This is a genomic window from Bradyrhizobium sp. (genome assembly GCF_022844465.1).
Classification (GTDB): domain Bacteria; phylum Pseudomonadota; class Alphaproteobacteria; order Rhizobiales; family Xanthobacteraceae; genus Bradyrhizobium.
Genome location: NZ_JALHLP010000003.1, coordinates 1 through 115,343 on the forward strand (window position 1 = coordinate 1; position 115,343 = coordinate 115,343).

The following is a 115,343-nucleotide window of genomic DNA, read 5'->3' on the forward strand; positions in this document are numbered from 1 at the left end:
GTCTGCAGCGCCTGGTTGGCGATCGATTTGGCGGTATCGACCAGCTTCTGCAGCGAGGTGATGCCGGTGTTGGCGGCCTGCAGCACCTGCACGCCGTTGCCGATGCCGTCGAGGAGGTTGTTGATGTCACCGGCGCGCGCGTCGAGCAGCTGCGCGGTGAAGAAGTTGGTGGGGTTGTCGAGGGCCGTGTTGACCTTCTTGCCGGTGGAAAGGCGGTTCTGCGTGGTGGCGAGCAGATCGGCGGTCGACTGCAGCGAGAGGAGGTTCTGGCGAACCGAGGCAGAGAGAACAATGCTACCCATTTTCATACCTTTCTGGTGTGAAGCAAAGAACGAGCCAACTTCCCGGATTTTGATCGGGCGACGGCTCACTCTGGAAGCAAGTGGCTAATAAAAGGTGAATCCGGCGGACCGGCCGCACATAAAAAATGTGAAGATGAGATTAATCCACTACCTCGGGATGTATTGCGCTTTTCAACGTCGACGCACGACAAAGCTGCATGAAATGGGCACAAGTCGCACGTTTACCATTGGTTAACTATCATGAGAAATGATGCGACTCGGCCAACGGGGATCGAGAACGCGCTAAAATGCGTCAACCGGAGAACAGCCATGGCCCTCAAAGTCGAGCTCAAGCCGCACGAGCGAATCATCATCGGCGCCTGCGTCGTCACCAATACCGATCAGCGCGCGAGGCTGTTGATCGATGGCGACCGGATTCCGATCCTGCGTGAAAAGGACATTCTCACGCCCGAGACGGCCGACACTCCGGCCAGGCTGGTCTATCTCGCCGTCCAGCTCATGTACCTGTCGCCGGACCCGATGGCTCATCACCCGACCTATTTCAGCCTGGTGCGTGAGATCCTGAGCGCGACGCCGAGCGCATGGCCCTTCATCGAGGGCATCAACAACAACATCCTGAACGGCGATCTCTATCACGCGCTCAAGGAAGCAAAAAAGCTGATCGGCCATGAAGAGCAGCTGCTCGAAAGCGCCCGTCAACTCCCGAACTCCGGCGCGCCCGATCGTCAGTCCGCCTAAACATCACGACCGCGCCAGAATGAAAAGGCCCCCGCGAAGGGGCCTTGTCCTGTTTGAAACCGCCATCGGAAGCCTGCGATCAGGGCGGCAGGCACTCAGAGCGGCAGGTACTTGGTCAGCGTGGTCTGGTAGAGCATCGACGTGGTTTGATAGGAGGCCTGCAGGCTGGTTTGCAGGGCCAGGATCTTAGTCGCCACCTCGTCCTGGTTGATGCCCTCGATCTGGTCGAGCATGGTCTGCGCCATTCCCTTCAGCTGGGTCTGGCGATCGATCGTCGACTTGATCGCGGCTTGCGCGCCGGCGAATTCCACCTGGATGTCCTGGATCGATTGCTGGCCGCTCTGCACGGCGAGGTTTGCCGCGATGCGCTGCTGCAGCGCGCTGACCTGCGCCTTTGCATTCGGATTGCCGGCGTTGGTGGCGACCGCCGAATACACCGCGACATTCTGCAGCAGATGCCGCAACGCCTCTTCGCTAGCGCGCGCGCCGTACTGCACCGTGACGGACTGGTCGATCCGCGCGATCGCAGTGCCGCGCGGCGGATCGGTGCCGACCTCGCCGGTGTACCAGGTCACGGTGTTGGCCGGCGTACCGCCGATCAGGTTGGTGGCGGTCGCAAACGGCGGGCCGTTGACGCGCAGCGGCGCCGCGTTGGCGCTCGCGGGGCCAGCGAAGCCTAGCGCGGCGAAGGCGGCCGCATTCGAACTGGAAACCGCGAGACTCGCGCCGTCGCCGCCGTGCAACGCGACCACGCCACCGGTCACCGTCGAGGGCGTACCGGTCCCGGTAATCGAATCGATCTTCGCCAGCAGCGCCTGAACGCTGTCGGTGACGTTGAGCTGGTTGCCGGTGGCGCCCACCGCCACGAAGGTGATCGGCGTCCCGTTGACCGTGATGGTATCGCCCGCCGCGAAGCTCGCGGTCAGCGAATCCGTCAACGCGACGCCGGAAAGCAGCGTGGCGCCGGTGATCGGCGCCGGCACCAAGGCCTGGTTGTTGACCGGGGTTCCCGTGATCGTTGCCGAAGGGTTGAAGAAATTGTCGGAGGCGGTGATGGCCGATGCCGCCACCAATGCGGTGTCACTCAGGGTCTGGATCGACGAAGTCAGTACCGCCTGCAGATTGGCCGTGGTCGCGATGGTATCGACGCCAATGAGAAACGAGCCGGTCGGCGGCGGGTTCTTCGTGGTGGCCGTCAGTACGACCGATTCGGTGGTGCCATCCGGCAGATTGAAGTTGAAGCTGATCCTGTCGCCATCGTTCGGATTGACCAATCCGAGATCGATGGTGGCGGCCGGCGGCGCGCCGGCCGCCTGCGTCACCGTCGCGCCGGTAAGCGAAGACGAGATCGTGCCGAGCTTCATCCCGAACGACGAGCCGTCTTCGCCGAGCCGGGTCACGGTGGTGGTCAGCGGCGGCGAGGCGACGGTAAGATGCGCCATGTTACCGACGCCCTGATCCGCCTGCCGGCGCTCGTTGATCATTTGCTTCAGCCCGGCTTGCGTCCCGGTCCCGTCGAGCATGACCTCGGCGGCTACCGTCGGCGCCGTATCGGTGGTGCGGCCGGAGAACAGATAGCGGTCAGCCGATTGGCTGTTGAGGATCGAGACCACGTTCGAGAACGCCGCTTGCGACGTGATCTGACCGGAGCTTTGGCCATTGTTATTGAGCACGATGGTCGAAGTCGTGGCAGCGCTCTTGACCGACGCGCTGATATCGGACAGGCCCTTCAGCGCCAGGTCGGCGACGTTGAGCCTCATATTGACGTTGGTCGCGGTGTCCGCAAAGGCGTTGATGCTGCTGATCTGGGCGCGCAGGTTGAGCGCGAAGCCGCGATTTGGCCCCTGCCCGGCGTAAGTCGTCGCAATTCTGCCGCTTGCCAGTTGTTGCGTCAGCTCATTGAGCTGACTGCGCAGGCCAAGAATCGAGGTTCCGATGTAGGATGTCTTGCCGCTAACGCCGTCGATAGACATGAAACCCTCATATGGACTGAATCAGCGTGTCGAACATCTGCTTGATGGACGACATCACGCGGGCGTTGGCGGAGTAGGCGTTCTGCAGCGCCAGCAGATGCGCCATCTCGTCATCGATATTGACGCCCGATGCCTCGCTAACCTTGTTCTGCAGGGTGTTCAGCACCACGCCCTGGCCGTCAGCCAGTTGCTTGGCGATGGAGGCCGCTTCGCCCTGCTGGCTGATGAACTGCTTGGCGAAATTGGTCAGCGTGCCGGTGAACGGAGCGCTGGCCGTGCCGATGCCGGTCTGGGGCGAGTAACGATAGTTCCCTGACTGCAATTGGTTGAGAACGAAGTCGGAGCGCGCGCTGTCGCCGGCGCCCGTCAGCGGGCTGGTCGAGAACACGATCATGCGCGAGGGATCGCCGATCAGCCCTACATTGACGCTGATACGGCCGGCCAGTCCGGTCTGTTGCGAGCCGTTGGCGGTGAGCGCACCGGTATAGAGCCCGCCATTGTCGGTGAACAACGGCAGCTGTACGTTGCCGCTGGTGAGCGACGACATCGTCTTGGTGACCGACGCCGCAAGAACGTCCGACTGGTTCGGCGCGCCGTCATCGAGAACGCGCAGCGTCGAACCCGACGGATTCGAAAACTGGAGATCGGCGGATGCCCCGAGCGCGGCGTTGAGCTGGGCGACCACCGACGCCATGCCGCCAGCAAAGTTGATGCCGAGAACCTCATCGTTCGGATCGAGCGTCGCAACATTGCTCAGCGGCAACACGCTCGGGTCATCGACGCGGACAATCGAAAGGTTGTGCGTCAGGCCGGTGGTGTTGTCCCTGTAGCTGACGTGGATGATGTTGCCGGACTGCAATCCCGCAAGATCCAGGTCGTAGCCGGCCTGCGGCAGCACCGAGGGGGGGGCGGCGACGGCGGCCGCCGTCCTGTCCGACAGCGCGCTCGACATCGCCGCCGCGAATTGGTCAACCTGCGCCTGCGCCTTGACCAGCGTGTTGTCGCGCAGTTCAAGAAGGGCGGCGATCTTGCCGGAACGAATCGAGTTGGTGGACACCAGATCGTAGCTGCCGCCCTGCGGAAAGCTGATGGTGATGGTGCCGATATTGTTCTTGGCCGGATCGACGTTATACAGGGTGTTGGGCGTCATCGTGCCCTGCGGATTGAAGATCAGCTTCGACGCCTCGGTGCCGACCAGTTGCACGCCGGAATTCGTGAACACCGTCACCTGATTCAGCCTGTTGGTGAAAGTCCTGATGTCCACCAGGCCGGACAACTGGGTGAGGTACTGATCGCGCTGATCCAGCAACGCGGCCGTCGCCGCGTCAGCCTGCCCGCTGCTCTGCAACTGGTTGTTGATGGCCGCGATCCGGTCCATCGCGTTGTTCGCCGTGAGGATGGAATCGTTGATGCCGAGTTCGGCATTGGCGCGCAGGCTCTGAATCCCTTGCGTCGTGGCATTGAGCGTCTGCGCCATGGTCTGCGCGGCGCTGACCGCGCCGATCCGCGCCGATTGCGAATCCGGGCTGGTAGACAAGCCCTGAAACGCGGTCAGGAGTTTGTTGAACGCGCTCTCGATGGTGCCCGCTTCGTCCGGATTGCCGTACACGTTCTGCAGATTGGCGAGATACGTCGAGCGGATATCGGCATAGGCCGCGCCGGAGGTTTCCGTGCGCAACTGGGTTAGCAGATACTCGTCGATCTGGCGGTCGACGCCGTTCAAGAGAACGCTCGATCCGTAATCGCCGGTCGATCCGGCGACCTGGATGACCGACTTCTTGATGTAGCCCGGGGTTTCCGCGTTGGCGACGTTCGATCCGACCAGCGAGATCGAGGCTTGCGTCGCGCGCAGGCCGGACATCGCGGCGGAGAGAGCCTGGCTCAAACCCATGACTAGTTGTCCATCTCAGGTCGCATCGCGAACATGGCCGATCAGCGCAGCACGTTCAGCAGATCCTGCACCATCGTGTTCGAAGTGGTGATGACCTTGGTGTTGGCCGAGTAGGCCTGCTGGGTGATGATCAGCTTGGTGAACTCGTCGGCGATGTCGGAGTTGGACCCCTCCAGCGATGAGCCGACGATGGTTCCGGCCTTGCCGTATAGCGCCTGCCCGGATTCATTGGTCACTTCGAACGCGCCGCCGTTGACGCGCTTGAGGAAGTTGGTGCCATTGAAGGTAGCGACCGAGATTTCGGCGAGGTCGAGGTTGCGGCCATTGGAGTAGTTGCCGGCGATACGGCCGTTGGCACTGACGCCGATGGACTGTAACTGACCGGCCGGAAAGCCGTCCTGCTGGATCTGGTTGACCTGCACGTTGCCGTTGGCGTCCGCGAACTGGGTGACGCCGCCGGTGCCGAAGTTGATGACCGGGCTGCCCAGCGAGACACCGTTGACGACGGCGTTGGTGAGCGTGACGTTGGAAACCGGGGGCGACATCTGTCCGGAGGCCGAGAAGGTGAAGTTGGAATTCACGTTCTGCCATGCCACCTGGGTGCCGGTTGCGTTGGCATTGACCTGGTAAAACAGGTTCCAGGTGTCGGTATTGCCAGGGCCGAGCGAGGCGCTGTTGGTCTTGGCCCAGCGTAACTGCAGGTTCACGGGCGCGCCCGACACGTCGTAGGTCGTGACCGCTCCGCCCGCCAACGACTCTTCGAGAAACGTCGTGATATCGTTGCCGATTACCTGGCCGGTGCCGACCGTGCCGCCGCCGCCGCGCGTCGCTGTCACAGCGCCGGTAAAGCCAAGCGCGGCGAAGGCCGACGGATTGGAACTGGTGACCGAGAGGTTGGAAGCCGTGCCGGAATGCAGCGTGATCGCGCCGGCGGTGATGGTGGAGGGAATCGCCGTGGTGGTGATCGAATCGATCTTGGCGAGCAAGGCCGTGATGTTGTCGGTGACGTTGAGCTGGTTGCCGACGGCGCCCGCGGCCACGAAGGTAATCGGCGTGCCATTGACCGTAATGGTATCGCCCGCGGAGAAGTTCGCGGAGATCGAATCGGTGGCCGCCGCGCCGGAGAGCAGCGTCGCCCCGGTATTGGCCACCGACGGCACGGCCTTGTTGTTCTGCGCCGTTCCCGAGACGGTGGCGTCGGTGTAAGGCGGCGGAGGCGTTCCCACCACCAGCGGATTGAATCCCGCGGTATATGAGCTCGGCACGATCAATTCCGATCCGGGAATGGAAGGGTCGCTCCTGGTCGTCAGCGGATAGCCGGCGAGGTTGGCGCGATAGCTGATCCTGGTGGTTGGCTGCGCCGCCAGGAAGTCGTTCTGGAATTTGAGTACTTGGGGCGAACTGCCCGCGGGGTTGCCTGTCGTCGGATCGATCGGAACACCTTGCAGATAGAAGCCGGCGCCGTTGACGAGATAGCCGCTTTTGTCGATCTGGAAGTCACCGCGGCGGGTGAAGCGGTCGACGCCGTCGAATACCGGCGTGCCGTCGGTGAAATTGCCGGGCTTCTGCACCGCAAAGAAGCCGTTGCCGTTGATGGCCATGAAGGTCGCGACCGATGCCGACTGCACGTCGCCCTGAACCGAGTTGGTGGCGCGGGATTGCGTGGTCACACCGCCGGCGAGCTGAGCGGTCAGGGAGGTCTGCGGAATAAGATCGAGGAAAGAGGTTTCCATGCGCTTGAACGCCGTGGTCTGCGAGTTGGCGATGTTGCCCGAAACGTTTTCCAGCGCGTAGGAGTTCGCGCGGAGGCCGCCGACCGCGGTGGTAAGGGCGCCGAAGATACCCATGACATTTTCTCCAATTTCGATCCGGGCGGCTCATCGGCCCCCAGGATATGTTCGGGGGGCGTTCTGGCCGCGTCGGGAGAAAACGTCGCAAGCGTCGTGCCAAACAAAAAAGTAAACAAATTCAATGTCTTAAATAAGACGCCCCGGTCCAGGGACCGGGGCGCATTTGCCGGGCGGGCAATAATTGCCGGGGCGAGAGCCTAGGAAGCCGATGGTCCAGCCGGGCGAAACGCCAGGCCGAATCCGTTGATGCAATAGCGCAAACCGGTTGGCTTCGGCCCGTCGTCGAAGACGTGACCGAGGTGGCCGCCGCAGCGGCGGCAATGAACCTCGGTGCGCAGCATCCCGAGGCTGCGGTCTTCGGTCTTGCCGAGCGCATTGTCGAGCGGCTGGTAGAAACTGGGCCATCCCGTGCCGCTGTCGTATTTGGTTTCCGACGAGAACAGCGGCAGGTCACAACCGGCGCAGGCGAAGATGCCCTTGCGATTTTCCTTCAGCAGCGGACTCGAGCCCGGCCGTTCGGTGCCATGCTTGCGCAGGATTTCATATTGCTGCGGCATGAGTTGCGCACGCCACTCGGCGTCGGTTTTCTCAATCTCGAATTTCCCGGCAGCCTCAGCCGGCGTCGTCCGCAACCAGCGGAAAGCGGCAAGGCCAAACAGGCCGGCGAGCGATACGAGCAGGAAACGGCGTTCGATCATGGACATCTCCGGACGAGGCTGACGGTTCGCCAATAGATACGGGCCATTGGAATGGACGTTACACCGATCCGCCCCGAATTTGCTCACTTTCCCGCGAGGCGACGGCGCGCGTTGCCGCTTCATCCTGCGCTTCTGGCGAAGGCGGGGGTCGCGGCATACCCGGCGGCCGACGCGACCGGGTTCCGGCCTGCCGGTTCGCCTCCGCCAAACGCGCCTCGCGGACGCTTTCCCGCGCGCGTGCACCTTCGCGGTACCGGGCCAGCGCCCCCGCCACGGCGGAACTGCCCCGCCCCCACATGCCGATCAGATGGCCCGCGACCCGGCCGGTTGCGCCACCCGCCCACACCAGTTCGAAGGGCGAGAACAGCTTCCAGCGTTCATCGCCCTGCAGGATGCTGCGTGCGATCAATTGCCCCGCCATCGCCGACGTGTTCAGTCCCTGGCGCCCGAAACCACTGGCGACCCACAGACCCTTCTGCACCTGCCCGATCTGCGGCATGCCATGCACGGTCACGCCAACCGCGCCGCCAAACAGCTCAGCCATGGCGACCTTGCCAAGCCGGGGGTAGATGGCTGCGATGCGGCGCGCGATAACCGGCCCGAAGCGGCTCGGCCGCGCCTCCCAGGTCGTCTCCGGGCTCGCCCACATCAGCCGGTCACCGTCCACGACCCGAAAATGGTCAACGCCATCGCTGTCGGCGACCGAGCCCCGAAACGCGATCGTCTCGCCGAGACGCTCGCCAAGCGGCTCGGTCACCGCGGCGTAGCGCCAGACCGGCAACAGCGTCTCCGACAGCCGCCGCAATGGCGCGCCGAGATGGACGTTGCCGGCCGCCACGATGTGGGATGCGCGCAACCGCGCCGACGGCGTCACGACGCGCTTGCGAATGCCCGATGGGTCAATGCTGACGACCGGCGTATCCTCGAAGATGCGCACGCCCGCCCGCCTCGCCTGCCCGGCGAGGCCCTTGATGTATTGTCCGCTGTCAACCTGGAAGGCGCGCGGAAAATGGATGCCGTGGAAATAGCGCGGGGTTCCGAGCTGTTCGCGCACGCGGTCGACCTGCCAGCCCTCCACCTCGGTGGAAAAATCCTCGCTCAGCGTCTGCAGGCGGCTGATCAGCGTCTCGCCGGCATCGACGTTGGATACTTCCAGGGCGCCCTCGGTCAGCGTCATGCCGGGCATCGCCGCCGCGGCGGCGCGGACATAGTCGGCGCCCTGCTTCGACAACTGCCAAAGCTCGCGGGCGTCGTTGAGGCCGACGCGCTCGATCAAGTCGCCGATCGGCAGACCATAGCCCGGCATGACCGTGCCGAGGTGACGGCCGGATGCGTTCCAGCCGATATGACGGCCTTCGAGGACGGCGACGCTGGCGCCGAGCCGCGCGGCCTCGATCGCCACCGTCAGGCCGGCCAGTCCCGCCCCGATCACGCAAATATCGACGTCGAGGTCGAACGAAAGGCGTGCGCGCAAGGGCGCATCCTGGTCGGGGCCGGCGGTTGCGCTTGCGAAAGTCTCAGCCATATCGTTTTCTTACGGACCGCCGCGCCGCCTGTCACCTTGTGAAGGCCATGCGCTTGTAGATTAATCCAGACTGCGACCGAATCGAGATTGCGTCCATGCGCCGTTTGATGCTGCTGCGTCACGCCAAGACCGAACACGACGCGCCGTCGGGGCGCGACCAGGACCGGCGCCTCGACGATCGCGGCCGGCAGGACGCCGCCGCCATCGGCGGCTGGATCGCCCGGCATCCGCCTTTTCCCGAGGCCGTTCAGGTGTCGACCGCGGTGCGGGCGCAGCAGACCTGGAACCTGGTGTGGGAAGCGATGAAGGGCCGTGCGCCCGCCCCCAAGGTCGAACTTCTCGACGAGTTGTACGGCGCCGAACCCACCCAGCTATTGCGCTCGATAAGGATGGCGGCCGCGAGCGATCCCAGGCAATTGATGCTGGTCGGCCACAACCCTGGCATGCATGAGCTGGCTTTGATGCTCGCCGCAAGCGGCGACGCGGCGTCGGTCAAGGCGATCGAGGACAATCTTCCGACCGCGGGGCTGGCGATCCTCGACTTTGCGACCGACGACTGGAGCGAGGTGGCGTTCCGTCGCGGCCAGCTTGTCCGGTTCACCAGCCCGAAATTGCTGAAACAGGCCCTGGACGATTGAGATGGCGAGTCACGCGCAAGCAGGAGGCGAAGATGTTCAAGTCCATTCTCGTGCCGCTCGATCTTACCGATACCGATCTGGCCAAGCCCGCGATCGCCACCGCAATGACGCTGTCGCAGACCTGGGGCGGAACGGTGCGGTTGCTCAACGTACTGCCGATGACGCCGGTCATGCTCGCCGAATACGTGCCGGCCGATTTTGACGTCCAGCAGCGCGCCACCGCCGCAGAAGCGCTCGCGATCGTGGCGCGGGAATCCGGCATCGAGGCGTCGCGCATTTCCGCGACGGTGCGGATCGGCGGCATCTACCACGAAATCCTCGAAGAGGCCGCAGCGATCCACGCCGACCTGATCGTGATGACCTCGCACCGGCCGGCGATGCGTACCTATTTCCTCGGCTCCAACGCCGGCCATGTGGTGCGCTACGCCAGGTGCTCGGTGCTGGTGGTGCGGCACTGACCATCGCCTTCGGCGCGGCAGGCTGCGCTGCCGAGGCCTTACATGATCCGCGTGAACCGCATATCGACGGCGCCGCGCACGGCCGATTCGATCCGGCTGCGCTCGATGCCGATATCGCGCAATGCCCGGTCGTCGAGTTCGCGGAGCGTCCGGATAGCGTGGCGGTGCGCGATCCAGGTCACGAGGCCGGTCATCCAGCTTCCGAGCACTCGGAGCAATCCATCCGGCGAGCCCCGGAGCGCGGATTGGGGTGCGTCGTGGGATATCATGGTCATCGCAATCTCCGCCTGGTTTCGAACGGCAAATGGCTGCCGTCGGCGCAACCGCCGCCAAAGCGCTCGCGCCATTTAATGATCTGAATGCCTGCACCCTGTTTCAGTGCAGCGAGGGCTTGATCCGGTTTCAATGAGCCGATACAAACCTCGGATCAAGCAAAACATTGCTCTCGGTGCAATAATGTCGAAGTTCGAATATCTGAAGCTCGCCGACACCGTCGCCGCCGAGATCGCCAACGGTGCGCTCAAGCCCGGCGACCGGCTGCCGCCGCAGCGCAGTTTCGCCTATCAGCGCAAGATCGCGGTCTCCACCGCGAGCCGGGTCTATACCGAGCTGTTGCGCCGCGGCCTCGTGGTCGGCGAAGTCGGGCGCGGCACGTTTGTGTCAGGTGAAACGCGGCGCGGCATTACCGTGCCGGTCGAGCCGCGCGGCGCGCGCATTGATTTCGAAGTCAATTATCCCATTCTGCCGACGCAATCGGCGATGATCGCCCGTAGCCTTCAAGGGCTGGAACGGCCAGAAGCGCTGGAACGGGCGTTGCGCCACTCGGGCACGACCGGCACGCAGGCGGCACGCGCTGTCACCGCGCAATTTCTCTGCCGCGACGGGTGGTCGCCGGCGGCCGACCAGATCGTCTTTACCGCAAACGGACGGCAGTGCATCGCCGCCACGCTGGCGGCGGTGGCGCCGGCCGGCAGCCGTTGCGGCGTCGAAGCGCTGACCTATCCGTTCATCAAGGACATCGCCGCGCGGCTCGGCGTCACCCTGGTGCCGCTTGCGATGGACGAGCACGGCCTTCGTCCCGACGCGGTGCTGAAAGCCCACCGCGAGGCGCATCTGTCGGTGTTGTACATTCAACCCACCATCCAGAACCCGCTCGGCATGACGATGCCGGCCTCGCGCCGCGCCGACCTGCTGCGCGTCGTCGAGAAGCTCGGCCTCTACGTGATCGAGGACACCGTCTACGGCTTTCTTGACGAGGAGACGCCGATGGCGGCGCTCGCGCCCGACCGCTGCATCGTGCTCGACAGCCTTTCGAAGAAGGTGGCGCCGGGACTGGCGCTCGGCTTCATCGTTGCGCCGCCACGCCTGCGCGAACGCATCATGGCCGCGGTTCGATCGGGCGGCTGGACCGCCGCGGGATTCGCCTTCGCAGCCGGCCAACGACTGATGGCGGACGGCACTGTTGCCGAGCTTTCGCGCCTGAAGCGGATTGATGCGGTACGACGCCAGCAGGTCGCGGCGAAACATTTGGCCGGCTTCGAAATCCAGGCCAATCCCAAATCCTACCACCTCTGGCTGACGCTGCCGCCGCATTGGCGCTCGCAGACATTCGTTGCCGCCGCGGCGCGGCGCGACATCGCGCTGACCGCCTCGACCACTTTCGCGGTGGCCCCCGGCCATGCTCCCAACGCCGTCCGCCTGGCGTTCGGCGCTCCCTCCGCCGAGCAGCTCGATCTCGGCCTGCGCACGCTGGCGGGGATGCTGGGCGCGAAAGAGGATTTCGATACCACGGAATAGGTCTATCGATCGCGTCCCTCGCTTGCCGGCCACTCCGCAATGAAGCCGTTGGCCTTGTATGGTTCGATCTTGTCCCATTCCAGGAGCATGCGGCGGCTGAATTCGGGGTCGGTATGCCACAGCGCCCGCGGCGCCCTGAAACTGTCGACCGTGACCAGCATCTTCTCGACCTCCGGCCAGTGGCGGTGCAGCGTCATCGGGTAGCGGCGCGCGGTCCAGCTATTGCCGAGACAGATCACGCTGCGAATGCTGGCGAGCCCCAGCGCGGCGTCGATGATCGGCAGCGAGAAGATCACGTTTTCGCCGGTGTTGGTCGCCCGCGCTTCCCGCAGGACGACCGCCGAGGGGACGCCGCCCGCAACCATGGCATCCGCGATGATCTCGCATTCCGGCACGTCCGAACCCGGCGTCACGCCGCCACTCACGATCGCCCAGCGAAAGTATCCCGCGCGCCACAACCGGCAGGCCGCATCGACGCGCACACCGACATCCTCGCGGGTGCCGAACACGAACAGCAGGTCGGCCGGCCGCAACGGCGTCTCGATCAGATGCCGCGTATTGATCTCGGCAATCTCGGCCTCGGTCGGCAATCGCATCGCTTCGATCCGCACTCGTCAGGGAAGCCGGCGGTGACGATGCCGACTGTCGCAGGCTTCGCGAAGTCACGTTTCATTTCGCTTGATTGCGGAAGCTTCTAGGGCAGCAGCGCGTCGGGCAGCCGGTCGAAGGAGTAGCTGCGCGGCCGGTTGCGCCTGATGAAGCCGCCGATCGTCCAGACGAACCAGGCGGCCATGCCGACCAGAAACAAAGCGCCGGTCCATTCGAAGGTCGCGAGCGCCCGCGCCAGAAGTCCAATCATCGCAACCGCCAGCAACGCCACCAGCGCGACCGCAGCGGCATAGCTCGCCGGTCCGATGCCCCCGATCAGCGCGGCCTTGCTACCCGCATCCTTCATCCTTTGATGGAGTTCGGCAATAAAAGCCCGATAGTCCTGATCCTGCGGCGCCATCAGCGTGACCGTCTGCCAGGTGGTCGAATGAATCGCTATCCGCCCACCGCCGACCTTTTCGATATCGGCGCGAAAGCGGCGCGCCTGCATCGTCATCGGCCGATAGGACAGGCGGACCGAAGCGATATCGGCATAGGGCCAGACGCCGGACCGGCCGCCGATTCGCCAGGACAATCCTGCGTCGGTCAGTTCGAATTGTTGCCCCGATCCGACCAGCGATGCCCTGTAGGTGTAGCGGGTTGCCGGCGAAACGCCCTCCGCCTCCCCCTCCGTCGTTGTCCGGTTCGGCAGCGATGTCGGCAAATCAATCATCCCGGTGTCGGTTGCAGCCGCCTGCTTGCGCTTCGAGCCGGCTTTACCCTACAACCGGGGCATGCTCGAGACGACCTATTTTCCGCGCCGCCTGATCCTGGCCGGCGCGATGATATCAGGGGTATTGCTGGCGCTTGCCGTCCATATGCTGGGCGCGCGTTACGGGCTCGATCTCGGCGGCCTGTGGCGATCCGCTACCCCTGAGTTCATGCCCGCAGGTGCGGCAATTGCATGGTGGCTGATCGCTTCCGTCGGCTTTTCCAGCGGCTACTTCACCGCCAACCTGATGCAGAGTGCGGTCTCCGGCCAGATTCCACAGCGGATGCGGCAATTCCTGATCGCGATCGGCGTGCTGATTCTTGCCGGCGCCGGCCAGTCCGCCGCCGCGCCGAGCCCGGTCCCGACCATTTCAGGCGTGCTGGCAGGCCTTGCGGCCTTATGTCTGGGAGCCGCGATGGCGTTCTGCGGCGCGCATTTTGCGCTGCGCAGGGCCTGAGCCGCGCCCGACCCTGCGCAGGTCAATTTCCCGGTTCCGCGTTGAGGCCACGAGTTCCAGAAGGCCGGCAAAACACCGGGTTGGGACGATGGGACGCGATTTGCAGCGGAACGCCGGACGGACCCCAAGGCGGTTCAGATCGTTAACGAAACGACACATGTAGGGCGTATGACGACGGCTGCGAGCGAAACCACAGGGCGGACTTGTCAAGTACTGCACATCGGACCGGTTTTGGCTTATGGGTCTTCGCGCACGGTACCTTTGACCGTCGACTGTCACCTGTCGTGACGGGTCTTTCTCATGTATCGCCGCCCCGCCGGGAGGATGAATGTATCGGCTGCTGACCGCGCTCGGGCGTGGCTTCAAGGAGAAGATCGGTTGGAAGCGGCTGGGGATCGCCGCGAGTCTTTTCATCATCACCATCGCCGTCATGACGCTGGTGCGCACCCTCAAGGGCGTCGATGGCGGAATAATCCTGACCGCGTTGACGGAAATCGCGCCGCATCGCATCGCGCTGGCCGCGCTCTGCGTGGTCGGCGCGTATTTCACGCTGACCTTCTATGATTTCTTCGCGCTGCGAACCATCGGCAAGAAGCACGTCCCCTATCGCATCGCCGCGTTGTCGAGCTTCACCAGCTACACCATCGGGCACAATATCGGCGCTACCGTTTTCACCGGCGGCGCGATCCGGTTCCGGATCTATTCGGACTACGGATTGAGCGCCATTGATGTCGCCAAGATCTGTTTTCTCTCAGGCCTGACCTTCTGGCTTGGCAACCTGTTCGTGCTCGGCATCGGCATGGCCTGGCATCCCTCGGCCGCGTCGGCGATGGATTTGCTGCCGCCCGCGGTCAACCGCCTGATCGCGATCGGCTGCCTTGCCGGCATTGCCGCCTATTTCGTCTGGCTGTTGATGGGCGAGGGTCGGCGTGAGCTCGGTCAGAATGGCTGGAAGGTGGTATTGCCTTCGGCCCGGCTGACCTTGCTGCAAGTCCTGATCGGGGTGGTCGATCTCGGTTTTTGCGCGCTGGCGATGTACCTGCTGATGCCGACCGAACCCTATATCGATTTCGTATCGCTGGCGGTGGTATTCATCCTGGCGACACTGCTCGGTTTTGCCAGCCACGCGCCTGGCAGCCTCGGGGTTTTCGACGCCGCCATGCTGGTGGCATTGCCGCAGTTCAGCAAGGAGGAACTGCTGGCGAGCCTGGTGGTGTTCAGGATCCTGTACTTTCTGATTCCCTTCGGCATCTCGATTTCGATCATGGGCGTGCGCGAACTCTGGCTCAGCGTACTGCAACCCTGGCTCGAGCGCCGCCGGCTCAGCGAGGCCTACACGGCCAAGGCGACGGTGCGTCAGCCGATCAACAATCGCCAACCCTGAGCCGGTAACGGCGTCGTTACCGACGCCGTTGGCGTTCTCGATCCGCCTGCGGCAGTTCTCTTATTTTTGCCTTACCGCTAACGTCAAAGGCGCCATGGCCGGAATTCACTCACGCATTCGCATGTCCATCGTGCTGTTCGCGGCGCTGTACGTGCCAGCCGCCTCCCCTGCGCAAGCCCAGACCACCGGGGGATACGGGCAACTGCAGATTTCGTGGGAGGTCCGCAACCGATTCCGTCTGTTCCGTGAGGAGCGGGATTTCCTGCTGCACGTCGAAAGCGGGCGCGGTCGCAGCATTCTCGCCTCGGAACAGGCGCTGGCGATCCAAAGCGATGGCCGCGGCTGGGCGCGCAACCCGGTCAACCGTCTCTGCATCGATCTCGCCGGCCGCGTCGGCGAGCCCTGTACACGCGACAACGTCAAGGAAAGTTATTTGACGCCGATCGACCATCCGGTCGTGGTCCGGCTGACCGGGGCGATACCGGTTGGCGCCACCTGCGCCTGGACCTTTGACGATGGCGATGGTCCGCAAGCGTCCACGCTCGACTGCGCCGAGCCGGTCAACCTCAGGGTTCGGTATGGTCGCGCCACGGTCGCGTCAGCCGATATCTCCAGCGCGGAAGGCAGCCAGCGCGTTGCCACCGAAATCGCGGTGCGTGATATTCTCATTGCCGGCCTCGGCGACAGCGTCGCCTCCGGTGAGGGAAATCCGGACCGGCCGATCGCCCTTGCCGATGAGGGCTTCTGCTTCCGCTCCTATCTGGGAACGGCAGCGGCGCAGTATTACCGCCCGAGCCGCGCCGGTTACAAAGGCGGGCGGGCCTGCGAGGCGCCCGACTCGCTGGCGGTCTGGCAGCGGCAGAGCGCGCTCTGGTTCAATCCGGCCTGCCATCGCTCGCTGTACAGCTATCAAACCCGGACCGCGCTGGCCCTGGCCGTGCAATATCCGCACATCGCGGTGACCTATCTACCGCTCGCCTGCACCGGTGCGACGATCGCCGACGGCCTGTTCGGCCCGCAGCGCGCCCGCGATTGCCTGCCGTCGAAAGCCGCCAGCCCCTGCCAGGGCACCGTCAACGGACAGTTGGCCGAACTGCGCGAAGCGGTCACCGCCTCGAAACGCCGTCAGCCCGACCGCAAGCTCGATATGGTATTGTTGTCGATCGGCGCCAACGACATCTATTTTTCCGGACTCGTTGCCGATGTGATCGTGGACACGCCGACCGAGCGGGCGTTACTTCGCCGCAGCGGGGTCATGGCCACGGTGGACGAAGCCCGCACGGCGATGACGAGAGATCTGCCGCAGGGCTTTGCCAGGCTGCGGGAGGCGTTGAAGCCGCTGGTGGGCGGCGACCTGTCGCGGGTGGTTTATACCTCCTACGCCAATCCGACGCTGGCCGCGGACGGCGCGCCCTGCCCTGGCGGACGCGCGGGCTTCGACATTCACCCCTCGTTCAACGCCCGGCCGGCGCGACTGGCCGCCGTGTCAAACTTTGTCGAGGGCGAATTCCTGCCGCAGTTGAAAGCGCTGGCGCTGTGCGAGGGCGGGATCCTGTGCCGCAGTCCGCGTACCGACCGCATGACCTTCGTCGACAGCCACCAGAACAAGTTTGCCGGCCGCGGCTTCTGCGCGCGCGCCGATAGCGATCCCGAGTTCGACCGGCAGTGCTTCTCCGCCAATGGCGACAGCTTCGACCCCGATATCGTCACATCGGCCAGCCAGCCGATGTTGTGCGGCCGCAGCGCCGGCGAATACCGCGCCTATCTGCCGCGCGCCCGCTGGATCCGCGACGCCAATGACAGCTACTTCGCGGCAATGACCTATCCGCAAGGCTTGCCGTCGTCGATGCAGCCGTCCGACATTCACGACGCGACCTGGGGCGTATTGTCGGCGGTGTACGGCGGCGCCGTGCATCCAAGCGCCGAAGGCCACGCCGCGATGGCTGACGCCGCATTGCCGGCCGCCGCCGCCTTGCTTCGGCTCGACGTGGCCGTGCCTGAAGTCACTTCGCAGCCGGTGCCGCCGATACCGGGCGCGGGCGGATTGAACTAGCGCACAGGTCCGGGTGCGGGAGCAGTTGCCGGCGCGATGGCTTTCTTGGCTGCCGTCGGGGCCTTCGCCGAACCCGCAGTCGGCTTCATCGCCGCCGCCTGCGCCGGCAGATATTTTGCGATGATCAGTGGATCAACCTGCGCCATCGCGGTGTCCGGCAGCCGGTTCCAGACCTCATCCTTGCCGAACAGCGAGATGCCGAGAAAGCCGCGCATCGTCAACGTCTGGCCGTCGGGACTGAGCGTCATCCGGGCCTTGTAGATCTTGCCGTCGCGCGGATCGAGCACGCTGCCGTCCTCGTATTTCAGGCCGTCGCGCATCATGTCGCGGATGAAGGACATGCCGAGGATCGGCGCGTTCTTGCGGTCGTCGGTGCATTTCGAGCAGACGTCGATCTTGTTCGGATCTTCGCCGGGAAGCGGAAACGCCTTTGCGATCACGCCCTCGAAAGTGGCGCCGCGATCAACCACGAGAAACCAGGCCACCGGCTTGCCGTTCTCGACCTTCTGCCACAACCCCGCCGCCGAAGGCTCCGCCGGCTGCGCCGCAACACCAGCGGTAAACATCAGCCCCATCACGATCGGCAGAATCAGTCGAAATCCGCAGCGTGCATTGCGCATCGTCATCACCTGAGTATTCACACAAAGAATGGCCGCAAACTAAGGCCATTTCGCGGACGGCACCAGCGCAGCGCCGGGAACCGCCGCGACCTGACCGGTCATATTCCTGTTGTAATCAGTTGACCCCGAGCTTCTTCTGCAGGCTCGACGAGGAGGTCGTGTACTGGAACACCAGCCGCTTGTCAGGATAGACGTAGCGGTGCGCCTTCTGCGCCATCAACGCGCCCTCGTGGAACCCGGACAAGATCAGCTTCAGCTTGCCGGGATAGGTGTTGATGTCGCCGATCGCGAAAATACCGGGTATGTTGGTTTCGAACGCCGCGGTGTCGACCGGGACCAGATTGTTCTCGAGCGCGACGCCCCAGTTCGCCACCGGACCGAGCTTCATGGTCAGCCCGAAGAACGGCAGCATCGTGTCGCATTCGACCTTCGAGACGGCGTTGTCTGCGCCTTTCATCACGGCGGCGGAGAGCTTGCCGCCCTCGCCTTCAAGCGAGGTAACCTGTCCGATCCTGAGATCCATCTTGCCGCCGGCCACAAGCGCGCGCATTTGCTCGACGCTATGGGGCGCGGCGCGAAAATCGTCGCGACGGTGCAGGAGCGTCACCCGCCTGGCGATCGGGTGAAGGTTGAGTGTCCAGTCGAGCGCGGAATCGCCGCCGCCGACAATCAGGATGTTCCGGTCGCGGAACTGTTCCATCTTGCGCACGGCATAAAACACCGAACTGCCTTCATAGGCCTCGATGCCGGGCACCGGCGGGCGCTTCGGCTGGAACGAGCCGCCGCCAGCGGAGATGACCACGACCCTGCATTCGAACACCTGGCCCGCGTCGGTAGTCACCCGAAAGCCGGGATCGCCGGTCTTCTCGATCGTCTCCACCATTTCGTTGAGATGGAAGGTCGGTTTGAACGGCTTGATCTGCTCAAGCAGCGCATCGGTCAGGCCCTGGCCGGTGACGAAGGGAATCCCGGGAATGTCGTAGATCGGTTTCTCCGGATAGAGCTCGGCGCACTGGCCGCCGATCTTATCGAGGATGTCGACCACATGCGCCTTGATGTCCAGCAGGCCCAGTTCGAAAACGGCGAACAGGCCGCACGGACCCGCACCAATAATCAGCACATCGGTTTTGATCGCTTCGCTCATATCGGCTTCTTTTCGGTTGAACCTGTCGGGAGAGCCGCAACTGTCTAGCCAAGGCGGCAGCAACAGGAAAGCCATAATATGGCGCTGGCGCCAGCCGCAACCCCTTGCCGCCATTCGGCAAGTGGGCTGTAAGGGAGCCAGACTTTCGGAGGTTGCAACGTGAATGCCCCCCTGCGCTCCGGCGCCAAGCCGCGCCTGGAAGATTTTCCCTATCGGTTGTCGGACAATGTCAGGTTTGCCGACCTCGACCCGAACCAGCACGTCAACAACGCGGTATATGCAACCTATTTCGAAACCGGACGCGTAACGCTGATGAAGGATCGCAGCTACGGGCTGATGCCGGAAGGCGTTAGCTGGATCATGGTCCGGCTCGACATGCATTTCCGCGCCGAATTGCGCTGGCCCGGCACGATCGAGATGGGACTTGGCGTCGTGAAGTTCGGCCGGACGTCAGTGACCTTCGATCAGGTGGTGTTTTCTGAAGGAGAATGCGTTGCGTCGGCGCAATCGGTATCGGTGTTGCTTGGTGAAGCTACTCGCAAACCGACGCCGTTGACCCCGGATATCCTGGCGAATTTTCAGCGCTGGATCCGGCGCGGCGTGAATCCGGCCTGAGAGACTCAAGCCTGCCGCTCGGGCGTCGACACCACCAGGCCGTCGAGATCATCGCTGACCTTGATCTGGCACGACAGTCGCGAATTCGGCCGCACGTCGAAGCCGAAATCCAGCATGTCCTCTTCCATCGGAGTAGGAGCTCCGGTCTTCGCGCGCCATGCCTCATCGACATAGACGTGACAGGTCGCGCACGCGCAGGCGCCGCCGCACTCGGCTTCAATGCCCGGAATGGCATTACGGATCGCGGCTTCCATCACGGTTGCCCCGTTCTCGACTTCAATGGTTCGTTTTTCGCCGGTATGGTCGACAAAGTGGATTTTGGCCATGATCGCTCGTGCTGCCGGAATGCGTAAGGAAGGTCCCGAAAGTCCTATAACGGGTCGATCCACGCAGCGCCAGCGGCCGGGATGAAAACCTTAAGGTCGCATTTTTCCGGGGTATTGCCGCCGCGGGCGGCCCCCGATCAAGACCGGCGCAAGACCGCTTCGATCGCCGCCCTGGCCTCCGAAACCGCACCGCCAAGCGCGGCCAGCGTCTCAGACGGGTCAGTACCTCGGCTGATGACCGTCTGCAGACGGGCAGCCACGTCGGCGACGGCAAAAGCCCCGATCGCACGTGCCGATCCCGACAGCGTATGCACCAGTGCCCCCGCATCGGTCGGCATGGTCGCGAGCGAGTCGATGAGCCTCGCCGACTGGGCCGAAAACATTGCCAGCACCTCCTGCTCAAGCCCGGCATCACCCAGCGTCATCCGCGCGAGGTGTTCAAAATCAATTGGCCCGTCATCCGGAGCAAGTGGCGGCGATGGCATCCATTCAATCCGTTCGAGGTTAAGCGACATGGGTTGCCCTTGCTGGGGTCGGCGCCGACCGAATGACCCGGACCAACCGCTCCCCAGCCAACCACCGCGAGGTTAACGAATAGTTTTCCCCACAATCCGCCTTGTATTCGCAACCTTTCTGCCGAAAAATTGCCTCATTCGGATGAAGCCCGCCAGAATTCTGTGCATCCTTAAGGCTTTAAGCAAAAAAGCTGTTAACGATGATTAACAATGTCTTAATGCAACCATTTCCTTCGTATGGCTCACCCCATAGGATGCTCGCGGATGTAACGGACAGCCGCCGAGGGGTCGTGGGCGGTCCGCTGGGGCATGACGTCGGCTTCGGGCTTGCAAGCGGTATTTTGCAAGAACGGCCGAACGCGTATTAGTTAGAGGGCTTCGACTGAACATGGCGAACACTCCCAAGAAGGTCAAAGATCCCACCGAAGTCGCGCTTTCGGCCATCCAGGAAGCGTTGAACATCAGCGATACGACCGTCGATACCAGCCGGAATTCGTTCGGGAAGGAATTCGCGCCTCCCGCCAGCGCCTCCGCTGCCGCCACCTATCCTGACGCGCGCCTTGACGCGCGCGCGAGCGCGGAACGACAAGCCTATGACTCGATCGAAGAGACGCGCCCCCGACGCGCCGCCAACGACGATCGCGAAACCATTGGACAGATTCTGCAGGCCATCCAGAAGGGCCGCCCTGCCCGCAGCGTCTATACGCTTGCCACCATCTTCGGCGGCATCTGGCTGATCGGCTGCGTTCTTCTGAGCCTCAGCTTCCTCCCCGCGCTGCAGACCGCGATCGGGCAAAGCAGCGGCGGCGTGCTGGTGCTCGGCGGGCTTGCGGCACTGTTCTTTGCCCCGGTGCTGTTGTTCTATTTCCTCGCCAGCCTCGCCTGGCGCGGCCAGGAGATGCGCATGATCGCGCAATCGATGGCGCAGGTCGCGATCCGGTTCTCCGAGCCGGAAGGTGCCGCCTCCGACTCCATGGTAACGGTCGGTCAGGCGATCCGCCGGGAAGTCGCGGCGATGGGCGACGGCGTCGAACGCGCGATCGCGCGCGCCGGCGAACTGGAAACGCTCGTCGCCAATGAAGTCGCAGCACTTGAGCGCGCCTACACCGACAATGAAGTGCGCATTCGCGCGCTGCTGCAGGACATCGCGCATCAACGCGACAATCTCGTCGGCCAGGCCGAGCAGGTTCGCAGCGCCATTTCCGGGGTCCAGATCGACCTCCGCCACGACATCGCGCTGATCTCGGACGCGATCGCCTCGCGTGTCGACGAAGTCGCCAAGAGCATCACCGGCGCGCTGGAAGAGCGCGGCCAGCACATCACGAGCGCCCTCAGTAACGCCGGTGACAACATGATCCTGGCGCTCGGCGAGCGCGGCGGCGACCTGCTCGACCGCCTCGAGGAGGCCAGCGCCGAAACCACGCGCGCGGTGCTCGACGCCTCCGAACGGCTCACCGCCAGCCTCAACTTCAAGACCGGCCACGTGCATGACGAGTTCGTCGATCTGGCCGATCGGGTCCACGAGATGCTGAACGAGCGCATCGATCGCATCACCGGCGAATTCGAACAGCGCTCATCGAGCATCGTCGACGGCATCTCCGAACGCACCGAACAGGTGCACGACTCCCTGAAGAACTCCTCCGACTCGCTGCTGCTCGAGCTCGAGTTGCGCAGCGGCGATCTCGTCAACAAGATCGACGAGGCTGGCAACCGCCTGGCAACCCGCATCATGTCCTCCGGCGACAAGGCCAGCGATGCGCTGGATGTAACCGTCAATACCCTCGTCGCCAAGGTCGTCAGCCAGACCGAGACGGCGCATGACAGCCTCTCGCTGCAGATGAACGCCTTCGACGAGCTGATGAAGCACCAGGGCGGCGAACTCGCGGAAAGATTCGCCCGCGACAGCGGCACGCTGGGGGCGCTGATCACGCGCCACATCTCGGAGTTCGATCGCACCGTCAAGACGTTCGGCGGCGAGATCGTCGAACGCATGGGCCAGCGGACGCAGGAGATCGCCGAAAACTTGAAGAGTTACGTCGATAATTTCGACCACCGCCTGACTTCCAACGGCGGCGAGATCACCGCCTCGCTGGATCAACGCCTGCTGCAGTTCGAAACCACGCTCGGCACCAAGATCACCTCGTTCGACGAGACCGTCGACGGCCGCCTGAAGTCGCTGGAACTGACCTTCGACAGCCGCGCCAAATCCGTCACCGAAACCATCGACGGCCGCCTCGGCACGCTCGCGACCTCGCTCAGCGAAGGCGCGGCGCAGGCGATCCAGTCGATTGACCAGCGGCTTGGCCTGCTCGCCTCCTCGCTCACCGACGGCACGGCGCAGGCGATCGCGGCAGTCGACCACCGGATTTCGAACGTCATCCAGACTTTCGATGGTCGCAGCAGCTATCTGACCGAGAGCATCTCGGCGCGGTTCCAGGAAATCCACCAGGGCATCGAGACCCGCGTCGGCGCCATCGCCTCCGACATCGACACCCGCGTCGCGCAGTTCGAGGATTTGCTCGGCTCCCGCGTCGAAGCCGTGGCTGGACGCATCGAAAGCAGCGGCCGTCAGGCCAGCGAAGACCTGATGGCACGCGCGGACATGTTGTCCGCCGGCATCAAGTCGCATGTCGAGGACGCCGAGCGCTCGCTGACGAACCTGGTTGTCAATACTTCCGAGACCATCCAGACCGGCGCACGAGCCGCTCAGACGACGCTGGTATCGGCCTCGTCCGAAGCCGCGACCCAGATCAAGTCGCTGGCCGCCGACGTCGAGCGCACGCTCTCGGCCGCCGGCAGCGCCACCGCAGCATCCGTGCTCGCCGGCGCCCGCGAGGCCCAGAACACGCTGGTCAACGCGTCCGCGGACGCCGCCCACCAGGTCAAGTCGCTGGCGAGCGACGTCGAGCGTTCGCTGGCCGCCGTCACCGCCAACACCACCGACAACATCCAGACCAGCGCGCAGAACGCGCAGAGCGCGCTGGTGGCCGCGTCGAACGAAGTCAGCTCGAAGGTGAAATTGACCACGGCCGATGTCGAACGTTCGGTGCTCGCCGCCAGCAGCAGCTTTGGCGCGGCGATGACCGGCAAGACCGACGAAATCGTCACCTACGTCCAGCAGCAGACCGATCGCCTGGCGCAGCTCGTGGACAACCGCCGCGGTTCGCTGGTCGAGGCGCTCAGCGCCAAGGCTACGCTGCTCACGAGCGACATCGACCGTGTTACCGCCGACGCCTTGATGGCGATCGAAAACCGCAGCCAGACGTTCTCGCAGTCGATGGCAAACCACGGCTCGGACGTTGCGCGCTCGATTTCCTCCGCAGGCGACCTCGCCACCAGCGCGGTGGCCAAGTCGCTGAAGGATCTCGAACAGGCGTCGCGCTCGGCGATCGACCAGTCGCGCCAGGTCTCGGTCGCCGCCGTCACCGAGATGCAGGAGACCAGCAAGATCCTGCGCACCGACACGGTGGCGCTGTTCGAACGGCTGCGGGAAGGCAACATCCTGCTGCAGGAGGTGCTGACCGGCGCCCACGACAACCTCAACTCGCTGGAGCGAGCGCTGGTGACCCGGGTGGCCGACTTCGTGTCCGCCATGAATGACGTGACCTCGCGCAACGGCGCCGCGACACAGACACTGGAAGACCAACTGACCCTGTTCAACGCCAAGACGGCGAAGGCGCTGGAAAACCTGGGTTCGCTGTCGAGCGAGTTCGACAGCCACGGCAAGGCGCTGGTCGAAGCCGCAGCGGTGGTCGAAAAGTCCAACCTCAACACCGCCACCACGGTCAGCGAACGGAAGTCGCAGCTTGAATCGCTGGTGAGCGCCATCGACCTGCGCACTGCCGACCTCGAGCAGCGCCTGTCGCGTTTCAGCAGCCTGCTCGACGAATCGCTCGCCGCGGCCGAGGAGCGCGCCCGCGATATCGCGCGCGTGGTGGCGGAAACCGCGGGCGCCGGATCGGCCACGATCAGCCGGCAGTTCGAGGCGGTCCGGGTCGCGGCCGAAAACGAACGGCGACTGACCCTCGATGCCATGAGCGAGATGTACCAGCACAGCGCCCACGAAACCGACGAGATGTTCAAGCAGTCGACCGAGCGCTTCGGCACAATGGTGCAGGCCATGAAGCAGATGGCCACCGAGATGCATCAGGAACTGGAAGCGACGCGCAACGAGTTGCGCCGCGGCGTGCTGGACATGCCGCAGGAGGCGGCCGACAGCACCGCGCAGATGCGCAAGGTGATCGTCGACCAGATCGAAGCGCTCGCCGAGCTTAACCGGATCGTCGCCCACCACGGCCGCGGCCTTGACGTCGTCAGCGTCGGTCGCGCCAGCGCCCTCCGTCCGGAGGAGCCCGTGATGGCGACAGCGACCGCCGGCCGCAATGAGGCGCGCATGCGCGACGCCGGCAGCGCGTCGAACCTGCCGCCGCCGGACCTTGGCATGCCGGCGTCACGCCGCACCGAAGCCCCATCGGTCTCGCCCGCGGGCCAGGACGGCGCACGCGACGGATGGCTGTCCGACCTCCTCAGCCGCACCGATGCGGGCGGCGCTGGCGGACGCGAGATTCCGCGCGGCCGTCCGCCGCAGGGAGTGACCAATCCGCTGGAGTCGCTGTCGCTGGACATCACCCGGCTGATGGACCGAAATCTCGCCGCCGAAATGTGGGATCGATACCAGCGCGGCGAGGGCAAAGCCTTCACCAAGCGGCTCTACACCCCGGCCGGACAGAAGGCGTTCGACGAGGTGTCCCGCAAATATCGCGCCGACCGCGCCTTCAAGCAGACGGTCGACCGCTACATCGCCGAATTCGAGCGTCTGCTCGACGACGTCGCGCGCGAGGACCGCGGCCCGCAGGCATTGCGCGGCCACCTCACCTCGGAAACCGGCCTCGTCTATACGCTGCTGGCGCACGCCGCGGGTCGGCTGGCGTAAGCGGGCGAGTAGCGACTAGCGAGTGGCGAATCGAGAGACGGAGACCTCGCGGTTCCGTTTGCCTTGGATCCCGCGGGCTTGCGAGCCTATTCACTACTCGCTATTCACTACTCGCTATTCGCTACCCGCCATTCGCCGCCTACTGCTTCTTCTGTCCGCGCGGCGGCGCGGCCGCGGTTGGCGCCTGCCTTGGCGGGGCCGTTGCGGCTGGCGCCGGCTCCGCCGGCGCGGCGTTGCTGCTTCCGCCGAAGATGACCCGGCTCGGGTTGCGGTCGAAATTGTTCACGGCGCGGCTGATGTCGGAGAGCGTGCGGCGACCGTCGGCCATCAGCGCGCCCGACCGCTTGTCGAAATCCTCGGCGAGTTCGCGGATCGACTTGACCATCAGGTTGAGTTCGCCGCCGGCGGCGCCGCCCGCGATGGTGTTCAGCCCGAGCATCAGGCTGTCGGCCTTACCCATCACGCCGTCGACCCTGAGCATGACGTTGTCGATCTTCTCGGAGTTGCGCGCCAGCGCGCCGGTGAAGGTTTCCAGGTTCCGCAACGAGTTCTTCACCGACTCTTGGTTGTCGGCGACGATGCGGTTGACGTTCTGCAGCGTGGCGCGGATCGCCTCCGTCACGTCCTGCAGCGCATTCGGATCGGCGGTCAGCACCGGAACCCCGTCCTCATCAAGCGGCACCGGAGCCGCGGCTTCCTCGCCACCCTTCAGCGAGATCGCCGCAACGCCGGTCAATCCCTGAAATTCGAGGCCCACCAGGGTGTCCTTGCGGATCGGGGCGTTGTTCTCGACCATCGCCAGCGCCACCACGCGACGCGGGTTGTCGAGCTTGACGGACACCACCTCCCCTATTCGGATACCATTAAAATTGACGCTGCCGCCGTTGCGCAGGCCGGACGCCGGGCCTTCGAAGACGATGCGGATCGGGCTGCGCTGCTTGGTGGTGTGCAGGCTCTGGAACCACAGCACAAAGCCGAACGCCGCGGCGAACACCGCCAGCGTGAAGGCTCCGATCAGGACGTAGTTCGCCCGCGTTTCCATCCTCAGGCCACTCCGGTGTCGGCATCCGCGCAGCCCCGCTGCCCGGACCCCGCTCTATAGCTGTTGTTTGGCACGATCTCTTCCGAAGGGATCATGCCCCCATCACCGCACGGGCGCGCTTGCCGTGGAAATATTGCCTCAGCCACGGATGCTGCGAGGCCTGCATGTCGGCAATCGTTCCCGCGGCAATGATCTTGCCGCTTCCCAAAACAGCGATGCGGTCACATGCCGTGTAAAGGCTGTCGAGGTCATGGGTTACCATGAAAACCGTCAAGCCCAAAGTACGCTGCAGAGTACGGACCAATTCGTCGAAATCGCCGGCCCCGATCGGATCCAGGCCCGAGGTCGGCTCGTCTAGGAACACCAGTTCGGGATCGAGCGCCAGCGCGCGCGCCAGCGCCACGCGCTTGACCATTCCGCCGGAAAGCTCGGACGGAAAGCGGTCGGCGACTTCGGGCCGCAGGCCCACCATGCCAAGCTTGGCCACCATGATCTCGTCGAGCAGCCGCTGCGAGAGGTTGAGATATTCGCGCACCGGAAACTGGATGTTCTGCCGCACGGTGAGCGAGGAAAACAGCGCGCCATGCTGAAACAGGATGCCCCAGCGGCGCTCGACGCTGCGGCGCTGCGCGGCATCGGCCGCGTCGAGATCGACGCCGAACACCTCGATGCGGCCGCTGCGCTTCGGCACGAGGCCGATGATGGTGCGCGTCAACACCGACTTGCCGGCGCCGGAGGGGCCGACAAAGCCGAGGATCTCGCCGCGCCGGACGTCGAGATTGAGCCCGTCGAGCACCCGCGTCTTGCCGAACTGCACGGTGATGTCGCGAACCCGGATGATGGCATCGGTCATCTCGCCCGCCATGGCTACATTCCAATCGATGCGAAGAAGATGGCGAACACGCCGTCCATCACGATCACGAAGAAAATTCCCTTCACCACCGAGGATGTCGTGTGCTGCCCGAGCGACTCGGCGCTGCCCTGCACGGAAAGTCCCTCGACGCAGGCCACGATGCCGATCACCGCGGCCATGACCGGCGCCTTGATCATGCCGACGACGAAATGGTCGATCGAGATCGCGTCGCGCAGCCTCAGCAGGAAAGCCTCGGGCTCGACGCCGCCATAGAGCCACGCCACCAGCCCGCCGCCATAAAGCGCGGCCATCGCGCCGAGGAAAGCCAGGATCGGCAACGCCAGCACCAGCGCCAGCATCCGCGGCAGGATCAGCACCTCGATCGGATCGAAGCCCATGGTGCGCAGCGCGTCGATTTCCTCCCGCATCTTCATCGAGCCGAGTTCGGCGGTGTAGGCCGAGCCCGAGCGGCCCGCCACCATGATCGCCACCAGCAGCACGCCGATCTCGCGCAGCACCAGCACGCCCAGCATGTCGACCACGAAGATATCCGCGCCGAACTTGCGGAAGTGGAAAATGCCCTGCTGCGAGATGATGCAGCCGATCAGGAAGGTGATCAGCACCACGATCGGCACCGCGCGCCAGCATACCTGCTCCAGGTGATGCACCGTGGAGGTCAGGCGGAAGCCGCGGGGACGGATGATGACCCGGCCGGCGGCGGCCAGCACCGCGCCCAGCATGTCGATCAACCCGATCAGCGTGCCGCCGACGCCGGCGACGCTGCGGCCGATCTGTTCCAGCATGCCCGTGATGGTCACGGAGCTGGCCTCGACGATCGGCTCGGCCTTCACCCGGCGCACCTCGTCGACCAGGCTCGCATAATTGGCCGAGAGCCCGGCGATCTGCGCCTCGGTGCCGCCCCGGCTGAGACTGCGGCGAAGCCGCTCGATCAGCCAGGCGCCGAAAGTGTCGAGCTTCGACACCCGCGATGCGTCGATGAAGATGTTGGGGCGGGTGCCGCCGAGCGCTTCGGCGTCGGCCACCATCCGTTCCAGCATCGGAGCAAACCGCGCCGTCCACGAGCCCGTGGCGCACAGCGCCAGCGCGTTGCCGCTGGCTATCCGCTCCAATGTCGGGTCGCCGCTCAAGATGTCCATCCTTCGGCCGATACGCTCCTGATGCCAGAACACCAGGTTCCGCGCCACTTGGCCTTGTCGAATCCGTCCCTAACCAGCCATAGTTGGCTGCAGCGAGCAAGCGCACGGTCCAGAAATCGCCATACGTTAAAATGACTTCCACCGAATTCCCAAAGCTTTCCGCAGCGATCGAACGCTGGCCCATCGCCGGCGCCTTCACGATCAGCCGGGGCGCCAGGACCGAGGCCGTGCTTGTGGTCGCGACCGTCAGCCAGGGCGACCATGTCGGGCGCGGCGAATGCGTGCCCTACCCCCGTTACGGCGAGACCCCGGAAGCAACGCTGAAAGCCCTCGCGGCGATGCAGAGGGAGCTTGCCAAAGGACTGGACCGGCAATCGCTGCAGCGGGCGATGCCTGCCGGCGCGGCGCGGAACGCGCTCGACTGCGCGCTGCTGGACCTTGAGGCCAAGGCCGCCGGCAAGCGGGCCTGGGCGCTGCTCGGCCGACCGGCACCGCGGCCCTGCATCACCGCGTTCACGATTTCGCTGGGAACTCCGGCGGCGATGGCGGCGGCGACCGAGGCAGCCGCGCATCGGCCCTTGCTCAAGATCAAGCTTGGCGGTGACGGCGACGGCGCGCGGATATCAGCGGTGCGCAAGGCCGCTCCCCGGACCGAACTGATCGTGGATGCGAACGAGGCCTGGACACCGGACAATCTCGAACAAAACCTCGCCGCCTGCGCCGAGGCCGGCGTGACGCTGGTCGAGCAACCATTGCCGGCCGGCCAGGATGAGGCGCTGGCGCGCATCAAGCGGCCGGTCGAGGTCTGCGCCGACGAAAGCGTGCATGATCGCGCCTCGCTGGCCGCCCTTCGCGGGCGCTACGACGCCGTCAACATCAAGCTCGACAAGACCGGCGGGCTGACGGAGGCGCTGACGATGGCGGAAGCCGCGCACGCGCTCGGCTTCGAGATCATGATCGGCTGTATGGTCGCGACGTCGCTGGCGATGGCCCCGGCCATGCTGATTGCCCACCAGGCCCGGTTCGTCGACCTCGACGGACCGCTACTGCTGGCGCGCGACCGCGACGGCGGCCTGCGCTATGATGGCAGCCTGATCTATCCGCCGGAAGCCGCATTGTGGGGCTGATGCGCAAAGCGTCAACGCCTTGCGCATCCGTTAGCGCGACCCGGTGCCCGCTTCCCTTGCCAACGCTCTGAGCCGCCCGCGCGCCAGCCACATGACGCCAGCGGCGACCAGCGCCATCGCCGCCATCAGGTAATAGACCCGCTGGCCGTAGCCCGCATAGACCATGCCCGACAGGATCGACGCTACCGAGGTGACGATGCCGCCGCAGGCCGCGAGGTAGCCCTGCCCGCGCGCCATCATGTGGATCGGCACGTGGCGCACCAGAAGGCTCATGGTGCCGACCTGGGTCAGGCCGTAGGTCAGTCCATGCGCGAGCTGTACCATCGCCAGCAGCGCGACCGACGGCTCCTGCGCGGTGATCAGCCAGCGCGCCACCGCGCTGAGTGCTGCTATCACCACCAGGAGCGCCGGCGAGAGCGTGAAGCGCGGCGACAGCGCGAACACCACAATCTCGGCGAGCACGCCCAGCACCCACAGCCCGGCAATGGTCAGTCCGTTCAGCCCGGCCGCCTGCCAGCTGATCGAGGCGAAGGTGTAATAGGCCGCGTGGCTGCCCTGGATCAGCGCCGACGTGAAGATGATGGCGAGGAAGCCGGGATCGCGCAGCAGCGCGCTCGCGCCCTTGACTGCCGCCGCAGCGGCCTTGGGACGGTCCAGCGGCTGCAATCCCAGGCTGGCGATCGCGCCGAGCGCGGCGACCCCGGCGATCACCCAGATCAGGTGCGTGGCCGCGACGACATCGACCAGCATCCCGCAGGCCAGCGCCCCCACCACGAAAGCCGCCGAGCCCCACAGCCGCAGCGGGCCGTAGTTCAGGCCGAACCGCGCCACGCCCCGCAGCGCGTAGGCGTCGGTCAGTGGAATCAGCGGCGTCCAGAACGAGCAGGTAACGACATAGACGAGCAGCACCGCGAACGGCAGATGTTGCGTGCCGATCACGGCAAAGCCGAGCGCGGTCGCCAGCGCGGTGACGATCAGCGCCCCACGCAGCGAGAACCGCTCCGCCAGGCTGGTCACGACGGGCAGCACCGTAAACCGCGTCAGCGAGGGTACCGCGGCGATGACACCGATCCACCATGCGTCGATGCCGACTGCCTTCAGCCAGACTGTGAAAAACGGCAGATGGGCGCCGATCATGCCGAAGGTCGCGCCGTAAAACAGCGACAGCCTGACGGCGAATCGCCGCGATGCGCCCTTGGAATCGATGGGGATTTGTGATTCGCTTGACATCAAATAAACTGTGATTTGCCCGATATCGCGTTGTTTCGTTATCGCAACGCGCGGTAATTTGCGCGAAGAGTTTATCATGGCCGATGAAGTATTCGCTCTCTCGCCGATCTCAGCTCGCGCCGCGATGCCGAGCGAGGCTGACTATGCCGCGATCAGCGAAGCCTTCATGGAGACGTCGCGGGGCCGCTGGTTCCTGACCGAGTACGCCAAGCGCAACCGCAATGCCGACACCCGCATGGTGCTGGATGCGGTGGCGCGGATCGAGCAGAGCCTGGCGGCCCACAAGGAAGAAGCCCTGCAGAGCGAGGAAAGCCTGCAGCGCGAGGAAAGCCTGCGCCAGGAAGCAAGCCTGGCGGCGCAGGAGCGGGCCGCGGCCGCCGCGGCCGCAGCCGCCGCCGAGGACAGCCTTGCCAAGGCGCTCGCCGCGATTCGCGGGGCGGTCGCAGCGGCACAGGAATCGGCGAGCGAAGCGCTCGACAGCCTCGCGCTGGAACAGCGGCTGGCGCCGGTCCGCAAGGGCGCGCGGGTGCTGCGCGAGATCGCCTGGCGGCTTCGGGAAATCGGCAATGACGGGCGCATCTGCGACCTGATCGATTCGCAGGTCACCGTCATCGAAAAGGGCGTCGAACAGATTTCCTCCGATCAGGCAACGGCGGCGCTGAGCGCAGCCTTCGCCATGCTGGAGGGGCAGCTTGAGCAGTTCGGCGACCCCCACCGCGCGCTCGCCCCTGACACCGATGCCGCGGCGACGGCCGAGGCCATCGAGGCGACTTCTGCGCCCGAAGCGTCCGATTCGCCGGCTGAAGCGGTTTCGGGCGAGGCGGAAACCGGCCCGCATCTGGAAGTCGCATCAAATCAAGAAGCTGGGGCCTCGCTGCGAGACGGAAATGACGCCGGCCTCGCCGAAGCCGCGCTGGCCGAAACGGAAGTCGGGTTGGCGGCAGCGGACGCATCCGCGGCGACTGCACCCGACGGCGATACCGCCGACGCCGATGACGACGCGGTTCTCGACATGATCGCGATGGAAATGGGCGCACCGGACCCGATCGATGACGAAGAGACTGTCGCGGTGGCCACCGAGCCGGCCGATCTGGCCGAAGCGTCCGCGCCAATCGAGCCGCCGATTCGAGCCGCGGTTCAGCCTGCGCCAGCCGCTGCGAAGGCCGAGTCTGGCGCGCCGCCGGCGGACGACTCGCTCGGCTCGTCCATCATTGCGCGCGGCATGATGCGCAAGCCTGCCCATTCGGCCAGCGACGCGCTCGCGCCGATCCGGCGCATGAGCCAGGCCGAGCGGATCGCGCTGTTCTCCTGACAACGGCCGCGCTGAAGACGCCAGGCGCGTTTGCTGCATCCGCGAGCCTCGCTTTCCGATTGATTCAGCGCCGCGCCAGGATCAAGCTGGCGCGATGGTCGTCCGCCGGAGATGTCAGTGAAAACCAGGGTCATCGTCAATCCGATGGCGAACAAGGGCAATTGCGGCAAACGCTGGCCGCAGATTCGCGCTGAACTCGAGCGACATCTCGGCTCGCTCGGCGATCGCGACATTGCGATAACGCGGGCGCCCAACCATGCCATTGAATTGGCGCAGGAAGCGGTCGACGCCGGCTATCGCCGCCTGGTCTCGGTGGGCGGCGACGGCACCTTCAGCGAGATGATGAACGGCGTGATATCGGACGACCGGCCGATCGCTCCCGACCTGGTGCTGGCGCAACTGCCCGGCGGCACCTCGAACGAACTCAGCCGCTCGTTCGGCCAGATCGCGCTCGCCGATGCCAGCCGGGCCATCGCCGCCGGGCTGACGCGCGAGATCGACGTGTTCCGCGCCGAGGCTAGGGGGTATGCGGGACATCCGGTCACGCGGTATGGTTTCGTGCTCGCGATTGTCGGCGCCGCCGCCACGATCTCCTGGCGGGCTCAGCGCGTGCCGCTCCTGAAACGGCTCGGCCCGGTCAGTTACGTCCTGATGACCGCGCTGACATCGCTGACCTACAGCCCGCGCCCCTACCGGCTCAGGATCGACGACGAGCCCGAGCAGAATCTGCCAATGTGGTCCCTGATGCTGTGCAGTTTCGACGGTGCGGGCGAAGGCTTGATGCTGGCGCCGGGCGCCGATCCCAGTGACCGCAAGCTCGATCTGATCATGGTCGGCGACATCGGGCACTGGGAGACGCTGACCAGGATCGTCCCCAAGCTGGGCGACGGCAGCTACATCGCGCACCCGAAAGTCTCGCGGCGTCACGCGACGCGGATCACGATCGACAGCGATCGCATGGTCCGTGCCGACGTCGACGGCGAAAGCATCGGCCAACTGCCGATGTCGGTCGCACTGCTGCCGTTTCGCCTGAAGGTGGCGGCCATTCAGCCCGGATCCGGAAAGTGATGAAGATCACGTACACCCTCGCCGCCTGACCCTACCGTGCTCCCAAATCTCGCTTTGAGATCGCAAGGAGCGCCGCCATGTTCCGTTTCAAGCCGTTACTGTTATGCGCTGGTCTGTTGGGCAGCTTGCTGAGCTTCGCCGGAGCGGCCTTCGCCGAGGCCCCGAATGCCGACATCCGCAACGGCATCCAATCGCCGCCGGCTGCCGACCAGCGGGTCGCGCTGGTGATCGGCAACTCGAATTACCAGACCGCGCCGAAACTCGCCAATCCCGGCAACGACGCCCAATCGGTGGCGCAGCTGTTGAACTCCGCGGGCTTCGAAGTGACGCAGGCGATCGACCTGACGCGCAGCGACATGGTCAGGGCGATGCAGGATTTCTCCTTCAAGGTCGCCGCCCGCGGCCCCGGCGCCGTCGCAATGATCTATTACGCCGGTCACGGCGTGCAGTTGGCGGGCGAGAATTACCTGCTGCCGGTCGATGCCAGGATCACCTCGCCGTCCGATCTCGAAAGCAACTCGCTGCGGCTGGTCGACGTGATGGGAACGCTGGAATCGATCCCGAGCCGGATGCGCATCGTCATTTTGGACGCCTGCCGCAACAATCCGTTTCCGGAGATCAACGACGCCGGACGCGGCCTTGCCATCGTCGACGCGCCGCGCGGCTCGATCGTCGGCTACTCGACCGCGCCGGGCACGGAAGCCGCCGATGGCGACGGCAACCACAGCCCGTACACGTCGGCTTTCCTCAATGTCGCGCGCGAGCCCAATTTGCCGATCGAGCAATTGTTCAAGCGGGTCCGGCTCGAGGTCAACAACACGACCGACGGCCGGCAGACGCCGTGGGAAAGCTCGTCGCTGACCTCCGACTTCTATTTCTTCGGCGATACGGCAGAGGCCGGGACCCGTGCGCCGGACCGCAGCCCGATCGTCCAGACCGCGTCCAACCTGCCCTCGCGCTCGGTACGCCAGGCCTATGATTTCGTGCTGTCCGAGGGTACGCCCGAACACTATCAGGAGTTCATCCGCCTCTACCCGCACGATCCGCTGTGCCTTCGCATCCGCGTGCTGCTCGGCAACCTGCTGCAGGCGAGGGCGTGGAACAAGGCCGTGATGGCGAATTCTCCCCACGCCTACAAGGCGTTCCATGACTCCTACGCTGACAGCCCCTATGCCAAGACGGCTCTGAAGCTGCAGCTGCAGCCAAAGGCCGTGCCGCTGATGCAGTTCACGCATCTGGCAAAGTCGTCGCCGACGTTCAAGCCGAACAACATCGGTGGCGCGCCCGGCCTTGGCAACTCCCTTGGCATCTCCAAGGACAACCTTGGCGCCAACGCGCACATGCCCGTCCCTTCGAAGATCATCACGCTGCCGGCCAAAGCCGCGACAACGATCAACCCCGGCAACGGCGGCGGCATCATCAATGGCAATCCCGGCAAGGTCACGACCTTGCCCGGCAAGATCGATCCTGTGCCCGTCAATGTCGGCAACAACAATGGCATTCCCGGCAAGGTCATGCCGTTCCCCGGCAAGGTCAATCCGGCGCCCGTCAACGTCGGCAACAACAATGGCATTCCCGGCAAGGTCATGCCGTTCCCCGGCAAGGTCAACCCGGCGCCCGTCAACGTCGGCAACAACAACGGCAATCCCGGCAAGGTCACAACCTTCCCCGGCAGGATCGACGCCGCTCCGATGCGGATCCAGGGCAAGCCGGAACGCAGCTTCGCGCCGCGCACGATGAATGGCGGCGTCACCAGCGGCAATTCCAGCTCGCGCTTGATGACAACCCAGTCCGTTAGCTCGTTTGGCGGGAGCGGCGGATTCAGGCGCTAAGCGTGAATTGATGTTGTCGGGCAGGGCAGCACATGCCCTGCCCGTTTTCATTTTTGTCGGGTTTGATCAGGCGACCAGCCTGGCGAACAGGTCGGCATCGACATTGCCGCCGGAGAGCACGATCACGACGTTCTTGCCCTTGACGTCGATGCGACCGGCCAGCAGGGCGGCCAGGCCAACGGCGCCGCCGGGTTCGACCACCAGCTTCAATTCCCGATAGGCATAGGCCACCGCCGCGCCGACTTCTTCGTCGGAGGCCGTGACGCCGTTCGCCAGCAGCTTGCTGTTGATCGAGAACGTCATCTCGCCGGGTATCGCCGCCATCAGCGCATCGCAGATGGTGCGACCGGCGGCGTGATGGGCCTCGCGATGTCCGGCGCGCAACGACAGCCCGTGATCGTCATAGTCCTCGGGCTCGGCGACCACGATCTGGGCGTGGGGATATTTCGCCTTGACCGCCGTCGCTACCCCGGCGATCAGGCCGCCGCCCGAAGCCGGCGCCACCACGATGTCGGGCGAGAGCCCGAGTGCCGCCATGTCCTCGGCGATCTCGCGGCCGACCGTGCCCTGCCCGGCGATCACGAAGGGATCGTCATAGGGACGCACCAGTGTCGCGCCGCGCTTATCGGCAATGCCGTTGGCGATGGCTTCGCGGTCTTCCCGGTCGCGATCATAGAGCACGACCTCGGCGCCATATCCCTTGGTGCGCTCGCGCTTGGTCAAGGGAGAATCCGCGGGCATCACGATGGTCGCCCGCATGTTCAGGATCTTCGCCGCCGCCGCCACGCCCTGGGCGTGGTTGCCGGAGGAGAACGCCACCACGCCGCCGCCGCGCTTGTCCTGCGGGATCGACGCCAGCTTGTTGAACGCGCCGCGAAACTTGAACGATCCGGTCCGCTGCAGCATTTCCGGCTTCAGGAACACCTTGGTGCCGATGCGCTCGTCGAGAACGGGGAACGACAACAGCGGCGTTCGCACCGCGAATGGCGCAACCACCCGCGCCGCCGCTTCGATATCCGCAGCGCCGACCGCTGCAATGGGGGCTGGTTCGGTCATGCATGCCTTGTATCGCGCCGGCAGAGGGCCGGGCAAGAAAGATTCAAGACCGATTCAGGATCGTTTCAACCCGTTCAGGCGAAGTATGGCGACGAAATCCGGTTCTCACGCCGCAAATTGCACCTGCCCGCCCTCCGGCTCCACCGGGCAACGGTTGAGGGCGTGTTCGATAAAGACCCTGGCGGAAGCTTGCCAGGTATGGGCGGCGGCAAATTCAACACATGCTTCCCGCGATATTTGCTGCGCCTGCAGGCATGCCACGCGCAAATCCTCGCTGAGGACGCCGACCGGCGCCGTGCCGATCACGTCACGGGGCCCAGTGACCGGGTAAGCCGCCACCGGCAGGCCGCTCGCCAGCGCCTCCAGCAGCACCAGACCGAAGGTGTCGGTCTTGCTCGGAAATACGAATATGTCCGCCGCCGCATAGACCTCCGCCAGTTCCTCGCCGTGTCGCGCACCGAGGAACACCGCCTTGGGATAGTTTCGCTCCAGCGCCGCCCGCGCCGGACCGTCCCCGACCACGAGCTTGGTGCCGGGCAGATCGAGTTCGAGGAAAGCTTCGAGGTTTTTCTCGACGGCGACCCGGCCGACGCTGAGGAACACCGGCTTCGGCAGGCAAAGATCGGCCGCGCGCGGATGAAACAGCGAGGTATCGACCCCGCGCGACCACAGCACGACATTGCGAAAGCCGCGCATGCGCAACTCGGCCGCAAGCGCCGGCGTTGCCGCCATCACCGCCCGGCTCGGCCGGTGGAAGCGGCGCAGCGCGCGCCATACCCATGATTCCGGAATCGACGAACGCGCGGAGACATATTCCGGAAAGCGGGTGTGAAAACCCGTGGTGAACGGCAGGCCGTGCTTGCGGCAGTAGCGTCGCACCAGAAGCCCGATCGGGCCTTCGGTCGCGACGTGAATGCCGTCTGGCCTTGCGGCCTCGATCAATCGCGCGATCTTGGCAGGATAAGGCAAGGCCAGCCGCAGACCGGGATAGCTCGGCATCGCGAAGGTGCGAAACGATTGCGGCGTAAGGAAGCTGATCTCGACGCCGAAGCCCTTTGCCGCCTCGGCCATCGCGGTCAGCGTGCGCACCACGCCATTGACCTGTGGATGCCACGCATCGGTTGCGACCAGAATATGCGTCACGCGGCGCGCGCCGCGACGCGGGGGACCGGCACCGCCCGTCGCGAGAGATCGGTCCAGGTGATGATTTCGAACCGGCCGTCCTCGTGTTCGGCCAGCGCGGTGCAGCTTTCCACCCAGTCGCCGCAATTCATGTAGCGGATGCCGTGTTCGTCGCGGATGGCGGCGTAGTGGATGTGGCCGCAGATCACGCCGTCGGCGCCGTGCCGCCGCGCCTCGCCGGCCAGCGTCTGTTCGAATGCGCCGATGTAATTCACGGCGTTCTTGACCTTCTGCTTCGCCCATTGCGACAGCGACCAATAGGGTACGCCGAACAAGCGCCGGAAGAAGTTGACCAGACGATTCATCTGAATGGCGAAATCATAGGCCTTGTCGCCGAGATGGGCGAGCCAACGCGCGTTCTGCACCACGAGATCGAAGATGTCGCCGTGGATGACGAGATAGCGCTTGCCGTCGGCCCCTTCGTGAATGGTGTTTTCCACCACGTCGATGCCGCCGAAATGCGTGCCGTAATAGTTGCGCAGGAACTCGTCGTGATTTCCGGGCACATAGATGACCTTGGCGCCTTTGCGGGCCTTGCGCAGCATTTTCTGCACGAAGTCGTTGTGCGATTGCGGCCAGTACCAGCCGGATTTCAGCGCCCAGCCATCGACGATGTCGCCGACAAGATAGATGGTGTCGGCGTCGTGGCTCCTGAGGAAGTCCAGCAATCGGTCAGCTTGCGAGCCGCGGGCTCCGAGATGGACGTCGGAAATGAACAAGGTACGAAAGCGCCGCTCCGGGCTTTCTTCAATCAGGGAGCCACTACCCATGCGACAGCACCTATTGCACTTGTGTGACAGGGCGATGACAACCCATGCGGCCATTGGCGTCGATAGAATCGGTCTTGCACCTTGACTGCAAATAGCAGCCCGATGCGACAACGAGGCGACATGGCGCGAACGCGGCTGTGAGGGTGGTTAAAATCGCGCCTTAACGAACCGCGCGTCAATAAAACCTGTGAAAATGGTGAACGGGCCCGTGACCGCGCCCGACGCTGAAGCGGTCGGCGGCAGCGATTGCGGCGCTGACCCAGGCCTTGGCGCGAGCCACGGCGGTCGCCATTCCCTCGCCTTTGGCAAGCCCGGCCGCGATCGCCGACGACAGCGAGCAGCCGGTGCCGTGGGTGTTCCTGGTGGCAATGCGCGGCGCGGCCAGCACGACGGCGCCGTCGGCGTCGATCAGGTAATCGATACTCTCGGCGCCCTCGCCATGACCACCCTTGATCAGCACCACCTTGCAGCCCAACGCCAGCAACCGCCTGCCCTGATCCTTCACCTCGGCCTCCTCCCTCGCCACCGGTTCGTCGAGCAGGGCCGCGGCCTCGGGCAGGTTCGGCGTGATCACCGAGGCGCGCGGAATGAGTTTCGTCCGCAGCGCATCAACGGCTTCGGCCGCCAGCAGCCGATCGCCCGATGTTGCCACCATCACCGGATCCAGCACCACATGCTTCGGCGACCAGCGCGTCAGCCCGGCGACGATGGCGTCGATGCTCGCCGGCTGCGCCACCATGCCGATCTTGACCGCGCCGATGTCGAGATCAGAAAATACCGCGTCGATCTGCGCGGCGACGAATTCCGCCGGCACCTGATGAATGCCGCTGACGCCGGTGGTGTTCTGCGCGGTCAGCGCCGTAATCACGGACGCACCGTAGACGCCGAGCGCGGCAAATGTCTTGAGGTCTGCCTGGATGCCCGCCCCGCCGGAGGAATCGGAGCCGGCAATCGTGAGCGCGATCGGCGTCGTCATGCTTGGCCTCGCGCTGATCGTGGGATCGGGACCATCGGCTTTGTCACCGCGTTTTCGAGCAAATCGGAGGGCGGTTCGCGAGAGGAAACAAGAAACTAGCGCCCCCGGTCACGGGCAGCAAGCTTGCCATGCCCTGCGGTTTTTGGCCTATTGCGTCTGAGATGCCTGGAGACGACCGCCATGGTTCCTTTCTTCGTCCAGTTCAAATGCAAGCTCGGCCAATCCTACGCCGTCGCCAACGCGCTGGCGGAAGCCGAGATCGCCTCGGAGATCTATTCCACCGCCGGCGACTACGACCTGCTGGTCAAGTTCTACGTCGACAACGACACCGACATCGGCCATTTCGTCAACGAGCGGGTTCAGGTGATTCCGGGCATCCAGGACACCCACACCATCATCACCTTCAAGGCGTTCGGCACCGGTTAGTCCAGCATGGCGGCCCAACGGCTTGCCATTGGCCCCCTCCACTCGTCAGGGATGCGGCCAAGGGCACGCTTTTGCCATGCGAGCATCTTGCTATCGCCTTGATATTTTTCATTTCTGAACGGCGTCGCCAATCGGGGGCTCCGCAGCGGGGAGTTTTTCCGAGGGGGAATTAGTCGCGAGTACCACCATGGGGACGTTATACGACCTGCTCGGAGCGCTTCCGAACGACGACGCCGACGCCCTGCGGGCTGCCTTCCGCAAGGCCGCCAAGGCTACCCATCCCGACCTTAACCCCGGCAATCCCGAGGCCGCGCTGAGATTCAGGGAGTTGATGCGCGCCCACGACATCCTGACCGATGCCGAGCAACGCGCGACCTACGATCAACTGCTCGCCATTGCGCTTCAACCGCCCGTCGCGAAAACGACCAGCACCTACGAGGTCGTCGGCAGATTTGCCTCCAACACGATGGCCGCGACAATCATTTCAGCCGTGCTGGTCGGCGGTTACGTCCTGCTCGGCCTGTTTTCGAAACCACCCGGCGCCGCGGAGATCCCAACTGACGGGACGGTAGGCCGTGCCTACGGCATTGCGGCGGCGGCGCCTGGCGCCATCGCCAGAAACGACGCGCGCATGCAGCATGCTGGGGAGGCATCGGCCGGCGGCGCGGCCGTGGCAATCGAGGCGGACTCAAGGACCGGGGCAATCGGCCGCTTCGACCCGCTGGCGGGCTTCGCCGCCTACCATCTGGCCATTCAAGCCGCCTATTTCGATCGCGGCAGCGTGTTTTATCGGACGGGCGATCTCGACCGCCGGTTCACCGCCTTCACTCCCGTCAAACGCGTCTCGGATTCCCGAAAAAACAAGAACGCCACGCCAGCGCCGCCCAGGCCGCTGTCGATCCTGGCGCGCTTGCCGGAAAGGCGGAAACCCATCCCACCCGCCCTGACGCCCTGATGGCGGGCGCCACGATCTTCAGCAGGATTCTCAACCGCTCTTTGCCCTTTTTGGCCGCGGCGGCCCCTCGATCGGCGGCAGCGATTTCAGATACTCGGCCATGCCGGCAAGGTCCTCAGCGGATAATTGCGACGTGTTCCGGATGACGCGCGCCATCGAGCCGCCGGCGGTGTCGCCCTCGGGCGTTTGCCCGGTTTCGAGGAAATAGGCGATATCCTTGACGCTCCATCCGGCAAGCGTTCCCTTCTGGGTGATGTTTGGCACCCAGCCCTCGCCTTCGGGATTGGGTCCGCCGGCCAGGCGCTGCGCCGCGACGATGCCGCCAAGGAAATTGCGCGGGCTGTGGCACTCCGCGCAATGGCCGAGGCCGTTGACGAGATAGGCGCCGCGATTCCAGGACGCCGAACGCGCGGCGTCAGGCGCATACGGCTTGCCGTCCACGAACAGCCATTTCCAGACGCCGACATTGCGGCGGATGTTGAAGGGAAACGGCACGTCGTGATCGCGCGCCTTGCCCCTCACCGGGGCCAGCGTCTTCAGATAGGCGAAGAGGTCGCGAACATCCGCGACTGTCGCGTGCTGGTAGGAGGCGTAGGGAAACGACGGGAAGTAATGCGCGCCCTGCGGCGAGGTCCCCTTCAGCACTGCGGTCACGAACTCGGCTTCGGTCCAGCGGCCGATGCCGTCATTCGGATCGGGCGAGATGTTGGGGGCGTAAAACGTCCCGAACGGCGAAGGCATCGCCAGTCCACCGCCTAGCTTGAGCCGATCGGGCTGGTTGGGGACGGCGTGGCAGGAGGCGCATCCACCCGCATTGAATGCAACGAGGCCGTTGGCGAGGTTGGGCGTGTGCGGCGCAAGCGAAGCCGGCGCAACCACCGCCGGGATCGTCAGCCACCAGAAAACCCCGAGGCCGGCAATGCCGGCCAATGCCATGGCAAGGAGGATTCGTCGCAGCATTGACGGCTCCGTCGTGAGGCGCCCCAACTGGAGCGGGATCGCGCGCTTCCCGAACGATCGCCAGCTCGGCAGCACCTGGTCCACCAAGCTTACACAAATTCCGGGGCGCTTAAGGCGAGATCGCGCAGGAAATCCATCAGACCATTGTTCACAAAAGAGATTCGCTCTGACGGCAACATCGATCCCGAACGCCGCGGCAGGTTCAGGAAGCTGATCCGGGACGAAAAAAGAGGGTGGATGCACCAGGCATCCGCCCTCTTTCGTCGATCGGAAACTGGGTTAGCTGTTCTTGACGCGGTATGTCTCGTGACAGCTGCTGCATTCCTTGCCGATGACAGGCACGTTGGCCTTCAGCGAGTCGAGATCCTTGATCTTCGCCTTGGTCTCGGTCACCGCCTTGGCGAAGCTGGCGATCTTGGCCGCGAAGCCGGCCTTGTCTTCCCAGATCTTCGGCGAGGCGCTGAAGTCGCCCTCGGCCTTCAGGCCCTTGGTACTCTCCGGGAACATGGTCGGAAGCCTCTTGGCGGTATCCTCGAACTGCTTGAGCGCCTGATCGACGGCCGCCTGGTCATAGGGTTTCTCGCCCTTGACCATCGGGCTCAGCACCGCGCCCATCGCCCTGCCGGTCGCCTTCATGACGTCCTGGTCCTGCTTGACCTTATCCTGCTGGGCGATGCCTACGCCAACGCTCAGCAACAACGCTCCTGCGACCACCAAAATTCGCTTCATCCGGGAACCCCTTTTCTTGCCGTGACGCGTGCAGGCCCGCGACCGCCGCAAGCCTTGCCTGCTTTCTGCCAACACCGCAGGCGGGACTTCATTCCCCGCTTACGGAAAATATCAGAGATTATGACGCTTCCTTGCCTCGCGGATTGCGATCCAGACCCGTTCGGGTGTCGCCGGCATGTCGATATGATCGATCTTGTACTCTCGCCAAAGGCCCTCGACGATCGCGTTGACAATGGCGGGACAGGAGCCGATGGCGCCGGCCTCGCCCGCACCCTTGACGCCGAGCGGGTTGGTCGTACAGGGCACGTTGTGGGTTTCGAAGTGGAATGAGGGGCCGTCGGCGGCCCGTGGCAGCGCGTAATCCATGAAGGTGCCGGTGACGAGCTGGCCGTCGGCTGCGCTATAGACCGCCTGCTCCATCAAGGCCTGGCCGATCCCCTGCATCGCCCCGCCATGGACCTGGCCGGCGAGCAGCAGCGGATTGAGCGTCACGCCGAAATCATCAACGATGACATAATTGACGATCCTGATGATCCCGGTCGCGGGGTCGATCTCGACTTCGGCCAGATGGGTGCCGTTGGGGTAGGTGCCGTCGGCCTGGGTGAAGGTCGCGCTCGCATTCAGTTTCGACGGATCGACGCCGCGCCGCTTGGCCAGATCGGCAAAGCTGATCGAACGATCGGTGCCGGCGATGCGCACGACGCCGTTGCTGATCTCAAGGTCGCCGGCGCTGGTTTCCAGCGCTTCGGCGGCGATCTCCTTGAGCTTGTTGCCGAGCTCGCGGGTGGCGCGCTGGACGCTGACGCCGCCGGTCGGGATCGAAGCCGAACCGCCGGTGCCGAGGCCGGTCGCGATCTTGTCGGTGTCGCCCTGCAGCACATGGACGCGTTCCGGCGGCACCCCGAACTGCTCGGCGACGAGCTGGGCGTAGGCGGTCTGGTGGCCCTGCCCGGTCGACTGGGTGCCGATCAGAATGCTGATGTCGCCATTCGGATCGAGCGCGACATTGGCGGTTTCCTCGCCCATGGTGCCGCAGACCTCGACATAGCTCGCCATGCCGATGCCGCGCACCAGCCCGGCCTTCTTGGCCGCCTTGGCGCGCTTGGGGAATTCCTTCCAGTTGGCGACTTCCATCGCGCGCTTCATATGCGCGGTGAAGTCCCCGGAATCATAGACCTTCCCGGTCGCGGTCTTGTACGGCATCGCCTTTGGCGGAATGAAATTCTTGCGCCGGATCGCATCCGGCGTCATCCCGAGTTTTCGAGCCGCCGCATCGACCAGCCGCTCGATCACGTAGGCCGCCTCTGGCCGGCCGGCGCCGCGATAGGCGTCAACCGGCACGGTGTGGGTGAACACGGTGCGGACGCGGCAGTGGAACGCCTGGAGATCATAAAGTCCGGGCAGCATGCCGGCGCCGCCGTAGGGAATGTAGGGCCCGAAGGTCGAGAGATAGGCGCCCATGTCGCCCATCAGGTCGACATCCATGCCGAGGAACTTGCCGTCCTCGGCCAGCGCCATCCTCGCAGTCGTGACATTGTCGCGCCCCTGGGCGTCGCCGGTAAAGTGCTCGGAGCGATCGGCGGTCCATTTGATGGTCTTGCGCAGCTTGCGCGCGGCGACCGCGATCAGCGCGTATTCGCGGTAGGGAAACAGCTTGGTGCCGAAGCCGCCGCCGACGTCTGGACAGATCACCCGCATCTTTTCCATCGGCATCTTCAGCACCATGCCGCACAGGATCTCGCGCAGGCGATGGCTGCCCTGGCTGCCGATGGTCAGCGTCAGGTGATCGCGCTTGGCGTCGTATTCGGCGACCGCGGCGCGGGTTTCCAGGAAGTTGGTGATCACGCGCGGATTGACGATCGACACTTCGGCGATCGCATGCGCGCTGGCGAAGGCGGCGTCTGCCGCCTTCTTGTCGCCGACCGAGACGTCGAACAGCACATTGCCGGGATGGTTGGGCCAGACCTGCGGCGCCCCCGGCTTGACGGCGTTGACGAGGCCGACCACGGCGGGCAGCGGCGTCCATTTCACCTCGATGGCCTCGATGGCGTCGCGGGCGTGGTCGATGCTGTCGGCGACGACGAAGGCGACGGCGTCGCCGACATGGCGAACCTCGTCCTTCGGCAGAATTGGATAGGGCGGCCCGGTGAACGGATCGACCTCAAGGTTGAAAAGGCATGGCAGATCGCCGAGCTCCCTGACGTCGTCGGCGGTCAGGACCGCGCCGACGCCGGGCATGCCGCGGGCCTTGCTGACGTTGATGGTGAACTTGGCGTGCGCATGCGGCGAGCGCAGCACCAGCGCATGCATGGCGGACGACGGCGAATGGTCGTCGGTATAGCGGCCCTTGCCGCGGATGAGCGCGTCGTCCTCCTTGCGAAGAACGCTTTGACCGACGCCGAATTTGATGGGAGCTGCCATCTTGTCTCCATTTGCCGTGAGAAGCGCGCCATACTGGCCCGGTTCCCGCGCCAGCGCAAACCGCTTTCGGCTGTTAGCACGCAGCCCTGCGCGGACGCGTGGTCATCCGGCGAGCGCTTCGCTACTGCACAAAAAAGCCCCGGACGATGCCGGGGCCTTTGCGGGACGAAGATAGCCGTCCGGGATCGGTCCTTCGCGACTATCGGCCGCCGATGGCGTAGTTCAGGCCGACCCGCAGCACATGGTCGTGAAAGCGCGAATCGACGTTGGCTCCGATCGCGGAAGCCGGCGCGAGGCTGAAGCTGCCGGCACGGAACGTATCGAAATCCATGTAGAGATATTCGAGCTTGGCGCTCCAATCCTTGCTGATCTTGCCTTCGACGCCGGCGCCGGCGGTCCAGCCGAAGCGCACGTCGGAGGTCGAGCCGATGGAAGCGACTGCCACAGCACCCGGGGTGAAGCCGGCGAGCGCGCCGGTGGTCTTGATCGAGCCATAGGCCAGACCGCCGGTGCCGTAGAACAGCACCCGTGGTGTCGCGAGCACGCCGACGCGGCCGCGCACGGTGCCGAACCACTCCAGGTGCTGATCGAGGGCCAGGGTGGTCCCGGCGGCGCCAGCCGGCAGGAACGTCAATCCGGGAAGACAGACACCGCCGTTGCCCGCTCCAGCGCAACGATAGCCGGTCCCGCCCTTCTCATCGGACCACTGCGCGTCCGCTTCGAGGCCGAACACCCAGTTGTTGGCTTGCCAGTTGTAACCGATCTGGCCGCCGGCAATGGCGCCGTCCATGTTGAAGCCGGCGCTGGTGATCGAGCCCGCCGGCGGCGCGATCGGCAATCCGGTGGCCGTGCTGAAGTAGGAGACGTCCGAGTTGGAACGGCCCCAGCTGTAACCGGCGTTGCCACCGACATAGAAGCCGCCCCAGTTCCAGACCTCGACCATCGGCGGCGCCTTGGTGTAGCGCGGCGCCATATCCGCGGCGCTCGCTGCGGAAGTCGCCGCCAAAGCCACCAGTGCCGACGCTGCGATTGCCTTGAAAAACGGATTGCGCATGGGAGCCCCTCTGAAAACTTTTGGCTGAATCTCCGATGGAACCCTAATGCGGATTCGTCCTGCGATCAGGTGCCATTTCCATCGCGGGTGGCGTTTTCGGCCGCTTGTTGCAAATATGCCCCAATGCGGCCAGCGCAGCGCCCCAAAGACATTTCATCGCGTATCAGCAGATACTTATATGGATTGCTTGCGGTCGCGCAGCAGCGAAAAGAGCCATCCCCTGCCGAACAGCAGCAGGATCAAGAACCCGTAGATGAATGCGCCGGTGGCGATCAGCAGGACCAGCGCCGTCTCGTCGCGAAAGACGCGCATCGGCGCGAAATAGAAACTGGCGAATCGCGCGGTGCCCCACAATGCGCCCGCGAGCACGATGCCGGCCACGGCAAACCTGGCCAGCGAGATGATCCAGGCGCGATCGAATTCGAGATAGCCGGCCCTCACCGCAAACAACAGCACCAGCAAGAGATTGACCCAGGCCCCGACGGCGGTGGCGAGCGCCAGGCCGATCTGCGCCAGCGTCCCCATCAGCGCGACCTTGAGCGCGACATTGACCGCAACGCCTGTCAGCGCCGCCTTTACCGGCGTGGCGGTGTCCTGGCGGGCATAAAACGTCGCCACCGCGCTGCGGATGGTCACGAACGGAATGAGCCCCACCGCATAGGCCGCCAGGGTCGCGCCCGCGGTCGCCGCATCCGCATTCGAGAACGCGCCGCGCGCAAACATCGCGCGCATGATGAAGTCCGGGACGGTCAGGAAGGCGGCCACGAACGGTACCGAAAACAACAGCGAGAACTCGAACGCGCGCCGCTGCGCGGCCGACGCGCCGGCGACGTCGTTGCCGGCAAGGCGGCGCGACATTTCCGGCAGCAGCACGGTGCCGATGGCGATCCCGATCACGCCGATCGGCAACTGGTTCAGACGGTCGGCATAATAAAGCGCCGCAAGCGCGCCGGCCGGTAGAAATGTTGCGATGATGGTGTCGGCAAACAATGCGATCTGGGTTCCCATCGAACCAAGGGTCGCAGGCCCCAGCGCCCTAAAGAACGCCCGGACGTCGTCGTCGAGCTTGAAGATGGCGAATTTCGGCAGGATGCCGCGTCTCGCCGCGTCGCCGGCCAGCAGCAGGAACTCGAGGATCCCGGCCAGCAACACGCCCCACGCCGCGGCGTGACCGGCGCCGGGAAACAGCCCCGCCAGCGCCAGCGTTGCCATCATCGACAGGTTGAGAAAGATCGGCGCGGCGGCGGCGCTGGCGAAGCGGTGAATCACGTTGAGCATGCCGCCGTAGAGCGTCACCAGCGTGATCAGCAGCAGATAGGGAAACGTGATCCGGGTCAGCGCAATCGCCAGTTCGCCGCGCGCCGGATCATCGGCAAATCCCGGCGCCAGCACGGCGATCACCTGGGGCATGAACAGCCAGGCCAGCAGGAGCAGGATGAGCTGGCTGCCAAACAGCAGCGTGAAGATGCGGTCGGCGAACAGTTTTGCCGAGGCTTCGCCCTGACCCCGGACATGGGCATAGGCCGGCACGAACGCGGCGTTGAAGGCGCCTTCGGCGAAGATCGCCCGGAAATGATTGGGCAACCGCAGCGCCACGAAAAACGCGTCGGCCACCGGGCCGGCGCCGAGAATGGCCGCGAGCATGATGTCGCGCGCGAAACCGGTCAGCCGCGAAAGAAGCGTAAAGCCGCCGACGGTGAAGATGCGTCCGAGCATTCGCCGCTTCTAGCGCAGTTTGGCAAAACGGCGAAATCCGGCCACCGGCAATTCAAGCCTGAGTTTGTTCGAAAGCCGGCCGCGATTCTGCCCGCAGGCGGCGCTTAAGCGCGGGTTCACGCGGAAAGCGCGCCGCGCACCGCCTCGATGATCCGCGCCTGCGTCGGTGCGTCGAGATAGGCGTGCATCGGCAGGCTGATGACGTCATTCGAGAGCCGTTCGCTCACCGGCAACCCGCCGTCGGCCACGGGAAAATCCCGGTAGGCCGTCTGCTGATGCATCGAGCGCGTGTAATAGATCGCGGTCGGAATGCCCTGCGCCTTCAGGGCTGCGGCGAAACCGTCGCGGTCAACCCCCTGCGGCAGGCGGATGGTGTACTGCGCCCACACCGAGGTGCAGCCGGGCGCGAGCCTCGGCACCGTCACCAGATTGCCCAGCCCCCGCGAATAGCGCGCGGCGACCGCGTTGCGGGCCGCGATCTCGTCCTCGAAAATCTTCAGTTTCTCGATCAGCACCGCCGCCTGGATGGTATCGAGCCGGCCGGTGAGACCGAGCCTGACATTGTCGTATTTGTCCGCCCCCTGGCCATGAACGCGAATGCTGCGCAGGGTTTCGGCAAGGCCGTCATCGTCGGTGAAGATCGCGCCGCCATCGCCGAAGCAGCCGAGCGGCTTGGCCGGAAAGAAGCTGGTTGCGGTCGCCAGTCCGAACGTGCCGAGCCGGCGGCCCTGATAGCTGGCGCCGAAGCCCTGGGCGGCGTCGTCAAGCACGAACAGGCCCTCGCTCGCTGCGATCGCCGCAATCGCGTCGTGGTCGGCGCTTTGCCCGAACAGGTCAACCGGGATCACCGCCCGCGGCTTCAGGCCGCGATGCCTGGCGGTCGCAATCCCGCGCGTCAGCGAGCCGGCATCGATGTTGAACGTCGCCTCATCGACATCGACGAACACAGGCGTTGCGCCGGTCAGCGCCACCGCCTCGCCGGTTGCGCAAAACGTGAACGAGGGACACAGCACGGCATCGCCGGGGCCGACCTGCTTTGCCATCAGCACCATCAGCAACGCATCGGTGCCGCTGGCGCAACTGACGACATGCCTGGCGCCGGAGAACTTTGCGAGCGCGGCTTCCAGCGCCGTCACTTCCGGGCCGTTGATGAACTGGCAATGGGCCAGCACGCGGGCGACCGCCTCATCGATCGTTTTGCCGAGCCGCCGGCGCTGCGCGGCGATGTCGATAAAGGGAACCGGTTCTGGACGCATGTGCTGGTTCATGGAGCCTTGCAAGTTCTTGAACAGGATGTTCAGCCGGCGACGCGGCGCGGTCCCTTGCGCGCGGAGGCCGCGGGCTTGGGCGGCTGCTCGAGGCAACGGATTGCGATTTCGAGGCTGGCGACGCCCTCGTCGCCGGTGACCGCCGGCTCATTGCCGGTGCGGACGGCATCGAGGAAGGCGATCAATTCGGCGCGCAACGGCTCGTCATGGCCGACCGGCAGATGGCGCATCGAATAGCTGCCGTCGGGCTTGAAGCCGAAGCACTCCGTCACCTGCCGCGTCAGGAGATCACCCATGACATACTTGCCGCGGGTCGCGACCGTGACGTTGCGCGCCTTGAACGGCGTCAGCCAGTTGGTGTTGATGTGGGCAAGCACCCCCGAGGCGGTGCGGAATTGCAGCAACGCGATGTCCTCGCGCTCGGCGACGGCGCTGGAAAGCTGCGGCTGCACCTCGACGATATCGGATTCGGTGAACCAGCGGATCAGGTCGATGTCGTGAACGGCAAGATCGATGACGACGCCGACATTCGACATCCGCGGCGGAAACGGCCCGACGCGGGTGATGCCGATGGAAAGAATGTCTTCGCCCGCAATCGCCTGCTTGATCGCGACGACCGCCGGGTTGAAACGCTCGACATGACCGACCATCAGCGTCACGCCGGCGGTGCGCGCGGCATCGACGATGCCCCGCCCCTCCTCGACGGTCGAGGCGACCGGCTTCTCGACCATGATGTGGATGTTGCGGGCGATGCAGGCGAGCGCGATCTCGTGATGGAGGTGGGTCGGCGCCGCGATCGTGATGGCGTCGACGCCTTCTTCACACAACTGGGCGAGGCTTTCGAACGCCCGGCAGCCGACCAGCGCTGCGGCCCGCGCACGGTGCTCCGGCAACGGATCGACGATACCGACCAGCGTGACGCCGGGCAGGCCGGCCAGCACCCGGGCATGGTTGCTGCCCATCACGCCGGCGCCAACGACGCCCACGCGCAGCGCGCGACCACCGTCAGCCTTTGCGCCGAATACTCCGGAACTCATGTGATCGACCCCAACGGTATTCTCGGCGAGTAGCGCCCCGGCGGTTCTCTAGCACGGCGTCACAAATGTGGCGAATGCGATCACCCCTTTCCGGACACGTTTTGATTCAAAGAATTACATAGCCCCGACCGTGACTTAGGCACCGGAACGGTATCGCCCCGCCCGCTAGCTGCGCTGATAATCATCCTCGATGCGAATGATGTCGTCTTCGCCGAAATAGCTGCCGGTCTGGACCTCGATCAGTTCGAGCTGAATCTTGCCGGGATTCTCCAGCCGGTGAACCGCGCCGATCGGAATATAGACCGATTCGTTCTCATGAACGGTATTGACTTGGTCGTTGACCGTCACCTGCGCCGTCCCGCGCACCACGATCCAGTGTTCGGCGCGATGGTGATGCTTCTGCAGCGACAGGCGCCCGCCCGGCTTGACGATAATGCGCTTGACCTGGTGGCGCTCGCCGTTGTCGACCGATTGATAGGAGCCCCAGGGACGGTGGACCCGGATGTGATCTTCCGTCACCTGCGGGGCGACCGTCTTCAGTTTCGCCACCAGCCGCTTCAGCCCGTTGGCGTCCTTTTGCCGGCTCACCAGCACCGCGTCCTGGGTGGCGACCACCACGAGATCATCGACGCCTTCCAGCGCGACCAGCGCCCGGTCGGTCGATACGTTGCAATTGCGGGAATCCTCGAACACCGCCATGCCGCGGACTGCGTTGCCGTCGCCGTCCTTGTCGGACAATTCCCACACCGCGTGCCAGGAGCCGACGTCGGACCAGCCGCACGCAACCGGGACCACGGCGGCGCGCGAGGTTTTCTCCATCACCGCGTAATCGATCGAGATCGAGGTTGCGGACGCAAAGGCGGCTTCGTCGAGCTTGACGAAACCGAGGTCGCGGCCGGCTTTCGACACCGCGTCGGTGACCGCCTGCACGCTTGCCGCATCGAACTTGCGATACTCATCCAGCAGCACCGCGGCGCGGAACATGAAGTTGCCGCTGTTCCAGAGATAGCCCGACTCGACATAGCCCGCCGCGGTCGCCGCATCGGGCTTTTCGACGAATTTCGCCACCGCGTGAACCTTGCCGGAAATCACCGCGCCCGGCTTGATGTAGCCATACTCGGTGGCGGCGCGCTCGGGCTGCACGCCGAAAGTCACGATGTGCCCGGCCTCCGCAGCGGCCAGCCCGTCACGGCACGCGGCGAGGAACGCCGCCACATCAGACACCAGATGATCGGCGGCCAGCGCCAGAACGATCGCCTCTGTCTCGCGCGCCTGCGCAAACACGCCGCCGGCCGCGATCGCAGGCCCGGAATCGCGGCGCATCGGCTCCAGCAGCACGTCGGCCTCCATGCCGATTTCCGCCAGTTGCTCCATGACCATGAAGCGGTAGGCGTTGTTCGTGATAACGATCGGCCGTTCGAACAGTGTCGCATCGGAGACCCGCCCCAGCGTGTCCTGGAATGTCGAACGCGTCCCGAACAGCCGCAGAAACTGCTTGGGATGGACCTCGCGCGAGGCCGGCCACAGCCGCGTCCCGGCGCCGCCGCACATGATCAGGGGGGTAATTCGTCGGTTCATCGGCGTCTCAAATCCTGTAATGGTCGCGATACCAGGCGACGAAATCGCGGAGCCCGTCCTCGATCGAGGTCTGCGGCCTGAAGCCGGTGTCGCGCGTCAATTCGGCGACGTCGGCGAAGGTCTCGATCACGTCGCCGGGCTGGATCGGCAGCATCTGCCTGATCGCCGCGCGGCCCAGCTCCCGCTCCAGAACGGTTACCACATGGGTCAGTTCCTCCGGATGATTATTGCCAACATTGTAAATCCTGGCCGGCGCACCGGCCTCCGGGCCGCCCTCGCGCGGGGGCTGCTCGACCAGCCGCAGCACGGCGGTGGTCACATCGTCGATATGGGTGAAATCGCGGCGCATCCTGCCATGGTTAAAAAGCCTGATCGGGGAACCCTCCAGGATCGCCTTGGTAAACAGGAAAACGGCCATGTCGGGCCGTCCCCACGGCCCGTATATGGTAAAGAAGCGCAATCCCGTCACCGGTAGTCGATAGAGGTGACTGTAGGAATGCGCCATCAACTCGTTCGCCTTCTTGGTGGCGGCGTAAAGGCTGACCGGATGGTCGGTCCGGTCAGCAACCGAAAACGGCAGCTTGGCATTGGCGCCGTAGACCGACGACGACGACGCATACACCAGGTGGGTGCAGCCGTGATGCCGGCAACCTTCCAGCACGTTGACGAAGCCCTGCAGGTTGGCGTCGACATAGGCATGCGGGTGTTCGATCGAATGACGCACGCCAGCCTGCGCGGCGAGATGGATCACGCGTGCAAAGTTGTTTCCTGCGAACAAACGCGCCATGGCGGCGCGATCGGCGAGATCGATCTGCTCGAACGAAAAGCGCGGCGCGCCGCGCAGCAGATCCAGCCGCGCCCGCTTCAGCGCCGGGTCGTAGTAGCTGTTGAGGTTGTCGAGACCGACCACGGCGCGGCCTTCCGCCAGCAGCCGGCGCGCGACATGGAAGCCGATGAAGCCCGCGGCTCCGGTGACCAGTATCGGTTGATCCGCCATCATTTCCCCGGAAGGCGCTCAGGCCAGAAATCTTCGTCAGCGCCTCTTTACCCGCCTTGCCGCGGCCGCCGCAACACCTGCCCCGCCGCTATTGCCAGACCGGCCTGAAAACCATACCAAGACGCCGAATTGCACCGCTTATGCAAACCCTCTCAAGATCCGCACGGGCGAGATGCGCCAGCTCCTGCTTTCGACATTGAAGATCGTGGTCTCGGCGGCGCTGCTGTATCTGGCGCTGCGCAAGGTCGATCTTGCCGAGTTGGCTGCGCGACTCAACGTCTCCAGCCTGGGCTGGATCGGGCTGGCGATCGCCGTCACCTTTCTGCAGATTTTCGTCGGCGTGCTGCGATGGCGCGAGATCGGGGCGCTGTGCGGCGCGCCGCTGCCGACAAGGCAGGCGATGCGCTTCAACGTGATCGGAACCTTCTTCAACCAGACGCTGCCTTCCTCGATCGGCGGCGACGCGGTGCGGCTGTGGCTGGTGGCGCGCAGCGGCGCCGGCTGGCGGGCCGCCGCCTACTCCATCTTTGTCGACCGCGCCATCGGCCTGATGGCGCTCGCCGTGATCGTCGTCGCCAGCCTGCCGTGGAGCTACCGGCTGATTGCCGATCCCACCGGCAGGTCGGCGCTGCTGCTGGTCGATTTCGCGGCCCTTGCCGGCGGCCTCGGATTCCTCCTGCTCGGCAGGCTGCAATGGCCGTGGCTGAAGCACTGGTGGGGCACCCATCACATCCACGCCTGCTCGGCGATCGCCAACCGCGTGCTGTTCAGCCGCGCCCACGGCCCCAGGGTCGCGCTATTGTCGCTGCTCGTGCATGTGCTCACCGTCGTCATCGCCTGGTGCGTGGTGCGATCGATCGCCGCCCCCGTGAGGTTCGATCAGGTTTTCCAGCTTGTCCCGCCGGTCATGATGATCACCATGATGCCGATTTCGATCGCCGGCTGGGGCGTTCGCGAAGCCACGATGGGGCTGGCGTTCGGATATGCCGGGCTGATGGCCAGTGAGGGCGTCAATGTTTCGCTGCTGTTCGGTGCGGTCTACTTTATCGTCGGCGCGATCGGCGGGCTGGTCTGGATCTTCAGCGCCGAGAAGGCCGCGCGTGGCGCTGGGCCCATCAGCATTCCGAAATGATCCGCGGGTAGCATGGCCAATTCGCAACTAGCGCTGTCGTTTGCCACTGCCGCTGCCGCGGGATTGCTGTCCGGCGTCATGATCTGGGCGATCCGCCCGCTGCTGCTGCAGATCGCGCTCGCACAGCCGAATGCGCGCTCTTCCCATCGCGACCCGACGCCGCAGGGCGCGGGCGTCGCGGTGATCACGGCCACGCTGACGGCGGCGGTGGCCGCGGTCGCACTGGCCGGCTCCGCCGGGGCGACGATCCCGTTTCCGGTGTTCGCTGCGACCGTCCTGATCGCGGTCGTCGGCCTTGCCGACGACATCCGTTCGATTCCGGTGTTGCCGCGGTTCCTGCTGCAGGGGGTGGCCGTCGCGGCAGTCATCCTTGCCGCCCCTGAAAACCTCCGGATCGTTGCTTCCGGCCCGATCTGGCTCGAGCGCGCAGTGCTGGTGCTGGCCGGGCTCTGGTTCGTCAACCTGGTCAACTTCATGGATGGACTGGATTTGATGACGGCAGCCGAGATGGTCCCGATCACCGGCGCGGTCGTCCTGCTCGGCTGGCTCGGCATCCTCCCGGCGTCGACCACGCTTGCCGCCGCCGCGCTGTGTGGCGCGCTGCTCGGTTTCGTACCGTTCAACCGGCCGGTGGCGAAGATATTTCTCGGCGACGTCGGCAGCCTGCCGATCGGCCTCCTGGTCGGGTGGTGCTTGCTGCAGCTCGCCTGGCACCAGCAGATCGCGGCCGCGCTGTTGCTGCCCCTCTATTATCTGGCCGACGCGACTTTCACCCTGTTGCGGCGGATGGCAAGGGGCGAGCGGTTCTGGACGGCGCACCGCACGCACTTCTACCAGCGCGCCACCGACAACGGCTTTTCGGTGTGGCGCGTGGTAGGCGAGGTGTTTGCGCTCAACGTCGGGCTGGCCGCATTGGCGACCGGCGCGGTCATGACCTCGTCGGCCGCGATCTCAAGCCTGCTCCTGGTCGTCGGCGGCATCGCGACGGCGCTGGTGATGTACCGCTTCTCGCGCCGGCAGGCGTCGCCAACTTAGCGCTCCCGCAGAACCAGGATCAGGCGGCGTTCGACCCGAACTCCGGCACCGCGTCCTTGAGCACCGACCTGATGGTGGCGCGATCGTCCTTCGCAATCGCCTCCTCCAGCGCGGCCAGCCATCTGCGCACGGTGTGCATCGGCGGCTCGTTCGGCCTGGCCGCCATGATGCCGGGGACCCCGATCTCCACGGTCGGCTCGGCGCTCGCAAACAGGATTTCGTTCAGCCGCTCGCCCGGCCGCATGCCGGTGAAAACCACTTCGATGTCGACGCCGGGCTCGAGACCGGACAGGCGGATCATGCGCTCGGCCAGTTCCACGATCTTGACCGGCTGGCCCATGTTGAGGACGTAGACCGACACGTCGGGCCGCGCCGGCGTCAGCGCGTGCGTCGCCGCCGTGAGCACCAGGTCGCAGGCCTCGCGGATCGTCATGAAATATCTGACCATGTCCGGATGCGTGACCGTGACCGGGCCGCCGGCGTCGATCTGCGCCTTGAATTTCGGAACCACCGAGCCGTTCGACGCCAGCACGTTGCCGAACCGCACCGAGATCAGCCGCATGCGCGGCTTGCCGGGCGACTGCGCCATCACCTCATGGTCGAGGGCCTGGCAGTACATTTCGGCAAAGCGCTTGGTCAGGCCCAGCATCGATACCGGTTCAATCGCCTTGTCGGTCGAGATCATCACCATGGCCTCGGCGCCCGCCGCCGTCGCCGCATCGGCGACGTTCACCGATCCGAAAATGTTGGTCTTGACGCCCTCGCTCCAGTCGCGCTCGAGGATCGGCACGTGCTTCAGCGCGGCGGCATGGAACACGATGTCGGGCTTGAATTCGCCGATCAGGCGCATGACCCGTTCGCGATCGCGGATATCGGCAATGCGGCCCTCGACGGCCGCGCCGGGGGCCCGCTCAGCGAGCCGCTCCGTGACAGCGTAAAGCGCCGGTTCCGAATTCTCGATCACCAGCAGGCGCGCGGCGCCGAAGGTGGTGACGCGGGCGCAGATTTCCGAACCGATCGAACCGCCGCCGCCGGTCACGGCCACCGCCTTGCCCTTCACCAGCGCTTCCAGGCGCGCGTAATCGATGTTGTGGCTGGGGCGCAGCAGCAGGTCTTCGACGGCGACATTGGTCAGTCTCGGCACGTCCCCGCTTGCGAGCGACGGCATGCGGCTGACGATCAGGCCCAACCGCTTCGCCCGCATCAGGACCGCTTCGGGATGCATCTCGGGCTCGAACGCCGACGGCGTCATGACCAGCCGCGATATCGGTTTGCCGCGACCGGCATAGTCGCGGATGACGTCCTCGACGTCATCGATCCCGCCCAATACCGGAACATCGCGGATCGACTGCCCGCGGTCCGCGGCCGATGGGGACAATACGCCGACCGGCCACAGCTGTTTGACGGCGCCGCTCTCGATTCCGCGAAGCAGAACTTCGGCATCTGCGGCGCGGCCAATCAACAGCGTCGCCGACGCCCCCTCGGTCCGGGCATGGCGGCGCACCCGCGTATAGCGGAAATAGCGATAGCCGAAGCGCAGCGCGCTCAGCGCGAACACCTGGAGGAACCAGTAGAGGATGATTGTGACGCGGCCGAACAGCACCGGCGCCTTGCCGCTCGTCGCCCCGAAAATGAACGCATAGTCCAGCACGACGAGCGCGACCGTCAGAACCGTCGCCACGCGCAGGATGTTCAGGGCGTCGGGCAGCGAAATAAAGCGCCATTTCGTCGTCGTCAGGTTGAAAACGAAGCAAATCACCACACTGAAGGCGAGGAAGAACGGCAGAATGCCCAGCAACAGCGGCAAGCGCGCGTAGAAGGCCTCGCCGCCCTCGAACCGCAGGTAGAAGCTTGCCAGCAACGCAAACGCCGTCGCCAGCGCGTCATGCGTCGCGATCAGGAAGTTGCGATGGGTCAGTTGCGAAAGGCGTTGCATTCGGATGGCCGGCTGCGGGGCGGATGCGGAGAAGCTCTTATGTTGGGCGTCAGCTGATAGCTTATCTGCGGCATGCATGCCAGCGATCATGACCGGGTGATGCCGCGCAGTTCACCGTCCTCGCCACCGGATCCGGCGCGCAGCACCATGCCGCCGGCGACGCCGACGCCGAGCACGTACATCCACCCCTGGTGAAAATCGAAAATGTGCGAATTGAACAACGAGGTGAAGACATTCTGCACCACCACCAGCAGTCCGATCCAGGCCACCAGCCCTTCGCCGCGAAACAGCAACAGATGCACCAGCCACATCGCGTAGAGCAGGATGACCCCGACCGCGCCCCACTGAACCGCGACCGCGAGCGTCTGGTTGTGGGGATTTGCGATCACGCTTCCGGGGGGCCCTTCGCGGTATTCGGTTGCGGCGCGTTCGAACAGCGCGCGCATCGAGCCCGTGCCGTGGCCGATGACCGGCGCCTCTGAAATGAACCGCAGCGATTTTTGCCAGAACTCGAGCCGGAGCCCGATCGAGGTCACGGTTTTTTCCGTCTTGTATTGCTGATAGTCCCTGACCAGACTCTTGGGTCCCCAGCGCAGATCGGTCGTGGTGAACCAGAGTAATGCCCCGAGGGCGATCGTTGCGCCAACGACGATCAGGCTGGTTCGCCGCCTGAGATGGAGCAGCGAAAACACCGCAAGCATGATCGGCATGGTGACGATCGCCGTCCGCGAGACGATCACGAAAGCCATGTTGGCGATGAAGCCGAGCGAGAGCGCGCCCAGCGCCAGCGCCGCCCAGATCCTGTCCGTCCGCAGCAGGCGGACGACGGGATAGGCCAGCGCCACCGCGCACAGCGCAAACTCCTGGCTCTGGTCGATGTAGTTCTTGACAAAGATGCCGCGCGCCGCCTCCTCGCCTGACTTCAGCGACAGGCCGGGATACATCGCCACCAGCCACGACATCAGCATCAGCAGCACGCAGGACGCCAGGAACGCGACGAACACCCAGATGCCGCGGCTCGATCGCGCGAAATGGTAGAACAGCCACGGCAGCACCAGTAGCTTGAGCGTGGGGCTGATGGCGTAAAGCCGCGCCCCCCAGGCCGCGTCCGACCAAAGCGTGCCGATCACGGCCAGGCCGACCAGCGCCAGCGGCAGATAACAGATGGGGCGTTTCAGCAATCGGACGTAGGCGCCCCAATCCACCACCCACGCCACCGCGCCGAGCCAGCAGGCCACGAAGATCGCCAGCAGCGACGTCGACCAGGGCAACGCCAGCGCGGCCAGAATCGCCAGCGCGTCCGCGATCGTCATCCACAACGCCCGGTCCCGCCAGTACCGCCGCATCAGCGACACCGGCAACGCCGCGGCGTCCGCGCTCACGTCTGGTCTCCGCGAACCCGGTCGACCAGCGAGGTCGTGCTGTGGCCCGGCAGGATGTCGACCAGCACCACCTCGCCGCCGCAGGCCTCGACAATCTCGTGTCCGACCACCTGTTCGCGGCGGTAGTCGCCGCCTTTCACCAGCACGCTCGGCCGCACCTTCGTGATCAGCTCGATCGGGGTGTCCTCCTCGAAGATGGCGACGAGGTCGACCGCCTCCAGCGCCGCCAGCACTTCGGCGCGCGCCCGCGCGTCCTGCACCGGACGCCCCTCACCCTTCAGCCGCCGCACCGAACCGTCGCTGTTCAACCCGACGATCAGGCGGTCACAGGCGCCGCGCGCGGCCGTCAGGACCTTGACGTGCCCGGGATGCAGGATGTCGAAGCAACCATTGGTGAAGCCGATGCGCAGGCCCTGCCGGCGCCAGTCGGCCAGGTGAGCATCGAGACCGCCGCCGGCCGCGATGATTTTCTCCTCGGCCGCCAGCGAGGCGTGCGGCAGGATTTTTCGCCGCAGCTCGGCCGGCGTCACCGTGGCCGTGCCCTTCTTGCCGACCGCCACCGCGGCGGCCGCAGTCGCCATCCGCAACGCCGTCTCCCAGTCGGCGTCGGCGGCAAGCGCCAGCGCCAGCATGGCGGCGACGGTGTCCCCGGCGCCCGAGACATCGCTCACCCTGACCGGAAGCGCGGGCACGTGGATCGCCTCACCGCCGCGAATCACCAGCGTCATGCCGCGCTCGCCCTGGGTTATCAGCATCGCCCCGCAGTCGGCGAGGTGCATGGCGTCCTGCGCGGCGACGGCGATGCCCTGCTCGGTATCGGCGCGGCTGCGGGTGGCCTCCGCGAACTCCCGGCGATTGGGCGTAAGCAGGCTGGCGCCGCGATAGATCGCGAAATTGGCGCTCTTGGGATCCACGATCACGCGCTTGCCGAGCTTTCGCGCGGCGTCGATGACGTTGCGGATCACCCGCGCCGTCAGCACGCCCTTGGCGTAATCGGACAACAGCACGATATCGGCGCGTGGCAACAGCGGCAGGATCGCGTCGATCAGTTGCTGCTCGATTTCGGACGAGGCCGGAACGGCCAGTTCCCAGTCCGCGCGCAGCATATGGGTGGAAAAATGCTCCGAGACGAACCGCACCTTGCGCGTGGTCGGGCGGCTTGCATCGGAAACCAGCACGGCCTCGATCAGGCTTTCCCGCGCCAGTTCCGCCTTCAGCCGGGCGCCGGAATCGTCGGCGCCGACCAGGCCGAAAAAGATGCAGTGGGCGCCGAGCGCGGCGATGTTGCGCGCCACGTTGCCGGCGCCGCCGACATGGAGCTCGCTGCGCTGGACCGCGATCACCGGCGCCGGCGCCTCCGGTGAAATCCGCGACACCTCGCCATAGATGAACTCGTCGAGCATGAGGTCGCCGACGCAGAGCACGGTCCGGCCGGGGATCGCCCGGCTCAGGGCTTCGAAATCAAACATCTGTTTACCTGCAGCCCGTCAGCGATAGCGATCGTCACGGTCAAGAAAGCCTTTTACATACGTCCCGACCGCGTCTTCCAGCGCGGTGAAGCCGCCATTATAGCCGGCGCGGCGCAATCGATCGACGTCGCCCTGGGTGAAATACTGATAGCTGCCGCGGATCGCCTCGGGCATGTCGATGTACTGGATGTTCGGCCTCGCCCCGAGCGCGGCATAGGCCGCCAGCATCAGGTCGCGAAAGCTGCGCGCCGTCCCGGTCCCGACATTGAACAGTCCGCTGACGCCGGGCGCAGCCAGCAGCCACATCGTCACGCGAACGACGTCGTCGATATAGATGAAGTCGCGCCGCTGGTCGCCGTCGGCAACGCCCTCACGGTGCGACTTGAATAGCTGCACGGGACGCCCGGCCTTGACGTCGTCAAAGCGCCGCGCCAGCACGCTCATCATCGAACCCTTGTGGTATTCGTTGGGGCCGAACACGTTGAAGAATTTCAGCCCGGCCCATTGCGGCGGCAGGCGATCGCCGCGCGCGGCGCGCGCGGCCACCGCCATGTCGAACAAATGCTTGCTCCAGCCATAGAGGTTCATCGGCCGCAGTTTCTTCAGGGCCTCCGCCGAGGGATCGTCGCCAAAACCCTGCGCGCCGTCGCCATAGGTCGCCGCCGAGGACGCGTAGATCAGCGGCGTGGCATTGGCCGTGCACCAGTCGAGCAGCCGCATCGAAAGCCGGAAATTGGTCTCGATCACCAGATCGCCGTCGGTCGCGGTGGTCTCGGAGATGGCGCCGAGATGGATGACGGCCTCGAGCCGGCGGCCCGCCAGCCAGTCCATCAGTGCCGCCGGCGGCACGAAATCGGCGAGCTGCCGCTTGGCCAGGTTGCGCCATTTGCCGTCATGGCCGAGCAGGTCGCAGACCGCGACCTCGCGGCCGGCGTCGTTCAACGCGGCCACGACGTTCGATCCGATAAAACCGGCGCCCCCGGTCACCAGCAACATGCCGAGCCCTGCCCTGATTGTTCGCCGCCAGCTTTGCCCCAACCCCGCGTGGCAGGCAACTTGGCTGATCGCGAAGGCTTTACCTGCCGCTGGGGAGCGGTTACCGACGGGGTTCAAATCGCCTGGCCGAGATCGGTTCAAGTAATGAATGTAAATTCATCTGGCGGGGTCGCGACCGGGGATGCCGACGATACGAGGCCGATCCTGATCGTCCCCTATATGTGGATCGGCGATTTCGTCCGCGGCCATACCGTGGTGCGCGTCCTGAAGCAGCGCTGGCCGAACCGGCCGGTCGACCTGCTGGTGACGCCGCTTTGCGCCCCCCTGGTCGACTACATGCCCGGCGTTCGCGCCGGAATCGTCTCTGACCTGCCCCGCGGCCGGCTGGCGATTGCGAAACAGACGAAGCTGGCCGCCGAACTGCGCGCGCGACGGTATGCAACCGCCCTCGTTCTGCCGCGCACCTGGAAGGCCGCGATTGCGCCCACGCTGGCCGGAATCCCGGAGCGGGTGGGCTTTTTCGGCGAGGCCCGGTTCGGCTTGATCAACCGGATGCGCTGGGGCGAGAAGGCCCTGCCCCGCTTCATCGACAAGAATGCCGCGCTGGCGCTCCCTGCCGACGCGCCGCTGCCGCCGGAATGGCCAGCGCCGAAGATTCACGTGGCGCCGGAGGAAACCGCGCGCTGGCGCCAGGCCAACGGCCTCGGCACCGGTGCGGCGGTGGCGCTGGCGCCCGGCTCGGTCGGCGCATCCAAAAGATGGACCTCCTATCCGGAAGCCGCGCGGCAACTGATCGGACACGGTCTCGACGTCTGGGTGGTCGGCGGTCCCGGCGAGAAGACGCTGGCGCAGGAGATCGTCGCCGCCGCCGGGCCGCGCGTCCGCGACCTCACCGGGCCTGATCTGCGCAACGGCGTCCTGGCGATGGCGGCCGCCGGCGTCGCCATTTCCAACGATTCCGGCCTGATGCACATCGCGGCCGCCATCGGTACCCCGACCTTGGGCATTTTCGGTCCGACCGATCCCTATCTGTGGGCGCCGCTCAACGGCCTGGCCGCGACCGTTCGCCAGACCAAAGCGGTGCTGCCCTGCCAGCCCTGCCAGCGGACCATCTGCACCGTCAATGACCACCGTTGCATGCGCGACATCGCGGCATCCGAAGTGGTCGAGATCGCCCGGCGCGTGCTGGGCGCTCAATCGAGCCCGCGATAGACCGCGGCGATCGCGTGCGCCTCGGCATCGAGGCTGAATTTCTCCAGCACGCGCTGGCGCGCGCGCCGGCCCATCGCCTCCGCCGAAGCGGGATCGCGCATCAGCGGCTCCAGCGCCGCCACCAGCGCGTCGACGTCGCCCGGCGGCGTCAGCACCCCGCTGACGCGGTCCTCGACCAGGAATTGGGCCGCGCCCGCCCGCGCCGCCACCAGCGCCGCACCTGACGACATCGCCTCGATCAGCGTCAGCCCGAAACCCTCGTTGCGCGAGGTGAAGGCGTAGATCGTCAGCCGCCGGTACCAGCGCTGCACCTCCTCGATAGCAAGCTCGCCGGTGATGACGATGCGCGCCTGCAGACCGGCGGCTTCGATCTGCTGTTTCAATCCAGCCGCAAATCCCTGCTGTTCCGGCACCACGGCGCCGACGATGACGGCGGTAAAATCAGGGTAGCGCGGTAGCAACCGGCACATCGCCGCCACGAACACATCCGTGCCCTTTTGCGCGCGGACCCGGCCGAAGCAGCCGATCGCGTAGCGGCCGGGCAGCCTGGCCTCGGCGAACGCCGCGGCGCGATCGGACGGCGGCGCGTAGATGTCGGTGTCGACGCCGTGCATCACCACCGTCGGCTTGCGCTGGAGGAACGACGCCGAGAGTTCGGAGGTCGCGATGATCGCGTCCATCCGCCGGATCAGCCAGCGCGTCAGCCAGCTATGGTGCCGCTGCGCCGCCGAGGTGAAGACGAGCTTCAGCGGCCAGCCCAGCGCGCGCAGCAGCACGCCCGCGATCATCTCGTTATTGCGCCGCGCGTGCCAGATCAGCGGCGCAGGGCTGCGCCACAGCGCCATCAGGTCTGCAAAACCCAATCGCGCGATGCCCTCGGGTGCGTGCGGCCCGAGCCACGCCGCGCGATACAGACCCGCGAGCTTCGGCGCCACCATCCGGTTGGTCGCGGTGACGCCGGAGTAGCGCCTGTGCAGATTCGGCACGATCAGTTGCAGACCGCGGCTCGGATTGTTCTCGATCGGCACGCCCGGCTCCGTTTCGGAAAGCGTCCTATACGCAACATTAAGCATAGTAGCCAGTTCAGCCGCGCCGAAACCCGCTCTTCACCGCGTCCCGGCTAGCGTTTCCGGCAAACAGATCGGGAGAGGTGAAGTCATGACCGTGCTGGTGACCGGCGGCGCCGGCTATATCGGAAGTCACATGGTTCACGCGCTGGTGGAAGCCGGCGAGAGCGTCGTCGTGGTCGACAATCTGTCCACGGGGTTTTCGGACTTCCTGCCCCGGAGCGTGCCGCTGGTGATCGGCGACGCCGCCGACGAAGACCTGGTCGAGGGATTGCTCGTCAGACACCGCGTCGAAAGCATCATTCATTTCGCCGGCTCGATCGTGGTGCCGGATTCGATGCGCGATCCGCTCGGCTATTACCGCAACAACACCATGACGACGCGCAGCCTGCTCAATTCAGCGGTGAAATGCGGCGTCAACCGCTTCATCTTTTCCTCCACCGCCGCCGTTTACGGCAATCCCGACCAGGTGCCGGTGCCCGAACACGCCGCCACCCGGCCGACGTCGCCCTACGGCTCCTCCAAGCTGATGACCGAAATCATGCTGCATGACGCCGCCGAGGCGCACGGCATGAGCTATGTCGTGCTGCGCTACTTCAATGTCGCCGGCGCCGATCCGTTGGGCCGCGCCGGCCTTTCCACGGTGGGAGCCACCCACCTGCTCAAGATCGCAGTCGAGGCCGCCACCGGGCAGCGCGCCAAGATCGACGTGTTCGGCACCGACTACCCGACGCCCGACGGCAGCTGCATCCGCGACTTCATCCATGTCAGCGATCTCGCAGAGGCGCATCGCGCGGCGCTGTCGTACCTTCGCCAGGGCGGCGGCTCGACCACGCTGAATTGCGGTTACGGCCGCGGCTATTCGGTGCTGGAAACCATCGAGGCCGTCCGCCGCGTCTCGATGCGCAAGCTCGCGGTCCAGCACGCGCCGCGCCGCCCCGGCGACATCATGGCCATGGTCGCCGACACCCGCCGCATCCGCGCGACGCTGGACTGGACGCCGCGCCATGACGATCTCGACACCATCGCCGCCCACGCGCTGGCCTGGGAGGAGAAACTGCTGCGCGAGCGCGGCGGGCTTGCGCGGCAGGCGAAATCGGCGTGAAATCAACCGTTCATTTGGCTTGAAAAACCCTGCTTTAGCAGGCAAGCAGGCATCGCTTTGGCCCTGACGCGCCGACCCCTGCGGCCGGCGCCGTCAATGGAACGCGGATGACCGAACTTCCCGTCGAAACCCCGAGAAGAATCACCGACGACCCCTATGGCGCGGCGATCCTGATTCGCCGCCTGGTCGCCGAACAGGGGCTCGCCTACTGGCGGCGCTACCTACTGGCGTTTGCGCTGATGGCGGTGGCGGCGGCGACCACCGCCGGCGCGGCCTATCTGCTCGGCGAGGTCATCAACAAGGCCTATGTCGACAAGGACGTGCGCGGCATCGCAATCCTGTCGCTGGTGACCATCGTCATCTTCACCGTCAAGGGCGCGGCGACCTACGGCCACACCGTGATCCTGTCGCAGATCGCCAACGCGATCCTCGCCAACAACCAGCGGGCGCTGTTCGCCAAGCTGATGAGCGAGAACATCGCCTTCTTCTCCGAGCGGCACTCCTCGGAATTCCTGGCGCGGCTGACCGCGGGGGCGGCCGCGGTGGCCCAGGTTCTCAATCTCCTGATCAACGCCGTCGGGCGCGACTTGCTGTCGCTGATCGCGCTGGTCGTGGTCATGGTGATGACCGATCCGGTGATGGCGCTGCTCGGCTTTGCGGTCGCGCCGCCGGCGATGATCGTGCTGCGCAAGCTGGTCAAGCGGATCAAGGGCCTCGCCCACACCCAGTTCTCCGGCACCGCCGACATCATGGAGACGATGCAGGAATCGCTGCAGGGCATCCGCACCGTCAAGGCGTTCACGCTCGAACAGGCGATGCGCGAGCGGATCGACGCCAGCATCGTCGCGGTCGAGCGCAACGCCAACAAGATGGCGCGGGTGTCGAGCCGCTCCAGCCCGCTGATGGAAACGCTCGGCGGCTTTGCGATCGCGGCCGGCCTGATGTATGGCGGCTACCGCGTGGTGGCGACCGGCGCCTCGCCCGGACAGTTCTTCTCGTTCCTGACCGCGTTCCTGCTGGCCTATGAGCCGGCCAAGCGGCTGGCGCGGCTCAACATCGAGCTCAACAGCCATCTGGTCGGCGCCCGCAAGCTGCTCGAGATCGTCGACAGCCCGCCGAGCGAGCCCGACGACGGCGACAGGCCGGCGCTGAGGCTCCGCGACGCGCGCGTCGAGTTCCGCGACGTCCGCTTCGCCTACCGGCCGGACGAGCCGGTGCTGAACGGCATGAGCTTTGTCGCCGAACCCGGCAAGACCACCGCTTTGGTCGGCCCCTCCGGCGGCGGCAAGTCCACCGTGCTGGCGCTGCTGCTGCGGCTCTACGAGGTCGACGGCGGCGAAATCCTGATCGACGGCCAGGCGATCTCAGGCGTGTCGCGGCAGTCGCTGCGCCGGCAGACCGGCTATGTCGGGCAGGACGTCTATCTGTTCCGCGACAGCATCGGCGCCAACATCGCCTTCGGCAAGGAAGGCGCCACCAGCGACGAGATCGTGGCCGCAGCGAAGGCGGCCTGCGCCCACGACTTCATCATGGCGTTTCCGCTGGGCTATGACACCCCGGTCGGCGAGCACGGCGCGCAGCTGTCCGGCGGCCAGCGCCAGCGCATCGCGGTGGCGCGGGCGCTGGTGAAGAACGCGCCGGTCATCCTGCTCGACGAGGCCACCGCGGCGCTGGATTCGGAATCCGAGAAAGCCGTGCAGGAGGCGATCGAGCATCTGTGTCAGGGCCGCACCACCATCGTCATCGCCCACCGCCTGCACACCATCATGCATGCCGACGACATCCTGGTGGTCGAGGCCGGCGCGATCGTCGAGCGCGGCCGGCACGACGATCTGCTGCGCCGCGGCGGCCGCTACGCCGCGTTCTTCCGCCTGCAGCAACGCGACGGCGGCGTTCCCAGTCTGGCGCCGGTCAGCGCAACCGCGTAAGGCTAATCCGATTTCCTCGCCCACAACCCGTCGAGACCCCTTTTCATGACCGCAGCCTCCTACGTCATTCCCGCATTCCCGCAAGCCTCGCTCCCCGTCGTCGGCGAGAGCAAATCCTATCCGGTTCGCCGCATCTGGTGCGTCGGGCGCAACTATCTCGAGCACATCAGGGAGATGGGCAATGACGAGCGCGCGCCGCCGTTCTTCTTCGCCAAGCACGCCGACATGCTGGTGCCCGACGGCGCCACCATCCCCTACCCGCCGCTGACCAAGGATCTGCATCACGAGGTCGAGCTGGTCGTCGCCATGAAGAGCGGCGGCCTCAACATCCCGGCCGACAAGGCGCTCGATCACGTCTATGGCTACGCTGTCGGCATCGACCTCACCCGCCGCGACCTGCAGATCGCCTCGCGCAAGAAGGAACGGCCGTGGGAGATCGGCAAGTCGTTCGACCACTCCGCGCCCTGCTCGGCGATCCAGCCGGCCGCGAAGATCGGCCATCCCGCCAAGGGCAGGATCTGGCTTGCCGTCAACGGCAAGGAAACCCAGAAGGGCGATCTCACCGAGCTGATCTGGAATGTGCCCGAGATCATCTGGCAGCTCTCGCAGCAGGTGAAACTCGCCGCCGGCGACATCATCATGACGGGCACGCCGGCCGGCGTCTCCCAGCTCAACCCCGGCGACCAGATCGAATGCGGCGTCGACGGCATCGGCACGTTGAAGGTGAGCATCGGCAAGCCGGAATAGCGCTGGCCGCGAGCCGTCAGCGAATGCAAAGCCCCGGACGTGATCCGGGGCTTTTTCGTTCAATGGACGATTGTATCTTGGTAGCGAACAAGCATCGAACTTGTCGCTCGCGCGACTTCAGCAGGCCCCGCTACTTCTTTCGCGCGTGCTGTGACATTCTGACCCGACGGGCAAATCAGCAAAAACCCGTCCAGCCCCCGCGCGAAAAATAATTGGCTTTTCTGATAATCCGAATTGATCTATAAGCCGCTGGTCTCTTCCCGGCAAGAGGGGCGATCGCGCGTCGTCACGAACGTGGGAAGGGATGCGGTGGACGCGGGCAGCGCCGGCGCGCGAAGGGATCGCAGGGCGGACTTTCCGTGAGCGATTCTTCGAGCGCGCGATACGAACGGTGATGGCTTGCGTACGGCAAAAGCGTGTGGTCCTGGCAACCCGTGGCTGGTGTCAAGCCGGCGGAGATTGCGAGAGCCCGACCGGGCTTTTCGCGATCGTCAATTCGCCGGCGATGGAGGCAAGACGAATTCGTCTCCAGGGAGAGTACGCCATAAGCCGTCAACCCATTGCGCAGGGAATGCCGGCGTGCCCCGGCTGTACCTGTATGCTCGTGTGCGCCTCTTCTACCACCATTGCACACGAGACCGCGGGTGCAGCAAGCACCCGGCATTCCCTGCTCCCTCTGTTTCGGGGGAGACAAGGTTCAACCACAGCAAACCTCGGGCGTAACAAGCCGCGAGAACGCGAAACCATGTCTACCGTCATTGCGAGCGGAGCGAAGCAATCCATCTCGCGGCGCAAAGAAAAAATGGATTGCTTCGCTGCGCTCGCAAAGACGTGGATAGGCTGCAGCGTACTGGATACCCCGCCTTCGCGGGGAATGACAATCCAACGCATATTCAGCAGCGTAGGATGGGTGGAGCGCAGCGATACCCATCACGACCGACCCAAGCGACGATGGGTATCGCTGCGCTCCACCCATCTTGCGAACTGTTGAGCCGCGAGATTGCGAAGCCATGTCCATCGCCATTGCGAAGAGCGAAGCTACGAAGCAATCCTCGCGGCGATGCCGGACCCGCTCACGAATACCGCATCACCCCGTCATCAACCTTGCCGTAACGCAGCGAGACGATGTCGAGGACGTAGTTCTGGTACAGTCGCCACGGTCGCTTCGAGCCCTGCTTGGGCAATTTCGCGATCGAGCGCTGCACGTAGCCGGAGGAAAAATCCAGCGACGGCAGTTCGGTCACTTCAGGATCGACATTGTGCGGCATGCATTGCCGGTAGCCGTGCCGGTCCATGTAGTTGATCAGGCGGCAGACATATTCGCAGGTCAGGTCGCATTTCAGCGTCCAGGATGCGTTGGTGTAGCCGAACGCCGAGGCCATGTTCGGGATGTCCGAATACATCATGCCCTTGTAGTTCAGCGTTCGCGCGAAATCGACCGCGCGGCCGTCGACGACGACTTCGAGGCCGCCGAGCACCTGCAGGTTCAGCCCGGTGGCGGTGACGATGATGTCGGCTTCGAGCTCGCTGCCGTCCCTGAGCTTGATGCCGCTTCTGGTGAAAGTGTCGATCTCGCTGGTGACGACCGAGGCGCGCCGGTCGCGGATCGACTTGAACAGGTCGCCGTCCGGCACCAGGCACAGCCGCTGCTCCCAGGGATTGTAGCGCGGTGTGAAATGCTTGCCGACGTCGAACTCCGGTCCCAGCGCCATCTTGACGCCGCCGATGATGAGTTGTTTGGCGCGATCCGGCTTGCGCCGGCAGAGCTGGAAGAAATACATGCCGAGCAGCACGTTCCGCCAGCGGATGAGGTGATAGGCGAGCTTGGCCGAGAGATTCTGGCGCAGCTTGTTGGCGAGCGCATCCTCCGCCGGCCGCGCCACCACATAGGTCGGCGAGCGCTGCAGCATGGTGACATCAGCCGCGGTCTTGGCCATCGCCGGCACCAGCGTCACCGCGGTCGCGCCCGAGCCGATCACCACCACGCGCTTGCCGGCGTAGTCGAGGTCCTCAGGCCATTGCTGCGGATGCACGATGCGGCCGGCGAAATCCGCCGAGCCGGGAAATTCCGGCGTGTAGCCTTCCTCGTATTTGTAATAGCCCGAACACATGAACAGGAAATTGCAGGTGAAGCTCGCGATCTCGGTCGCGCCTTCGCCGGTGCTGCGTTCGGCCTCCACCGTCCAGCGCGCGTCGGCCGAGGACCACGACGCCCGCTTGACGCGATGATGGAAGCGAATCTTCCTGTCGATGCCGTTGTCGACCGCGGTCTCCCGTACATAGTTCAGGATCCGCGGCCCGTCGGCGATCGCCTTCGGCTCGGTCCAGGGTCGGAACGAATAGCCGAGCGTGTACATGTCGCTATCGGAGCGGACGCCGGGATAGCGGAACAGGTCCCAGGTGCCGCCGATGGCGTCGCGGCCCTCGAGGATCACATAGCTTTTGCCCGGACATTTCTGCTGCAGGTGATAGCCGGCGCCAATGCCGGACAGGCCCGCGCCGACGATGACGACGTCGAAATGTTCGCTGGACATGACCGGCTCCCAAGTTTCCGCAACTGTCGTCAGGCCGGGCATAGCCGTCAAGGACGGCGTCGCTTCCGCTCGCCCATGCCCGGCCATCGACGTCCTCTGCTTACGCCAACTCTAGAGACGTTGATGCCCGGGCCTTCGCCTCGCCGAAGGGGTTTCGGCCCCGCAGGCGAGACAAGCCCGGGCATGACGAAATTGAAGGCGTCCGAGCGGGAGGATTTGCGCTCAGTACCGATACTGGTCCGACTTGAACGGGCCTTCCGGCTTGACCCCGATATACTCGGCCTGGTCGGGGCGCAGTTCGGTCAGCTTGACGCCGATCTTGGCGAGATGCAGCCGCGCCACCTTCTCGTCCAGCGACTTCGGCAGCACGTAGACCTTCTTCTGGTACTTGCCGCCCTTGTTGTTGGCCCACAGTTCGATCTGGGCCAACGTCTGGTTGGTGAAGGAGGCCGACATCACGAACGAGGGATGGCCCATGGCGTTGCCGAGATTCACCAGCCGGCCTTCCGACAGCAGGATGATGCGGTGCTTGTCGGGGAATTCGATCTCGTCGACCTGCGGCTTGATGTTGTTCCATTTCAGATTGCGAAGGCCCGCGATCTGGATCTCGTTGTCGAAATGGCCGATGTTGCAGACGATGGCGCGATCCTTCATCGCGCGCATGTGCTCGATGGTGATGATGTCCTTGTTGCCTGTCGCGGTGACGAAGATGTCGGCGCGAGGGGCGGCGTCCTCCATGGTCGTGACTTCATAGCCTTCCATCGCCGCCTGCAGCGCGCAGATCGGATCGACCTCGGAGACCATGACGCGGCAGCCGGCCTGGCGCAGCGAGGCGGCCGAGCCCTTGCCGACGTCGCCGAAGCCCGCGACCATCGCGACCTTGCCGGACATCATCACGTCGGTGCCGCGGCGGATGCCGTCGACCAGCGACTCGCGGCAGCCATAGAGGTTGTCGAACTTCGATTTGGTGACGCTGTCGTTGACGTTGATGGCGGGGAACAGCAGCTTGCCTTCCTTTTCCATCTGGTAGAGCCGGTGCACGCCGGTGGTGGTCTCTTCGGAGACGCCCTTGATGTTTTTGGCGATCTCGGCGAAGTAGCCCTTCGGCTTTTCCTTGAGCAGCCGCTTGATCAGCGCGAAGAACACCTCTTCCTCCTCCGAACCGGGCTGGTCGAGGAATTTGACATCGCCCTGCTCGGCGCGCAGGCCGTGATGCACCAGCATGGTGGCGTCGCCGCCGTCATCGAGGATCATGTTGGGCGTGCCGCCGCCGTGCCAGTCGAACAGTTTTGCGGTGTAGTCCCAGTATTCGGCGAGCGTCTCGCCCTTCACCGCGAACACCGGAATGCCGGCGGCCGCGATCGCCGCGGCGGCGTGGTCCTGGGTCGAATAGATGTTGCACGAGACCCAGCGGATGTCGGCGCCAAGCGCGGCCAGCGTCTCGATCAGGACCGCGGTCTGGATCGTCATGTGCAGCGAGCCGGCGATGCGGGCGCCCTTCAAGGGCTGCTTCGGACCGTACTCCTCGCGCGTGGCCATCAGGCCCGGCATTTCGGTTTCGGCCAGCGAGATTTCCTTGCGGCCGAATTCAGCGAGCGAAATATCCTTGACGATGTAGTCGGTAAAGGCGGGCTTCTTGGCGGCGGCGGTCATGTGAGGTTCCTATGTCCAACGGTGTCATTCCGGGGCGCGAGTGAAACGAGCGAACCCGGAATCCAGAAGTTCGAGATTCCGGGTCTGCGCCGTGCGGCGCAGCCCGGAATGACGGCGAAATTAGACCGCGCGTTTCAGCGCGTCGATCAGGTCGGTTTTTTCCCAGCTGAATCCGCCGTCCTTGTCCGGGGTGCGGCCAAAATGACCGTAGGACGAGGTCCGCGCGTAGATCGGCTTGTTCAGATCGAGATGCTTGCGGATGCCGCGCGGCGTCAGGTCCATCGCCTCGGCCACGGCGACCTCAAGCTTTTCCTCCGGCACTTTTCCGGTGCCGTGGGTGTCGATGTAGATCGACAGCGGCCGCGCCACGCCGATCGCGTAGGCCAGCTGCAGCGTGCAGCGATCGGCGAAGCCGGCAGCGACGATGTTCTTGGCGACATAGCGCGCGGCGTAGGCCGCCGAACGGTCCACCTTGGTCGGGTCCTTGCCGGAAAACGCGCCGCCGCCATGCGGGGCCGCGCCGCCATAGGTGTCGACGATGATCTTGCGGCCGGTCAGGCCGGCGTCGCCATCGGGACCGCCGATGTAGAATTTGCCGGTCGGGTTGATGTGCCAGACCGTCTTGCCGTTGATCCAGCCTTCCGGCAGCGCCTGGCGCACATAGGGCTCGACCCGCTCGCGCACCTGGTTCGAGGTCATGTCCTCGACGAGGTGTTGATGCGAAACCACGATTTCACGCACGGCGACCGGCCTGCCGTTCTCATACTGCACGGTGACCTGGCTCTTGGAGTCCGGACCCAGCACCTTCTCCTTGCCGGCGTGACGCGCCTCCGAGATCAGCCGCAGGATCTTGTGGGCATAGAACAGCGGCGCCGGCATCAGGTCCGGCGTTTCATTGGTGGCGTAGCCGAACATGATGCCCTGGTCGCCCGCGCCCTCTTCCTTGTTGGTACCCGGCTGCAGCGCATCGACGCCCTGCGCGATATCGGCGGATTGCGGGTGCAGCAGGATTTCGATGTCGGCCTTCTGCCAGTGAAAGCCTTCCTGCTCGTAACCGATGTCCTTGATCGCGGCGCGCACGACGCTCTCGATCTGGTCGTTGGTAACGGATTTGGGTCCGCGGGTTTCACCGGCGATCACGACCTTGTTGGTGGTGGCCAGCGTTTCGCAGGCGGCGCGGATCGCCCACGGGTCGATCCCGGCCTTGGGACCCTCCCGGAAAAACAAATCGACGATCTCGTCGGAAATCCGGTCGCAAACCTTGTCCGGGTGGCCCTCGGAAACCGATTCGCTGGTGAACAGATAGGACGCGCGCATCAACCAACCTCTTGCTCCCGCCGAATCCCGGCGGCTTTCTGTGTTGTGTATCCCGGAATGTCAGTCGCGACGGCGCGAAATGACGTAGGATTCGTCGTAAAACCAGAGCCCATTATGCTTGCGCAGAACCTCTCGGGTGGCATCGAGGGTTCGGCCGTTATCAGTCATTTCCGTCAACCGGTCGTCTTCGATCTGGGCGACATACACCGCCGCGTTCCAAGCCGCAAAAGCCGTCGAAGTTCCGATCTGGCCGGTGACCTCGTTGGGCAGCGCTTCCATATCATAACGAAAGATCGAACGGTTATCGGCGTAGGCATTAAAGTTAAGGTCGCGCCCGGCCGACCCCAGCTCATATTTCACCGCGCGCAATAGCTCATGACGGCTCACAGCGAAAGGATTTTCTCCGGGCCACACCGCCTGGATGATTTCGAGGCCCGGATCCCGGCCGTGGGAGTGAATTCCGATCAGACGGCCCCCGGCCCGCAGCGCCCGGGCCAGCGGTGCAATGATCCGCTTGGCGCGGAAATTCACAGAGGATTTGGCCCGGTAGGGCTGCGAGGCGATCACCAGGTCGAAATTGGCCTCGGTCCGGCCGGCCCGCGGGATGATCGAATCAAGCAGGAATCGGTGGTCTTCCCGGTACAGCACCAGCGCTGCCGGCCGTTCATAGATCGGCATGCCCGATTTTGGGCTGACATTGGCGCGCCAGTTCTGCGCCAGAAACGGCCCGAGTTCGGCGATCTGGGCCTCGAACTCGCCCGCGGAGGCCCCCCGCAAGGCGACCTCGTGCCAGATCATGCCCGCCGCTGCCGCCGGCGAGATCGGCGTCAGCCAGGGCGCCTCGGCGTAGTACATGTTGGTCAGCACGAACACGGTCGCGGGGTGCTCGAACAGGCGGTCCGCCACCTTGTCGAGCGTCAGCCGGACGTCCTCCAGGCTGAGTTCCTTGCCGGCAATGTAAAACGGCATGTGCGGAAAGCGGCCGTGCATCGCCCGCATCACCCGCGCCAGCACCGTGCCGTCGCCGACGCCGGCGTCGAACACCCGAAGCGCGGGCGGGCGCGGGTGCAGGCTGGACAATTCCAGCGCCACCCGCTCGGCAATCACCCGCTTCTCGCTGCAGGTGTGGACGAACAGCAGGTATTTCTGCCGGTTCTCGAAGAAGCGGAAATTGCCGCGGGGGTCGCGCTGCTCGGGCGGCGGCTCGCGGCCGCGCGGCGGCGGCAACCCGCCCGGCGTCGATGCCGCGATATAGGCCTGGATGCGGTCCAGCGTGTCGACGGTGATGCGTTTGCCCTCGCGCAGCCGATGCACCAGCTTGCCGTCGTTGACGACCCGGCGGCCGAACGTCGTCTCCGCCATGTCGGCCTGGCGGCAGAACTCGGAAATCTGGCTGAGGATCTGGTCGTTCTTCATCGGGCCAGAAATTCCGGAAGGGTTCGGGAGACGCCGGTGGGCCGCAGCGACGATGGCAAGGAAGTCACAGCGGCGCTATTTGCCCCACACCTCGCTCGCGACCTCCACCGCGAGGCGCAGCTTGGCCCACTGCTCTTCCTCGGACAGGACATTTCCCTCCTCGGTGGAAGCAAAGCCGCATTGCGGGGAAACCGCGAGCTGGTCGAGCGGGACGAACCGGGCGGCCTCCTCCAGCCGGCGCTTGATGTCATCCTTGCTTTCGAGCTCGCCGAATTTGGAGGTGATGACGCCGACCACCACGATCTTGTTCCCCTTCGGCAGGTACCGCAGCGGCTCGAAGCCGCCGGCGCGGTCGGAATCGTATTCGAGGAAATAGCCGTCATAGTTGGTGCCGGCCAGCATGGTCTCGGCCACCGGCTCGTAGCCGCCGGAGGAGATCCAGGTCGAGCGGAAATTGCCGCGGCAGACATGGGTGGTGACCACCATGTCGGCCGGACGCTCGGCCAGCGCGTAGTTGATGACGCGCGCGTAGATTTCCTGCAGCCCATCGGGATTGTCGCCGCGCTCGCGCGCCTTCTGCAACTCCTCCTGCGAGCAGAGATAGGCCCATACCGTGTCGTCGAACTGCAAATAGCGGCAGCCGGCGTCGTAGAACGCCTTCACCACCTTGCGATAGGTCTTGCCGAGATCGAGGAAGAATGCATCGAGGTCGGGATAGATTTCCCTCGAGATCGAATTGCGTCCGCCGCGGAAATGCAGCACCGCGGGCGACGGAATCGTCATCTTCGGCGTGACGTGGGCGATGTCGGCATGCTTCTTCAGGAAGCGGAAGTGATCCAGCATCGGATGATCGTCGGGGAAGTCGAGCTTGCCGATCACGCGGACGGCGTCATGCCGGGTCTGGACGCCCGCGAATTGGATACCGTGCTCGGGGTGGTAGAGTTCGCAGCCGGTGAGTTTGGCGAGAAAGTCGAAATGCCACCACGAGCGGCGGAACTCGCCGTCGGTCGCCAGTTTCAGGCCGATCGAGGATTGCTTGTGCACGACCTTTTCGATTTCGAGGTCTTCGGCCTTGCGCAGATCGGCAGGCTTGATCTCGCCCTTCGCCAGCCTGGCGCGCGCCTCCTTGATGCGCGGCGGCCGCAGCAGACTGCCGACCTCGTCGGCGCGGAACGGGGGCTTGGTTCTCTGCATCTATCTACTCCCAAATCAACCCTGGTGCGCGGCCGCGCCGGATACGCCCAGATAGCGTTCGAGCACCGCCGGATCAACTTTCAGCGTCAGGCTCGCCGCATCATGCACAATAGCGCCGCGTTCCAATATCACAACGCGATCGGCCAGCCCCAGAATCTTTTGCGCGTTCTGCTCGACGATGATCGCGCAGATGCCGCCGGTGCGGGTGATGGCGCCAAGCGCCCGCAGCAACTCCTCGACGATGATGGGCGCCAGCCCCTCGGTCGGCTCGTCGAGCAGCAGCACCCGGGGATTGAGGGTGAGCGCACGGCCGATCGCCAGCATCTGCTGCTCGCCGCCGGAAAGCTGGTTGCCGAAATGGTGGCGGCGCTCGCGCAGCCGCGGGAACATCCTGTAGATTTTTTCGACGGTCAGGGGACCCGGGCGGGCCACCGCCGTCATGTTTTCCTCCACCGTCAGGGAGCGGAAGATGTTGCGCTCCTGCGGCACCCAGCCGATCCCGGCCCGCGCCCGCTGGTCCGGCCGCATCGCGGTAATGTCCACGCCGCCGAGCGCAAGCGTGCCGCCAAAACGCCTAGTGAGGCCGACGATCGAATTGATCAGCGTGGTCTTGCCGGTGCCGTTGCGCCCGAGCAGCGCCAGCACTTCTCCTTCACGCAGCGTCAGCGACATCGAGGGCAGCACCACGGCTTCGCCGTAACCGGCGCGCAAACCGTCGATGACGAGAAGATCAGGCATCGGCGGCCTCGCCGAGATAGACCGCCTTGACCCGAGGATCCCTTGCGACCTCGGCCGGCGGCCCCTCCACCAGCATGGCGCCGTTGACGAGCACCGAGATACGGTCGGCGAACGCGAACACCAGATCCATGTCGTGCTCGATCAGCAGCACCGTGACGTCGCGCGGCAATGCCGCGACCGCCGCCAGAATATCGTGGCGTTCGCCGGCGGGCACGCCGGCGGCGGGTTCGTCGAGCAACAGCACGCGCGGCCTGGTCGCGATCGCAACCGCGATCTCGAGCAGGCGCTGCTTGCCGTAGGGAAGCGTCGCAGTGCGCTCGTTCATCACCTCGAGCAGGCGAAAGCTCGCCAGCACCTCCGCGGTCTCCCGATTGACGTCGTCGAGCGTGCCCATCCGCCGCCACCAGTCGCCGCCGCGGCCGAGCCGTTCGGAAACCGCAAGGCCGACGGTTTCGAGCGGGGTCAGGTCGGCATAGAGCTGGTTGATCTGGAAGGTGCGCGAGAGCCCGCGCAGCACCCGCGCGTGAACCGGAAGGTCGGTGATGTCATGGCCTTCGAGCAGGATCCGTCCGGCGTTTGGCTTCAGCACGCCGGTCAGGAGATTGATGACCGTGGTCTTGCCGGCGCCGTTCGGCCCGATCAGGGCATGGCGGGCGCCCTGCTCCACCCTGAGCGACAGCGCACGCGCAACCCGCAGGCCGCCGAAGGACTTTTCCAGGCCGGTTGTTTCGAGCGCGATCGTCATGGCGCATCGCTCTTGGGAACGGCAACGACGGCCTTGCGCCCGGCGACCTGCCGGATCACGAGGTTCGGCAACCACAGCGCCCAGCGATGCATGCGGTCGCGACCGACCAGCACGATCACCACCAGCACGAGGCCGATCCAGAACTGCCAGTATTGCGGCGTGATCGTCGAGAAAACCTCCTGCAGCATCTTGAATACGACTGCGCCGATCAGCCCGCCATAGAGATAGCCGGTGCCCCCGATCACCAGCACCAGCATCAGGTCGGCCGAGCGCTCGAACGAGAACACGTCGAGCGACGCCAGCGCCGTAGTCTGGGTGAACAGCGCGCCGGCAATGCCGGCGTAAAACGCCGCCACCGTGTAGACCGCGATCAGCCGGCGATCGACCGGAACGCCGATCGCCGACGCCCTCAAGGGGTTGTTCCTGATCGCGCGCAACGACAGGCCGAACGGCGAATGGACGATCCGGCGCGCCAGCAGGAACAGCAGGAACAACACGATCAACGAGTAGAAGAATCCGGTCTTGCCGTACATGTCGAACGCAAACAGCCCGAGAATCGGCGCCATCTCGATGCCCTGCAGCCCGTCGCTGCCGCCGGTGATGTTGGAGAACCGTTCCGCCAGCGCCTCCAGCAACAGCGCGATGCCAAGCGTCACCATCAGCCGGGTCAGGTCGACGCCGCGAATGACCAGAAAGCTGGTCAGGAAGCCCAGCACCATGGCGACGAGGCCGGCCACCACCAGCGCGATGACAGGCTCGGTGATGATGCCGTGCAGCGCCATCAACCCGGCCGAATAGGCGCCGACGCCGAAGAAGGCCGCATGCCCCAGCGAAACGATGCCAGCGTAACCGAGGATCAGGTCGAGCGACAGCGCAAACAGGGCCAGCCGCACGATATCGGTCATGATCAGGTAGCGGGACGGAAACAGGAACGCGCAGCAAGCCACGAGAATCCAGAACGCGATCTCGGCCGGACGCCAGCGGGCGCGGGCGATGGCGCGGGATGAGACCTCGGAGACTGCGGTCATCGCCGGTTCAACGCGCGACCGTGCGGCCGAACAGGCCGTTCGGACGCCAGATCAGGAGGACGATCATAAGGGTATAGATGACGAACGGTCCCATCTTCGGCACGTAATACTTGCCGGCGACGTCGCCGATGCCGAGCAGCAGCGAGGCGAGGAACGGCCCGGTGATGCTGGAGGAACCGCCGACCGTGACCACGATCAGGAAGTAGATCATGAACTTCAGCGGAAAATACGGATCCAGCCCGAGAATTTCGGCGCTGAGCGCGCCGCCGAGCCCCGCAAGACCGCATCCGAAGGCAAAAGTCAGGGCGAAGACCTGCGGGACGTTGATGCCGAGGCCGCTAGCGGCGCGGGGATCGTCAACGGCGGCGCGCAGGCGGCTGCCAAATCGCGTGCGCGCCAGAATCAATTGCAGCGCCAGCGTCAGCAGGCCGCAGATCACGATGATCATCAACCGGTAGCGGCCGATGCCGACGCCGAAGAAATCGAGTTGGCCCTCCAGTGCCGCCGGCAACTTGATGAAGATGCGTGACGATCCCATGATGTAATCGACCGCCGCCACCGACATGAACACGAGGCCGACCGAGAACAGCACCTGATCGAGGTGGCTGCGCGCGTAGAGATGGCGGTACAGCGCGCGTTCCAGCACCGCGCCGATCAGCGCGCTGGCGACAAACGCCAGCGGCAACGCCGCAAAGAACGGCCAGCCGGACTGGTTGACCAGAACGGCGCAGACATAGCCGCCGGTCATGGCGAAGGCGCCATGGGCGAGGTTGACGAAGTTCATCAGTCCGAGCGTCACCGCCAGCCCGCAGGCGAGCACGAACAGCAGCATGCCGTAGGCGACGCCGTCAAACAGGATCGTGAACAGCGTGGTCATGGGATAGGTACCGAAAGACGTTCAGAGGCCGTCATTCCGGGGCAACGCGCAGCGCTGAATCCGGAATCTTTTGCAGCAATCGCGAGATTCCGGATTCGCTTCTTCGATGCGCTCCGGAATGACGGCTTCGCCGTCACTTCCTGGTCTTGCCGGAATCCTTTACCGCCTCGAAGGTCGCGAACTCGACATTGTAGAGTTCGCCGTCGACCCGCTCGACCTTGCGGATGTAGATGTTCTGGACGATGTCGCGGGTTTCCGGATCGATCGAGATCGGACCCCGCGGGCTTTCCCACTTCATGCCCTTCATGGCCTCGACCAGCGCGTCGCCATCGGTCTTGCCGCCGGTTTTCTTCAGCGCCTCGTAGATCAGGCGGATGCCGTCATAGCCGCCGACCGCCATGAAGCCTGGGCGGGCGTTGAAGGCCTTCTTGTAGGCGGCGACGAACTCCCTGTTCGCGGCCGAGGGATGCGCGGCCGAATAGAGATGCGCCGTCACCGTGCCGAGCGCCGCGTCGCCCATGCCGTTGAGCAGGTCGTCGTCCATCACGTCGCCCGGGCCGATCACCCGGATGCCTGACTTGTCGAGCCCGCGCTCGGCATATTGCTTCATGAAGTTGCCGCCCTGGCCTGCCGGCACGAACACGAACATCGCATCGGGCCTGGCATCCTTCATGCGCTGCAGGAACGGCGCGAAATCCGGATTCTGCAGCGGCACCTTGACCTCTTCGACGATCTCACCGCCGCCGGCGGTGAAATTCTGCTTGAAGAAGTTGAGCGCGTCGTTGCCGGGCGCATAGTCGGAAGTCAGCGTCGCGACCTTCTTGATGCCGTTCTTCGCGGCCCAGTCGCCGATGATGGTCGACGATTGCGCCAGCGTGAAGGAGGTGCGCACGATGTAGGGCGAACGCTCGGTGATGATCGAGGTGCCCGCCGCCATGACGATCTGGGGAATTTTGGCCTGCGTCGCCAGCGGCGCGGCGGCAAGGGCTGCCGGCGTCACGCCGAAGCCCGCGATCAAGCTCACCTTGTCGTTGACGATCAACTCCTGCGCGAGACGCTTGGTGTTATCGGGAACCGCCGCGTCGTCCTTCAGGATGATTTCGATCTTCCTGCCGGCGACGGTGTCGCCGTTTTGCTGCATGTAGAGTTTGACCGCGTTGTCGATCTGCCTGCCGGTCGAGGCTTGGCCGCCGGTCATCGGCAAGATCAGACCGATCTTGACGGTTTCCTGGGCATGCGCCGGCATGACCCCCAGCATTGCGGCATAAGCTCCTGCGGCCAGTATTGTCAGACTTCGAATAGACATGGACGTCATCCCCCCTGATCGGCCTTCGCCTTGGGCCGAGTCTCCGGCCCTTATTTTCACCATAGCCCAGTTTTATTGGCCTTGTAGCGCGCGACATGGTGACCATCGCCCAGCGAAGGTGGAACGCATTCCAGGCATCAGCCAGGTGACGCGGGCCGCCACTATCGGGCCTATGGTCTCATCAAATCCTGGTGCAATGATACCGCGCACTTCCTATAAGCCAATCTTTTCGTTTGGCAGCTAGGGTCGTCGCCGCAACCGGCTATTGCGGCGCGCCGTAATTCAATCACCCTGCCAGCCTGGAACCCCGACCCTGCCCATGCCGATCCGAACCCGTTCAATCGCCGCCTTATTTGCCATTGTGCTGACGTGCTTCGGCGTGAGCGGTTGCGGAACCATCAACGAAAGGATGGCGGCTGGCGTCAGCGACATCATTCCGGTCTGGGCCGGCGGCCTACCGGCGGATGCTCCGCCGCGGCCTGGAACCGAAAAGTATGACGAGTACATGCGGGAACGCGAGCGCCAGCGCCGGTTGCCGGCTGCCGAGCGCGGCGCGGATGCCCGCCCGGCACCCTCCTCACAGGAATCCATTCGGTAGACCCTGGCGCGTCAATCCATGGATGCCACGGTCTTGCGGCCGCTGAGAATAACGCGATCTGATGATACCGTATGGGGCGCGCCAGCGCCCACAAGATCTTGTTGTCCTGCGCTCGCTTGCGCCAATTCCGAAACCGGAGTCAGATGGAAGCAAGCGCGGCCTGCGCCGGGGCACGATCATGGCTGACAGATTGCACGGCTACCGCATCCTGATCCTGGAAACGCGCGAGGAAGCGCAGTTTTCCCGCCTGCTCTCCGAGCAGGGCGCCGACGTGCTGCAATGTCCGATGTTCACCATCAACGACGTTTCCGACCCGGCGCCGGTCGAAGACTGGATCAGGCGCTGCATCGAACAACCCTTCGATGATCTGGTGCTGCTGACCGGCGAAGGGCTGCGCCGGTTGATGAAAGTGGTGCGGCGCGTTGGCGTCGAAGCGGCCTTCGTCGCCGCGCTCGGCCAGACGCGCAAATTCGCCCGCGGCCCGAAGCCTGGTCGGGCGCTACGCGAAATCGGACTGGAGCCGCAGATGACGGCGGAGAAGCCGACATCCGATGGCGTCGCCGAGATGCTGTCGCGGCTCGATATCCGCGGCCATCGCCTTGGCCTGCAGCTTTACCCGGACAAGGACCACGGCGTCCTGATCGGGGCGATCCGGGCACAGGGCGCCGAGATCGATACCGTGCTGCCCTATGCGTATGACGCGCAAGCAGCCGACGCCAATATCGTCACCGCGATCGACGAGATGGCCGACGGTCGCATCGACGCCATCGCGCTGACCAACCTCGGCCAGGTTCGCCGTCTCATCGAGGTCGCGCGGGCGCGCGGTTGCGAACAAAGGTTGCGCCAGGGATTCGAGCGCACCGCGATCGCCTCGGTCGGGCCGGCGGTATCCGACGAGCTTGCGTCCCACGGCTTGCGCACCGACATCTATCCGGCCGAGAATGCATTCTTCATGCGGCCGCTGATATCGGCGATGGCTGACGCACTCTCGAAAAGCCCGCCGCGCTCGGCGGCGAGGGCCTGATAACAAGCGGCGCATTCAGCGCAGCGGCAGCCTTGAGTCCTGGCCAGCCATCGCGGCCTTGCACCACGATCGGACGAACCATTCCTGTTGCCGGATCGACTCCGTAAGACTACGGGAGCCAGCCGATGTCGGTTTCAAACCCGAACAGAGCATGTCATGAATCATCGAGCAGTCGTGACAGGAATCATCCGGCAGAGGTGAAAGGTCAACGCAGCAATCCCTCAACCTCTTGCCGGATTCTTTAGTCAACCATCATGCCTGAAGTCGCGTCAGACCTACTCAGCCATTTTCCCGTCTTCAGAACCTCCGATCCCGAAGAACTGAGATATTTCGGATCGATGACGTTCGGCGCGACAAGGATAGAGCTTAAGAACGTCGATCGTTTCGAGGCGCGGGCAAATCTTGTTCAGCTCCCGAAGATCGATCTGGCTTTTTGCGCGACAACCGCCGACTTGGCGATCGACCATTCCGAGGCCGACTACACTCGCCTTCAAATCGCTCTCAAGGGCAGCGCGACGGCGTCGGCGCAGGGCGTTACAAGCGAGGTGAACGAACGCCAGCTTGCAATCACCCCGTCAGGCGTCTGCTCGCGAACAGTTTGCGATGCGGGACATCAGCGCCTTACGCTTCGGCTGAACCAGCGGGCGCTGTTGCAGAAATTGACCAGCCTTCTTGGCGCCAAGCCGAAAGGGGAGTTGACGTTTGGAAGCACGATCAACGCCGACGACCCCTACACGCGAAGCCTTTCCCAGCTTGTTCACTTCCTCGCGCAACAGCTGGACTCGTCAGCGTGCGGATTGCCGGCGGCGGCGCGCCATGAACTTGAGCAGGCGGTGCAGATCAGCTTTCTGTGGGCGACGCGCCATCCCTTCAGCGATCTATTGCGAAATCAGGCGAGCGCTCCGGCATGCGGCACCGTCCGCCGGATCGAGGAGTTCATCGAGGCCAACTGGCAGGATGCCCTGACCATCGAACGCCTCGTTGAAGAAGCCGGCGTGAGCTCGCGGGCCATTTTCAGGGCGTTCGAGCGCAGCCGCGGTTATTCGCCGAAGGCGTTCGTCAAGATGGTTCGCCTCAAGCGCGCGCGGGAGATGCTGCTGTCTGGCGATCCCGACGTGAGCGTGACGGCCACCGCTTTCAAATGCAACTTCCTGAGCGTGGGTCATTTCGCGAGAGACTACCGCGACGCGTTCGGCGAACTGCCCTCGCAAACCATTTCCGGAGCGCGCCGATAGCGCCGAGGTCTTGAACTAGTCCACTTTGGCGCCCGCGAACTTCACCACCTTGCCCCATTTTTCGGTTTCCTCCGCCACCAGCTTTCCGAAGTCGGCGGGCGAACCCGGCAGCAGGATGGCGCCGATCTCCGCAAAGCGCGCCTTGGCCTTGGGGTCGGCAAGGATTTCATTGATCGCCTTGTTGAGCGTGCCGACAATTTCAGCTGGCGTATTTTTCGGCGCGGCAATGCCGTACCAGGCGCTGGCCTCGTATCCGGGCAGGAAGTCGGCGACAACCGGCAGGTCCGGCAGCACTTCCGATCGTGTCGTGCTGGTGACCGCCAGCCCGCGAAGCCTGCCGGATTTGACGTGCTCGGCGCAGGTGGGAATATTGTCGAACATGACGTGCATCTGGCCGGAAAGCAGATCGGTCAGCGCGGGCGCGCCACCCCGATAGGGCACGTGCAGCATGTTGGTGCCGGTGAGCATCTTGAACAATTCACCGGACATGTGGATCGTGGATCCGTTGCCGGAAGACGCCATGTTGAGCTTGCCGGGGTTGGCCTTGGCGTAGGCGATCAGTTCCGGGATCGACGTGACCGGCAGCGAAGGATGCACCACCACCACGTTGGGAAAGCGAATGATGCCCGCGATCGGCTCCATCTCGCGCATGAAATCGAAATTGAGCTTGTCGTAAAGCGTGACGTTGATGGCGTTGGCCGGCGCCACCAGCAGCAGGGTGTAGCCGTCCGGCGCGCCGCGCAGCACCTGCTCCGTGGCAATGTTGGTGCCGCCGCCGGGCCGGTTCTCAATGATGAACGATTGCCCGAGCTTTTCCGAAAGCCACTGCCCCATCAACCGCGCCGTGAGATCCGCCGAGCCGCCGGGCGTGTAACCGATCACGAGGCGCACCGCCCGCGCCGGGTAGCCCTGCGCGCGTGCGATTCCCGAGGTGGCCGGGACCGCGGCAGCCCCGGCAACGAGCTGCAAGAACTGACGGCGCTGGACCTTCTTCATGCTTCCTCTCCCAAAGCCTGCACTGGCAATCGCCCTGCGGCGTGCGCATCCTAAAGCGCTTTCGCGCAAAGTGGAAACCGGTTGGGGTCAAGAAAGCGCATTAGATCAGGAATCTAGAGGCGGTTTTCTCATGTCGACACGGGTGAGGCTTCGCGCCGCCAAGCCGAACACCAGACTCATATGCCGGCCGCCGCCCTCCACTAACCGGGTTGGTAGCGAAGGTTGCGCGCGGCCCTACTCGCCATAGTGGCGCAGCCGTTCGAGGTCGATGATGGTGACGCCGCCATATTCGAGCCGTAGCAAACCCTGCTTCTCCAGCCGCTTCAGGCACTGGTTGGCGTTCTGCCGGGAAATGCCTGACAGCGCTCCTATTTCCTCCTGTGTGATTTCGAGATGGCGGGTCAGGTCCGGATAGAGAATGGGGTTGAACAGCGAGGCGATGGAACGGGCAAGCCGGCCCGTGGCATCGAGTGTGCGGCCATATTCCAAGGCCCCGATGAACTGGCCGAGCCGCTCGTTGAGCTGCCTGACCAGAAAGCGGTTGAAGGCGACGCTGTTCTCGAACAACCAGAAGAAGGTGCTGCGGTCCATCAGCGCGAGCCGAGTGTCACGCAAGGCCACCACGTCGTAGCGGCGCGCTTCGCTCTTGAGCACCGAGCCTTCGCCGAACCAGGCGCCGGCCGTCAGGCCGGCGAAACTCGCCGCCTTGCCGCCGCGGGACACGGTGCCCATCCGGGCCAGCCCCGTGACAATGCCGGTCCAGTAGTCGAAGTCGTCGCCGCGCATGAAAATGTAAGCGTCGGCGGCGTAGGATTTCTCGACGATCCCGGCACGGGCGACCTCGATTTCCCGATCGTTCAGCTCGCGCGACCAGGCCGCGATGCGCTTGAGGTCATCCGCAGCAATCATGATCGCATCGACCGTCGCGTCCCCATGGTTGTCGTGCTGCACTGCACCAACCGTGTTGCCTCTAAAAATTCCCCGGTGAATTGTCCAGCAAAAGACATTTCAAACTATCGCATTCCCTTATGGAGAGGACCACCTTCGGCACGCGTGGCCACTGGCACGATGACGGGGTGGGGCGTTACCGCGCATGAGGCCGGGTGTTGTTCGGTATCGTTAGTCGGATGGCTAACCCCTTGGCGCCGATGTAGGATCGCGGCTGCGGTTGCGGAAGATAGATAGAGAGCGCTGTTCAGGCGCCGCATCTGGAGGAGACGAGTGGCCTACACGTTGGAGGTGCGCGATGTGTCGCTGCGCTTTGGCGGCGTCCGAGCGCTGACCGAGGTCAGCTTCGGCGTCAACAAGGGCGAATTGTTCTCGATCATCGGCCCGAACGGCGCCGGCAAGACCTCGATCGTCAATTGCATTTCGGGCCGCTACAAGCCGACCGAAGGCCGGCTGTTTTATGGCGACAAGGATATCACCGGGCTCAACCCGAACACCCGCGCCTCGCTCGGCATCGGCCGCACCTTCCAGAATCTGGCGCTGTTCCACCACATGAGCGTGCTCGACAACATCATGGTCGGGCGGCACCACCTGCTGAAGAACAATTTCATCACCGGCTCGCTGTACTGGCTGACCGGCGCCCGGCGCGAGGAACTGGCGCATCGCCGCAAGGTGGAGGAGATCATCGATTTCCTCGACCTGCAGCCGGTGCGCAAGGCGACCGCCGGCACCCTGCCCTACGGCTTGCGCAAGCGCGTCGAACTTGCGCGCGCGATGGCGCTGGAGCCGCAACTGATCCTGCTCGACGAACCGATGGCCGGCATGAACTTCGAGGAAAAGGAGGACATGGCGCGCTACGTCGTCGATCTCAACGAAGAGTTCGGCATGACAGTCGTGATGATTGAGCACGACATGGGCGTGGTGATGGACATTTCCCACCGCGTGATGGTGCTGGATTTCGGCCGCAAGATCGCCGAAGGCGATCCGGCCGCGGTGCTGGCCAATCCCCACGTCAAGCGCGCCTATCTCGGCGAAGAGGACGACGTTCTAGTCGATCCGGACGATACCCCGGCGCCCGCGGAGAGCGTGGCATGATGGATTACGCCGGACGCGCCGCGGAAGCCGACACGTTTCCGAAGCTGTTGCGGCTCAACGCGAAACAGCACGGCCGCGAAATCGCGTTGCGCGAAAAGGACCTCGGGCTGTGGCGCGTCTTTACCTGGAACGACTACCAGCGCCGCGTCAATGACTTCGCCCTCGGCATGCTCGAACTCGGCATCGGACGCGGCGACGTCGTCGGCATCATCGGCGACAACCGGCCGGACTGGGTCGCTGCGGAAATCGCCACCCACGCCATCGGCGGCATGAGCCTTGGCCTTTATCGCGACGTGCTGGACGAGGAAGCGGCCTACCTGCTCAGTTACGGCGAGGCCAAACTGGTGTTCGCCGAGGACGAGGAGCAGGTCGACAAGCTGCTCGCGCTCGCCGATCGCGCGCCCAACCTCCGGCATATCGTCTATTCCGATCCGCGCGGCATGCGAAAATACCGCGATCCGCGGCTGATGGCAGCCGACAAGCTCGCCAGCCTCGGTCGCGACCGCGCCGCGCGCGAGCCTGGCCTCTACGACCGGCTGGTCGATGCGAGCCGCGGCGAGGACGTCGCGATCCTCTGCACCACCTCGGGCACCACGGCCCACCCCAAGCTGGCGATGCTGGCGGCCGGGCGGGTGCTGCGGCATTGCGCGAGCTATCTCGCCTTTGACCCCAAGGGGCCAGACGACGAGTACGTCTCGGTGCTGCCGCTTCCCTGGATCATGGAGCAGGTCTACGTGCTCGGCAAAGGGCTGCTCTGCCGGATGAAGATCAATTTCGTCGAAGAGCCCGAAACCATGATGCACGATTTCCGCGAGATCGCGCCGACCTTCGTGCTGTTCGCGCCGCGGGTCTGGGAATCGATCGCCGCCGACGTTCGCGCCGGCGTGATGGACTCCTCGCCGCTGAAGCAGAGGCTCTACGACATCGGCATGAAGGCGGGGCTTTCGTCGCTGGCGCGGGGCAGGCATTCGATGCTCGCCGACCAGTTGCTGTTTCGCGCGTTGCGCGACAGGCTCGGCTTCACCCGGCTGCGCTCGGCCGCAACCGGAGGTGCCGCGCTCGGGCCGGATACCTTCAAGTTCTTCCAGGCGATGGGCGTGCCGCTGCGCACTCTCTACGGCCAGACCGAATTGCTCGGCGCCTACACGCTGCATCCCCTCGGCAAGGTCGATCCCGATACGACCGGCGTGCCGATGGCGGATGACGTCCAGATCCGCATCGACAATCCCGATATCAACGGCGTCGGCGAGATCGTCGTACGTCATCCCAACATGTTCCTGGGCTACTACAAGAATCCGGAAGCCTCTACCGCCGACGTCCAGGACGGCTGGATGCACTCCGGCGACGCTGGGTACTTCAACAGCCAGCGTCAGCTCGTGGTCATCGACCGCATCAAGGATCTCGCCGAAACCTCCCTCGGCGAACGCTTCTCGCCGCAATATGTCGAGAACAAGCTGAAGTTCTCACCCTACATCGCCGAGACGGTGGTGCTCGGCGCCGGCCGCGACAGGCTGGCGGCGATGATCTGCATTCGCTATTCCATCATCTCGAAATGGGCGGAAAAAAACCGGATCTCGTTCACGACTTATACCGACCTCGCCTCGCGCCCGGAAGTTTACGCGCTTTTGCGCAAGGAGGTCGAAGGCGTCAACGCCACGCTGCCGCCGGCGCAGCGCATTTCCCGCTTCCTGCTGCTTTACAAGGAACTCGACGCCGACGACGGCGAACTGACCCGGACCCGCAAGGTCCGCCGCAGCGTCATCAACGAGAAGTACGCCGGCATTATCGACGCGATTTACGACGGCGCGAGCGAAATCCCGGTCGACACCGTGATCCGTTTCCAGGATGGCACCACCCAGCGAATCCGCACCACGCTCAGAGTGGTCGATCTCGGCGGTGACGCGCCGATGGCAGAGGCCGCGGAATGAACACCCAGCTTCTGATCCAGCTGCTGATCAACGGCCTCGTGGTCGGCACGCTCTACGGCGTGGTCGCGATGTCGTTCGTGCTGATCTACAAGGCGACGCAGGTGGTGAACTTCGCGCAGGGCGAACTGCTGCTGGTCGGCGCCTGGGTGTGCTGGTGGCTGCTCACCAAGTACCAGGTGCCGTTCTATCTGGGCATGCCGATCACGCTAGTCTTCATGTTCCTGTTCGGCATCGCCATCCAGATCGTCATCCTGCGCCCGATGATCGGCGAGCCGATCATCTCGGTGATCATGGTGACGATCGCGCTCTCGACGGTGTTTTCCGCGCTGATGAAATGGATGTTCGGCGTCAACCTGCAGCCGTTCCCGCGCATCTTCGAAACCCAGAATATCAATATCCTCGGATTGCAGGTCCAGACCGTCTACCTGATGAGTCTCGCCGTATCGCTGGCGATGATGGTCGGGATGGCTTGGTTCTTCCGCCTCTCCAAATACGGTCTTGCCATGCGCGCAACCGCGTTCAACCAGCAGGTGGCGCAGTCGCTCGGCATTTCCGTGAAAAGCGTGTTTGCGATGGCCTGGGCGATCTCGGCGACGGTTTCGGCGGTTGCGGGCGTGGTGGTGGCCGTCGTCAACGGCGTTTCGGCAGGCTTGTCCGCCTACGGCGTCAAGGTGTTTCCGGCGGCGATCCTGGGCGGCCTCGACAGCGTCGGCGGCGCGGTCCTGGGCGGCATCATCATCGGCCTTCTGGAGAACTTTGCGCACTTTCTCGACAGCGAGTACCTGCATTGGGGCAATCTCTACGAAATCGCGCCGTTCTACGCGCTCATCATCATCCTGATGATCAAGCCGTACGGCCTGTTCGGCACCAAAGACATCGAGCGGGTGTAACCAATAATGGCAGGCCCGACCCTCATTCCCGCCGGCGATTTCCGCACCAGCTACGCGGCCGACACCACCGTGTTTCCGACCGCGACCAGCCGCAACGCCATGATCGCCGGCATCGTGCTCATCTGCTTTGCGCCGCATGTCCTCAACGAATACAGCCTCAGCCTGCTGATCCAGATCGGGATCTTCGGCATCGCCGCGCTCGGCCTCAACATCGTCGTCGGTTTCACCGGCCAGATCTCGATCGGCCATGCCGCATTCTTCGGTTTCGGCGCCTTCACATCAGCCTATCTCTCGAATCGGTTCGGCATCCCCGTGTTCTTCTGCATTCCGCTCGCTGGCATCGTGACGGCGGCAGTCGGACTGGTCTTCGGCCTGCCCGCGGCGCGGCTGAAGGGGCTCTATCTGGCGATCGCCACGCTGGCGGCGCAGTACATCCTGCTCGACTTCTTCGCGCGCGCGGAATGGTTCACCGGCGGCAGCGTTCCGGCCAGCGCCGAGCCGTTCTCGATCTTGGGCTTTTCGCTGCGCGGCGACAAGAAGTACTTCTATGTCGTGCTGGCCTATGTCGTCGTCTGCTACCTGCTGGTCACGAATCTGATCCGTTCACGAGACGGGAGAGCGCTGATCGCGGTGCGCGATCACTACCTGTCCGCCGAGATGATGGGCATAAACCTGACCAAGTACCGCACGCTGTCGTTCGGCCTCGCGGCTTTCTTTGCCGGCGTCGGCGGCGCGCTCTATGCGCATTACAACCAGGTGGTTTCAAACGAAGGCTTCGGAATCGATCGCTCGATCATCTTCCTGGCGATGATCATCATCGGCGGGCTCGGCTCGATCATGGGCACGCTGATGGGAACGGCCTTCATGGTGCTGCTGCCGGAATCGATGGAATGGCTGAGCGTCGCGCTGCGCGGCAGCGCGATCGACCAGTTTCTGGGACTGAAGAACAACATCGCGTTCCTGCGCGAGATGGCGATCGGCATCATCATCATCGTCTTCCTGGTTTTCGAACCGGATGGGCTTGCCCACCGCTGGCGGCAGATCAAGGCGTACTGGAAACTCTACCCGTTCTCGCATTGAGGTCGGAACGGGACCAACGGACAATGAGAGACCTCGAGAAGCAAACCGGAGGATTACGGCCATGAAGATGAAGACGCTGCTGAACACCGCCTCGCTGGCGCTGCTGCTGGCGAGCGCTGCGACGACGTCCCAGGCCCAGATTGCACTGGGACACCTGACCGACTATTCGGGCCCCACCTCGGACGTCGGAACGCCGTTCGGGCAGGGTGTGGCGGACACCTACGCCTGGATCAACAAGAACGGCGGCATCAACGGCGCCAAGGTCAACCTCGATACCGTCGACTATGGCTATCAGGTGCCGCGCGCGATCGCCCAGTACAAGAAATGGTCAGGCGCCGACAAGGTCGCCGCCATTCTCGGCTGGGGCACCGCCGACACCGAAGCGCTCACGGCATTCCTTGCCGAGGACAAGATCCCCGACATTTCGGCGTCCTACGCCGCAGCGCTCTCCGACCCGACCGGCGCCGGCGGCAAGGCGAAGCCCGCGCCCTACAATTTCTTCTATGGCCCGAGCTATTCGGACGCGGTTCGCGGCATGCTGACCTGGGCCGCGGACGACTGGAAGGCCAAGGGCAAGCCCGGCAAGCCGAAATACGTTCACATGGGAGCCAACCATCCCTATCCAAACGCACCGAAAGCCGCCGGTGAAGCCATTGCCGCCGAACTCGGCTTCGATCTGTTGCCGCCGATCGTGTTTGCGTTGACGCCCGGCGACTACAGCGCGCAGTGCCTGACCTTGAAGAGCTCCGGGGCGAACTATGCCTATCTCGGCAACACCGCCGGCTCGAACATCTCCGTGCTCAACGCCTGCAAGGCGGCGGGCGTCGACGTCCAGTTCCTCGGCAACGTCTGGGGCATGGACGAGAACGCGGCCAAGGCCGCCGGCGCCGCCGCCGATGGCGTGGTGTTCCCGCTGCGCACCGCGGTGGCATGGGGCGGCAACGCTCCTGGCATGAAGACCATGATGGAAATATCCAAGATGTCGGACGCGGCCGGAACGGCCTACCGTCCGGTGCATTACCTCGCCGGAATCTGCACCGCGCTCTACTTGAAAGAAGCCGTCGAATGGGCCGCCAAGAACGGCGGCGCCACCGGCGAGAACGTCAAGAAGGGCTTCTATCAGAAAAAGGATTGGGTGCCGGCCGGATCGGAGGGCGTCTGCAACCCCTCGACCTTCACCGAGAAGGACCACCGCGGCACGCTCAAGGTCGATCTCTATCGCATGAAGATCGCCGGCGCGACCGACGCCCCGCTCAATGACCTCGTCAAGAACGGCGGCATCAAGCTCGACAAGGTGAAGACGATCGACCTGCCGCGCAAGGCCGAGTGGCTCGGCTGGTGAAGTCAGAAGAAGCGCCTGTAGGCGCTTCAACGCTCAACTGTCATCCCCCGCGAAAGCGGGGGATCCAGTACGCCGCGGCGTATCGGTCGATCGCAGGCTCCTCTGGAATACTGGATCGCCCGCCCCAGTGCGCAATTGCGCACAAGCGCGGGTGATGACGGCAGTGGATGGAGCAAAGGACTCGCTCCCCTAATAACTCCCGGATCGAGAAACATGACTGAAACGACCGAAGTCAATCGTCGCACACCGGCACAAGCCACAGGGGCGCTCCTCAGCGTCCGCAACATCGAGGTGGTCTATGACAAGGTCATCCTGGTGCTGCGTGGCCTGAGCCTCGAGGTGCCGAAGGGCGCCATCGTAGCGCTGCTTGGCGCCAATGGCGCCGGCAAATCGACGACGCTGAAGGCGATCTCAGGACTGCTCAAGACCGAGGATGGCGAGGTCATCCGCGGCGAGATCGTCTTCGACGGCGAGCGCATCAACGGCATCGATCCCGACAAGATCGTCCGCCGCGGCGTCTTTCAGGTGATGGAAGGCCGCCGCATCATTTCCGACATGACGTCGATCGAGAATTTGAAGCTCGGCGCCTTTACCCGCACCGACGACGGGATCGCCGGCGACATCGACATGGTGTTCCGGTATTTCCCGCGCCTCAAGGAGCGCACCGGGCTGGCCGGCTATTTGTCCGGCGGCGAACAGCAGATGCTGGCGATCGGCCGCGCGCTGATGGCGCGACCTAAGATGATCCTGATGGACGAGCCGTCGATGGGGCTTTCGCCCCTCCTCGTCAAGGAAGTGTTCGCGATCATCAGCGAGATCAACCGCGACCTCGGCGTCACCATCCTGCTGGTGGAGCAGAATGCGCGCGCCGCCCTTTCCGTCGCGAGCCACGGCTACATCATGGAGCAGGGCAAGGTCGTGCTCGACGGCACGGCCGAGGAGTTGCGCAACAATGAGGACGTCAAGGAGTTCTACCTTGGCGGCGCCGGCGACCAGCGCAAGAGTTTCAAGAACCTGAAAAGTTTCAAGCGGCGAAAGCGGTGGCTGTGAGCGCCGCCAGATTGTCAGCCGAGCACCTGCTCCGCTTCGCTGACCGCGCAAAGCACATGGTAGAACGAGGACGCCGGGATGGTGGCGACCAGCGAGTTGCCGTCGCGGTCGAATTGGTCGTACCAGCCGCCGGCAACGGGATGGCTGAGGTAATGCCGTTCGAGCCGCGCCAATGCCGCGCGGGCTTCGTCCGCGGCGCCCGCCTCGCCGGCCTCGGCCTGCGCGATCCAAGCCTTGGCGATTTCGGTCTGCGGCCACAGCCGCCGGGTATGCCGCTTGATCTTGCCGCTGGCGTCGCCGAGATCGACCAGGCAGCCGGTCGCGGCGTCACGATAGCGCAGCGCCGAGGCCAGCAATTCGCCGCGGTAGCGGCCGGTCGGGCAGCCCGTGATGCGTTCAAAACCCTTCAAGAGCCAGGCCCATTCGGCCTGGTGCCCCGGCTCGACGCTGACCGGCTCGATCCTCGACCAGTCCTCCTCGAAATACTCGCCGAGCACCTGCCGCTGCTTGTCATAGAGGTTGGCCAGGAACAGCGCGAAGAAATCACCGGCCCGGTTCTGGAACACCGCATCATGCGTGGCGTCGAACGCCGCGATCATGGCCTCGAACAGATGCATGTGCGGATTCTGTCGCCGTGGCATCGACGCCGGCAACCCTTCGACAACGCCGCCGTGAGGCGAGCGAAGCTGGGTGTCGAGGAAATGGCACAGTCCGTCGATCTCGGAACGGATCTGGGCGTCGGGCTCGAGCCCGTAGACAGTGGCCAGCGCCAGCAGCACAAAGGCGTGGTCGTAGGAGTCGCGCCGCGCATCCAGCACCGTGCTGTCCGGATTCAGCGTGTGGACAAAGCCCGGCCTGCCGTCGGGGGCTTTCGCCTTGGCCAGCAGGTGATCAAGTCCCTTCAGCGCGATCGCGCGGCCATCCGGATACCAGTCCAGTTGCGCCGCCCTGGCAAAGCAATAGATCTGGCGCGCCTGCACGAAAACCCGCCGCGGCGCCGACGCATCGGCGCGGCCGTCCGGATCGAGCCGATCGACAAAGCCGCCCGCCTGGTTGTCCCAGCCTTCGCCGGACCACAGCGGCAAGCATCGCTCGATCATGCGAAGCTTCAGCTTGCCGACGATATCGGCGTAAAGGCCGGGATCTGCTGTGGCAGCGGTAGGTCCTTCAGCCATTGCGTCCCCTGGAACATCGGCCAACCCGGTAGCCGCCGTCTGATACCACGTCCGGGGCGGCACGCAATCGGCGCCAACTTTGGGTACTAGCCATGAGCGACCACTACGACGCGCTCGAGACGCGCGACCCGGCCCAGCGCGAGGCGGAGCTGTTTTCGCGGCTCCCGGACATCCTGCGCAAGGCGATGGCCGCACCGGCCTATGCCGAACGCCTGAAAGGCGTCAACCCGGCTGCGGTGACAAGCCGGGCCGAACTGGCGCGCTTGCCGGTGCTGCGCAAGTCGGACCTCCCTGCCCTGCACAAGGCCGCTCCGCCCTTTGGCGGTTTCGTGACGGCGTCTCCGGGATCATTCGGACGATTGTTTACCTCTCCGGGCCCGATTTTCGAACCCGAGCCTTTGCATGCCGACCCCTGGCGCGGCGCGCGGGCGCTGTTTGCCGCCGGCTTCCGGCCTGGCAACGTGGTGCTGAACACGTTCAGCTACCATTTGACGCCTGGCGGCTTCATTTTCGACGCCTCGGCGCGGGCGCTCGGCTGCGCCGTGATCCCGGCGGGCCCCGGTAATACCGAACAGCAATTCGAGCTGATCGAGGCCTATCGGCCGGTCGGCTATAGCGGGACGCCGGATTTCCTCAAGATATTGCTGGACGCGGCCGCAAGCACGGGCCGCGACGTCTCCTCGATCAAGCGGGCGCTGGTATCCGGCGCGGCCTTTCCGAAATCGCTGCAGGACGAAGTCAGGTCGCGCGGCGTCGAGGCCTATCAGGCGTTCGGCACCGCCGACCTCGGCATGGTCGCGTTCGAGACCCCGGCGCGCGAGGGCATGGTCGTCAACGAGGACCTGATCATGGAGATCGTGCGGCCCGGCACCGGCGATCCGGTCGCACCCGGTGACGTCGGCGAAATCGTTGTCACCTCGCTCGACCCGCATCATCCCTGGATCCGGCTCGCGCTCGGCGATCTCACTGCAGCGCTGCCGGGGATAAGCCCATGCGGGCGCACCAACATGCGCATCAAGGGCTGGATGGGCCGCGCCGACCAGACCACCAAGGTCAAGGGCATGTTCGTGCGGCCCGAGCAGATCGCCGAGATCGGCAAGCGCCATCCCGGGATTGGGCGGCTCCGCCTCGTCGTGACGCGATCCGGCGAGAATGATCTGATGACGCTGAAGGCGGAGACGGCCTCGCCCGGCGAAAACCTTCAGAACGAACTGGCCGCGAGCCTGCGCGCGGTGACGAAACTCGGCGGCAAGGTCGAACTGGTCGCTGCAGCCTCGCTGCCGAACGACGGCAAGGTGATCTCGGACGAGCGTTAAGGCGCGCCATTCATCGCTGAACCCTCGGTTGCCCCAAGGCAGTCAGGGCGGCTATATTGCGAATGTCGGCGTCAATCGACCTCAAACTCCGAGCTTGTCTTGCAGATTTCACACAGCCGGAAAACCAGCCGCGACGAGACAACGTCGCCGAGCCGATGATGTCACGACCGGCAACTGCTGACGACCCGTCCGGAGAGCGGATGACTAGCAAGAAGGAAAAGCCGAGGGTGCTCGTGACGGGCGCCGGCGGCTTCGTGGGGCGGCATCTCGTTCCCTATCTTTGCTCACTGGGCTACCGGGTGATCGCCGCCTCGCGGGAGGCGGCCGCTTTCGACGATCCGAACATCGCCGTCGCGCCACTTCCGGATCTCTCGCAGTCGTTCGACTGGCAACCGCTTTTGGAACAATGCGACGCCGTGGTTCACCTTGCAGGCGTCGCCCACAAGGTTGTCGACGACGAGATCTTCGACCGCGTCATTCATCGCGCGACCGCGGCGCTGGCGCAGGCAATATCACGCAGCGGCGAAAAACACCTGGTATTCGTTTCATCGATCGCAGCCCAGTCGGGCTCCTCTGCCGATCATGAACTGACCGAGGATGACCCTCCGGCGCCGGTCAATGCGTACGGACGATCCAAGCTCGCCGCCGAACAGGCGATCCGCGCCGCAGGCATTTCGTTCACTATCCTGCGCCCGGTCGTGATCTATGGCCACGGCGAGAAGGGAAACTTTGCGACCATCCACCGGCTTTCGCGCCTGCCGGTCCCGCTCCCCTTCGGGGCGCTGGTCGCGCCGCGATCCGTCTTGTCGATCCGGAATTTTTGCTCGGCCGTGGCGACGGCGCTAAACAGTCCGCACGCACGGGGAGAAACCTTCATCGTCTCGGATCCTGGGCCGGTCACGGTCGCAGACCTCATCGCGCGCTATCGCGAAAGCCTCGGCAGGCCTGCCTGGCTGATGCCGGTACCCCCGGGTTGGATCAAGGCCGCGCTCAAGGCCGCCGGCCAGGGCACGGTTTGGCAACGAATTGGCCAGCCCCTTGTGGCCCCACCGACCAAGCTGCTTGCGATCGGCTGGGAGCCGTCCTGACCGATTCGCTTTGGAAACGGACGCGCCCCGGGGCCGTTCATGGGCCGATGGGAGCCTTGCACGATCACCTCCCCTGCCGTATCTAACAATCCGAAAATAGAGGCGTTTTCGGGCAAGAAGCCGGAACCGGTTGCCCCTTTGGACCCGCCAGATTGCCAGACAACAGCCACCTCACCATCGCTGAAAACGACACGATCGAGCAGGCATTCCAGCGGCTCAACGCCAACATGCTGGGAATCCTGTTCGCCCGTGACGCGCAGGGGCGCGTCATCGGAGCCGTCACGGACGGCGACATCCGCCGCCGGCTGCTGACCGGCATATCGATCCAGGGCGAGGTCTCAAGCTGCATCAACCGTGACTTCGTCTGGGCGCGCGCCGGCGCAGCTCGCGAACAGATACTCAAGCTGCTGGACCAGCGGGTACACGTCGTCCCTATCCTCGACGCCGACGGGCGGCTGGTGGACGTGTTCAGCCGTGACCTGTTCAATCTCGGCGAGGAAGGCGAAGTATTCGCCCGCGCCCGTTCACCGGTACGAATCAGCTTCTCGGGCGGCGGCACCGATCTCACCCACTATTTCGTCGACAATGACGGCGGCTCCGTCATCAACGCCACCATTGCGATGTACGCGCATGCAACGCTGCGGCGGCGAAACGACAACCGGATCAAGATCTACTCCCATGACTTCCGCTCCACGGTCGAGGCCGACAATCTCGCCAAGCTTGGCAGCGAAGGCGAACTGGCGCTGATCAAATCGGTGATCCGACTGATCCAGCCGGCCTACGGTTTCGATCTCGACGTATCGGCCGACTTTCCGGTGGGTTCGGGCCTCGGCGGTTCGGCGGTGGTGTCGTCCGCCATCATCGGCTGCTTCAACGAATTCCGATCTGATCGATGGGACCGCCACGAGATCGCGGAAATGGCCTTTCAGGCCGAGCGGTTGATGCTGAACATTCCCGGCGGCTGGCAGGACCAGTACGCCACGGTTTTCGGCGGCTTCAATCACATGGAGTTCTCGTCGGAGCAGAACACCATCGTGCCGCTCCGCCTCGAGCCCAACATCATCGCCGAACTCGAGGAAAGCCTGGTGCTGTGCTACACGGGCTTCAACCATGAATCCGGTTCGATTCATCGGGACCAGAAAGAGCAGCACGAAACCAGCGCCGCGGTGGCAGCCGCAGCCCGGCAGAAGCAGGTGACGCGCGAAATCCGGCATCACCTGCTGCGCGGACAGTTGCTGGAGTGCGGCCGCCTGATCGACGAGGCATGGCATGCCAAGCGCAGCATGAGTTCGCTCATCACTTCCAGCGAACTGGATGCGATCTATGATCTAGCGAAAGCCAACGGCGCGGTCGGCGGCAAGCTCCTGGGCGCCGGCGGCGGCGGTTATTTCATCTTCTTCGTCCGCCCGTTCCACCGCTATCCATTGATTACGGCGCTTGAGCACAACGGCCTGTCCTGCTCCCGTATCGCGTTCGAGGAAACCGGCTTGCGAACCTGGAAGTCTCGAATCCCCGGCGCACCGAAGCGCTATGGCGCGCAGAACCAGGCATACCGAGACCGTCCATGAACTCAACCACCCGTGCGGCTGCGATCCGGATTGGCGAGCGTTCGATCGGCGACGGCCAACCCTGCTACGTCATCGCCGAAGTCGGCAACAACCACAACGGCGATGTCGATCGCGCCATTGCGCTGGTCGACGCCGCGGTCGCAGCCGGCGCTGATTGCGCCAAGTTCCAGATGCGCAAGCTGGACGAGGTTTACCGCGCGTCGAGTCTTTCGGGAAAAGACGACGACCTCGCCGTCGAATACACCCTCGACCTGTTGCGTCGTTTCGAACTGACCACCGATCAGCAGCGCCGCATGGCGGCCTATTGCGCCTTCAAAGGAATTCAATACCTCTGCACGCCCTGGGATGCGTCAAGCGTCGCCACCCTCGAGACATTCGGGGTTCAGGCCTACAAGGTCGCCTCCGCCGACCTGACCAACCTGCCCCTGTTGGCAAGGCTGGTCGCCACCGGGAAGCCGCTGATCGTCTCGACCGGCATGAGCACATCAGATGAAATACGCGCGGCGGCGAACTTTCTCGACGCCCGTTCGGCGCAATACGTGCTGCTGCATTGCCAGAGCACCTACCCCGCGGCACTCCACAACATTCACCTGCGCTTCATGGAAACGTTGCGGGAAATACATCCCCTGGTTGGCTATTCCGGCCACGAGCGCGGGACTGCGGTTTCGATCGGCGCGGTCGCCATGGGCGCGGTCGTGATCGAGCGCCACATCACGCTCGATCGCGAGATGGAGGGCCCCGACCACGCCGCCAGTCTCGAGCCCGGGGAGTTCAAGGCGCTGGTATCTGGCATTCGCGAGTTGGAAGCCGCGCGCGGCGACAAGCTTGCCGCGCGTGCGCTGAGCCAGGGCGAACTGATCAACCGCGAGAACCTTGCCAAGAGCCTGGTGGCGGCCCGCGACCTGCCGGCCGGCACGGTCGTCACCGACAGCGACGTCGCCGTCAGGAGCCCGGGCCAGGGCCTCTCGCCGCTCAGAATGCCCGACCTGATCGGCAAGCGCATTGGCCGCGCGATGGCCAGGGACGATTACTTCTTTCAGAGCGACCTCGACGATGGCGCCGCGACGGCGCGCCGATATCGCTTCGACCGGCCGTGGGGCGTGCCGGTTCGCTATCACGACGCCCAACGGTTCCTCGAAATCTGCCAGCCTGACATCATCGAGTTTCATCTCAGCTACAGCGACATGGAGCGCGATCCGGCGGCCTATCTCTCCGGCCGTTACGAACTGGACTTCGTGGTGCATGCACCCGAGCTGTTCGCCGGCAGCAAGCTGATGGATCTGGCGACCCCGGACGAAGGCCTGCGCCGCTATTCGCTGCAGCAAACCCAGGCCGTCATCGACATCACGCGGGGCCTGAAGAAGTTTTTTCCACGGACCAGCCGCCCGCCGATCGTCGCCAATGTCGGCGGCTTCACGATGGACAAGCCGCTGTCGCCGGAACGGAAGGCGGAGTGCTATCGCATCTTCGCCGCCAGCCTCGCGGAGCTCGACCTCGACGGCGTCGAACTGATTCCGCAGACCATGGCGCCGTTCCCATGGCATTTCGGCGGACAGCGTCACCAGAACATATTCATTCTTCCGGACGAATCGGCCGCGTTCTGCGCCAGGCATAACTTGCGGATGTGCGTTGACATCTCCCACACCAAGCTTGCCGCCAATCATTTCGGCTTCGATTTCGCCGAGGGGCTCGCACAGCTCGGTCCCCATACCGCCCATCTTCACCTCGGCGACGCCAGGGGTCTTGACGGCGAAGGCCTTCAGGTCGGCGAGGGCGAGATCGACTTCGACCAGGTCGGCGCCATCCTGCGCAAGCACGCGCCGCACGCTTCGTTCATTCCCGAGATCTGGCAGGGCCACAAGAATACGGGCAAGGGTTTCTGGACCGCGCTGGAGCGCCTCGAGGGTCGCCTATGACGAGGCACACGTCCCGGCGAACGCTGGCCGTGATCGCGGCGCGTGGCGGATCCAAGGGAATCCCGCAAAAGAACCTGATCGATCTGTGCGGCAAGCCGCTGATTGCCTGGACCGTGTTGCAGGCGGCCGCGGCGCGTGGCGTCGACGTCGTCGCGGTCTCCTCCGACAGCGACGACATTCTTGCCGCCGCGGAGGCCGCCGGCGCCATCGGAGTCCGGCGTCCCGACGACATCTCCGGCGATCTCGCATCGTCGGAATCGGCATGGCTGCACGCGCTGGAACACCTTGATGGAACGCTTGGCCCGTTCGAACGGCTTGTCGCCTTGCAGGCGACGTCGCCGATCCGCGAGCCCGGCGATATCGAGCAGGCGCTCGCTACGTTCGAGCGCGAAGCGCTCGACAGCCTGCTCTCGGTCTGCGAGGTCGAGGACTACTTCAACTGGCGCGTCGGCGACAACGGGCCGGAGCCGATCAACTACGATTTTCGTAACCGGCGGATGCGACAGCAGATCGAAAAGCGGTATTTGGAAAACGGCTCGTTCTATGTTCTCGTCCCCTCGCTGCTGCGCGAACAGAACAACCGGCTCGGCGGCAAGATCGGAATGCACTTGATGGAGCGTCACAAAATGTTCCAGATCGACCGCCCGGAAGATATCAAGCTCTGTGCCGCCATCATGCGCAGCTACGGCTATGCATAATCCCGCGGCATTCTCCCTTGAGGGCAAGACCGCCGTCGTCACCGGCGCCTCGCGCGGCATCGGCGCCGCAATTGCGGTCGGCCTCCAGGCGAGCGGCGCAAAGGTTTTCGGCATCAGCCGAACCGGGACGGCACCCGCGTCCATCACGGCGATCAAATGCGACCTGGCCGATGACGCCGCGATCCAGGCCGTGTTCGACGGCCTTTCGCGCGGCGGCGAACGGCTCGACATCCTTGTCAATGCGGCAGGCGTCAGCCTCCCTGCATCGGCGACCGCGAGCGAACTCAAGCGATTCCGCGATACGCTGGCGATCGACCTGAGCGGCGTCTATGCGACGATCCTTGCTGCCTATCCCTTGCTGAAGAAGGCCGGCGGCGGCGCCATCATCAATGTCACCAGCATCAACTCGGTGCGCGGCTTTCCCGGAAACCCCGGCTATGTCGCGGCCAAGGCGGGCCTGGCCGGCCTCACCCGCGCGCTTGCCGCGGACTATGCCGGCGACGGCATTCGCGTCAACGCGCTCGCGCCCGGCTATGTCGCAACCGATATGACGGCAAAAAGCTTCTCCGATCCCGCGATGCATGAGGAGCGCCGCCGCCACACCATGCTGGGTCGCTGGGGCAACCCGGACGATCTGGCCGGCGCTGCCGTGTTTCTGGCGTCGTCCGCGTCAGCCTATGTCACCGGCCAGGAATTGTTCGTTGACGGCGGCTGGACCAGCAAGGGCCTCGCGATCAGGGTGGACGGCGGGACGTGACGGCGCTCGAACGCATCGGTTTTATGCAAGGAAGGCTGTCGGCCATGGTCGACGGCAAGATCCAGGCTTTCCCCTGGACCGAATGGCGCGAAGAATTTTCCCGCGCCCGCGCGCTTGGCCTGCCCCGGATCGAATGGACCATCGACCAGCACCGGCTGCCGGAAAACCCGCTGAATACCCCGGCAGGGCAGCAGGAAATCCGCGAACTCTCGCGCCGTCACGGCGTCAAGACAGCCAGCCTGACCGGCGATTGCTTCATGCAGTCGCCGTTCTGGAAAACCGACGGCGAGACACAGAAGTCGCTGGTGGGCGATCTCGATCTGGTCCTTGCCTCCTGCGCTACGCTCGGCATCGAATTCGTCGTCATTCCGCTGGTCGACAACGGCAGGATCGAGAACGACGCGCAGGCCGAGACCTTGCTGCGCGTGCTGCTCGAGCGCACCGCCTCCTTGTCGAAGCAGGGCGTCAAGATCGTCTTCGAATCCGATCTGCCGCCAGCTCCGCTCACCCGATTCATCGACGCCTTTCCTCGCGCGGCATTCGGCATCAATTACGACATCGGCAACAGCGCCGCGCTCGGTCATGATTGTGCCGAGGAAATCTCAGCCTACGCGTCGCGCATTCTCAATGTGCATGTGAAGGATCGCCTGCGCGGCGGCACCACCGTGCCGCTCGGCACGGGCGCGGCGGACCTGGCCAAAGCCATACGGCTGATCGAGCAGTCCGGTTACCGCGGTCAGTACATTCTTCAAACGGCTCGGGCTGCCGACGGTGACCATGCCGGGGTGCTGGCCGGATATCGCGACATGACCGTGCGTTGGATCGAGGACGCCAGGCCATGAAACTCGAGATTGAAGGCCGCATCGCGTTGGTGGTCGGCGCGAGCCGCGGCATCGGCTTTGCGATCGCTGACACGCTGGCCGCCGAAGGCGCCAAGGTTGCTATGGCGGCGCGCGGCATTGATGGCCTCAAATCGGCCGCCGCAAGAATCGGCCCCGACGCCTCGTTCCATGTCGCCGACGTGACCGACCCCAGTTCCGCGCAGGCGCTGGTCAACGACGTCGAGAAGCAGTGGGGCCGGATCGACATCCTCGTCTGCAACGTCGGCAGCGGAACCTCGGTGCCGCCGGGCGCGGAGACCGCGGCGGAGTGGTCGCGGGTGATGGATGTCAACCTGTTCGCCGCCACCAACACCATCAGCGCCGCCCGCCCCGTGATGACCCGTGGCAGCGGCGATCGCGCGATCGTCTGCGTATCCTCGATTTGCGGGCTCGCCGCGCTCGGCGCGCCCGTGACCTACTCCGCGGCCAAAGCGGCCTTGAATGCAACCGTGCGGGGCCTAGCCCGGCCATTGGCACGCGAGGGCATCCGCATCAACGCCGTTGCCCCCGGAAACATTCTTGTACCTGATGGTGTCTGGATGCGCAGGATTGCCGAGGACAAATCCGCCGTGGACGAGATGCTGGCACGCGAAGTGCCGCTGCACCGGCTCGGCAAGCCGGAAGAGGTCGCCGACGTCGTCGCCTTTCTCGTCTCGCCTCGCGCGGCGTTCGTTACCGGCACCGTGATCGTGGCCGACGGCGGCCAATTGCGGGCTTGAAAAGGAGGCGCTGCATGACGGCCGCATTTGCGCGATACGACCTGCGAGGACGCACCGCGCTCGTCACCGGCGCCGGTGGATTGCTGGGACGCCAACACGTCGCCGCGCTGGTCGAGGCGGGCGCGCGCGTGGTGGTCAGCGACATCGGATCAGCCCAGGCCGACGCAACGATCGCCGCGGTAAAGACCGTCACCCCCTCAGCGGATCTCGTGCCCATCGTGATCGACGTGACGTCGCCAACCTCGGTCGGTACCGCCGGCGATGATCTCACCGGCCGCGGGATCATGGTCGATATCCTCGTCAACAACGCCGCGATTGATCCGAAGGTCACATCGAGCCCGGGCGTGATGCATTCGTCCCGTTTCGAGGCCTTTCCGGTGCCGCAATGGCAGACCGAAATCGCGGTAGGACTTACTGGCGCAATGCTGTGCTCGCAGGTCTTTGGCGGCGCGATGGCCAGGCGCGGGCGCGGCGTGATTCTCAACATCGCGTCCGATCTCGGCGTGATCGCGCCGGACCAGCGGCTGTACCGGCAGGCCGACATCGTCAGGGACGAAGAGCAGCCGGTAAAACCCGTGACCTACTCGGTCATCAAGCACGGCCTGATCGGACTGACCAAGTACCTCGCGACCTACTGGGCGGACCAGGGCGTCCGCGTCAACGCGATCTCGCCGGGCGGCGTTTTCAACCATCAGGATCCGGCTTTCGTCGAACGGCTGACGCGCCTGATCCCGATGGGGCGGATGGCCCAGGTCGACGAATATCGGGCCGCCATTCAGTTCCTCTGCTCGGACGCATCGAGTTACATGACCGGCCAGAACATGATCATGGACGGCGGCCGGAGCGTATGGTGAGATGAATTTCGTTGCATGCTTCTCTTCTGACCTGTTTCCCTTGCATTTAAGAATAAGGGGAAATAACGCTCTTTGAGACAGTGACGTGAGGATTCGTGAAATTGAGGCTTCCCAGCACCGCGCCGGATGCGGGTAGCGTATTCAGGTTCGTTATGCCGCCGCTCTGGGATTCGAGGCGGCTGATTGCGGTGTGCGTTATCATCACGGCTGTGCTGGTCTTCTTCCTGACAACATTCAGCCGGACCGACATTTTTAGCGGTCGCGCCGTTCTGACCATTGGCCTGGCGCCTGCCAGCAGCTTCCTGGCCCAGCGAAGCGGGCCTGCGATCGCGCCCATCGAAACGCCGCGGCAAACGGTGGCCAGGTTGTCCGATCCAGCCTTCAAGAACCAGTTACTCAAGCGGGCCGCATTCGACCCAGTAACAGCGTCGATTTCTCGAGCGATGGTGACTGCAAGCCTGCGCGGAATCTTGCCGAACAGCGGCCGAGATGTACCTATCGAGTTGTCCGCGGGCTCAGCCGCCGATGTTCGGGCGGCTTTTCGTGCGATCGCAGCGGAAGTTTCCGAATTGCACGACGCGCTTCTGGATCGACAGATACGGATATTGCAGGACAAGATCGACGGAAACAAAGACCGGATCGCCACGTTGGAGAGGCGCTTTGGCAAACCGAGCGATCGGATCCTCAGCAGGCCGCAGGTCGAAAAGATCGGGCCGCCAAATTCTCGGGTCGCCCGCAAGCCCGCCACGGTGGTCTCGGTGTGGAGCGACCTGCACGCCTTGGTGAGCAGCGACACCACGTTGCGACAGCTAAGCGAGCCAAGCGTCCTGCGCGACGAGCCTGACAGCATTGTCATCACATACCGTTCGATTGAAGGGCTGCGCGCTTCCCTCCTGGCCGGCGCTGGGATGCTCATCGCGATGATCATCCTTACGATCGCGGTCAGTCCACGACGTCGACCACCTGAAGATTGAGCAAACCTGGCCGGCGATGACGCTGGCGGAAGGCCTCGGTGAATGGCTACGTTTCCGGAACAGATGGCCGTCGCGGTTTCCGGCGCCGCCCTCCTCCTATGCGTGCTGTATATCGCGGCCTACCGGCCCGTCATCTTTCTTGCTTTCTTCTTCATCTTGTTCACGCTGGTGTGGCGCACGGCCTCGACCGCGTTCATCGACCTCGCCGGGCCGGTCCTCTCCTCGCAAACCGATCGCTACATTGGACCGGGATTGGCGACACCGTTGCATGTTCTGGCCTACTTTGTCACCCTGATGCCGTTCTTCGTGTTGTTGCGCCCCGCAGCTGTGCAGTACTGGCTTGCCGGCGCCGACCGGACGCGTGCGGCGCCGGGAATGCTGACTCTCTCCGACGTCACCATCGTCCTTTCGCTTCTGTTCCTCGGCCTTCTGTTCGTCGACCTCTTGCGCAGCGGGTCGATCCCGCTGTTCGCCGAGATCGAGCGGTTCGTTTACACCGCCGAGATTGCGGGCGGCGCCCATCGCTGGCTGATCCTGTACGGGAATCTTCTCGCCTTCTGGTGGGGGGTCATGTTTGCGGCGGAGAGCCTGCGCAATCGCCGGATCGACATCCGCTATATTGGAATGCTCGTGGTGCTGATGGCTTACATGTTCCTGACCGGAAACCGGTTCTCGGCTTTCTACAGTTTCGGCAGCTTCTTCGTGATCCCTCTCGCCGCCGTCGTCGCCGCAGAAATTGGCAACAGGCATTCGTCAGTTCCGTTCTTCTGGATCGGACGGACGCTTCGACGCCGTGACCTGATCGCATTCGGCGCGATTTTGACGCTTGTAACGGTCGTTTCGGCCGTGGCAATCTACAACAATCTCTCCAACGTCCGACAATTCGAAGGGGCCGAGATCCTCTCGCAGTTCTGGGAACGCTTGCTGGTCCAGCCGAGCGAACTCGGCTGGATTTCATATCAGCGGATCTTCGGCGGCCAGTGGCAGCCGGATCGCGTCTACGACTTCCTGTTTCAGGCGCCGCTCGATGCGAGCAGGAACACTACCCCGCAGTTTCTGATGCTCGCGACCATCGGGGAGCCGCGGACCTACGAGCATATCTCGGGCGGCTTTCAGTTCGCCGGCGGGTTTCCTGAAATCTTCTTCGAACTTTTCGGGCCGATTCTAGCATGGCCATTCATTTTCGGGGCGGGCTATCTCGCCGCCGGATTGACTGCGGTAGTGGTCAAGGGCGTTATCCAGGGCCGCTACGCGAGCGCGTTCCTGTCGCTGTATGTCTTGTTCGGATTCTACGTGATGTATATCGGCGGAATGCTCAACTTCATCATGACTCCAGTCTACTGGATCAAGATCGCAGCGCTTGCCGCCGCGTTGTTGATGGAGGCAAGGCTCGCACGGGCTGGACTGCCGCTGGCTCCGTGGGCTCTGTTTCGGATTCCGGGCAAGGCTAGTATCGTGTCGGGCAGGTTTCCTGGGGCTTGACTATGGCCGGGTAACGATCACCAGGCCCTCCCGCTCGTCATCGGTCTTGAAAGATGATCACGGCGTCCGAAACTGCTGCAGCTGCGCGGGAGTGTTCGATAGGGCGGCGGTCAACCCAATCCGCTCGGCAAATTCCTTTCTCGTCCGCAAACGCAAGTTACGACGGATGTGACCGATATCCGCATAAAGGAACTCGCCGTCCATATAGACGTCGCATGACTCCTTTGTGCACAATCGCTCAGCTGGGATTACGGCCGAGACGTTGGGCAACGTCTTCGCCAGTTCCTTGAACATGTTGTCGATTGCAGCCGATTTTTGCATCACGACAACCGCATCTGACGAACGAACCGCGGCAACGCAGGGGGCTCTGAGGAGTTTTGAACTCCCGGTGTGGGCACACTCGACGACAGTTTGCGGAATTTCGGGAACGGTTCCGATCAGGAAAAATTCGCGTCCCGGAGCCGACGACTCGTTGATAATCCTGATCAACTCTCGACGAATTGACTCAAGCCCGCCGTTGACATCTCCCGCACCTATCCGCGCGGGCAAATCGAGCCAGTTGGACGTCAAAATCACCTGGTCAATGGCGGGATCGTTCTTCAGGACATTCAGCCCAATCGGCTGCATTTCCCTGCACCGTTCCATTTGTTGCGGGCCACCCATGAAGGTTATCGAAAGCTTGCCGCCGAGCACGGCTGAACACCCTGCAAAAGTGAGAAATGAACGCTCGGGGTCGGTATTGATTGCATCAACGACCGGCGCGAAGTGGAGTGCGTGGCTATCGCCCCAAATCATCGTCTTCCGCTTTGCGCTCTCCCAAGGAACTCCGAAGACACAATATGCACCCGGAACCCCTGTAATCGACGATTCCTTGCAGGGCCACTCCCACATAACGTCCCGACTGCGCATTGCCTGCGCTTCGGCAGGCAGACGCTCCGGAAACCCGTCGGCGCGCTTGACATATATTGCCGCGCCAAAAATCACCGCGACGCAGGCGATTCCGAACAAAACCGTGCGCATCGCGGGCCAACGCCGCTTTCGAAAAGGTTGCTCGACATAGCGATACGACAGCGTGGCTATGATGATCGAAGCGACTGTCACAACGATTGCTCCCACGACGCCGGGGTTGCCGTTGTTGATGTAGGATCGGTAAAATACCCAAATGGGCCAATGCCACAGATAGAGGCTGTAGGAAATCAGGCCGATCGGCGCGAGCAGACCGAGGCGGCGACCTGCATTGGTACTTTCCGTTGCCGGCCAAATCACCAACGCAGCGCCGAGGCAGGGATATAGGGCGGACGCTCCTGGAAAGTAAATCGGCGAGATCGCCACGAAACCGAAACCGATCAGTGCCAGTCCAACCACGGTAGCGGTCTCGCTAGCCAGACGGGAGAGAGGTGGCAAGAAGACGAGTAGCGCGCCGAGGCCGAGTTCCCATGAGCGGGGAAGCGGCAAATAGAACGCGCCTTTTGGATCGAACTGAAAATAGACAATGCTGCCGATGTAACAGGCCGCCACGCCTGCGGCGAGTATCACAGCAACAGAAGCCCGCGCACGGCCAGCAACCAGCGCGAACAGCAGCAATGGCCAGACCAGGTAGAATTGTTCCTCGACGGCGAGTGACCAAGTGTGTAGCAGCGGCATAAGTTCGGCGACTTGGTCGAAGTATCCCGTGTTGTACAGAAAGAAGAAGTTGGACGCGCCGAATGCAGCACTGGCGCTGCTGCCTGCGAGCGCGATGTAGTCGCCGGGAAACAGAAGCAATGCACCAGCTACCAGGCTTGCCGCCAACATGACCAGTAGCGCAGGCAGAATGCGCCTCATTCGCCGATCGTAGAAACCAAGAACAGAGAATGAGCCCGCGGTTATTTCTGCCACCAGAATCTGGGTGATCAAGAATCCGCTGATGACAAAAAAAACGTCGACGCCAGTGAAACCGCCGCGAAGTGGGGCGCCATAGTGAAAGGCGAGGACGGAAAGGACGGCTACGGCCCGCAGGCCATCAATCTCGGGGCGGTAACCGAGTTTGGCTGGAACATCCATCAATTCTACTTATTCGCACCCGTCGAACGACGAAGCACGCTAGCATCCGAACCTACATGGGGCAAGGGTAGCGCCGTTGGCGGAATGCGCCCGCGATCAACGCGCGAATGCCGCGCTCTTCTTCGGTGGTCTTTTAGCCGAAACGCCAGCCTTGTACAGGCCGCGAGGTGATTGGTATAGACGTTATCAACGGCTTGTACGTTTGAAGGGGACCTGGTGAATCCATCGCCGCGCCGAACTTATTTGCTTGGAGTGGGAGCGCTCCTCGTTTTCCTGATCCTGAATGTCTGGGTTGCCATCGATCATTATCAGATGCAGTACATGGCCACGAGTCAGACCGTGGACGCATTGGCTGGAGCCAAGCAGATTGCGCAGCAGCGCTCAGCCTTGCTCGGTGCACGCCCCGACAACGGGCCGATCGATCTTCAGATGATGCGAAGGGCTGGCATACGCGTCCCGGGCTCATTCACTCAAGGTGACAGTTTTGCGTCGCCCTGGGGCCAAAGCCAGATCGTCCGACAATCCAATGTGCTGGTGTGGGACTTCTATGAGATTACGACGGCAGGATGCACGCATTTGCTCGGAAGCAGTGGTTCGATCGCTGGCGTCTTTAGCGTCGCCGCATCCGCCCGCGCCAGTGACGAAAGAAAGCCTCCCCTGACGCTCGATGCCGCCGCGCAGGAGTGCAGACGCACGCCCCTGATGGCAAGACTGTTCCTGAAGTAACTGAAGTTGCTGTACGCCACCAATGCCCATTTGGTGGTTGGCCGCTGGCTAGTTTCCCCGGGGCGGTCGAATGGTCCAGGACAACGGAGTGCGGTATGGACAGCGTTTCCGTAGACCAGCGTGCAATGGGTATCACAAGTAAGACTGGTCGAGCGCGAGTGCACCAGGGTTGCCCTGTTTTGGTTGCAGTGGTAAGAAACCACCTCGCAAGAGACCCGTGCTAGGAATGTCGTTTAGCTCCCGAGACCGAGGCTCGGAAATTCCGGGCGCCGCGGGGCAGATTTGACGCTGGTCGTGCCGATTTCGCCAGTCGCCCGGATTAAGATGAAAGATATCCAGCTCGCAAATATTGTCCGGGGACAGAACGCTGCGCTGGCCGCTATTCTTGATTCATCATTCATCGGCCGCCCGTCGCCTGTCCAAACGCCAAGCCGAGGTCGGTTCGTTCCTTTGATTTGGAGAAGCTGAAATGCAATCGCTTCGCAAGATCGCGTCGAGGGCACGCACGCAGACGCGTGTTGCGCTGTTTGGCAACAATCACTCGCTCAGGGTCAACATGAGGTATGCGGCCTATGAGGGCGCGGCGCGGCGCAGCTGGAAACCCCGTTCAAAGGCGACCGCCGAACAGCTCGCTGCCGCCAGCCGCTTCAAGACCGATGGCTTCGCTGCACTCCCTCCCCCGACGCGGATGACGGCAGAGAAGTTACAAGCCATCAAGGAGCTCGTCGATCGTCGATTTGAGCAACAGAACAACGGCTATGTCGTCAACTACGGCATGTCTCGGCTGATCGACGGGCTTGAGCTCGTTCCCGAGATCATCGACTTCATCGACGACGATCTGGAAGCCGTCATCGAGAATTACTACGGCAGCCATTTCAAGATTTTCGCGGTGTCGTTCTATCGCACGATGCCGACACCGGACAAGCCGGACTCGAGCTTCCTGTGGCATCTCGACAACTGCCCGAAGCAGGAGATCAAGCTGATGGTCTACCTGGACGACGTGGTGGCCGATACCGGCGCGCTGAGCGTCAAGGACAAACCGTTCAGCGTCGGCCTTCGCAAGGAAGGCTTCTTCGATCGGCGGCGCATCAACCAGTTCGTCGATCGCCTTGACGACCGCGCCACCACACGGGTTCTCGAAGGCCCCGCTGGAACCCGGCTGCTGTTTGAGAACGGCGGCTGCATCCACAAGGCGACGTCACCGAAGCGCGCTCACCGCGATGTTGCGACCTTCGTGCTGATTCCGTCAGAAATCCCCTGGCGGCCGCATTTCGCCAGAAGCCGAAACCTGCTGAGCACCAATGCAGGAATCTGCATCGATCCGTTCCGCGATCAGCCGGAGCATGTCGGCTATCAATACTAGTGCTTACGCCATGCTGAGACAGGCGGTCATCCTGGTCGGCGGCCTCGGCACCCGGCTTGGCGAACGGACCAGGGCGACGCCAAAGCCGATGCTTGATGTCGGCGACCGGCCGTTTCTCGATACGTTGATTGACGAACTCGCACGTTACGACGCGTTCGAGGAAATCCTGCTGCTGGCGGGTCACAGGGCCGAGAGCATTCAGGCGCGCTACGACGGGACGGTCCGGGGCCGCGCCCGACTGACCGTTGCGCTGGAATCAACGCCACTAGGCACGGCCGGCGCGCTGGTGCACGCCGCCGAACGGCTGCAGCAACGCTTTCTGCTGCTCAACGGCGATTCCTTCTTCGACTTCAACATCCTTGATCTGGCCGTGCGCGCGAATGGCCGTCTCGTCCACATGGCGCTGCGCGCCGACGTGACCGGCGACAGGTTTGGGCGCGTGGAACTGGACGGCGACCGGGTTCGATCATTCAGCGCGCCGGGCCAGGGCGCCACCGGCCCGGTCAATGCCGGTGTCTACGTGCTCGACCGCTCGGTCGTCGGCCGCGTCGGCGCCCTCCCCGCCTCGCTGGAGCAGGACATATTTCCCGCGCTTGCCAAAGCCGGCGCCATGAGCGGCACTTCCTATCGCGGATATTTCATCGACATCGGCATACCCGAAGATCTCGCGCGCGCGGATGTCGAGTTGAATGAACGATTGCGGCGGCCAGCGGTGTTCTTCGATCGCGACGGTGTCCTCAACCATGATTCAGGCTACACCTTCGAGGCCGACAAGCTGCAATGGATCGACGGCGCCCGCGAGGCCGTCAAGGCAGTCAACGATGCTGGCTGCTTCGCGTTCGTCGTCACCAACCAGTCCGGCGTCGCCAGGGGGCTTTACGAGGAAAGCCATGTGCAGGCGCTGCACCGCTGGATGGCGGACGAGATGGCCGCCATCGGGGCTCACATCGATGCCTTCGAGTATTGCCCGGATCATCCGGACGGCACCATCGAGCGATATCGCCGCGCCAGCGACCGGCGCAAGCCCGGGCCGGGCATGATCACCGATCTCCTCGGCCGCTTCCGCGTCAACGCGGATGAAAGCATGTTGATCGGCGACAAAGCCAGTGATCTCCAGGCGGCGGCCGCCGCCGGCCTGAAGGGGCACCTTTTTTCAGGCGGCAACCTCGAATCCTTTGTGAAACAGCTTCTGCCGCGCCGGCCCGCTTCCAAGCCATGACCACCCCGCAACCTTGCGCCGGGCGGATTGAAGCCCATTCGACTGCTCCGAATGTACCGGCATTGCCGCGTTAACCGCATCGTCCGGTTGCACCGGACGGGTATTGTGCTATAGCGCCATCATATTGCGAAGACTGCAATAATCGCCGTTTGGGGTCCAGGCATGGATGAACTGAAGGACGCCCGCGTACTCGTCACCGGCAGCGACGGATTCATCGGCTCGCACGTCGTCGAGGAACTGGTCCGGGCTGGCGCCAACGTCAAGGCGGTGGTCCTCTACAATTCCTTCAACTCCTGGGGCTGGCTCGATACGGTCCCGGCCGACGTCATGAAGTCCGTGGAAGTGGTCGCCGGCGACATCAGGGATCCGCACTTCATGATATCGGCCGCCGCCGGATGCACCGACGTCATGCACCTGGCCGCGCTGATTGCGATTCCGTTTTCCTATGCGGCGCCCGACTCCTATGTCGAGACCAACGTCCGCGGCACGGTCAACGTCCTGCAGGCTGCCCGCCATGCGGGCGTACGCCGCTTCGTCCAGACTTCAACCAGCGAAGTCTATGGCAGTGCGCAGTTCGTGCCGATCAAGGAAAACCACCCGCTGGTCGGGCAGTCGCCCTACGCGGCCTCAAAGATCGCTTCCGACCAGATGGCGCTGTCGTTTCATGCCTCGTTTGACATGCCTGTTGTCGTCGTCAGGCCCTTCAACACCTACGGACCGCGCCAATCGGCCCGCGCCGTGATCCCGACCATCATCAGCCAGATTGCGTCAGGCAAGCGCAAGATTCGCCTCGGCGCCGTCAGCCCGACCCGCGATTTCTCCTTCGTGACGGATACCGCGCGCGGCCTCATTACAGGCCTCACCGCGCCCGCGGAACAGACCGTCGGGCAAACCATCAACCTCGGCAGCGGCTTTGAGATATCGGTGGGCGCGACAGCGGACATGATCGCCGAGGTGATGCAAGCCGAAGTCGAGATCGAAACCGACGAGGCGAGGTTTCGGCCCGCCAACAGCGAGGTGGAGCGGCTTTGGGCCGACAACTCGAAGGCCCGCCAGCAACTTGGCTGGTCACCCGAGTTCGGCGGCCTCGACGGCCTGCGCCGCGGCCTCGAAAAGACGACGCAATGGTTCGTGGACCCGGTCAACCTCGCGCGCTACAAGGCTGATGTCTACAATGTATGAGGGCGGCGTGGGCATTCCGGCTACGAAGTCCGATCGCTTTGACGTGCGAATGATCGTTGCCGCGGTCCAGCGCGCGGCGGGAACGCCTGACGGCATGCTGGCGCTCCATGAGCCGGTGTTTGCCGGCAACGAAATCACCTATCTCGAGCAATGCATCAAGAGCACCTTCGTATCCTCGGTCGGAAAGTTCGTCGACCGCTTCGAGAGCATGCTCGAGCAAGTCACCGGCGCCAGGCGCGCCATCGCGGTCGTCAACGGCACCGCGGCGCTACACGCCTGCTTCAGGCTCGCCGGAGTCCAACCCGGCGATGAGGTGATCTCACCGGCGCTGACCTTCATCGCGACCACAAACGCGATCGCCTATTGCGGCGCCAGCCCGCATTTCGTCGACAGTTCGCTCAGGACTCTCGGAATGGATGCGCAGGCGTTGGGTGAACGCCTCGACGCCATCGCGCAACGGAGCGCGACTGGCGCCACCAACCGCGAGACCGGCCGCCGCATCGCGGCGATCGCCCCGATGCACACATTCGGCCATCCCGTGGATATGGACGCGATTACAGCCATCGCAGCGCACTGGAACATTCCGGTCGTCGAGGATGCCGCCGAGTCGCTCGGCTCCACCTACAGAGGGCACGCGGTCGGCTCGCAGGCCCGTCTTGCGGCGCTAAGCTTCAATGGCAACAAGATCGTCACGACAGGCGGCGGCGGCGCCATCCTCACCAACGACGAGGAACTGGGCCAACGGGCCAAGCACATCACCACCACCGCCAAGCTGCCGCACAAATGGGCCTTCGTGCATGACGAAATCGGCTTCAACTACCGCCTGCCCAATCTGAACGCGGCGCTCGGATGCGCACAACTCGAACAGCTCGACGGTTTCCTCACCAGCAAGCGCCGTCTGGCCGTGGCCTACGACCGCGCCTTCGCCGGCGTCCCCGGCGTCGCCTTCGTGCGCGAGCCGGAGGGAACGACCAGCAATTACTGGCTGAACACCATCCTGCTCGACGAGGCCCATGCCGACCGGCGCGACGCCGCGCTCACCGCGCTCAACGACAGCGGTTTTGGCGCCCGTCCGGCCTGGACGCTGATGCACCGCCTTCCGATGTTCACCGCCTGCCCGCGCGGCGACCTCCGTGTTGCCGAATCGATCGAACGCCGGTTGATCAATCTGCCCAGCAGCGCCAGCATCCAGGCCCACGATGACTGAAAAAACCAGGAAGATCTGTTTCATCACCGGCAGCCGCGCCGATTTCGGCCTGCTGGTCTGGCCGATGCGCGCAGTGCAGCAAACCGCGGGGCTGAACCTGCAACTGATCGCCACCGGCATGCACCTGTCGCCCGAATTCGGCTACACCATCAACAACATCCGGGAGGAAGGCTTCACGGTCGACGAAGCCATCGAAACGCTGCTCAGCAGCGATTCCGGCGCAGGCGTCGCCAAGTCCGTCGCTCTCGGCGTCATCGGGTTTGCCGACGCGTTCTCCCGGCTGATGCCCGACCTCGTCGTGGTGCTAGGCGACCGCTACGAGACCTTCGCGGCGGCGCAGGCCGCAATGTACATGCGGCTGCCAATGGCGCACCTGTTCGGCGGCGACGTCACCGAGGGCGCGATTGACGATTCAATCCGCCACGCCATCAGCAAGATGGCGCATCTGCATTTCACGAGCCATGCGGATTCGACACGGCGGCTGATCCAGCTTGGCGAAGCCCCGTCGCGCATCTTCACGGTCGGGTCGCCCGGCATCGACTCAATCAAGCGCCTCAAGCTGATGGATCGCGACACCGTCGGGCGCGAGGTCGGAATGCCGCTCGGCGAGCGCAACGCCCTGGTAACTTTTCATCCGGTAACGGTCCAAGCCGACCGCTCGGTCGGCGCGCTCGACGAATTGCTCGCCGCACTGTCGGCGCTTGGCCCGGAATTTCGTCTGTTCTTCACGCTCGCCAACGCCGACGCGGAAGGCCGTGCCATCAACCAGCGCATCAAGGCGTTCGTGTCAGACCGGCCAAACGCCATCGCCGTCGCGTCAATGGGACAGCTTCGCTACATCAGCCTGATGAACCAGGTCGACGTCATCGTTGGAAATTCCTCGAGCGCAATCTACGAGGCGCCGTCGCTCGACGCGCCCAGCGTCGATATCGGCGACCGGCAGAAAGGCAGAGAGCGCGCCGCTTCGGTGTTCCATGCCGCGCCGGAACGTCACGCGATTACTGCGGCGATTTCGGCTGCGTTGCGCCGCGGCCGGCAGCCTACGGTCAGCCCGTACGGGGACGGCGAGGCGAGCGCGCGTATCGCCGACACCATCGCCCGCGTCCCGGATTTCCGTGCGCTCTTGCAAAAGGGATTCCATGACGTCCACAGCGAGGGGGCGGTCAGATGACGGGAAAACGCACCCTCATTATCGCTGAGGCCGGCGTCAACCATTCCGGCAGCCTGGAGACCGCGCTGGCCCTGGTCGATGCCGCCGCGGATGCCGGCGCCGATATCGTGAAGTTCCAGACTTTCAACGCCAGTTCGCTGGCCGGACGCACCGCCAAGAAGGCCGATTATCAGCGGCGTACTACCGACGCTGCCGAAACCCAGCACGCCATGCTGCAGCGGCTGGAGTTGCCGCAATCGGCGCATCATGCGCTGATAGGGCGTGCGAAAGCGCGCGGCATAGAATTCCTTTCGACGCCGTTCGACCCGAAATCGCTTGAGTTCCTGCTGTCGCTGAAGCTGCCGCGAATCAAGATCGGCTCGGGCGACCTGACCAACGCTCCGTTGTTGCATTCGCTGGCGAGCGCCGGCGCGACTCTCATCCTCTCGACCGGCATGGCGACACTCGGTGAAGTCGAGGAAGCGCTGGGCGTGCTGGCCCACGGCTATGGCGGCGGCGCCGATGCGCCCTGCATTGCCGCGTTTCGCGCCGCATGGCGCGATCCGCCCGCGCGCCAGCGCCTTGCAAAGAAGGTCAGCCTGCTTCACTGCACGACCGAATACCCCTGCCCACCACAGGATGTGAACCTTGCGGCGATGCAGGCGATGCGCGCGGCGTTCCAGCTTCCGGTAGGTTATTCCGACCATACCGACGGCTTCGAGGTTTCGCTGGCCGCGGTTGCGCTCGGCGCGACCATTATCGAGAAGCATCTCACCCTCGATCGCAACGCCGAAGGGCCAGACCATGCGGCCTCGCTCGAGCCCGGCGACTTCACCCGCATGGTTTCGGCCATCCGCAACATCGAGGGCGCGATCGGAGACGGCATCAAGGCGCCCCGGACTTCCGAGATCAAGAACATTCCGATCGCTCGCAAGAGTATCGTGGCGGCACGACCGCTGGAAGCCGGACAGGTCCTTGGTCCAGATGACATCACGAGCAAGCGCCCCGGATCCGGTCGGCCGCCGATCGAATACTGGTCATTGATTGGGACCACGGTCGCGCGGTCTTGCGACGCCGACGATCAGCTTTGATGCGCGGCGGTGGGGTTGACCTAGGCGGGAGCCCGCTCAATTTCCATGTTTCGGGAAATGATTGCGACGCCCCCCGTCGCGATCAGCGATTCTTCACCTGTTGAACATGATCCCTCGGGTACCGAGACCGACGAAGCGGCTCTCGCCGATGGCGCGTTCATCATCGCCCAAGACATCACGACGGCACCTGCCCCGAGCCTTGCGATGGGCCGCGCGGACGGACCTGCGACGCCCATCCCGTTACGTTCGACGGGCGCCCAGGCCAAAGACCCGGGGGGCAAGAAAAGCCAATCATTGCGGCCAAACCCTTGTTGACGAAGCCGCCGGGGCGCTGGACCATTGGGGTTGACGCCGTCCTTCGCAGCCGCGATATACCGGCCTCAATCGTCGAGTGCCGTCAATATCTGGCTGGTACGAGGTAATAGGCCATGAAGTCCTGGCGCAAAGCCGTCGTTGGAGCGCAGGCGACCGTGGGCGAGGCGATTGCTGCGATCGAGCGCGGCAGCATGCAGGTTGCCATGGTCCTGGATGCTTCCGGCAGGCTCGTCGGCATCGTGACCGATGGCGACATTCGCCGTGGCTTGCTGCGTGGAATTCAGCTCACTGGGCTGGCCGTTGACGTCATGAACCGCTCCGCGGTGTCGGCGCCAGCGACGCTCTCGCGCGAAGAGCGGCTGCACCTGATGCGACAAAGATCCATCAAGCAGCTTCCGCTGCTCGATGCCGACGGCCAGCTCATCGGGGTGGAAACGTTCGACGAGCTGATCCAGGCTCCGCAATATCCGAACCCGGTCCTTATCATGGCCGGCGGGCTTGGCGAACGCCTCGGCGCGCTGACGCGCGAACGTCCCAAGCCCATGCTCAACGTCGGCGGTCGGCCGTTGCTGGAAACCATCATTCGCAACGTC

Annotated in this window: 97 protein-coding genes and 1 pseudogene (1 of these 98 running past the window's edge); 49 read left to right on the plus strand and 49 right to left on the minus strand. The window is 64.4% G+C overall.

All coding sequences use genetic code 11. The annotated features are described in order from the left end of the window. Positions 1–302 (minus strand): annotated as a pseudogene (locus Q0D31_RS08185) (flagellar protein); the annotation flags it as partial. 309 nt (positions 303–611) lie between these two features. Between Q0D31_RS08185 and flbT the strand changes: the two are divergent. Then, a complete protein-coding gene (gene flbT / locus Q0D31_RS08190; RefSeq protein ID WP_291848206.1) occupies positions 612–1,040 on the plus strand; it encodes a flagellar biosynthesis repressor FlbT in 429 nt (142 codons plus the stop codon). A gap of 95 nt (positions 1,041–1,135) precedes the next feature. On the opposite strand, the gene Q0D31_RS08195 is transcribed toward flbT, so the two are convergent. From Q0D31_RS08195 to Q0D31_RS08215, 5 genes are all read right to left on the minus strand, one after another. Then, positions 1,136–3,013, minus strand: coding sequence for a flagellar protein (locus tag Q0D31_RS08195; protein ID WP_291848210.1), 1,878 nt, complete (start codon positions 3,011–3,013; stop codon positions 1,136–1,138). A gap of 7 nt (positions 3,014–3,020) precedes the next feature. After that, positions 3,021–4,904, minus strand: a complete 1,884-nt coding sequence (gene flgK / locus Q0D31_RS08200) for a flagellar hook-associated protein FlgK (protein WP_291848212.1) — start codon at positions 4,902–4,904, stop codon at positions 3,021–3,023. A gap of 41 nt (positions 4,905–4,945) precedes the next feature. Next, positions 4,946–6,751 (minus strand): flagellar hook-basal body complex protein, encoded by a 1,806-nt coding sequence (locus Q0D31_RS08205; RefSeq protein WP_291848214.1) that lies wholly within the window; start codon positions 6,749–6,751, stop codon positions 4,946–4,948. 200 nt (positions 6,752–6,951) lie between these two features. Then, positions 6,952–7,452 carry a peptide-methionine (R)-S-oxide reductase MsrB gene (gene msrB, locus Q0D31_RS08210; RefSeq protein WP_291848216.1) on the minus strand — a complete coding sequence of 167 codons (501 nt, stop codon included), beginning with the start codon at positions 7,450–7,452 and terminating at the stop codon, positions 6,952–6,954. Between the two features lie 58 nt (positions 7,453–7,510). Further along, positions 7,511–8,977 (minus strand): FAD-binding oxidoreductase, encoded by a 1,467-nt coding sequence (locus tag Q0D31_RS08215; RefSeq protein WP_291848218.1) that lies wholly within the window; start codon positions 8,975–8,977, stop codon positions 7,511–7,513. Positions 8,978–9,072: 95 nt separating this feature from the next. Here Q0D31_RS08215 and Q0D31_RS08220 point away from each other — a divergent pair, with 95 nt between their 5' ends. Beyond that, positions 9,073–9,615: a histidine phosphatase family protein gene (locus Q0D31_RS08220; RefSeq protein ID WP_291848220.1), complete on the plus strand. Its 543-nt coding sequence runs from the start codon at positions 9,073–9,075 to the stop codon at positions 9,613–9,615. Between the two features lie 32 nt (positions 9,616–9,647). Then, the gene (locus Q0D31_RS08225; protein ID WP_291848221.1) at positions 9,648–10,073 is read left to right on the plus strand and encodes a universal stress protein; all 426 of its coding nucleotides are present in this window, start codon (positions 9,648–9,650) and stop codon (positions 10,071–10,073) included. 38 nt (positions 10,074–10,111) lie between these two features. On the opposite strand, the gene Q0D31_RS08230 is transcribed toward Q0D31_RS08225, so the two are convergent. Beyond that, positions 10,112–10,348, minus strand: coding sequence for a DUF1127 domain-containing protein (locus tag Q0D31_RS08230; RefSeq protein WP_291848223.1), 237 nt, complete (start codon positions 10,346–10,348; stop codon positions 10,112–10,114). A 181-nt stretch (positions 10,349–10,529) separates the two neighbouring features. Here Q0D31_RS08230 and Q0D31_RS08235 point away from each other — a divergent pair, with 181 nt between their 5' ends. After that, positions 10,530–11,870: a PLP-dependent aminotransferase family protein gene (locus Q0D31_RS08235; protein WP_291848225.1), complete on the plus strand. Its 1,341-nt coding sequence runs from the start codon at positions 10,530–10,532 to the stop codon at positions 11,868–11,870. A 2-nt stretch (positions 11,871–11,872) separates the two neighbouring features. Here Q0D31_RS08235 and Q0D31_RS08240 read toward each other — a convergent pair whose 3' ends face one another. Further along, complete coding sequence (locus Q0D31_RS08240) at positions 11,873–12,466, minus strand: YdcF family protein (RefSeq protein ID WP_291848227.1); 594 nt, start codon at positions 12,464–12,466, stop codon at positions 11,873–11,875. Positions 12,467–12,564: 98 nt separating this feature from the next. Next, positions 12,565–13,191 carry a hypothetical protein gene (locus Q0D31_RS08245; protein ID WP_291848230.1) on the minus strand — a complete coding sequence of 209 codons (627 nt, stop codon included), beginning with the start codon at positions 13,189–13,191 and terminating at the stop codon, positions 12,565–12,567. Between the two features lie 61 nt (positions 13,192–13,252). Between Q0D31_RS08245 and Q0D31_RS08250 the strand changes: the two genes are divergently transcribed. The 3 genes from Q0D31_RS08250 (at position 13,253) to Q0D31_RS08260 (ending at position 17,124) form a co-directional block, all read left to right on the plus strand. Beyond that, the gene (locus Q0D31_RS08250) at positions 13,253–13,687 is read left to right on the plus strand and encodes a hypothetical protein (RefSeq protein WP_291848233.1); all 435 of its coding nucleotides are present in this window, start codon (positions 13,253–13,255) and stop codon (positions 13,685–13,687) included. Positions 13,688–14,015: 328 nt separating this feature from the next. After that, positions 14,016–15,071 carry a YbhN family protein gene (locus tag Q0D31_RS08255; RefSeq protein WP_291848235.1) on the plus strand — a complete coding sequence of 352 codons (1,056 nt, stop codon included), beginning with the start codon at positions 14,016–14,018 and terminating at the stop codon, positions 15,069–15,071. A gap of 94 nt (positions 15,072–15,165) precedes the next feature. Next, positions 15,166–17,124, plus strand: a complete 1,959-nt coding sequence (locus tag Q0D31_RS08260) for a hypothetical protein (protein ID WP_291848238.1) — start codon at positions 15,166–15,168, stop codon at positions 17,122–17,124. Here the strand turns inward: Q0D31_RS08260 and Q0D31_RS08265 are convergent. Next, positions 17,121–17,699: a DUF2147 domain-containing protein gene (locus Q0D31_RS08265; RefSeq protein WP_291849157.1), complete on the minus strand. Its 579-nt coding sequence runs from the start codon at positions 17,697–17,699 to the stop codon at positions 17,121–17,123. The two genes, Q0D31_RS08260 and Q0D31_RS08265, sit on opposite strands and share 4 nt — an antisense overlap. 160 nt (positions 17,700–17,859) lie before the next feature. Then, entirely contained in the window at positions 17,860–18,888 is a 1,029-nt protein-coding gene (locus Q0D31_RS08270; protein WP_291848242.1) for an NAD(P)/FAD-dependent oxidoreductase, read from the minus strand. Positions 18,889–19,047: 159 nt separating this feature from the next. Here Q0D31_RS08270 and Q0D31_RS08275 point away from each other — a divergent pair, with 159 nt between their 5' ends. Beyond that, positions 19,048–19,503 (plus strand): thioesterase family protein, encoded by a 456-nt coding sequence (locus tag Q0D31_RS08275; RefSeq protein ID WP_291848245.1) that lies wholly within the window; start codon positions 19,048–19,050, stop codon positions 19,501–19,503. 5 nt (positions 19,504–19,508) lie between these two features. Here Q0D31_RS08275 and Q0D31_RS08280 read toward each other — a convergent pair whose 3' ends face one another. Then, positions 19,509–19,829 carry a 2Fe-2S iron-sulfur cluster-binding protein gene (locus Q0D31_RS08280; RefSeq protein WP_291848248.1) on the minus strand — a complete coding sequence of 107 codons (321 nt, stop codon included), beginning with the start codon at positions 19,827–19,829 and terminating at the stop codon, positions 19,509–19,511. A 137-nt stretch (positions 19,830–19,966) separates the two neighbouring features. Continuing rightward, positions 19,967–20,344, minus strand: coding sequence for an Hpt domain-containing protein (locus Q0D31_RS08285; protein ID WP_291848252.1), 378 nt, complete (start codon positions 20,342–20,344; stop codon positions 19,967–19,969). 388 nt (positions 20,345–20,732) lie between these two features. Here Q0D31_RS08285 and Q0D31_RS08290 point away from each other — a divergent pair, with 388 nt between their 5' ends. Next, positions 20,733–25,277 (plus strand): hypothetical protein, encoded by a 4,545-nt coding sequence (locus Q0D31_RS08290; RefSeq protein ID WP_291848256.1) that lies wholly within the window; start codon positions 20,733–20,735, stop codon positions 25,275–25,277. A 139-nt stretch (positions 25,278–25,416) separates the two neighbouring features. Here the strand turns inward: Q0D31_RS08290 and Q0D31_RS08295 are convergent, their stop codons facing one another. The 3 genes from Q0D31_RS08295 to Q0D31_RS08305 form a co-directional block, all read right to left on the minus strand. After that, positions 25,417–26,319 carry an MlaD family protein gene (locus tag Q0D31_RS08295; RefSeq protein ID WP_291848260.1) on the minus strand — a complete coding sequence of 301 codons (903 nt, stop codon included), beginning with the start codon at positions 26,317–26,319 and terminating at the stop codon, positions 25,417–25,419. A 91-nt stretch (positions 26,320–26,410) separates the two neighbouring features. Continuing rightward, positions 26,411–27,184 (minus strand): ABC transporter ATP-binding protein, encoded by a 774-nt coding sequence (locus Q0D31_RS08300; RefSeq protein WP_291848264.1) that lies wholly within the window; start codon positions 27,182–27,184, stop codon positions 26,411–26,413. A 2-nt stretch (positions 27,185–27,186) separates the two neighbouring features. Further along, complete coding sequence (locus Q0D31_RS08305; RefSeq protein ID WP_291849160.1) at positions 27,187–28,320, minus strand: ABC transporter permease; 1,134 nt, start codon at positions 28,318–28,320, stop codon at positions 27,187–27,189. Between the two features lie 140 nt (positions 28,321–28,460). On the opposite strand from Q0D31_RS08305, the gene dgcA reads away from it, so the two are divergent. After that, a complete protein-coding gene (gene dgcA, locus Q0D31_RS08310; RefSeq protein WP_291848267.1) occupies positions 28,461–29,456 on the plus strand; it encodes an N-acetyl-D-Glu racemase DgcA in 996 nt (331 codons plus the stop codon). 30 nt (positions 29,457–29,486) lie between these two features. On the opposite strand, the gene Q0D31_RS08315 is transcribed toward dgcA, so the two are convergent. Further along, positions 29,487–30,686 carry an MFS transporter gene (locus Q0D31_RS08315; RefSeq protein WP_291848271.1) on the minus strand — a complete coding sequence of 400 codons (1,200 nt, stop codon included), beginning with the start codon at positions 30,684–30,686 and terminating at the stop codon, positions 29,487–29,489. Between the two features lie 76 nt (positions 30,687–30,762). Between Q0D31_RS08315 and Q0D31_RS08320 the strand changes: the two genes are divergently transcribed. From Q0D31_RS08320 to Q0D31_RS08330, 3 genes are all read left to right on the plus strand, one after another. Further along, a complete protein-coding gene (locus tag Q0D31_RS08320; RefSeq protein WP_291848274.1) occupies positions 30,763–31,998 on the plus strand; it encodes a hypothetical protein in 1,236 nt (411 codons plus the stop codon). 117 nt (positions 31,999–32,115) lie between these two features. Then, on the plus strand, positions 32,116–33,066 hold the full coding sequence (locus Q0D31_RS08325) for a diacylglycerol kinase family protein (RefSeq protein ID WP_291848277.1): 951 nt from the start codon (positions 32,116–32,118) through the stop codon (positions 33,064–33,066). 77 nt (positions 33,067–33,143) lie between these two features. Beyond that, positions 33,144–34,898, plus strand: a complete 1,755-nt coding sequence (locus Q0D31_RS08330) for a caspase family protein (RefSeq protein ID WP_291848280.1) — start codon at positions 33,144–33,146, stop codon at positions 34,896–34,898. Between the two features lie 66 nt (positions 34,899–34,964). Here the strand turns inward: Q0D31_RS08330 and Q0D31_RS08335 are convergent, their stop codons facing one another. From Q0D31_RS08335 to thiD, 4 genes are all read right to left on the minus strand, one after another. Next, positions 34,965–35,954, minus strand: a complete 990-nt coding sequence (locus tag Q0D31_RS08335) for a threonine/serine dehydratase (protein WP_291848284.1) — start codon at positions 35,952–35,954, stop codon at positions 34,965–34,967. Positions 35,955–36,059: 105 nt separating this feature from the next. Beyond that, positions 36,060–37,097 (minus strand): glycosyltransferase family 1 protein, encoded by a 1,038-nt coding sequence (locus Q0D31_RS08340; RefSeq protein WP_291848287.1) that lies wholly within the window; start codon positions 37,095–37,097, stop codon positions 36,060–36,062. After that, a complete protein-coding gene (locus tag Q0D31_RS08345) occupies positions 37,094–37,906 on the minus strand; it encodes a UDP-2,3-diacylglucosamine diphosphatase (protein ID WP_291848289.1) in 813 nt (270 codons plus the stop codon). The genes Q0D31_RS08340 and Q0D31_RS08345 overlap by 4 nt, the downstream gene beginning before the upstream one ends. Positions 37,907–38,081: 175 nt before the next feature. After that, positions 38,082–38,882, minus strand: coding sequence for a bifunctional hydroxymethylpyrimidine kinase/phosphomethylpyrimidine kinase (gene thiD / locus Q0D31_RS08350; RefSeq protein WP_291848292.1), 801 nt, complete (start codon positions 38,880–38,882; stop codon positions 38,082–38,084). Between the two features lie 180 nt (positions 38,883–39,062). On the opposite strand from thiD, the gene Q0D31_RS08355 reads away from it, so the two are divergent. Both Q0D31_RS08355 and Q0D31_RS08360 read left to right on the plus strand, forming a co-directional pair. Next, a complete protein-coding gene (locus Q0D31_RS08355) occupies positions 39,063–39,308 on the plus strand; it encodes an Lrp/AsnC ligand binding domain-containing protein (protein WP_214492143.1) in 246 nt (81 codons plus the stop codon). Between the two features lie 187 nt (positions 39,309–39,495). Then, positions 39,496–40,263, plus strand: a complete 768-nt coding sequence (locus Q0D31_RS08360; protein ID WP_291848303.1) for a DnaJ domain-containing protein — start codon at positions 39,496–39,498, stop codon at positions 40,261–40,263. A gap of 30 nt (positions 40,264–40,293) precedes the next feature. Here Q0D31_RS08360 and Q0D31_RS08365 read toward each other — a convergent pair whose 3' ends face one another. The 9 genes from Q0D31_RS08365 to Q0D31_RS08405 form a co-directional block, all read right to left on the minus strand. Then, positions 40,294–41,223, minus strand: a complete 930-nt coding sequence (locus Q0D31_RS08365; protein WP_291848306.1) for a cytochrome c — start codon at positions 41,221–41,223, stop codon at positions 40,294–40,296. Between the two features lie 279 nt (positions 41,224–41,502). After that, complete coding sequence (locus Q0D31_RS08370) at positions 41,503–41,952, minus strand: cytochrome c (protein ID WP_291848309.1); 450 nt, start codon at positions 41,950–41,952, stop codon at positions 41,503–41,505. Between the two features lie 111 nt (positions 41,953–42,063). Next, entirely contained in the window at positions 42,064–44,373 is a 2,310-nt protein-coding gene (locus tag Q0D31_RS08375; RefSeq protein WP_291848312.1) for a xanthine dehydrogenase family protein molybdopterin-binding subunit, read from the minus strand. Between the two features lie 199 nt (positions 44,374–44,572). Continuing rightward, complete coding sequence (locus Q0D31_RS08380) at positions 44,573–45,427, minus strand: outer membrane beta-barrel protein (RefSeq protein WP_291848315.1); 855 nt, start codon at positions 45,425–45,427, stop codon at positions 44,573–44,575. A 174-nt stretch (positions 45,428–45,601) separates the two neighbouring features. After that, a complete protein-coding gene (gene murJ / locus Q0D31_RS08385; protein ID WP_291848318.1) occupies positions 45,602–47,143 on the minus strand; it encodes a murein biosynthesis integral membrane protein MurJ in 1,542 nt (513 codons plus the stop codon). Between the two features lie 116 nt (positions 47,144–47,259). Continuing rightward, positions 47,260–48,411, minus strand: coding sequence for a DegT/DnrJ/EryC1/StrS family aminotransferase (locus Q0D31_RS08390; protein WP_291848322.1), 1,152 nt, complete (start codon positions 48,409–48,411; stop codon positions 47,260–47,262). A gap of 29 nt (positions 48,412–48,440) precedes the next feature. After that, positions 48,441–49,448 (minus strand): Gfo/Idh/MocA family oxidoreductase, encoded by a 1,008-nt coding sequence (locus Q0D31_RS08395; RefSeq protein ID WP_291848325.1) that lies wholly within the window; start codon positions 49,446–49,448, stop codon positions 48,441–48,443. Between the two features lie 165 nt (positions 49,449–49,613). After that, positions 49,614–51,026, minus strand: coding sequence for a mannose-1-phosphate guanylyltransferase/mannose-6-phosphate isomerase (locus Q0D31_RS08400; protein WP_291848328.1), 1,413 nt, complete (start codon positions 51,024–51,026; stop codon positions 49,614–49,616). 7 nt (positions 51,027–51,033) lie between these two features. Further along, the gene (locus Q0D31_RS08405) at positions 51,034–52,023 is read right to left on the minus strand and encodes an NAD-dependent epimerase (RefSeq protein ID WP_291848331.1); all 990 of its coding nucleotides are present in this window, start codon (positions 52,021–52,023) and stop codon (positions 51,034–51,036) included. A 172-nt stretch (positions 52,024–52,195) separates the two neighbouring features. Here Q0D31_RS08405 and Q0D31_RS08410 point away from each other — a divergent pair, with 172 nt between their 5' ends. Both Q0D31_RS08410 and Q0D31_RS08415 read left to right on the plus strand, forming a co-directional pair. Further along, positions 52,196–53,155 carry a lysylphosphatidylglycerol synthase transmembrane domain-containing protein gene (locus Q0D31_RS08410; RefSeq protein WP_291848334.1) on the plus strand — a complete coding sequence of 320 codons (960 nt, stop codon included), beginning with the start codon at positions 52,196–52,198 and terminating at the stop codon, positions 53,153–53,155. Positions 53,156–53,167: 12 nt separating this feature from the next. Further along, complete coding sequence (locus Q0D31_RS08415; protein WP_291848337.1) at positions 53,168–54,190, plus strand: glycosyl transferase; 1,023 nt, start codon at positions 53,168–53,170, stop codon at positions 54,188–54,190. 19 nt (positions 54,191–54,209) lie between these two features. Here the strand turns inward: Q0D31_RS08415 and Q0D31_RS08420 are convergent, their stop codons facing one another. The 4 genes from Q0D31_RS08420 to rfaD form a co-directional block, all read right to left on the minus strand. Continuing rightward, positions 54,210–56,126: an SDR family NAD(P)-dependent oxidoreductase gene (locus Q0D31_RS08420; RefSeq protein ID WP_291848340.1), complete on the minus strand. Its 1,917-nt coding sequence runs from the start codon at positions 56,124–56,126 to the stop codon at positions 54,210–54,212. 86 nt (positions 56,127–56,212) lie between these two features. Next, positions 56,213–57,472, minus strand: a complete 1,260-nt coding sequence (locus tag Q0D31_RS08425) for an O-antigen ligase family protein (RefSeq protein WP_291849163.1) — start codon at positions 57,470–57,472, stop codon at positions 56,213–56,215. A 32-nt stretch (positions 57,473–57,504) separates the two neighbouring features. Beyond that, complete coding sequence (rfaE1, locus tag Q0D31_RS08430) at positions 57,505–58,977, minus strand: D-glycero-beta-D-manno-heptose-7-phosphate kinase (RefSeq protein WP_291848343.1); 1,473 nt, start codon at positions 58,975–58,977, stop codon at positions 57,505–57,507. An 18-nt stretch (positions 58,978–58,995) separates the two neighbouring features. Further along, positions 58,996–59,973, minus strand: a complete 978-nt coding sequence (rfaD, locus tag Q0D31_RS08435) for an ADP-glyceromanno-heptose 6-epimerase (RefSeq protein WP_291848346.1) — start codon at positions 59,971–59,973, stop codon at positions 58,996–58,998. 144 nt (positions 59,974–60,117) lie between these two features. Here rfaD and waaF point away from each other — a divergent pair, with 144 nt between their 5' ends. Next, positions 60,118–61,185: a lipopolysaccharide heptosyltransferase II gene (waaF, locus tag Q0D31_RS08440; protein WP_291848349.1), complete on the plus strand. Its 1,068-nt coding sequence runs from the start codon at positions 60,118–60,120 to the stop codon at positions 61,183–61,185. Here waaF and Q0D31_RS08445 read toward each other — a convergent pair. Further along, positions 61,167–62,207 carry a glycosyltransferase gene (locus tag Q0D31_RS08445; RefSeq protein ID WP_291849166.1) on the minus strand — a complete coding sequence of 347 codons (1,041 nt, stop codon included), beginning with the start codon at positions 62,205–62,207 and terminating at the stop codon, positions 61,167–61,169. The two genes, waaF and Q0D31_RS08445, sit on opposite strands and share 19 nt — an antisense overlap. 136 nt (positions 62,208–62,343) lie before the next feature. Between Q0D31_RS08445 and galE the strand changes: the two genes are divergently transcribed. The 3 genes from galE to Q0D31_RS08460 all read left to right on the plus strand — a co-directional run bounded on the left by galE (position 62,344) and on the right by Q0D31_RS08460 (position 66,032). Continuing rightward, positions 62,344–63,357, plus strand: a complete 1,014-nt coding sequence (gene galE, locus Q0D31_RS08450; RefSeq protein WP_291848352.1) for a UDP-glucose 4-epimerase GalE — start codon at positions 62,344–62,346, stop codon at positions 63,355–63,357. Positions 63,358–63,464: 107 nt separating this feature from the next. Continuing rightward, the gene (locus Q0D31_RS08455; protein WP_291848355.1) at positions 63,465–65,285 is read left to right on the plus strand and encodes an ABC transporter ATP-binding protein; all 1,821 of its coding nucleotides are present in this window, start codon (positions 63,465–63,467) and stop codon (positions 65,283–65,285) included. Between the two features lie 45 nt (positions 65,286–65,330). Continuing rightward, entirely contained in the window at positions 65,331–66,032 is a 702-nt protein-coding gene (locus tag Q0D31_RS08460) for a fumarylacetoacetate hydrolase family protein (protein ID WP_291848358.1), read from the plus strand. A 1,073-nt stretch (positions 66,033–67,105) separates the two neighbouring features. Here the strand turns inward: Q0D31_RS08460 and Q0D31_RS08465 are convergent. The 10 genes from Q0D31_RS08465 to Q0D31_RS08510 form a co-directional block, all read right to left on the minus strand. After that, on the minus strand, positions 67,106–68,566 hold the full coding sequence (locus Q0D31_RS08465; RefSeq protein WP_291848361.1) for an NAD(P)/FAD-dependent oxidoreductase: 1,461 nt from the start codon (positions 68,564–68,566) through the stop codon (positions 67,106–67,108). Positions 68,567–68,788: 222 nt separating this feature from the next. Then, positions 68,789–70,219: an adenosylhomocysteinase gene (gene ahcY, locus Q0D31_RS08470; RefSeq protein WP_291848364.1), complete on the minus strand. Its 1,431-nt coding sequence runs from the start codon at positions 70,217–70,219 to the stop codon at positions 68,789–68,791. Positions 70,220–70,339: 120 nt separating this feature from the next. After that, a complete protein-coding gene (gene metK, locus Q0D31_RS08475) occupies positions 70,340–71,536 on the minus strand; it encodes a methionine adenosyltransferase (RefSeq protein WP_291848367.1) in 1,197 nt (398 codons plus the stop codon). Between the two features lie 60 nt (positions 71,537–71,596). Then, entirely contained in the window at positions 71,597–72,952 is a 1,356-nt protein-coding gene (locus Q0D31_RS08480; RefSeq protein ID WP_291848371.1) for a hypothetical protein, read from the minus strand. A 75-nt stretch (positions 72,953–73,027) separates the two neighbouring features. After that, positions 73,028–74,146 carry a cobalamin-independent methionine synthase II family protein gene (locus Q0D31_RS08485; RefSeq protein WP_291848375.1) on the minus strand — a complete coding sequence of 373 codons (1,119 nt, stop codon included), beginning with the start codon at positions 74,144–74,146 and terminating at the stop codon, positions 73,028–73,030. Positions 74,147–74,161: 15 nt separating this feature from the next. Then, positions 74,162–74,884, minus strand: coding sequence for an ABC transporter ATP-binding protein (locus Q0D31_RS08490; protein WP_291848377.1), 723 nt, complete (start codon positions 74,882–74,884; stop codon positions 74,162–74,164). Continuing rightward, a complete protein-coding gene (locus Q0D31_RS08495; protein WP_291848379.1) occupies positions 74,877–75,629 on the minus strand; it encodes an ABC transporter ATP-binding protein in 753 nt (250 codons plus the stop codon). The genes Q0D31_RS08490 and Q0D31_RS08495 overlap by 8 nt, the downstream gene beginning before the upstream one ends. Next, positions 75,626–76,657: a branched-chain amino acid ABC transporter permease gene (locus Q0D31_RS08500; RefSeq protein WP_291848382.1), complete on the minus strand. Its 1,032-nt coding sequence runs from the start codon at positions 76,655–76,657 to the stop codon at positions 75,626–75,628. The genes Q0D31_RS08495 and Q0D31_RS08500 overlap by 4 nt, the downstream gene beginning before the upstream one ends. A 7-nt stretch (positions 76,658–76,664) precedes the next feature. Continuing rightward, complete coding sequence (locus tag Q0D31_RS08505) at positions 76,665–77,534, minus strand: branched-chain amino acid ABC transporter permease (RefSeq protein ID WP_291848385.1); 870 nt, start codon at positions 77,532–77,534, stop codon at positions 76,665–76,667. 133 nt (positions 77,535–77,667) lie between these two features. Beyond that, the gene (locus Q0D31_RS08510; protein WP_291848388.1) at positions 77,668–78,840 is read right to left on the minus strand and encodes an ABC transporter substrate-binding protein; all 1,173 of its coding nucleotides are present in this window, start codon (positions 78,838–78,840) and stop codon (positions 77,668–77,670) included. 319 nt (positions 78,841–79,159) lie between these two features. Between Q0D31_RS08510 and Q0D31_RS08515 the strand changes: the two genes are divergently transcribed. The 3 genes from Q0D31_RS08515 (at position 79,160) to Q0D31_RS08525 (ending at position 81,697) form a co-directional block, all read left to right on the plus strand. Next, a complete protein-coding gene (locus Q0D31_RS08515; RefSeq protein ID WP_291848390.1) occupies positions 79,160–79,438 on the plus strand; it encodes a hypothetical protein in 279 nt (92 codons plus the stop codon). A gap of 178 nt (positions 79,439–79,616) precedes the next feature. Beyond that, positions 79,617–80,462, plus strand: a complete 846-nt coding sequence (locus Q0D31_RS08520) for a uroporphyrinogen-III synthase (RefSeq protein WP_291848393.1) — start codon at positions 79,617–79,619, stop codon at positions 80,460–80,462. Positions 80,463–80,800: 338 nt separating this feature from the next. Next, entirely contained in the window at positions 80,801–81,697 is an 897-nt protein-coding gene (locus Q0D31_RS08525) for an AraC family transcriptional regulator (protein WP_291848396.1), read from the plus strand. 15 nt (positions 81,698–81,712) lie between these two features. On the opposite strand, the gene Q0D31_RS08530 is transcribed toward Q0D31_RS08525, so the two are convergent. Both Q0D31_RS08530 and Q0D31_RS08535 read right to left on the minus strand, forming a co-directional pair. Next, entirely contained in the window at positions 81,713–82,693 is a 981-nt protein-coding gene (locus Q0D31_RS08530; protein WP_291848399.1) for a tripartite tricarboxylate transporter substrate binding protein, read from the minus strand. Positions 82,694–82,927: 234 nt separating this feature from the next. After that, positions 82,928–83,602: a Crp/Fnr family transcriptional regulator gene (locus tag Q0D31_RS08535; RefSeq protein WP_291849170.1), complete on the minus strand. Its 675-nt coding sequence runs from the start codon at positions 83,600–83,602 to the stop codon at positions 82,928–82,930. 312 nt (positions 83,603–83,914) lie between these two features. On the opposite strand from Q0D31_RS08535, the gene Q0D31_RS08540 reads away from it, so the two are divergent. The 6 genes from Q0D31_RS08540 (at position 83,915) to Q0D31_RS08565 (ending at position 91,026) form a co-directional block, all read left to right on the plus strand. Next, positions 83,915–84,736, plus strand: a complete 822-nt coding sequence (locus Q0D31_RS08540; RefSeq protein WP_291848402.1) for an ABC transporter ATP-binding protein — start codon at positions 83,915–83,917, stop codon at positions 84,734–84,736. Further along, on the plus strand, positions 84,733–86,664 hold the full coding sequence (locus tag Q0D31_RS08545) for a long-chain fatty acid--CoA ligase (protein ID WP_291848405.1): 1,932 nt from the start codon (positions 84,733–84,735) through the stop codon (positions 86,662–86,664). The genes Q0D31_RS08540 and Q0D31_RS08545 overlap by 4 nt, the downstream gene beginning before the upstream one ends. After that, positions 86,661–87,554: a branched-chain amino acid ABC transporter permease gene (locus tag Q0D31_RS08550; protein WP_291848408.1), complete on the plus strand. Its 894-nt coding sequence runs from the start codon at positions 86,661–86,663 to the stop codon at positions 87,552–87,554. The genes Q0D31_RS08545 and Q0D31_RS08550 overlap by 4 nt, the downstream gene beginning before the upstream one ends. A gap of 6 nt (positions 87,555–87,560) precedes the next feature. Beyond that, positions 87,561–88,634 (plus strand): branched-chain amino acid ABC transporter permease, encoded by a 1,074-nt coding sequence (locus Q0D31_RS08555; protein ID WP_291848410.1) that lies wholly within the window; start codon positions 87,561–87,563, stop codon positions 88,632–88,634. Between the two features lie 61 nt (positions 88,635–88,695). Continuing rightward, positions 88,696–89,976, plus strand: a complete 1,281-nt coding sequence (locus tag Q0D31_RS08560; RefSeq protein WP_291848413.1) for an ABC transporter substrate-binding protein — start codon at positions 88,696–88,698, stop codon at positions 89,974–89,976. Positions 89,977–90,189: 213 nt separating this feature from the next. Further along, the gene (locus Q0D31_RS08565) at positions 90,190–91,026 is read left to right on the plus strand and encodes an ABC transporter ATP-binding protein (protein WP_291848416.1); all 837 of its coding nucleotides are present in this window, start codon (positions 90,190–90,192) and stop codon (positions 91,024–91,026) included. A 14-nt stretch (positions 91,027–91,040) separates the two neighbouring features. On the opposite strand, the gene Q0D31_RS08570 is transcribed toward Q0D31_RS08565, so the two are convergent. Then, complete coding sequence (locus tag Q0D31_RS08570; protein ID WP_291848419.1) at positions 91,041–92,201, minus strand: AGE family epimerase/isomerase; 1,161 nt, start codon at positions 92,199–92,201, stop codon at positions 91,041–91,043. 92 nt (positions 92,202–92,293) lie between these two features. Here Q0D31_RS08570 and Q0D31_RS08575 point away from each other — a divergent pair, with 92 nt between their 5' ends. The 11 genes from Q0D31_RS08575 (at position 92,294) to Q0D31_RS08625 (ending at position 104,454) form a co-directional block, all read left to right on the plus strand. Further along, on the plus strand, positions 92,294–93,517 hold the full coding sequence (locus Q0D31_RS08575) for an AMP-binding protein (protein WP_291848424.1): 1,224 nt from the start codon (positions 92,294–92,296) through the stop codon (positions 93,515–93,517). A 62-nt stretch (positions 93,518–93,579) separates the two neighbouring features. Next, entirely contained in the window at positions 93,580–94,605 is a 1,026-nt protein-coding gene (locus Q0D31_RS08580) for an NAD-dependent epimerase/dehydratase family protein (protein WP_291848427.1), read from the plus strand. 152 nt (positions 94,606–94,757) lie between these two features. Next, positions 94,758–96,173 (plus strand): CBS domain-containing protein, encoded by a 1,416-nt coding sequence (locus tag Q0D31_RS08585; protein WP_291848430.1) that lies wholly within the window; start codon positions 94,758–94,760, stop codon positions 96,171–96,173. Then, positions 96,170–98,089, plus strand: a complete 1,920-nt coding sequence (locus tag Q0D31_RS08590) for an N-acetylneuraminate synthase family protein (RefSeq protein ID WP_291848433.1) — start codon at positions 96,170–96,172, stop codon at positions 98,087–98,089. Before Q0D31_RS08585 ends, Q0D31_RS08590 begins: the two co-directional genes overlap by 4 nt. Further along, positions 98,086–98,787, plus strand: coding sequence for an acylneuraminate cytidylyltransferase family protein (locus Q0D31_RS08595; protein WP_291848436.1), 702 nt, complete (start codon positions 98,086–98,088; stop codon positions 98,785–98,787). Before Q0D31_RS08590 ends, Q0D31_RS08595 begins: the two co-directional genes overlap by 4 nt. After that, entirely contained in the window at positions 98,780–99,544 is a 765-nt protein-coding gene (locus Q0D31_RS08600) for an SDR family oxidoreductase (RefSeq protein ID WP_291848439.1), read from the plus strand. The genes Q0D31_RS08595 and Q0D31_RS08600 overlap by 8 nt, the downstream gene beginning before the upstream one ends. 44 nt (positions 99,545–99,588) lie before the next feature. Next, on the plus strand, positions 99,589–100,386 hold the full coding sequence (locus Q0D31_RS08605) for a TIM barrel protein (protein WP_291848442.1): 798 nt from the start codon (positions 99,589–99,591) through the stop codon (positions 100,384–100,386). Further along, positions 100,383–101,144, plus strand: a complete 762-nt coding sequence (locus Q0D31_RS08610) for an SDR family NAD(P)-dependent oxidoreductase (RefSeq protein ID WP_291848445.1) — start codon at positions 100,383–100,385, stop codon at positions 101,142–101,144. Before Q0D31_RS08605 ends, Q0D31_RS08610 begins: the two co-directional genes overlap by 4 nt. Positions 101,145–101,158: 14 nt before the next feature. Beyond that, complete coding sequence (locus Q0D31_RS08615) at positions 101,159–101,998, plus strand: SDR family oxidoreductase (RefSeq protein WP_291848448.1); 840 nt, start codon at positions 101,159–101,161, stop codon at positions 101,996–101,998. Positions 101,999–102,093: 95 nt separating this feature from the next. Further along, positions 102,094–102,972 (plus strand): hypothetical protein, encoded by an 879-nt coding sequence (locus Q0D31_RS08620; protein WP_291848451.1) that lies wholly within the window; start codon positions 102,094–102,096, stop codon positions 102,970–102,972. Between the two features lie 42 nt (positions 102,973–103,014). Next, positions 103,015–104,454: a DUF6418 domain-containing protein gene (locus tag Q0D31_RS08625; RefSeq protein WP_291848453.1), complete on the plus strand. Its 1,440-nt coding sequence runs from the start codon at positions 103,015–103,017 to the stop codon at positions 104,452–104,454. Positions 104,455–104,511: 57 nt separating this feature from the next. Here Q0D31_RS08625 and Q0D31_RS08630 read toward each other — a convergent pair whose 3' ends face one another. After that, positions 104,512–106,497: an acyltransferase family protein gene (locus Q0D31_RS08630; protein WP_291848456.1), complete on the minus strand. Its 1,986-nt coding sequence runs from the start codon at positions 106,495–106,497 to the stop codon at positions 104,512–104,514. Between the two features lie 216 nt (positions 106,498–106,713). Between Q0D31_RS08630 and Q0D31_RS08635 the strand changes: the two genes are divergently transcribed. The 8 genes from Q0D31_RS08635 to Q0D31_RS08670 form a co-directional block, all read left to right on the plus strand. Then, a complete protein-coding gene (locus Q0D31_RS08635; protein ID WP_291848459.1) occupies positions 106,714–107,223 on the plus strand; it encodes a hypothetical protein in 510 nt (169 codons plus the stop codon). Between the two features lie 469 nt (positions 107,224–107,692). Continuing rightward, entirely contained in the window at positions 107,693–108,586 is an 894-nt protein-coding gene (locus tag Q0D31_RS08640; protein WP_291848462.1) for a hypothetical protein, read from the plus strand. Between the two features lie 10 nt (positions 108,587–108,596). After that, on the plus strand, positions 108,597–109,805 hold the full coding sequence (locus Q0D31_RS08645; protein ID WP_291848465.1) for an HAD-IIIA family hydrolase: 1,209 nt from the start codon (positions 108,597–108,599) through the stop codon (positions 109,803–109,805). A 162-nt stretch (positions 109,806–109,967) separates the two neighbouring features. Continuing rightward, positions 109,968–110,987 (plus strand): NAD-dependent 4,6-dehydratase LegB, encoded by a 1,020-nt coding sequence (locus Q0D31_RS08650; protein ID WP_291848468.1) that lies wholly within the window; start codon positions 109,968–109,970, stop codon positions 110,985–110,987. After that, the gene (locus Q0D31_RS08655) at positions 110,971–112,194 is read left to right on the plus strand and encodes a LegC family aminotransferase (RefSeq protein ID WP_291848471.1); all 1,224 of its coding nucleotides are present in this window, start codon (positions 110,971–110,973) and stop codon (positions 112,192–112,194) included. The genes Q0D31_RS08650 and Q0D31_RS08655 overlap by 17 nt, the downstream gene beginning before the upstream one ends. Continuing rightward, the gene (gene neuC, locus Q0D31_RS08660) at positions 112,187–113,365 is read left to right on the plus strand and encodes a UDP-N-acetylglucosamine 2-epimerase (RefSeq protein ID WP_291848474.1); all 1,179 of its coding nucleotides are present in this window, start codon (positions 112,187–112,189) and stop codon (positions 113,363–113,365) included. Before Q0D31_RS08655 ends, neuC begins: the two co-directional genes overlap by 8 nt. Further along, positions 113,362–114,435 carry an N-acetylneuraminate synthase gene (gene neuB, locus Q0D31_RS08665; protein WP_291848478.1) on the plus strand — a complete coding sequence of 358 codons (1,074 nt, stop codon included), beginning with the start codon at positions 113,362–113,364 and terminating at the stop codon, positions 114,433–114,435. The genes neuC and neuB overlap by 4 nt, the downstream gene beginning before the upstream one ends. Before the next feature lie 428 nt (positions 114,436–114,863). Then, positions 114,864–115,343 carry the 5' portion of a nucleotidyltransferase family protein gene (locus Q0D31_RS08670; protein ID WP_291848481.1) on the plus strand. Its footprint extends 570 nt past the window's final position, so only the first 480 of its 1,050 coding nucleotides appear in the window; its start codon is at positions 114,864–114,866; its stop codon lies off the right edge, out of view.

What these genes read in the sequence shown, in the direction of transcription:
- Q0D31_RS08345 (WP_291848289.1), bottom strand. Translation starts at nt 37,906, where the DNA reads ATGGGTAGTGGCTCCCTGATTGAAGAAAGCCCGGAGCGGCGCTTTCGT.
- galE (WP_291848352.1), top strand. Translation starts at nt 62,344, where the DNA reads ATGACCGTGCTGGTGACCGGCGGCGCCGGCTATATCGGAAGTCACATG.
- Q0D31_RS08535 (WP_291849170.1), bottom strand. Translation starts at nt 83,602, where the DNA reads ATGATTGCTGCGGATGACCTCAAGCGCATCGCGGCCTGGTCGCGCGAG.
- Q0D31_RS08610 (WP_291848445.1), top strand. Translation starts at nt 100,383, where the DNA reads ATGAAACTCGAGATTGAAGGCCGCATCGCGTTGGTGGTCGGCGCGAGC.
- Q0D31_RS08570 (WP_291848419.1), bottom strand. Translation starts at nt 92,201, where the DNA reads ATGGCTGAAGGACCTACCGCTGCCACAGCAGATCCCGGCCTTTACGCC.
- Q0D31_RS08315 (WP_291848271.1), bottom strand. Translation starts at nt 30,686, where the DNA reads ATGTCAAGCGAATCACAAATCCCCATCGATTCCAAGGGCGCATCGCGG.
- Q0D31_RS08525 (WP_291848396.1), top strand. Translation starts at nt 80,801, where the DNA reads ATGACGTTCGGCGCGACAAGGATAGAGCTTAAGAACGTCGATCGTTTC.
- Q0D31_RS08590 (WP_291848433.1), top strand. Translation starts at nt 96,170, where the DNA reads ATGAACTCAACCACCCGTGCGGCTGCGATCCGGATTGGCGAGCGTTCG.
- flgK (WP_291848212.1), bottom strand. Translation starts at nt 4,904, where the DNA reads ATGGGTTTGAGCCAGGCTCTCTCCGCCGCGATGTCCGGCCTGCGCGCG.
- Q0D31_RS08555 (WP_291848410.1), top strand. Translation starts at nt 87,561, where the DNA reads ATGGCAGGCCCGACCCTCATTCCCGCCGGCGATTTCCGCACCAGCTAC.
- Q0D31_RS08545 (WP_291848405.1), top strand. Translation starts at nt 84,733, where the DNA reads ATGATGGATTACGCCGGACGCGCCGCGGAAGCCGACACGTTTCCGAAG.
- Q0D31_RS08215 (WP_291848218.1), bottom strand. Translation starts at nt 8,977, where the DNA reads ATGGCTGAGACTTTCGCAAGCGCAACCGCCGGCCCCGACCAGGATGCG.
- Q0D31_RS08410 (WP_291848334.1), top strand. Translation starts at nt 52,196, where the DNA reads ATGCGCCAGCTCCTGCTTTCGACATTGAAGATCGTGGTCTCGGCGGCG.
- Q0D31_RS08505 (WP_291848385.1), bottom strand. Translation starts at nt 77,534, where the DNA reads ATGACCACGCTGTTCACGATCCTGTTTGACGGCGTCGCCTACGGCATG.
- Q0D31_RS08460 (WP_291848358.1), top strand. Translation starts at nt 65,331, where the DNA reads ATGACCGCAGCCTCCTACGTCATTCCCGCATTCCCGCAAGCCTCGCTC.
- dgcA (WP_291848267.1), top strand. Translation starts at nt 28,461, where the DNA reads ATGACTTCCACCGAATTCCCAAAGCTTTCCGCAGCGATCGAACGCTGG.
- Q0D31_RS08330 (WP_291848280.1), top strand. Translation starts at nt 33,144, where the DNA reads ATGTTCCGTTTCAAGCCGTTACTGTTATGCGCTGGTCTGTTGGGCAGC.
- Q0D31_RS08260 (WP_291848238.1), top strand. Translation starts at nt 15,166, where the DNA reads ATGGCCGGAATTCACTCACGCATTCGCATGTCCATCGTGCTGTTCGCG.
- Q0D31_RS08595 (WP_291848436.1), top strand. Translation starts at nt 98,086, where the DNA reads ATGACGAGGCACACGTCCCGGCGAACGCTGGCCGTGATCGCGGCGCGT.
- Q0D31_RS08395 (WP_291848325.1), bottom strand. Translation starts at nt 49,448, where the DNA reads ATGAGTTCCGGAGTATTCGGCGCAAAGGCTGACGGTGGTCGCGCGCTG.
- Q0D31_RS08560 (WP_291848413.1), top strand. Translation starts at nt 88,696, where the DNA reads ATGAAGATGAAGACGCTGCTGAACACCGCCTCGCTGGCGCTGCTGCTG.
- Q0D31_RS08455 (WP_291848355.1), top strand. Translation starts at nt 63,465, where the DNA reads ATGACCGAACTTCCCGTCGAAACCCCGAGAAGAATCACCGACGACCCC.
- Q0D31_RS08405 (WP_291848331.1), bottom strand. Translation starts at nt 52,023, where the DNA reads ATGGCGGATCAACCGATACTGGTCACCGGAGCCGCGGGCTTCATCGGC.
- msrB (WP_291848216.1), bottom strand. Translation starts at nt 7,452, where the DNA reads ATGATCGAACGCCGTTTCCTGCTCGTATCGCTCGCCGGCCTGTTTGGC.
- Q0D31_RS08280 (WP_291848248.1), bottom strand. Translation starts at nt 19,829, where the DNA reads ATGGCCAAAATCCACTTTGTCGACCATACCGGCGAAAAACGAACCATT.
- Q0D31_RS08270 (WP_291848242.1), bottom strand. Translation starts at nt 18,888, where the DNA reads ATGAGCGAAGCGATCAAAACCGATGTGCTGATTATTGGTGCGGGTCCG.
- Q0D31_RS08650 (WP_291848468.1), top strand. Translation starts at nt 109,968, where the DNA reads ATGGATGAACTGAAGGACGCCCGCGTACTCGTCACCGGCAGCGACGGA.
- Q0D31_RS08615 (WP_291848448.1), top strand. Translation starts at nt 101,159, where the DNA reads ATGACGGCCGCATTTGCGCGATACGACCTGCGAGGACGCACCGCGCTC.
- rfaE1 (WP_291848343.1), bottom strand. Translation starts at nt 58,977, where the DNA reads ATGTTTGATTTCGAAGCCCTGAGCCGGGCGATCCCCGGCCGGACCGTG.
- Q0D31_RS08370 (WP_291848309.1), bottom strand. Translation starts at nt 41,952, where the DNA reads ATGAAGCGAATTTTGGTGGTCGCAGGAGCGTTGTTGCTGAGCGTTGGC.
- Q0D31_RS08300 (WP_291848264.1), bottom strand. Translation starts at nt 27,184, where the DNA reads ATGGCGGGCGAGATGACCGATGCCATCATCCGGGTTCGCGACATCACC.
- Q0D31_RS08605 (WP_291848442.1), top strand. Translation starts at nt 99,589, where the DNA reads ATGGTCGACGGCAAGATCCAGGCTTTCCCCTGGACCGAATGGCGCGAA.
- Q0D31_RS08485 (WP_291848375.1), bottom strand. Translation starts at nt 74,146, where the DNA reads ATGCAGAGAACCAAGCCCCCGTTCCGCGCCGACGAGGTCGGCAGTCTG.
- Q0D31_RS08235 (WP_291848225.1), top strand. Translation starts at nt 10,530, where the DNA reads ATGTCGAAGTTCGAATATCTGAAGCTCGCCGACACCGTCGCCGCCGAG.
- Q0D31_RS08425 (WP_291849163.1), bottom strand. Translation starts at nt 57,472, where the DNA reads ATGCGGCGGTACTGGCGGGACCGGGCGTTGTGGATGACGATCGCGGAC.
- Q0D31_RS08335 (WP_291848284.1), bottom strand. Translation starts at nt 35,954, where the DNA reads ATGACCGAACCAGCCCCCATTGCAGCGGTCGGCGCTGCGGATATCGAA.
- Q0D31_RS08640 (WP_291848462.1), top strand. Translation starts at nt 107,693, where the DNA reads ATGCAATCGCTTCGCAAGATCGCGTCGAGGGCACGCACGCAGACGCGT.
- Q0D31_RS08390 (WP_291848322.1), bottom strand. Translation starts at nt 48,411, where the DNA reads ATGAACCAGCACATGCGTCCAGAACCGGTTCCCTTTATCGACATCGCC.
- Q0D31_RS08365 (WP_291848306.1), bottom strand. Translation starts at nt 41,223, where the DNA reads ATGCTGCGACGAATCCTCCTTGCCATGGCATTGGCCGGCATTGCCGGC.
- Q0D31_RS08530 (WP_291848399.1), bottom strand. Translation starts at nt 82,693, where the DNA reads ATGAAGAAGGTCCAGCGCCGTCAGTTCTTGCAGCTCGTTGCCGGGGCT.
- Q0D31_RS08225 (WP_291848221.1), top strand. Translation starts at nt 9,648, where the DNA reads ATGTTCAAGTCCATTCTCGTGCCGCTCGATCTTACCGATACCGATCTG.
- flbT (WP_291848206.1), top strand. Translation starts at nt 612, where the DNA reads ATGGCCCTCAAAGTCGAGCTCAAGCCGCACGAGCGAATCATCATCGGC.
- Q0D31_RS08230 (WP_291848223.1), bottom strand. Translation starts at nt 10,348, where the DNA reads ATGACCATGATATCCCACGACGCACCCCAATCCGCGCTCCGGGGCTCG.
- Q0D31_RS08480 (WP_291848371.1), bottom strand. Translation starts at nt 72,952, where the DNA reads ATGAAGAACGACCAGATCCTCAGCCAGATTTCCGAGTTCTGCCGCCAG.
- Q0D31_RS08255 (WP_291848235.1), top strand. Translation starts at nt 14,016, where the DNA reads ATGTATCGGCTGCTGACCGCGCTCGGGCGTGGCTTCAAGGAGAAGATC.
- Q0D31_RS08360 (WP_291848303.1), top strand. Translation starts at nt 39,496, where the DNA reads ATGGGGACGTTATACGACCTGCTCGGAGCGCTTCCGAACGACGACGCC.
- Q0D31_RS08520 (WP_291848393.1), top strand. Translation starts at nt 79,617, where the DNA reads ATGGCTGACAGATTGCACGGCTACCGCATCCTGATCCTGGAAACGCGC.
- Q0D31_RS08630 (WP_291848456.1), bottom strand. Translation starts at nt 106,497, where the DNA reads ATGGATGTTCCAGCCAAACTCGGTTACCGCCCCGAGATTGATGGCCTG.
- neuC (WP_291848474.1), top strand. Translation starts at nt 112,187, where the DNA reads ATGACTGAAAAAACCAGGAAGATCTGTTTCATCACCGGCAGCCGCGCC.
- Q0D31_RS08380 (WP_291848315.1), bottom strand. Translation starts at nt 45,427, where the DNA reads ATGCGCAATCCGTTTTTCAAGGCAATCGCAGCGTCGGCACTGGTGGCT.
- Q0D31_RS08600 (WP_291848439.1), top strand. Translation starts at nt 98,780, where the DNA reads ATGCATAATCCCGCGGCATTCTCCCTTGAGGGCAAGACCGCCGTCGTC.
- Q0D31_RS08565 (WP_291848416.1), top strand. Translation starts at nt 90,190, where the DNA reads ATGACTGAAACGACCGAAGTCAATCGTCGCACACCGGCACAAGCCACA.
- Q0D31_RS08550 (WP_291848408.1), top strand. Translation starts at nt 86,661, where the DNA reads ATGAACACCCAGCTTCTGATCCAGCTGCTGATCAACGGCCTCGTGGTC.
- rfaD (WP_291848346.1), bottom strand. Translation starts at nt 59,973, where the DNA reads ATGTTGCTGGTGACCGGGGGCGCCGGTTTTATCGGATCGAACGTCGTG.
- Q0D31_RS08495 (WP_291848379.1), bottom strand. Translation starts at nt 75,629, where the DNA reads ATGACGATCGCGCTCGAAACAACCGGCCTGGAAAAGTCCTTCGGCGGC.
- Q0D31_RS08195 (WP_291848210.1), bottom strand. Translation starts at nt 3,013, where the DNA reads ATGTCTATCGACGGCGTTAGCGGCAAGACATCCTACATCGGAACCTCG.
- Q0D31_RS08490 (WP_291848377.1), bottom strand. Translation starts at nt 74,884, where the DNA reads ATGCCTGATCTTCTCGTCATCGACGGTTTGCGCGCCGGTTACGGCGAA.
- Q0D31_RS08290 (WP_291848256.1), top strand. Translation starts at nt 20,733, where the DNA reads ATGGCGAACACTCCCAAGAAGGTCAAAGATCCCACCGAAGTCGCGCTT.
- Q0D31_RS08265 (WP_291849157.1), bottom strand. Translation starts at nt 17,699, where the DNA reads ATGGGGCTGATGTTTACCGCTGGTGTTGCGGCGCAGCCGGCGGAGCCT.
- murJ (WP_291848318.1), bottom strand. Translation starts at nt 47,143, where the DNA reads ATGCTCGGACGCATCTTCACCGTCGGCGGCTTTACGCTTCTTTCGCGG.
- Q0D31_RS08655 (WP_291848471.1), top strand. Translation starts at nt 110,971, where the DNA reads ATGTCTACAATGTATGAGGGCGGCGTGGGCATTCCGGCTACGAAGTCC.
- ahcY (WP_291848364.1), bottom strand. Translation starts at nt 70,219, where the DNA reads ATGACCGCCGCCGCCAAGAAGCCCGCCTTTACCGACTACATCGTCAAG.
- metK (WP_291848367.1), bottom strand. Translation starts at nt 71,536, where the DNA reads ATGCGCGCGTCCTATCTGTTCACCAGCGAATCGGTTTCCGAGGGCCAC.
- neuB (WP_291848478.1), top strand. Translation starts at nt 113,362, where the DNA reads ATGACGGGAAAACGCACCCTCATTATCGCTGAGGCCGGCGTCAACCAT.
- Q0D31_RS08320 (WP_291848274.1), top strand. Translation starts at nt 30,763, where the DNA reads ATGGCCGATGAAGTATTCGCTCTCTCGCCGATCTCAGCTCGCGCCGCG.
- Q0D31_RS08500 (WP_291848382.1), bottom strand. Translation starts at nt 76,657, where the DNA reads ATGACCGCAGTCTCCGAGGTCTCATCCCGCGCCATCGCCCGCGCCCGC.
- Q0D31_RS08400 (WP_291848328.1), bottom strand. Translation starts at nt 51,026, where the DNA reads ATGAACCGACGAATTACCCCCCTGATCATGTGCGGCGGCGCCGGGACG.
- Q0D31_RS08625 (WP_291848453.1), top strand. Translation starts at nt 103,015, where the DNA reads ATGGCTACGTTTCCGGAACAGATGGCCGTCGCGGTTTCCGGCGCCGCC.
- Q0D31_RS08285 (WP_291848252.1), bottom strand. Translation starts at nt 20,344, where the DNA reads ATGTCGCTTAACCTCGAACGGATTGAATGGATGCCATCGCCGCCACTT.
- Q0D31_RS08250 (WP_291848233.1), top strand. Translation starts at nt 13,253, where the DNA reads ATGCTCGAGACGACCTATTTTCCGCGCCGCCTGATCCTGGCCGGCGCG.
- Q0D31_RS08415 (WP_291848337.1), top strand. Translation starts at nt 53,168, where the DNA reads ATGGCCAATTCGCAACTAGCGCTGTCGTTTGCCACTGCCGCTGCCGCG.
- Q0D31_RS08580 (WP_291848427.1), top strand. Translation starts at nt 93,580, where the DNA reads ATGTCGGCGTCAATCGACCTCAAACTCCGAGCTTGTCTTGCAGATTTC.
- Q0D31_RS08420 (WP_291848340.1), bottom strand. Translation starts at nt 56,126, where the DNA reads ATGCAACGCCTTTCGCAACTGACCCATCGCAACTTCCTGATCGCGACG.
- waaF (WP_291848349.1), top strand. Translation starts at nt 60,118, where the DNA reads ATGAATGTAAATTCATCTGGCGGGGTCGCGACCGGGGATGCCGACGAT.
- Q0D31_RS08510 (WP_291848388.1), bottom strand. Translation starts at nt 78,840, where the DNA reads ATGTCTATTCGAAGTCTGACAATACTGGCCGCAGGAGCTTATGCCGCA.
- Q0D31_RS08220 (WP_291848220.1), top strand. Translation starts at nt 9,073, where the DNA reads ATGCGCCGTTTGATGCTGCTGCGTCACGCCAAGACCGAACACGACGCG.
- Q0D31_RS08645 (WP_291848465.1), top strand. Translation starts at nt 108,597, where the DNA reads ATGCTGAGACAGGCGGTCATCCTGGTCGGCGGCCTCGGCACCCGGCTT.
- Q0D31_RS08355 (WP_214492143.1), top strand. Translation starts at nt 39,063, where the DNA reads ATGGTTCCTTTCTTCGTCCAGTTCAAATGCAAGCTCGGCCAATCCTAC.
- Q0D31_RS08575 (WP_291848424.1), top strand. Translation starts at nt 92,294, where the DNA reads ATGAGCGACCACTACGACGCGCTCGAGACGCGCGACCCGGCCCAGCGC.
- thiD (WP_291848292.1), bottom strand. Translation starts at nt 38,882, where the DNA reads ATGACGACGCCGATCGCGCTCACGATTGCCGGCTCCGATTCCTCCGGC.
- Q0D31_RS08375 (WP_291848312.1), bottom strand. Translation starts at nt 44,373, where the DNA reads ATGGCAGCTCCCATCAAATTCGGCGTCGGTCAAAGCGTTCTTCGCAAG.
- Q0D31_RS08465 (WP_291848361.1), bottom strand. Translation starts at nt 68,566, where the DNA reads ATGTCCAGCGAACATTTCGACGTCGTCATCGTCGGCGCGGGCCTGTCC.
- Q0D31_RS08205 (WP_291848214.1), bottom strand. Translation starts at nt 6,751, where the DNA reads ATGGGTATCTTCGGCGCCCTTACCACCGCGGTCGGCGGCCTCCGCGCG.
- Q0D31_RS08295 (WP_291848260.1), bottom strand. Translation starts at nt 26,319, where the DNA reads ATGGAAACGCGGGCGAACTACGTCCTGATCGGAGCCTTCACGCTGGCG.
- Q0D31_RS08245 (WP_291848230.1), bottom strand. Translation starts at nt 13,191, where the DNA reads ATGATTGATTTGCCGACATCGCTGCCGAACCGGACAACGACGGAGGGG.
- Q0D31_RS08240 (WP_291848227.1), bottom strand. Translation starts at nt 12,466, where the DNA reads ATGCGATTGCCGACCGAGGCCGAGATTGCCGAGATCAATACGCGGCAT.
- Q0D31_RS08515 (WP_291848390.1), top strand. Translation starts at nt 79,160, where the DNA reads ATGCCGATCCGAACCCGTTCAATCGCCGCCTTATTTGCCATTGTGCTG.